General features: G+C 72.0%; 96 protein-coding genes, 3 tRNA genes and 1 pseudogene (1 of these 100 running past the window's edge). 62 read left to right on the plus strand and 38 right to left on the minus strand.

Translation table 11 applies throughout. From position 1 onward, the window contains the following. The 5 genes from dnaA to ACQPZO_RS00025 all read left to right on the plus strand — a co-directional run bounded on the left by dnaA (position 1) and on the right by ACQPZO_RS00025 (position 6,649). Positions 1 to 1,854: a chromosomal replication initiator protein DnaA gene (gene dnaA / locus ACQPZO_RS00005; RefSeq protein WP_433345844.1), complete on the plus strand. Its 1,854-nt coding sequence runs from the start codon at positions 1 to 3 to the stop codon at positions 1,852 to 1,854. An 858-nt stretch (positions 1,855 to 2,712) separates the two neighbouring features. Further along, a complete protein-coding gene (dnaN, locus tag ACQPZO_RS00010) occupies positions 2,713 to 3,846 on the plus strand; it encodes a DNA polymerase III subunit beta (protein WP_387022268.1) in 1,134 nt (377 codons plus the stop codon). Positions 3,847 to 3,887: 41 nt separating this feature from the next. Next, positions 3,888 to 4,760 (plus strand): phosphogluconate dehydrogenase (NAD(+)-dependent, decarboxylating), encoded by an 873-nt coding sequence (gene gnd, locus ACQPZO_RS00015; protein WP_433345846.1) that lies wholly within the window; start codon positions 3,888 to 3,890, stop codon positions 4,758 to 4,760. Between the two features lie 16 nt (positions 4,761 to 4,776). Further along, positions 4,777 to 5,910 (plus strand): DNA replication/repair protein RecF, encoded by a 1,134-nt coding sequence (recF, locus tag ACQPZO_RS00020; RefSeq protein WP_433345848.1) that lies wholly within the window; start codon positions 4,777 to 4,779, stop codon positions 5,908 to 5,910. Positions 5,911 to 6,082: 172 nt separating this feature from the next. Beyond that, entirely contained in the window at positions 6,083 to 6,649 is a 567-nt protein-coding gene (locus tag ACQPZO_RS00025; RefSeq protein ID WP_433351382.1) for a DUF721 domain-containing protein, read from the plus strand. 3 nt (positions 6,650 to 6,652) lie between these two features. Here the strand turns inward: ACQPZO_RS00025 and ACQPZO_RS00030 are convergent, their stop codons facing one another. Next, positions 6,653 to 6,880 carry a hypothetical protein gene (locus ACQPZO_RS00030; protein WP_433345850.1) on the minus strand — a complete coding sequence of 76 codons (228 nt, stop codon included), beginning with the start codon at positions 6,878 to 6,880 and terminating at the stop codon, positions 6,653 to 6,655. Between the two features lie 103 nt (positions 6,881 to 6,983). On the opposite strand from ACQPZO_RS00030, the gene ACQPZO_RS00035 reads away from it, so the two are divergent. Then, positions 6,984 to 7,466 (plus strand): MarR family winged helix-turn-helix transcriptional regulator, encoded by a 483-nt coding sequence (locus ACQPZO_RS00035; protein WP_433345853.1) that lies wholly within the window; start codon positions 6,984 to 6,986, stop codon positions 7,464 to 7,466. Here ACQPZO_RS00035 and ACQPZO_RS00040 read toward each other — a convergent pair. Then, positions 7,451 to 8,005: a hypothetical protein gene (locus ACQPZO_RS00040; RefSeq protein ID WP_433345855.1), complete on the minus strand. Its 555-nt coding sequence runs from the start codon at positions 8,003 to 8,005 to the stop codon at positions 7,451 to 7,453. The two genes, ACQPZO_RS00035 and ACQPZO_RS00040, sit on opposite strands and share 16 nt — an antisense overlap. Positions 8,006 to 8,533: 528 nt before the next feature. Here ACQPZO_RS00040 and gyrB point away from each other — a divergent pair. The 6 genes from gyrB (at position 8,534) to ACQPZO_RS00070 (ending at position 14,570) form a co-directional block, all read left to right on the plus strand. Further along, complete coding sequence (gene gyrB / locus ACQPZO_RS00045) at positions 8,534 to 10,480, plus strand: DNA topoisomerase (ATP-hydrolyzing) subunit B (RefSeq protein ID WP_433345857.1); 1,947 nt, start codon at positions 8,534 to 8,536, stop codon at positions 10,478 to 10,480. 130 nt (positions 10,481 to 10,610) lie between these two features. After that, entirely contained in the window at positions 10,611 to 13,133 is a 2,523-nt protein-coding gene (gyrA, locus tag ACQPZO_RS00050) for a DNA gyrase subunit A (RefSeq protein WP_433345859.1), read from the plus strand. A 3-nt stretch (positions 13,134 to 13,136) separates the two neighbouring features. Beyond that, positions 13,137 to 14,057 carry a DUF3566 domain-containing protein gene (locus ACQPZO_RS00055; protein WP_433345861.1) on the plus strand — a complete coding sequence of 307 codons (921 nt, stop codon included), beginning with the start codon at positions 13,137 to 13,139 and terminating at the stop codon, positions 14,055 to 14,057. Positions 14,058 to 14,208: 151 nt separating this feature from the next. Further along, positions 14,209 to 14,282, plus strand: a tRNA-Ile gene (locus tag ACQPZO_RS00060). A gap of 43 nt (positions 14,283 to 14,325) precedes the next feature. Next, positions 14,326 to 14,454, plus strand: coding sequence for a DLW-39 family protein (locus ACQPZO_RS00065; RefSeq protein WP_350880278.1), 129 nt, complete (start codon positions 14,326 to 14,328; stop codon positions 14,452 to 14,454). 43 nt (positions 14,455 to 14,497) lie between these two features. Then, positions 14,498 to 14,570 (plus strand) — tRNA-Ala (locus ACQPZO_RS00070). 64 nt (positions 14,571 to 14,634) lie between these two features. Here ACQPZO_RS00070 and ACQPZO_RS00075 read toward each other — a convergent pair. The 3 genes from ACQPZO_RS00075 to arsB all read right to left on the minus strand — a co-directional run bounded on the left by ACQPZO_RS00075 (position 14,635) and on the right by arsB (position 16,654). After that, positions 14,635 to 14,850: a hypothetical protein gene (locus ACQPZO_RS00075; protein WP_433351384.1), complete on the minus strand. Its 216-nt coding sequence runs from the start codon at positions 14,848 to 14,850 to the stop codon at positions 14,635 to 14,637. A 108-nt stretch (positions 14,851 to 14,958) separates the two neighbouring features. After that, entirely contained in the window at positions 14,959 to 15,366 is a 408-nt protein-coding gene (locus tag ACQPZO_RS00080; protein ID WP_433345863.1) for an arsenate reductase ArsC, read from the minus strand. A gap of 280 nt (positions 15,367 to 15,646) precedes the next feature. After that, positions 15,647 to 16,654, minus strand: a complete 1,008-nt coding sequence (gene arsB / locus ACQPZO_RS00085; protein ID WP_433351386.1) for an ACR3 family arsenite efflux transporter — start codon at positions 16,652 to 16,654, stop codon at positions 15,647 to 15,649. Positions 16,655 to 16,858: 204 nt separating this feature from the next. On the opposite strand from arsB, the gene istA reads away from it, so the two are divergent. The 3 genes from istA to ACQPZO_RS00100 are packed head-to-tail and all read left to right on the plus strand — an operon-like array spanning position 16,859 to position 19,304. Then, entirely contained in the window at positions 16,859 to 18,286 is a 1,428-nt protein-coding gene (gene istA / locus ACQPZO_RS00090) for an IS21 family transposase (RefSeq protein ID WP_433345865.1), read from the plus strand. Next, positions 18,283 to 19,044, plus strand: coding sequence for an IS21-like element helper ATPase IstB (istB, locus tag ACQPZO_RS00095; protein WP_120332325.1), 762 nt, complete (start codon positions 18,283 to 18,285; stop codon positions 19,042 to 19,044). The genes istA and istB overlap by 4 nt, the downstream gene beginning before the upstream one ends. Then, the gene (locus ACQPZO_RS00100) at positions 19,044 to 19,304 is read left to right on the plus strand and encodes a hypothetical protein (protein WP_433345867.1); all 261 of its coding nucleotides are present in this window, start codon (positions 19,044 to 19,046) and stop codon (positions 19,302 to 19,304) included. The genes istB and ACQPZO_RS00100 overlap by 1 nt, the downstream gene beginning before the upstream one ends. Before the next feature lie 187 nt (positions 19,305 to 19,491). Here ACQPZO_RS00100 and ACQPZO_RS00105 read toward each other — a convergent pair whose 3' ends face one another. After that, complete coding sequence (locus tag ACQPZO_RS00105) at positions 19,492 to 19,866, minus strand: ArsR/SmtB family transcription factor (protein WP_433345869.1); 375 nt, start codon at positions 19,864 to 19,866, stop codon at positions 19,492 to 19,494. A 77-nt stretch (positions 19,867 to 19,943) separates the two neighbouring features. On the opposite strand from ACQPZO_RS00105, the gene ACQPZO_RS00110 reads away from it, so the two are divergent. Both ACQPZO_RS00110 and ACQPZO_RS00115 read left to right on the plus strand, forming a co-directional pair. Next, positions 19,944 to 20,096, plus strand: coding sequence for a hypothetical protein (locus tag ACQPZO_RS00110; protein WP_433345870.1), 153 nt, complete (start codon positions 19,944 to 19,946; stop codon positions 20,094 to 20,096). 21 nt (positions 20,097 to 20,117) lie between these two features. After that, a complete protein-coding gene (locus tag ACQPZO_RS00115) occupies positions 20,118 to 20,573 on the plus strand; it encodes an ArsI/CadI family heavy metal resistance metalloenzyme (protein ID WP_433345872.1) in 456 nt (151 codons plus the stop codon). A 669-nt stretch (positions 20,574 to 21,242) separates the two neighbouring features. Here ACQPZO_RS00115 and ACQPZO_RS00120 read toward each other — a convergent pair. The 3 genes and pseudogenes from ACQPZO_RS00120 to ACQPZO_RS00130 all read right to left on the minus strand — a co-directional run bounded on the left by ACQPZO_RS00120 (position 21,243) and on the right by ACQPZO_RS00130 (position 22,447). Next, positions 21,243 to 21,570 (minus strand): annotated as a pseudogene (locus ACQPZO_RS00120) (transcriptional regulator). An 83-nt stretch (positions 21,571 to 21,653) separates the two neighbouring features. After that, positions 21,654 to 22,088 (minus strand): contact-dependent growth inhibition system immunity protein, encoded by a 435-nt coding sequence (locus tag ACQPZO_RS00125; protein ID WP_433345874.1) that lies wholly within the window; start codon positions 22,086 to 22,088, stop codon positions 21,654 to 21,656. A 62-nt stretch (positions 22,089 to 22,150) separates the two neighbouring features. Next, positions 22,151 to 22,447 (minus strand): hypothetical protein, encoded by a 297-nt coding sequence (locus ACQPZO_RS00130; protein WP_433345876.1) that lies wholly within the window; start codon positions 22,445 to 22,447, stop codon positions 22,151 to 22,153. Positions 22,448 to 22,769: 322 nt separating this feature from the next. Here ACQPZO_RS00130 and ACQPZO_RS00135 point away from each other — a divergent pair, with 322 nt between their 5' ends. Then, on the plus strand, positions 22,770 to 23,735 hold the full coding sequence (locus tag ACQPZO_RS00135) for an L-threonylcarbamoyladenylate synthase (protein WP_433351388.1): 966 nt from the start codon (positions 22,770 to 22,772) through the stop codon (positions 23,733 to 23,735). Positions 23,736 to 23,785: 50 nt separating this feature from the next. On the opposite strand, the gene ACQPZO_RS00140 is transcribed toward ACQPZO_RS00135, so the two are convergent. Beyond that, on the minus strand, positions 23,786 to 28,330 hold the full coding sequence (locus tag ACQPZO_RS00140; RefSeq protein WP_433345878.1) for an HAD-IC family P-type ATPase: 4,545 nt from the start codon (positions 28,328 to 28,330) through the stop codon (positions 23,786 to 23,788). A 368-nt stretch (positions 28,331 to 28,698) separates the two neighbouring features. Here ACQPZO_RS00140 and ACQPZO_RS00145 point away from each other — a divergent pair, with 368 nt between their 5' ends. The 3 genes from ACQPZO_RS00145 to ACQPZO_RS00155 all read left to right on the plus strand — a co-directional run bounded on the left by ACQPZO_RS00145 (position 28,699) and on the right by ACQPZO_RS00155 (position 31,102). Beyond that, positions 28,699 to 30,123, plus strand: a complete 1,425-nt coding sequence (locus tag ACQPZO_RS00145; protein WP_433345881.1) for an MFS transporter — start codon at positions 28,699 to 28,701, stop codon at positions 30,121 to 30,123. 123 nt (positions 30,124 to 30,246) lie between these two features. Continuing rightward, positions 30,247 to 30,441, plus strand: coding sequence for a hypothetical protein (locus tag ACQPZO_RS00150; protein ID WP_387022225.1), 195 nt, complete (start codon positions 30,247 to 30,249; stop codon positions 30,439 to 30,441). Between the two features lie 112 nt (positions 30,442 to 30,553). Next, positions 30,554 to 31,102 (plus strand): YbaK/EbsC family protein, encoded by a 549-nt coding sequence (locus ACQPZO_RS00155; RefSeq protein ID WP_433351389.1) that lies wholly within the window; start codon positions 30,554 to 30,556, stop codon positions 31,100 to 31,102. 50 nt (positions 31,103 to 31,152) lie between these two features. Here the strand turns inward: ACQPZO_RS00155 and ACQPZO_RS00160 are convergent, their stop codons facing one another. From ACQPZO_RS00160 to ACQPZO_RS00175, 4 genes are all read right to left on the minus strand, one after another. Further along, complete coding sequence (locus tag ACQPZO_RS00160) at positions 31,153 to 31,788, minus strand: DsbA family oxidoreductase (protein WP_433345883.1); 636 nt, start codon at positions 31,786 to 31,788, stop codon at positions 31,153 to 31,155. Positions 31,789 to 31,913: 125 nt separating this feature from the next. Further along, the gene (locus tag ACQPZO_RS00165) at positions 31,914 to 32,348 is read right to left on the minus strand and encodes a SufE family protein (protein ID WP_433345885.1); all 435 of its coding nucleotides are present in this window, start codon (positions 32,346 to 32,348) and stop codon (positions 31,914 to 31,916) included. Between the two features lie 72 nt (positions 32,349 to 32,420). Beyond that, positions 32,421 to 32,846 (minus strand): CBS domain-containing protein, encoded by a 426-nt coding sequence (locus tag ACQPZO_RS00170; protein ID WP_433345887.1) that lies wholly within the window; start codon positions 32,844 to 32,846, stop codon positions 32,421 to 32,423. A 127-nt stretch (positions 32,847 to 32,973) separates the two neighbouring features. Continuing rightward, on the minus strand, positions 32,974 to 33,597 hold the full coding sequence (locus ACQPZO_RS00175; protein ID WP_433345889.1) for a hypothetical protein: 624 nt from the start codon (positions 33,595 to 33,597) through the stop codon (positions 32,974 to 32,976). A gap of 901 nt (positions 33,598 to 34,498) precedes the next feature. Between ACQPZO_RS00175 and ACQPZO_RS00180 the strand changes: the two genes are divergently transcribed. The 9 genes from ACQPZO_RS00180 to alaS all read left to right on the plus strand — a co-directional run bounded on the left by ACQPZO_RS00180 (position 34,499) and on the right by alaS (position 53,995). Then, a complete protein-coding gene (locus ACQPZO_RS00180; RefSeq protein WP_433345891.1) occupies positions 34,499 to 35,530 on the plus strand; it encodes a hypothetical protein in 1,032 nt (343 codons plus the stop codon). Between the two features lie 9 nt (positions 35,531 to 35,539). Further along, positions 35,540 to 35,797 (plus strand): acyl carrier protein, encoded by a 258-nt coding sequence (locus ACQPZO_RS00185; protein WP_396671818.1) that lies wholly within the window; start codon positions 35,540 to 35,542, stop codon positions 35,795 to 35,797. Positions 35,798 to 37,062: 1,265 nt separating this feature from the next. Further along, positions 37,063 to 37,788 carry a hypothetical protein gene (locus ACQPZO_RS00190; protein ID WP_433345893.1) on the plus strand — a complete coding sequence of 242 codons (726 nt, stop codon included), beginning with the start codon at positions 37,063 to 37,065 and terminating at the stop codon, positions 37,786 to 37,788. Then, positions 37,785 to 39,068 (plus strand): M20 family metallopeptidase, encoded by a 1,284-nt coding sequence (locus ACQPZO_RS00195; protein ID WP_433345895.1) that lies wholly within the window; start codon positions 37,785 to 37,787, stop codon positions 39,066 to 39,068. The genes ACQPZO_RS00190 and ACQPZO_RS00195 overlap by 4 nt, the downstream gene beginning before the upstream one ends. Next, positions 39,065 to 39,784 carry an SDR family oxidoreductase gene (locus ACQPZO_RS00200; protein ID WP_433345896.1) on the plus strand — a complete coding sequence of 240 codons (720 nt, stop codon included), beginning with the start codon at positions 39,065 to 39,067 and terminating at the stop codon, positions 39,782 to 39,784. Before ACQPZO_RS00195 ends, ACQPZO_RS00200 begins: the two co-directional genes overlap by 4 nt. 6 nt (positions 39,785 to 39,790) lie before the next feature. Further along, positions 39,791 to 40,828: a Gfo/Idh/MocA family oxidoreductase gene (locus ACQPZO_RS00205; protein ID WP_433345898.1), complete on the plus strand. Its 1,038-nt coding sequence runs from the start codon at positions 39,791 to 39,793 to the stop codon at positions 40,826 to 40,828. 7 nt (positions 40,829 to 40,835) lie between these two features. After that, positions 40,836 to 45,830 (plus strand): amino acid adenylation domain-containing protein, encoded by a 4,995-nt coding sequence (locus tag ACQPZO_RS00210; protein ID WP_433345900.1) that lies wholly within the window; start codon positions 40,836 to 40,838, stop codon positions 45,828 to 45,830. Then, a complete protein-coding gene (locus tag ACQPZO_RS00215; RefSeq protein WP_433345902.1) occupies positions 45,827 to 51,382 on the plus strand; it encodes an SDR family NAD(P)-dependent oxidoreductase in 5,556 nt (1,851 codons plus the stop codon). Before ACQPZO_RS00210 ends, ACQPZO_RS00215 begins: the two co-directional genes overlap by 4 nt. A 21-nt stretch (positions 51,383 to 51,403) precedes the next feature. Beyond that, positions 51,404 to 53,995: an alanine--tRNA ligase gene (gene alaS, locus ACQPZO_RS00220; protein ID WP_433345904.1), complete on the plus strand. Its 2,592-nt coding sequence runs from the start codon at positions 51,404 to 51,406 to the stop codon at positions 53,993 to 53,995. 78 nt (positions 53,996 to 54,073) lie between these two features. Here alaS and ACQPZO_RS00225 read toward each other — a convergent pair whose 3' ends face one another. The 5 genes from ACQPZO_RS00225 to ACQPZO_RS00245 form a co-directional block, all read right to left on the minus strand. Then, positions 54,074 to 55,408 carry a nucleotide sugar dehydrogenase gene (locus ACQPZO_RS00225; RefSeq protein ID WP_433345906.1) on the minus strand — a complete coding sequence of 445 codons (1,335 nt, stop codon included), beginning with the start codon at positions 55,406 to 55,408 and terminating at the stop codon, positions 54,074 to 54,076. An 87-nt stretch (positions 55,409 to 55,495) separates the two neighbouring features. Next, positions 55,496 to 55,771 (minus strand): phosphopantetheine-binding protein, encoded by a 276-nt coding sequence (locus ACQPZO_RS00230; protein WP_433345908.1) that lies wholly within the window; start codon positions 55,769 to 55,771, stop codon positions 55,496 to 55,498. Continuing rightward, a complete protein-coding gene (locus ACQPZO_RS00235; protein ID WP_433345909.1) occupies positions 55,761 to 56,822 on the minus strand; it encodes an LD-carboxypeptidase in 1,062 nt (353 codons plus the stop codon). Before ACQPZO_RS00235 ends, ACQPZO_RS00230 begins: the two co-directional genes overlap by 11 nt. Before the next feature lie 34 nt (positions 56,823 to 56,856). Then, positions 56,857 to 58,806, minus strand: coding sequence for a prolyl oligopeptidase family serine peptidase (locus tag ACQPZO_RS00240; RefSeq protein WP_433345911.1), 1,950 nt, complete (start codon positions 58,804 to 58,806; stop codon positions 56,857 to 56,859). After that, entirely contained in the window at positions 58,803 to 59,555 is a 753-nt protein-coding gene (locus ACQPZO_RS00245) for a phytanoyl-CoA dioxygenase family protein (protein WP_433345913.1), read from the minus strand. The genes ACQPZO_RS00240 and ACQPZO_RS00245 overlap by 4 nt, the downstream gene beginning before the upstream one ends. A gap of 714 nt (positions 59,556 to 60,269) precedes the next feature. Here ACQPZO_RS00245 and ACQPZO_RS00250 point away from each other — a divergent pair. Genes ACQPZO_RS00250 through ACQPZO_RS00260 form a run of 3 tightly spaced genes read left to right on the plus strand, consistent with a single transcriptional unit; the run spans position 60,270 to position 62,429 of the window. Further along, positions 60,270 to 61,037: an SGNH/GDSL hydrolase family protein gene (locus tag ACQPZO_RS00250; RefSeq protein ID WP_433345915.1), complete on the plus strand. Its 768-nt coding sequence runs from the start codon at positions 60,270 to 60,272 to the stop codon at positions 61,035 to 61,037. A gap of 1 nt (position 61,038) precedes the next feature. Beyond that, complete coding sequence (locus tag ACQPZO_RS00255; RefSeq protein WP_433345917.1) at positions 61,039 to 61,485, plus strand: imidazolonepropionase-like domain-containing protein; 447 nt, start codon at positions 61,039 to 61,041, stop codon at positions 61,483 to 61,485. A 41-nt stretch (positions 61,486 to 61,526) separates the two neighbouring features. Continuing rightward, complete coding sequence (locus ACQPZO_RS00260; RefSeq protein WP_433345919.1) at positions 61,527 to 62,429, plus strand: sulfurtransferase; 903 nt, start codon at positions 61,527 to 61,529, stop codon at positions 62,427 to 62,429. On the opposite strand, the gene ACQPZO_RS00265 is transcribed toward ACQPZO_RS00260, so the two are convergent. Further along, positions 62,345 to 63,736 (minus strand): MFS transporter, encoded by a 1,392-nt coding sequence (locus ACQPZO_RS00265; protein ID WP_433345921.1) that lies wholly within the window; start codon positions 63,734 to 63,736, stop codon positions 62,345 to 62,347. The two genes, ACQPZO_RS00260 and ACQPZO_RS00265, sit on opposite strands and share 85 nt — an antisense overlap. A gap of 119 nt (positions 63,737 to 63,855) precedes the next feature. Between ACQPZO_RS00265 and ACQPZO_RS00270 the strand changes: the two genes are divergently transcribed. The 3 genes from ACQPZO_RS00270 to ACQPZO_RS00280 all read left to right on the plus strand — a co-directional run bounded on the left by ACQPZO_RS00270 (position 63,856) and on the right by ACQPZO_RS00280 (position 69,194). Beyond that, positions 63,856 to 65,643 (plus strand): HSP90 family protein, encoded by a 1,788-nt coding sequence (locus tag ACQPZO_RS00270; RefSeq protein WP_433345923.1) that lies wholly within the window; start codon positions 63,856 to 63,858, stop codon positions 65,641 to 65,643. Positions 65,644 to 65,650: 7 nt separating this feature from the next. After that, positions 65,651 to 68,500 (plus strand): hypothetical protein, encoded by a 2,850-nt coding sequence (locus tag ACQPZO_RS00275; protein ID WP_433345925.1) that lies wholly within the window; start codon positions 65,651 to 65,653, stop codon positions 68,498 to 68,500. A 70-nt stretch (positions 68,501 to 68,570) separates the two neighbouring features. After that, positions 68,571 to 69,194 carry a TetR/AcrR family transcriptional regulator gene (locus ACQPZO_RS00280; RefSeq protein ID WP_433345927.1) on the plus strand — a complete coding sequence of 208 codons (624 nt, stop codon included), beginning with the start codon at positions 68,571 to 68,573 and terminating at the stop codon, positions 69,192 to 69,194. 80 nt (positions 69,195 to 69,274) lie between these two features. On the opposite strand, the gene ACQPZO_RS00285 is transcribed toward ACQPZO_RS00280, so the two are convergent. The 3 genes from ACQPZO_RS00285 to ACQPZO_RS00295 all read right to left on the minus strand — a co-directional run bounded on the left by ACQPZO_RS00285 (position 69,275) and on the right by ACQPZO_RS00295 (position 70,154). Then, positions 69,275 to 69,538 carry a hypothetical protein gene (locus ACQPZO_RS00285; RefSeq protein ID WP_433345930.1) on the minus strand — a complete coding sequence of 88 codons (264 nt, stop codon included), beginning with the start codon at positions 69,536 to 69,538 and terminating at the stop codon, positions 69,275 to 69,277. Next, a complete protein-coding gene (locus ACQPZO_RS00290) occupies positions 69,538 to 69,816 on the minus strand; it encodes a hypothetical protein (RefSeq protein WP_433345932.1) in 279 nt (92 codons plus the stop codon). The genes ACQPZO_RS00285 and ACQPZO_RS00290 overlap by 1 nt, the downstream gene beginning before the upstream one ends. A gap of 65 nt (positions 69,817 to 69,881) precedes the next feature. After that, complete coding sequence (locus ACQPZO_RS00295) at positions 69,882 to 70,154, minus strand: hypothetical protein (protein ID WP_433345934.1); 273 nt, start codon at positions 70,152 to 70,154, stop codon at positions 69,882 to 69,884. A gap of 216 nt (positions 70,155 to 70,370) precedes the next feature. Between ACQPZO_RS00295 and ACQPZO_RS00300 the strand changes: the two genes are divergently transcribed. The 3 genes from ACQPZO_RS00300 to ACQPZO_RS00310 all read left to right on the plus strand — a co-directional run bounded on the left by ACQPZO_RS00300 (position 70,371) and on the right by ACQPZO_RS00310 (position 73,212). After that, positions 70,371 to 71,141, plus strand: a complete 771-nt coding sequence (locus ACQPZO_RS00300) for a DUF5753 domain-containing protein (RefSeq protein WP_433345936.1) — start codon at positions 70,371 to 70,373, stop codon at positions 71,139 to 71,141. After that, positions 71,138 to 71,323, plus strand: a complete 186-nt coding sequence (locus tag ACQPZO_RS00305; RefSeq protein ID WP_433345937.1) for a DUF397 domain-containing protein — start codon at positions 71,138 to 71,140, stop codon at positions 71,321 to 71,323. The genes ACQPZO_RS00300 and ACQPZO_RS00305 overlap by 4 nt, the downstream gene beginning before the upstream one ends. A 551-nt stretch (positions 71,324 to 71,874) precedes the next feature. Further along, the gene (locus tag ACQPZO_RS00310; RefSeq protein WP_433345939.1) at positions 71,875 to 73,212 is read left to right on the plus strand and encodes an acetyl-CoA carboxylase biotin carboxylase subunit; all 1,338 of its coding nucleotides are present in this window, start codon (positions 71,875 to 71,877) and stop codon (positions 73,210 to 73,212) included. Between the two features lie 142 nt (positions 73,213 to 73,354). On the opposite strand, the gene ACQPZO_RS00315 is transcribed toward ACQPZO_RS00310, so the two are convergent. Continuing rightward, entirely contained in the window at positions 73,355 to 73,876 is a 522-nt protein-coding gene (locus ACQPZO_RS00315; RefSeq protein WP_433345941.1) for a hypothetical protein, read from the minus strand. Between the two features lie 68 nt (positions 73,877 to 73,944). Then, positions 73,945 to 74,853, minus strand: a complete 909-nt coding sequence (locus ACQPZO_RS00320) for a hypothetical protein (protein WP_433345943.1) — start codon at positions 74,851 to 74,853, stop codon at positions 73,945 to 73,947. Between the two features lie 801 nt (positions 74,854 to 75,654). Here ACQPZO_RS00320 and ACQPZO_RS00325 point away from each other — a divergent pair. The 4 genes from ACQPZO_RS00325 to ACQPZO_RS00340 all read left to right on the plus strand — a co-directional run bounded on the left by ACQPZO_RS00325 (position 75,655) and on the right by ACQPZO_RS00340 (position 82,515). Further along, positions 75,655 to 76,566: a hydroxymethylglutaryl-CoA lyase gene (locus tag ACQPZO_RS00325; protein WP_405116586.1), complete on the plus strand. Its 912-nt coding sequence runs from the start codon at positions 75,655 to 75,657 to the stop codon at positions 76,564 to 76,566. A 292-nt stretch (positions 76,567 to 76,858) separates the two neighbouring features. Continuing rightward, the gene (locus ACQPZO_RS00330) at positions 76,859 to 78,391 is read left to right on the plus strand and encodes an acyl-CoA carboxylase subunit beta (RefSeq protein ID WP_433345945.1); all 1,533 of its coding nucleotides are present in this window, start codon (positions 76,859 to 76,861) and stop codon (positions 78,389 to 78,391) included. Positions 78,392 to 78,495: 104 nt separating this feature from the next. After that, complete coding sequence (locus ACQPZO_RS00335; RefSeq protein WP_433345948.1) at positions 78,496 to 79,650, plus strand: acyl-CoA dehydrogenase family protein; 1,155 nt, start codon at positions 78,496 to 78,498, stop codon at positions 79,648 to 79,650. A 156-nt stretch (positions 79,651 to 79,806) separates the two neighbouring features. Next, a complete protein-coding gene (locus ACQPZO_RS00340) occupies positions 79,807 to 82,515 on the plus strand; it encodes an ATP-binding protein (protein WP_433345950.1) in 2,709 nt (902 codons plus the stop codon). 198 nt (positions 82,516 to 82,713) lie between these two features. On the opposite strand, the gene ACQPZO_RS00345 is transcribed toward ACQPZO_RS00340, so the two are convergent. After that, positions 82,714 to 83,223: a MarR family winged helix-turn-helix transcriptional regulator gene (locus tag ACQPZO_RS00345; protein WP_396671793.1), complete on the minus strand. Its 510-nt coding sequence runs from the start codon at positions 83,221 to 83,223 to the stop codon at positions 82,714 to 82,716. A 100-nt stretch (positions 83,224 to 83,323) separates the two neighbouring features. Between ACQPZO_RS00345 and ACQPZO_RS00350 the strand changes: the two genes are divergently transcribed. Together ACQPZO_RS00350 and ACQPZO_RS00355 are read left to right on the plus strand one after the other, a co-directional pair. Beyond that, complete coding sequence (locus tag ACQPZO_RS00350; RefSeq protein WP_405115020.1) at positions 83,324 to 83,905, plus strand: YceI family protein; 582 nt, start codon at positions 83,324 to 83,326, stop codon at positions 83,903 to 83,905. Between the two features lie 370 nt (positions 83,906 to 84,275). Beyond that, on the plus strand, positions 84,276 to 85,754 hold the full coding sequence (locus ACQPZO_RS00355; protein WP_433345952.1) for a glutamate--cysteine ligase: 1,479 nt from the start codon (positions 84,276 to 84,278) through the stop codon (positions 85,752 to 85,754). 7 nt (positions 85,755 to 85,761) lie between these two features. Here ACQPZO_RS00355 and ACQPZO_RS00360 read toward each other — a convergent pair whose 3' ends face one another. Next, entirely contained in the window at positions 85,762 to 87,240 is a 1,479-nt protein-coding gene (locus tag ACQPZO_RS00360) for a hypothetical protein (RefSeq protein ID WP_433345954.1), read from the minus strand. A 108-nt stretch (positions 87,241 to 87,348) separates the two neighbouring features. Here ACQPZO_RS00360 and ACQPZO_RS00365 point away from each other — a divergent pair, with 108 nt between their 5' ends. Beyond that, the gene (locus ACQPZO_RS00365; protein WP_433345957.1) at positions 87,349 to 88,041 is read left to right on the plus strand and encodes a PASTA domain-containing protein; all 693 of its coding nucleotides are present in this window, start codon (positions 87,349 to 87,351) and stop codon (positions 88,039 to 88,041) included. A gap of 167 nt (positions 88,042 to 88,208) precedes the next feature. Beyond that, positions 88,209 to 88,934, plus strand: a complete 726-nt coding sequence (locus ACQPZO_RS00370; protein ID WP_433345959.1) for a PASTA domain-containing protein — start codon at positions 88,209 to 88,211, stop codon at positions 88,932 to 88,934. Between the two features lie 54 nt (positions 88,935 to 88,988). Here the strand turns inward: ACQPZO_RS00370 and ACQPZO_RS00375 are convergent, their stop codons facing one another. After that, positions 88,989 to 89,438, minus strand: a complete 450-nt coding sequence (locus ACQPZO_RS00375) for a hypothetical protein (protein WP_433345961.1) — start codon at positions 89,436 to 89,438, stop codon at positions 88,989 to 88,991. A 102-nt stretch (positions 89,439 to 89,540) separates the two neighbouring features. After that, a complete protein-coding gene (locus tag ACQPZO_RS00380) occupies positions 89,541 to 89,825 on the minus strand; it encodes a hypothetical protein (protein WP_433345963.1) in 285 nt (94 codons plus the stop codon). A gap of 623 nt (positions 89,826 to 90,448) precedes the next feature. On the opposite strand from ACQPZO_RS00380, the gene ACQPZO_RS00385 reads away from it, so the two are divergent. From ACQPZO_RS00385 to ACQPZO_RS00395, 3 genes are all read left to right on the plus strand, one after another. Continuing rightward, entirely contained in the window at positions 90,449 to 91,330 is an 882-nt protein-coding gene (locus tag ACQPZO_RS00385) for a helix-turn-helix domain-containing protein (RefSeq protein ID WP_433345965.1), read from the plus strand. After that, positions 91,300 to 91,521 (plus strand): DUF397 domain-containing protein, encoded by a 222-nt coding sequence (locus tag ACQPZO_RS00390; protein ID WP_387025515.1) that lies wholly within the window; start codon positions 91,300 to 91,302, stop codon positions 91,519 to 91,521. The genes ACQPZO_RS00385 and ACQPZO_RS00390 overlap by 31 nt, the downstream gene beginning before the upstream one ends. A 233-nt stretch (positions 91,522 to 91,754) precedes the next feature. Then, positions 91,755 to 92,162 (plus strand): hypothetical protein, encoded by a 408-nt coding sequence (locus ACQPZO_RS00395; protein ID WP_405115009.1) that lies wholly within the window; start codon positions 91,755 to 91,757, stop codon positions 92,160 to 92,162. On the opposite strand, the gene ACQPZO_RS00400 is transcribed toward ACQPZO_RS00395, so the two are convergent. From ACQPZO_RS00400 to ACQPZO_RS00415, 4 genes are all read right to left on the minus strand, one after another. After that, positions 92,130 to 92,732 carry a hypothetical protein gene (locus ACQPZO_RS00400; RefSeq protein ID WP_433345967.1) on the minus strand — a complete coding sequence of 201 codons (603 nt, stop codon included), beginning with the start codon at positions 92,730 to 92,732 and terminating at the stop codon, positions 92,130 to 92,132. The two genes, ACQPZO_RS00395 and ACQPZO_RS00400, sit on opposite strands and share 33 nt — an antisense overlap. 486 nt (positions 92,733 to 93,218) lie before the next feature. Beyond that, positions 93,219 to 94,025: a WecB/TagA/CpsF family glycosyltransferase gene (locus ACQPZO_RS00405; protein ID WP_433345970.1), complete on the minus strand. Its 807-nt coding sequence runs from the start codon at positions 94,023 to 94,025 to the stop codon at positions 93,219 to 93,221. After that, positions 94,022 to 95,095 carry an NAD-dependent epimerase/dehydratase family protein gene (locus tag ACQPZO_RS00410; RefSeq protein ID WP_433345972.1) on the minus strand — a complete coding sequence of 358 codons (1,074 nt, stop codon included), beginning with the start codon at positions 95,093 to 95,095 and terminating at the stop codon, positions 94,022 to 94,024. Before ACQPZO_RS00410 ends, ACQPZO_RS00405 begins: the two co-directional genes overlap by 4 nt. A gap of 127 nt (positions 95,096 to 95,222) precedes the next feature. Continuing rightward, positions 95,223 to 95,308: transfer RNA gene (locus ACQPZO_RS00415), tRNA-Leu, on the minus strand. Between the two features lie 206 nt (positions 95,309 to 95,514). On the opposite strand from ACQPZO_RS00415, the gene ACQPZO_RS00420 reads away from it, so the two are divergent. The 7 genes from ACQPZO_RS00420 to pknB all read left to right on the plus strand — a co-directional run bounded on the left by ACQPZO_RS00420 (position 95,515) and on the right by pknB (position 104,546). Beyond that, the gene (locus ACQPZO_RS00420) at positions 95,515 to 96,318 is read left to right on the plus strand and encodes an FhaA domain-containing protein (RefSeq protein ID WP_161688773.1); all 804 of its coding nucleotides are present in this window, start codon (positions 95,515 to 95,517) and stop codon (positions 96,316 to 96,318) included. Between the two features lie 6 nt (positions 96,319 to 96,324). Next, positions 96,325 to 96,813 carry an FHA domain-containing protein FhaB/FipA gene (locus ACQPZO_RS00425; protein WP_433345975.1) on the plus strand — a complete coding sequence of 163 codons (489 nt, stop codon included), beginning with the start codon at positions 96,325 to 96,327 and terminating at the stop codon, positions 96,811 to 96,813. Continuing rightward, positions 96,810 to 98,255, plus strand: a complete 1,446-nt coding sequence (locus ACQPZO_RS00430; RefSeq protein WP_433345977.1) for a PP2C family protein-serine/threonine phosphatase — start codon at positions 96,810 to 96,812, stop codon at positions 98,253 to 98,255. Before ACQPZO_RS00425 ends, ACQPZO_RS00430 begins: the two co-directional genes overlap by 4 nt. A 94-nt stretch (positions 98,256 to 98,349) precedes the next feature. Then, positions 98,350 to 99,777 carry an FtsW/RodA/SpoVE family cell cycle protein gene (locus ACQPZO_RS00435; protein ID WP_433351391.1) on the plus strand — a complete coding sequence of 476 codons (1,428 nt, stop codon included), beginning with the start codon at positions 98,350 to 98,352 and terminating at the stop codon, positions 99,775 to 99,777. Then, entirely contained in the window at positions 99,774 to 101,279 is a 1,506-nt protein-coding gene (locus ACQPZO_RS00440) for a peptidoglycan D,D-transpeptidase FtsI family protein (RefSeq protein WP_433345979.1), read from the plus strand. The genes ACQPZO_RS00435 and ACQPZO_RS00440 overlap by 4 nt, the downstream gene beginning before the upstream one ends. A 1-nt stretch (position 101,280) precedes the next feature. Then, positions 101,281 to 102,738, plus strand: coding sequence for a protein kinase domain-containing protein (locus ACQPZO_RS00445; RefSeq protein WP_433345981.1), 1,458 nt, complete (start codon positions 101,281 to 101,283; stop codon positions 102,736 to 102,738). After that, complete coding sequence (gene pknB / locus ACQPZO_RS00450; RefSeq protein ID WP_433345983.1) at positions 102,735 to 104,546, plus strand: Stk1 family PASTA domain-containing Ser/Thr kinase; 1,812 nt, start codon at positions 102,735 to 102,737, stop codon at positions 104,544 to 104,546. The genes ACQPZO_RS00445 and pknB overlap by 4 nt, the downstream gene beginning before the upstream one ends. Positions 104,547 to 104,686: 140 nt before the next feature. Here pknB and ACQPZO_RS00455 read toward each other — a convergent pair whose 3' ends face one another. The 4 genes from ACQPZO_RS00455 to ACQPZO_RS00470 are packed head-to-tail and all read right to left on the minus strand — an operon-like array spanning position 104,687 to position 107,808. After that, the gene (locus tag ACQPZO_RS00455) at positions 104,687 to 105,337 is read right to left on the minus strand and encodes an aminodeoxychorismate/anthranilate synthase component II (protein WP_433345985.1); all 651 of its coding nucleotides are present in this window, start codon (positions 105,335 to 105,337) and stop codon (positions 104,687 to 104,689) included. A 4-nt stretch (positions 105,338 to 105,341) separates the two neighbouring features. Continuing rightward, a complete protein-coding gene (locus ACQPZO_RS00460) occupies positions 105,342 to 105,629 on the minus strand; it encodes a hypothetical protein (protein ID WP_433345987.1) in 288 nt (95 codons plus the stop codon). Positions 105,630 to 105,631: 2 nt separating this feature from the next. Continuing rightward, complete coding sequence (locus ACQPZO_RS00465; protein WP_433345989.1) at positions 105,632 to 107,005, minus strand: class E sortase; 1,374 nt, start codon at positions 107,003 to 107,005, stop codon at positions 105,632 to 105,634. After that, a complete protein-coding gene (locus tag ACQPZO_RS00470; protein WP_433345991.1) occupies positions 107,002 to 107,808 on the minus strand; it encodes a DUF881 domain-containing protein in 807 nt (268 codons plus the stop codon). The genes ACQPZO_RS00465 and ACQPZO_RS00470 overlap by 4 nt, the downstream gene beginning before the upstream one ends. A 230-nt stretch (positions 107,809 to 108,038) precedes the next feature. Here ACQPZO_RS00470 and ACQPZO_RS00475 point away from each other — a divergent pair, with 230 nt between their 5' ends. The 5 genes from ACQPZO_RS00475 (at position 108,039) to ACQPZO_RS00495 (ending at position 114,468) form a co-directional block, all read left to right on the plus strand. Further along, positions 108,039 to 108,302: a cell division protein CrgA gene (locus ACQPZO_RS00475; RefSeq protein WP_350880366.1), complete on the plus strand. Its 264-nt coding sequence runs from the start codon at positions 108,039 to 108,041 to the stop codon at positions 108,300 to 108,302. A gap of 303 nt (positions 108,303 to 108,605) precedes the next feature. Next, positions 108,606 to 110,801 carry a (Fe-S)-binding protein gene (locus tag ACQPZO_RS00480; protein ID WP_433345993.1) on the plus strand — a complete coding sequence of 732 codons (2,196 nt, stop codon included), beginning with the start codon at positions 108,606 to 108,608 and terminating at the stop codon, positions 110,799 to 110,801. A 169-nt stretch (positions 110,802 to 110,970) separates the two neighbouring features. Beyond that, positions 110,971 to 112,281, plus strand: a complete 1,311-nt coding sequence (locus tag ACQPZO_RS00485; RefSeq protein WP_433351393.1) for a hemolysin family protein — start codon at positions 110,971 to 110,973, stop codon at positions 112,279 to 112,281. Beyond that, positions 112,274 to 113,275 carry a hemolysin family protein gene (locus ACQPZO_RS00490; RefSeq protein ID WP_387025486.1) on the plus strand — a complete coding sequence of 334 codons (1,002 nt, stop codon included), beginning with the start codon at positions 112,274 to 112,276 and terminating at the stop codon, positions 113,273 to 113,275. The genes ACQPZO_RS00485 and ACQPZO_RS00490 overlap by 8 nt, the downstream gene beginning before the upstream one ends. Positions 113,276 to 113,451: 176 nt before the next feature. Beyond that, positions 113,452 to 114,468: an NlpC/P60 family protein gene (locus tag ACQPZO_RS00495; protein WP_433345995.1), complete on the plus strand. Its 1,017-nt coding sequence runs from the start codon at positions 113,452 to 113,454 to the stop codon at positions 114,466 to 114,468. Between the two features lie 164 nt (positions 114,469 to 114,632). Here the strand turns inward: ACQPZO_RS00495 and ACQPZO_RS00500 are convergent, their stop codons facing one another. Continuing rightward, positions 114,633 to 115,343, minus strand: partial view of an N-acetylmuramoyl-L-alanine amidase gene (locus tag ACQPZO_RS00500; protein WP_433345997.1) — the 3' portion only. 1,281 nt of this gene lie beyond the right edge of the window; only the last 711 of its 1,992 coding nucleotides appear in the window; the start codon falls outside the window, past its right edge — the gene reads right to left on this strand; its stop codon occupies positions 114,633 to 114,635.

Raw genomic sequence — 115,343 nt, forward strand, 5'->3', positions numbered from 1 at the left:
GTGGCCGGTACTACCGACCTTGCCGCGGTGTGGACCGCGACCACGGACGAGCTCGCCGATGAGATCATCTCCGCGCAGCAACGTGCGTACCTGCGGCTCACCCGCCTCCGCGCGATCGTGGAGGACACCGCACTGCTCTCCGTCCCGGACGCGTTCACCCGCGACGTGATCGAGTCCCGGCTGCGGCCCGCCATCACCGAGGCACTGACCCGGCGGTTCGGCAGGCCGATCCAGGTGGCCGTCACCGTTCGGGTGACCGAGGACGCGGCCGGACGCCCGGCGGGCACGGTCTACCGCAGTGTCCCCGACGCCGACGGCCCGCCCGGCTTCGACGGCCCGCCCGGCTTCGACGTCCGCGGCTACGACGGGCAGGGACCGGACCGGCACGAGCCGGAGCCCGGCTTCCCCGCCCCCGGGTACCCGGACCGGGGTGAACAGGCCCACGCCGGCCGCGGCCGACCAACCGGTTCCGGACGCGAAGACGCCGGTTACCCGGAGCACGACACGTCGGAGCACTCGTCGGCGGATGACGCCCCCGCGCGCTCCGACGGTCACCGGCCGGGGCTGGTGCCGGCCAGCCGGGACGCCCAGGAGCCGCTGTTCAGCGCCGCCTTCGCCGAACCGCCTCCGCCGGGCCGGCGCGGCTACGAGGGGCGCTCGGGTGCCGACAGCCGGCCCTACGAGCCCCGGTACCGCGACGCCGGGCCGACGAGCGGCCCGCGGCTGCCCCGCGACGGCGCGACGGACAGCGGTCCGGGGCGCAGCGTCGCGGATCACCGGCCCGGTGGCCGGGACGACCGACGGCCCGGCGGCGCGGAGGCCGGCGGGAACCGGCTCAACCCGAAGTACATGTTCGAGACGTTCGTGATCGGCTCGTCCAACCGGTTCGCGCACGCCGCCTCGGTCGCGGTGGCCGAGTCGCCCGCGAAGGCGTACAACCCGCTGTTCATCTACGGCAGTTCCGGGCTGGGGAAGACCCACCTGCTGCACGCCATCGGCCATTACGCCACCACGCTCGGCAACGCCCGCTCGGTCCGGTACGTCTCGACCGAGGAGTTCACCAACGACTTCATCAACTCGCTGCGGGACGACAAGACCAGCGCGTTCCAGCGCCGCTACCGCGACGTCGACATCCTGCTGATCGACGACATCCAGTTCCTGGAGAACCGCGAGCGGACCCAGGAGGAGTTCTTCCACACCTTCAACACCCTGCACAACGCCAACAAGCAGATCGTGATCACCTCAGACCGGTCGCCGAAGCAGCTCGCCACGCTGGAGGACCGGCTGCGGACCCGGTTCGAGTGGGGGTTGCTGGCCGACATCCAGCCACCGGATCTGGAGACCCGGATCGCGATCCTGCAGAAGAAGGCGGCCCAGGAGCGGCTGTACGCCCCGCCGGACGTACTGGAGTTCATCGCCTCACGGGTGTCGAACTCGATCCGGGAGTTGGAGGGGGCGCTGATCCGCGTCACCGCGTTCGCCAGCCTCACCCGGTCGACCGTGGAGCTCTCGCTGGCCGAGGAGGTGCTGCGGGACTTCATCCCCGACGGCGCCGGCCCCGAGATCACCGCGGACCAGATCATGGTCTCCACCGCCGACTACTTCGGGGTCAGCCTGGAGGACCTGCGCGGGCACTCCCGCTCCCGGGTGCTGGTCAACGCCCGCCAGGTGGCCATGTACCTGTGCCGCGAGCTGACCGACCTGTCGTTGCCCCGGATCGGGCAGGCGTTCGGGGGCCGGGACCACACCACCGTCATGCACGCCGACCGGAAGATCCGTCAGCAGATGGCGGAGCGCCGCTCGCTCTACAACCAGATCGCCGAGCTGACCAACCGGATCAAGCAGACCACCTGAGCCGTACGCCCGCCGCCTACCCGCGGCGCGAGAACCCGACGCCCGGCCGGATTCGGCCGGGCGTCCGCGCGTTCGGAGGCGGGTGACCCCGGACACATTCCGCCCGACGGTTCCGTTGTCCACAGGGCGTCCCGAGCGGTTCGGGCTCGACCCTCGACCGGGTTGACGCCACAGAATCGGGCGATGCCCGTCCACCGCCGCTGCTCGTTGTCCACAGTCGCGGCCGGTTTTCCACAGCCGGTTTTCCACAGCCGGTGGAAAACTACGGTCAGTCCCCCGCCGGTTACCCACAGGCTGTGGAAAAACCTGGGGACGAGCCTGTGGACGCCTGGGGACAACGCCTGCGTTGTCCACCGATCTGAGGGGTCCTGTGGATTTCCTGTTGAAGGTTCTGGGGACGACGGCGGTCCGAGCGGGTCGGCCCGTCCACAGGTCTGGGGAGAAAGTCGGTGGATAACCGGTGGATAACCGGTGGACAGCTGTGGACAACTGGGCGCTGCCGGGTGGCCTGTGGATCGCGGGGCCGGTTGTACCCCTGGTTCTCCACAGCCAATCCACCGGTGGATAACCTGTCTGACCTGCCCAGACGTCGGTTTTCCACAGTTTCCACAGGTGCGATGAAGACGATGGGTTTCTCTTCTATAGAGAAACAAAAACCAATCATCACCGTTGGGCTTCCTGTGGATCGGGGTCGGAACGGCCGGGGACAGCCCGTCCGGCACCGACGCGATCCGCGGGGTCGGGCGCACAGCCGATGCCCCCGCGCCCTAAGGTGCGATGGGACCCGCACGGTCGGGCGGGACGGTAGGCAGCGGTCGGCATGAGAGAGTTGTCGCTGACGTCGACGCGGAGGCATTGATGAAGTTCCGAGTAGAGCGCGACGCGCTCGCCGAGGCCGTTGCGTGGACCGCGAAGAGCCTGCCCAGCAGGCCTTCCGTACCGGTGCTGGCCGGCGTGATGCTCCGGGTGACCGACGGCAACCTGCAGGTCTCCGGCTTCGACTACGAGGTCTCCAGCCAGGTGACCGTCGAGGTGCAGGGCGACGCCGACGGTGCCGCGCTGGTCTCCGGGCGGCTGCTCGCTGAGATCACCAAGGCGCTTCCGGCCAAGCCGGTCGACATCGCCGCAGTAGGCGCGCATCTGGAACTGGTCTGCGGCAGTGCCCGGTTCACCCTGCCCACCATGCCGGTGGAGGACTACCCCGCCCTCCCGGAGATGCCGGAGAGCGCCGGCACCGTCGACGCCGCGGCGTTCGCCGCAGCCGTCGCCCAGGTCGCCGTGGCCGCCGGCCGGGACGAGACCCTGCCGATGATGACCGGCGTCCGGATCGAGCTCTCCGGCGGCAACCTGGCCATGCTCGCCACCGACCGGTACCGCCTCGCCCTGCGCGAGATGGAGTGGAACCCGGACAACCCCGAGGTGAGCATCAACGCCCTCGTGCCGGCCCGGACCCTGCACGACACCGCCAAGGCCCTCGGCCCGCTCGGCGGCCAGGTCACCATGGCGCTCTCCCAGGGCGCTGCCGGCGAGGGCATGATCGGTTTCTCCGGCGGCACCCGGCGCACCACCAGCCGGCTGCTCGACGGCGCGAACTACCCGCCGGTCCGCTCACTGTTCCCGAGCAGCCACAACGCCGAGGCCCGGGTGGCGGTGAGCACCCTGATCGAGGTCGTGAAGCGGGTCGCCCTGGTCGCCGAGCGCACCACCCCGGTGCTGCTCAGCTTCAGCTCCGACGGGCTCGTCGTCGAGGCCGGCGGCACCGAGGAGGCCCGGGCCAGCGAGGCCATGGACGCCACCTTCACCGGTGAGGCGCTGACCATCGGCTTCAACCCGCAGTACCTGATCGACGGCCTGAACAACCTGGGTGCCCAGTTCGCGCTGCTCACGTTCGTCGACGCGTTCAAGCCGGCGGTGATTTCCCCCGCAGGCGAGGATGGTGAGGTCGTCTCGGGGTACCGGTACCTCATCATGCCGATCCGCGTCTCCCGCTGATCGCACATTTCTTGATCCAGACGCAGCGGAGGTAGGAACAGATGCAGCTCGGCCTGGTAGGACTCGGCCGGATGGGCGGCAACATGCGTGAGCGGTTGCGCGCCGCCGGGCACGAGGTGGTCGGCTACGACCGCAACGCGGAGCTGAGCGACGCCGCGAGCCTGGCCGAGCTGGTCGACAAGCTCGACGCGCCCCGCGCCGTCTGGGTGATGGTCCCGGCCGGCGTCACCGACACGACCATCGACGACCTCGCCGGCGTGCTCGGCGCGGGCGACATCATCATCGACGGCGGGAACTCCCGGTTCAGCGACGACGGGCCCCGCGCCGAGCGGCTCGCGGAGCAGGGCATCGGCTACCTCGACGTCGGCGTCTCCGGCGGCGTCTGGGGCAAGCAGAACGGCTACGGCCTGATGGTCGGCGGGGCGCAGGAGCACGTCGACCGGCTGCTGCCGATCTTCGAGGCGCTCAAGCCGGCCGGCGAGTTCGGTTTCGTGCACGCCGGCCCGGTCGGTGCCGGCCACTACGCCAAGATGGTGCACAACGGCATCGAGTACGGCCTCATGCACGCCTACGCCGAGGGCTACGAGCTGCTCGCCAAGTCGGAGATCGTCACCAACGTGCCGGGCGTGTTCAAGTCCTGGCGCGAGGGCACCGTCGTCCGCTCCTGGCTGCTCGACCTGCTCGACCGCGCCCTCGACGAGGACCCGGAGCTGGCCGAGCTGAGCGGCTATACCGAGGACACGGGCGAGGGCCGGTGGACGGTCGACGAGGCAGTCCGGCTGGCCGTGCCGTTGAACGTCATCACGGCGGCGCTGTTCGCCCGGTTCGCCTCGCGGCAGGACGACTCGCCCGCGATGAAGGCCGTCGCCGCGCTGCGCCAGCAGTTCGGCGGGCACGCCGTCCACAAGCGCTGAGCGGTATCCACAGCCTGTGTACGTCCGCCGGCTCGAACTGGTCGACTTCCGCTCGTACGAGCGGGTCGGCGTCGATCTGGAGCCGGGTCCGAACGTCCTGACCGGCGCCAACGGCGTCGGCAAGACCAACCTGGCCGAGGCGCTGGGCTACGTGGCGACCCTGGACTCGCACCGGGTCGCCACGGACGCCCCCCTGGTCCGGATGGGGGCGTCCTCCGCGGTGATCCGGTGCGCCGTGGTGCACGACGGGCGCGAGCTGCTGGTCGAGCTGGAGATCGTGCCGGGCAAGGCCAACCGGGCTCGGTTGGGGCGCTCGCCGGCACGGCGGGCCCGCGACGTCCTCGGCGCGCTGCGGCTGGTGCTGTTCGCCCCGGAGGACCTGGAACTCGTCCGGGGCGACCCGGCCGAGCGCCGCCGCTACCTCGACGACCTGCTGGTCAACCGCCAGCCCCGGTACGCCGGGGTGCGCGCCGACTACGAGCGGGTGGTCAAGCAGCGCAACGCCCTGTTGCGTACCGCGTACCTGGCCCGCAAGACCGGCGGGTCGCGGGGCGGGGACCTGGCCACCCTCGCCGTCTGGGACACCCACCTGGCCCGGCACGGCGCCGAGCTGCTCGCCGGCCGGCTGGAGCTGGTCGCCGCGCTCGGCCCGCACGTCACCAAGGCGTACGACACGGTGGCGGCTGGCCGGGGCGCGGCCGGTGTCACGTACCGGCCGTCGGTGGAGCTGACCGACCCGACGCCCGACCGGGCGGCGCTGGTCGAGGCGTTGACGGCGGCGCTGGCCGAGTCCCGGTCGGCCGAGGTCGAGCGGGGCACCACCCTGGTCGGCCCGCACCGCGACGATCTGGTGCTCAACCTCGGCCCGCTGCCCGCGAAGGGGTACGCCAGCCACGGCGAGTCCTGGTCGCTCGCGCTGGCGCTGCGGCTGGCCGGGTACGACCTGCTCCGATCCGATGGCATCGAGCCGGTGCTGGTGCTCGACGACGTCTTCGCCGAGCTGGACGCGGGTCGCCGGGAGCGGCTGGCGGAGCTGGTCGGCGGGGCCAGCCAGGTGCTGGTGACCTGCGCCGTGGACGACGACGTGCCGAGCGGCCTGCGGGGCGCCCGGTACCAGGTCGGCGAGGGGACGGTGCATCGTGTCGGCTGAGCGGGAGCTTCCACCGGCCCGCCTCGGGCCGTCGCGCCCGGGACGTACCCCGGCTGGCGCGACGGCCGGCGGGGACGCGGCCGGGGGTGGGGGCGCGCCGCGCCGGGCCGGGCGGCGCGACGGCGGCCAGGCGGCACCGCCGGCCGAGGGTGCCGGGCGGCCCGACGGTCCGGTGGCCGACGGTCCAGCGGCCGCCGGTAGCGGCGCTGGGGGCGGCAACGACGCCTCCGCGGGGGCGGCGGGGCCGGAGTTGGCCCGGGCGGTGCTGGACGCCGCGAAGGCCCGCCGTGACTCGGCGGCCCGGACCCGTCGGCGCAGCGTGGTGTCCGGCGACGGCGAGGGCGGTCGGCGGCTGCGCGGCTACTCGGGCCCGGGGCCGGATCCGCGTGACCCTCAGCCGCTGAGTGCCGTGCTCAACCGGCTGGTCAAGGCGCGCGGCTGGGAGCAGCCGGCCGCCGAGGCGACGGTCTTCGGCGCGTGGGAACGAGTGGTCGGCTCCGAGGTGGCCCAGAACAGCCGTCCGGTGAAGCTGGAGAACGGCGAGCTGACCGTGGAGGCCCGGTCCACCGCATGGGCGACCCAACTACGGCTGCTCGCCGGTTCCCTGCTGAAGAAGATCGCCAGCGAGGTGGGCCACAACGTGGTGCGCAGGCTGCACATTCATGGCCCGGCCGCGCCGTCCTGGTCGCGTGGGCCACGCAGGGTCCGGGGCCGGGGCCCACGCGACACCTACGGCTGACGATCAGTGGCCGGGACGCTGAGCCTCTCGCTCGGCGCGTTTGCGTTCCCGCTGCTCACGGCTCCACTGCTTACGCCTTTCCAGGTCCTGCTTCCACGCCTCCCGGGCATGGCGCGAGCCGCCCTGCACCGCTCCCTGCACCTGGGAAGGGCCGGCGAGGTTGCGGAACACCCAGCCCATGAGGCGGCCGCCCCTGCCGGAGGAGTCGCCCACCTGCTTGTCGTCGCTCATCCGCCTGACCTCTCCCGCACCGCGCCCGGAAACACTTCGTGCACCAATAATTGGTACACCAATCGTTGCTAGGATCGCAACGGCGACGACGAGGAGGCCTGCGGTGTCCGACCAGCTTGAGGGCGATCCCCTGGCCCTGGAGGAGCAGGTGTGCTTCGCGCTGTCCGTGGCGGCTCGGGGCGTGGTCGCCGTCTACCGGCCGTTGCTGGAGCCGATGGGGCTGACCCATCCGCAGTACCTGGTCATGCTCGCGCTGTGGCAGCATGCGCCGCTGTCCGTACGGGAGCTCAGCCGCCTGTTGCAGCTCGACCCAGGGACGCTCTCACCGCTGCTCAAGCGTCTGGAGGCCAACGGGTACGTCCGGCGGGAGCGGGACCCCGCCGACGAGCGCAGCCTGGCCGTGACGCTCACCGCGGGCGGCGAGGCGCTGCGTGCCCGCGCCGAGGAGATCCCGCCGGCGATCGTGCGGCGGCTCGGGATGCCGATCGAGGAGCTGCGGGACCTGCACGCCGTCCTGACCCGGGTGATCGCGGCGACGAACCGGGCCGGCGCGGGCGGTGCGAACCCCGGTCAGGCGTCGGCGTAGACCGCGAAGCCGCGGTCGGCGCAACGGCGGTAGAAGGCCGCCAGCACGCCCAGCTCGGCGCAGGTGAAGTTCCACTGCGGCGGGTCGCCGTTCTCGTCGCGCAGCGCGTCCAGCCGGCTGCCCAGCCAGCGCAGCTGCTGCTCGGCGAGGCGACCGTCGGCGAGCAGGCCGCGCAGCACGGCGCTCACCGAGTCGAAGTCGACCGTCTCCCCGTGCGGGCGGTGCCCGGCCACGAAGCGCTCGACCCCGCCGGCGACCCAGGCGCAACCGTCCGGGTCGATCACCGGGTCCTCGTCCTCGGCGGCGGCTTCCGTGGCGTAGAGCACATTCTCCAGCCCGAGCAGGAGATCGACCAGCTCGGTGTACGCCGTGGCCCGGACGGCACCGGTCTTGGCGATGTGTTCCGCGAGGGCCGCCGTCGGCGCGGAGATCCGCGGCAGGTCGACGATCTCGCCGAAATCGACGAACTCGGCCGGTGCGACCGGGTCGTAGAAGCGGCCGGTCCGCGGCCAGTGCACCGCGACGTTGTCCAGCCCCATCTGGCGTCACCCCTTGAGAGCACGTGTCGGATCGTTCGGGTCGATCGTCCGGTTCCGACCGGAAAAGATCAAGACCAGCCACGCTGGGCGCCGCAAACGTACGCCCGTGGCGGCCCCCGACGCGACCCCGGCCCCTCAGCGCTCCGGCCCGATCGGCGGCGACGCCGTCCGCCGATCGGAGCTTGGCGTGTAGGGGGAGTCGCGGGTGGCGCGGTTCGGCCGGCTACGGAGGTCTCAGCCGCCGCGAAAGGGGTGCCGAGTGGCGGTTCTGTCGTCCGCGCACAGTAAGATTGAGGCGAGACGAAGACCCGACACGGAGCGACGGACGCGGGCCCACCAAAGGTCCGAGATCATTGTTCCACGTCGGGTCGAGCCGATCGCGATCCGCGGGCAACCGTGGCGACCGGCGTTCCGGCCCGTACCCCGGTTTCCACCGGTCTCGGGCCGCGCGCCGACGTCGCGTCCTGTCCGCCGAACCCGCGTCCGACGCGCCGCTTGCGGCTCGGGGGCGCGAGAAAGTGGCCGAGGGTGGCAGCGCAGGACAAGCAGGAGTACGGCGCCGAGTCGATCACCGTCCTCGAAGGGCTGGAGGCGGTCCGTAAGCGGCCCGGCATGTACATCGGGTCGACCGGTGAGCGCGGTCTGCACCACCTGGTGTGGGAGGTCGTCGACAACGCTGTCGACGAGGCGCTGGCCGGATACTGCGACACCATCGACGTGGTGCTGCTGGCCGACGGCGGGGTCCAGGTCACCGACAACGGCCGGGGCTTCCCGGTCGACCTGCACCCCAAGTTGAAGAAGCCGGGCGTCGAGGTGGCGCTGACCGTGCTGCACGCCGGCGGCAAGTTCGACGGCAAGGCGTACGCCGTTTCCGGCGGTCTGCACGGCGTCGGCGTGTCCGTCGTCAACGCCCTCTCCAGCCGGATGGCGGTGGAGATCCACAAGTCCGGCTTCGTCTGGCGCCAGAAGTACACCAACTCCAAGCCGGGCCCGCTGGACAAGGGTGAGGCCACCGACCGCACCGGTTCCACGGTGACGTTCTGGCCCGACCCCGACGTGTTCGAGACCGTCGACTTCGACTTCCAGACCATCTACCGCCGCATCCAGGAGATGGCCTTCCTCAACCGCGGCCTCACCATCCACCTGCTCGACGAGCGGGTCCAGGAGGGCGAGGAGGGCAAGCCGCGCGAGGTCACCTTCTGCTACAAGGGCGGCATCGCCGACTTCGTCCGGCACCTCAACGCCTCGAAGAACCCGATCCACAAGACGGTGGTCGAGTTCGGTGCCGAGGAGGAGGGCATGTCGCTCGAGATCGCCATGCAGTGGAACGAGTCGTACGGCGAGTCGGTCTACACCTTCGCCAACACGATCAACACCCACGAGGGCGGCACCCACGAGGAGGGCTTCCGGTCCGCGCTGACCGGCGTGGTCAACCGCTACGGCGCGGACAAGAAGCTGCTCAAGGGCGACGAGAAGCTCTCCGGCGAGGACATCCGGGAGGGCCTGGCCGCGATCATCTCGGTCAAGCTGGCGAACCCGCAGTTCGAGGGCCAGACCAAGACCAAGCTCGGCAACACCCCGGTGAAGAGCTTCGTGCAGCGGGTCTGCAACGACCGGCTGGTCGACTGGTTCGACCGCAACCCGGCCGAAGCCAAGATGATCATTACCAAGGCGTCCCAGGCGGCCCGAGCCCGGATCGCCGCGCAGCAGGCACGCAAGCTGGCCCGGCGCAAGTCGCTGCTGGAGTCCGGCTCGATGCCGGGCAAGCTGGCCGACTGCCAGTCCACCGACCCGCGCGAGTCCGAGGTGTTCATCGTCGAGGGCGACTCGGCCGGCGGCTCGGCCAAGCAGGGCCGCGACCCGCGGACCCAGGCGATCCTGCCGATCCGCGGCAAGATCCTCAACGTGGAGAAGGCCCGGATCGACCGGGTGCTGAAGAACAACGAGGTCCAGGCGCTGATCACCGCGCTGGGCACCGGCATCCACGACGACTTCGACATGGAGAAGCTGCGGTACCACAAGGTGGTGCTCATGGCCGACGCGGACGTCGACGGCCAGCACATCCAGACGTTGCTGCTCACCCTGCTGTTCCGCTTCATGCGTCCGCTGGTCGAGATGGGCCACGTCTACCTGGCCGCTCCGCCGCTCTACAAGATCAAGTGGAACAAGAAGGGTGACGACGCGCAGTACGCGTACTCGGACCGGGAGCGGGACGGGCTGATCGCGCTGCGCCAGCAGAAGAAGCCGAACGCCAAGCCGGACGACATCCAGCGGTTCAAGGGTCTCGGCGAGATGAACTATCCCGAGCTCTGGGAGACCACGATGAACCCGGGCACCCGCACCCTGCGGCAGGTCACGCTCGACGACGCGGCGACCGCGGACGAGCTGTTCAGCGTGCTGATGGGTGAGAACGTCGAGGCGCGTCGCTCGTTCATCCAGCGCAACGCCAAGGACGTCCGCTTCCTGGACATCTGACGGACCGGGCGGGCCGCCCCGGTCGTCCACCGGGCGGTCCGCCGATCCACAGGGTTATCCACAGCCTGGCCGGTTTCCACAGCGGTTATCCACAGCACGAAACCGACTCTGATTCTGATAAGGGTTAACAGTGACCGATACCCCCGAGTCCACCCCGAGCGAGCCCGAGGTCCCCGAGGCCGCTGCCGCCGCAGTCGTGGCGCATGACCGCATCGAGCCGGTAGGGCTCGAGGTGGAGATGCAGCGCTCCTACCTCGACTACGCGATGAGCGTCATCGTCGGGCGGGCGCTGCCGGACGTCCGGGACGGGCTCAAGCCGGTCCACCGCAAGATCCTCTACGCCATGTTCGACTCCGGCTACCGGCCGGACCGCGGCTACGTCAAGTGCTCCCGGGTCGTCGGCGACGTGATGGGCCAGTTCCACCCGCACGGCGACTCGGCCATCTACGACGCGCTGGTCCGGATGGCGCAGCCCTGGTCGCTGCGCTACCCGCTGGTCGACGGCAACGGCAACTTCGGCTCGCCCGGTAACGATCCGGCTGCCGCCATGCGCTACACCGAATGCAAGCTCGACCCGCTGGCGATGGAAATGCTGCGGGACATCGACGAGGACACCGTCGACCTCCAGGACAACTACGACGGCCGGGCCAAGGAGCCCACCATCCTGCCGTCCCGCATCCCGAACCTGCTGATCAACGGCTCCGAGGGCATCGCGGTCGGCATGGCCACCAAGATCCCGCCGCACAACCTGCGCGAGATCGGCGCGGCCGTGCAGTGGTGCCTGGAAAACCCGGAAGTCGACGAGGCGACCACCCTCGACGCGCTCATCGAGATCGTCAAGGGTCCGGACTTCCCCACCCACGGCCTGATCGTGGGCACCCAGGCCATCCAGGACGCGTACCGGACGGGCCGTGGGTCGATCCGGATGCGGGCCGTGGTGGAGGTCGAGGAGGACAAGCGGGGCCGCCCCTGCCTGGTGGTCAGCGAGTTGCCCTACCAGGTCAACCCCGACAACCTCGCCGAGCGGATCGCCGAGCTGATCAAGGAGGGCAAGCTCGCCGGCATCGCCGACATCCGGGACGAGTCCTCCGGGCGTACCGGCATGCGGATCGTGCTCGTGCTCAAGCGCGACGCGGTCGCCAAGGTGGTGCTCAACAACCTCTACAAGCACACCCAGCTCCAGGAGACCTTCGGCGCCAACATGCTGGCGCTGGTCGACGGCGTGCCGCGCACGCTGAACCTGGCCCAGTTCCTGCGGTACTACGTCGAGCACCAGATCGAGGTGATCCGGCGGCGGACCGCGTTCCGGCTGCGCAAGGCCGAGGAGCGGGCGCACATCCTGCGCGGCCTGTCGAAGGCGCTGGACGCCCTCGACGAGGTGATCGCTCTGATCCGGCGGTCGCCGACCGTCGAGGACGCCCGGCAGGGCCTGATCCGGCTGCTGGAGATCGACGAGATCCAGGCCACCGCGATCCTGGACATGCAGCTACGCCGGCTCGCCGCCCTGGAACGGCAGCGGATCCTCGACGACCTGGCCAAGCTCGAAATCGAGATCGCCGATCTCAAGGACATCCTGGCCAAGCCGGAGCGGCAGCGGCGGATCGTCTCGGAGGAGCTCGGCGAGATCATCGCGAAGTGGGGCGACGAGCGGCGGACGAAGATCCTGCCGTTTGACGGCGAGGTCTCGATGGAGGACCTCATCGCCCGCGAGGACGTGGTGGTCACCATCACCCGCACCGGGTACGCGAAGCGGACCAAGGTCGATCTGTACCGCTCCCAGCGTCGCGGCGGCAAGGGCGTCAGCGGCGCCACGCTGCGGCAGGACGACATCGTCAGCCACTTCTTCGTCTGCTCGACCCACGACTGGATCCTGTTCCTCACGAACAAGGGTCGCGTGTACCGGGCCAAGGCGTACGAGCTTCCGGAAGCCAGTAGGGTAGCCAAGGGCCAGCACGTGGCCAATCTGCTCGCTTTCCTACCGGACGAGCAGATCGCACAGATCATCGAAATTCCGAACTATCAGGTGGCCCCCTACCTGGTACTGGCCACGAAGAACGGCCTGGTGAAGAAGACGCGGCTCGAGGAGTTCGACTCCAACCGTTCCGGCGGAATCATCGCGATCAACCTGCGCGATGAGGACGAGCTGGTCGGTGCTGCCCTGGTCGGCCCGTCCGACGATCTGCTGCTGGTCTCCAAGAACGCCCAGGCGATCCGCTTCAACGCCACCGACGAGGCACTGCGGCCGATGGGCCGGGCCACGTCGGGCGTGATCGGCATGCGGTTCAGCGACGACGACGTCCTGCTCGCGATGGAGGTCGTCCGCGAAGGGCTGGACGTGCTGGTGGCCACGAACGGGGGATTCGCGAAACGTACCCCGATCGAGGAATACCCGGTCCAGGGCCGGGGAGGTAAAGGCGTGCTGACTGCGAAGATCACCGAGCGACGCGGTGGTCTGGTCGGCGCTGTGGTGATCGACCCGGACGACGAGCTGTTCGCGATCACCAGCAACGGTGGCGTCATCCGGACTCCGGTGAAGCCTGTACGCCGTACGCGTGACCGGAACACAATGGGGGTCAAGCTGATGGACCTCCCGGACGGCGTGACTATCGTGGCGATTGCTCGCAATGCCGACGAGCCTGACGAACAGGACTAGTTGATGACGGAGACACAGGCGAAGTCGGGGAACAAGGGGACCTCGGCCAACCCGGTCGACGAGGAGGCCGCCGCGAAGGGCGGCGCACCAGCGACCGGCCGCGCGGCCGTGGGCCGGGCGACGGTCCCCGCCGACGCGCCTGCCCCGAAGTTCACCCGGGCTCCCGGTATGGCACCGCCGCCGGAAACCCCCGGCGACGAATCGGGGGCCGGTGACAAGACGGAGACAGCCGGCGTCGACGCGCCCACCTCCGCGGTTGCTCCGGCTGCCCCGGCTGCGGGGGCGGGCAGCGCCGGCCGCCCGGGGACGACAGCGCCGATCCGGACAGGAAGCGGCCAGTCGACCGGCAGCGCCGCCACCGGCACACTGCCGCGTGTCGGTGGCGGCACGGCCAACCCGCGCCTGGACGGCACCCGTCCGAGCGCGGGGGGACGCCCCGCCAACGGCGGCGGGCTGCCGCCGGGGGTCGCTGGGTCGTCGGCCTCGGCCGTCGGGGCCGCCCGGGTCGGTGAGGCTGTACGTGCCGCGCGTACCTCGGTCAGCTCCGCCGCGTCCCGCGGGCCGCGGCGGGCCCGGCTGAACCTGAAGCGGATCGACCCCTGGTCCGTGATGAAGTTCGCCTTCGCCGTCTCCGTGGTGCTCTTCATCGTGGTGGTCGTCGCCACCTCGGTGCTCTACCTGGCGCTGGACGCGATGGGGGTGTTCCAGAGCGTCAACGAGAGCCTGAGCGACCTGGTCAACGCCGGCGGACAGAGCACGAGCGGCTTCCAGATCACCGCCAAGGGCGTGATCCTCAGCTCCGCCCTGATCGGTCTGGTCAACGTCGTCCTGTTCACCGCGCTCGCCACCCTCGGCGCGTTCGTCTACAACGTCTGCGCCGACCTGGTCGGCGGGATCGAGCTGACGCTCGCCGAGCGGGACTGATCGCACCCGACGCCGGGGCGCGCCGCGTAAAGCGGTCGCCCCGGCGTCGTGCGTCCGGGTAGTTTCAGGGGGTACGGCGAGCACGGACTCGCCACCGGCCCCCGATTTGGGGCGCGGCGGGCGGATGCGTTAACCTTGGCCGTCGCCACGCGGGGCTATAGCTCAGTCGGTTAGAGCGCAGAGCTGATAACTCTGAGGTCGCTGGTTCGATTCCAGCTAGCCCCACCGCACATGGTTCCGACGGCTGTCGAGCGCAAGGGGTCGCCCCATGTTCAAGAAGCTCCTGATTCTGGCCGGCATTGTCGGCGTGGCCGCCGTGGTGGTCAGGAAGATCAAGGTTTCGAACGACGAGCGCGCCCTGTGGCATGAGGCAACCACCGCCCCTGACCTGCGCTGATCATTTCTTCGACACTCAGCTCCCGGCGGCTTCGCCCGCCCTCGGGGCCCTAGCTCAACTGGCAGAGCACTGCCTTTGCAAGGCAGGGGTTAGGGGTTCGAGTCCCCTGGGCTCCACTCTTACCGCCTCTGATCAGGCGTTTCATCGGAACAAGATCAACGGGCACACGTAGGGCACAAGTCAGCTTTGATCTTGTGACCGCCTGGCGCCCTTGCTCGCACGCTGTGCCGCCGAGCTCAAGACCGAGCCAACGACGCCGCTAGGCCGGTCTCGCTTCGGGAGCCAGTGCACATACGTCTCCAGCGTGATCCGCAGCGTCCGGTGTCGAAGCAGGCGCTGCACCTCCTGCGGCTCAACGTGGTTGGTGATCAGCGTTGTGGCGAAGAAGTGCCGCAGAGCGTGCCTGGTCTACGTCGTGCCCGGGAAGGGCACGTTCGTCAAGCCAAACTGAGCAGATGGCGAACCACTGAAGGTTGACGTCTGCTCATCAGCAAACCGGTTTACTCAGCCTTGTGGCTCGATGCTGGCGATCAGGTCGGTGACTCGGATCTTGATGTCGTCGCGGACTTGGCGGGCGACGTCGAGGGATTGCCCGGCCGGGTCGGTGAGTTTCCAGTCTTCGTAGCGCTTGCCGGGAAAGACGGGGCAGGCGTCACCGCAGCCCATGGTGATGATGACATCGCTGGCTTCGGCGGCGTCCCAGGTGAGCCGGGCTGGGATCTGACCGGTGATGTCGATGCCCACCTCGCGCATGGCCTCGACGGCTATGGGGTTGATCTGGCCGGCCGGTTCGGAGCCAGCGGAGCGGACCTCGACGGTGTCACCGGCGAGGTGGCGGAGCCAGCCGGCGGCCATCTGGGAGCGGCCGGCATTGTGGACGCAGACGAAGAGGACGCTGGGCTTGTTGCTCATGGTGATGTTCTTCCTGTCAGACAAAGATCGGGCTGCGGCGTTCGATGAGGGTGACGTCGCGCCAGGTGCCGTGGTGGCGGCCGACGCGTTCGCGGGTGCCGAAGGTGCGGCACGACGATGGCGCCGGTGGAGTCTGCGGCGTGGGGGTACCAGGCGGCGAGGAGCTGGGCGGCGACGAAGCTGGGCGCTGAGGCCGGGGCGATGCCGGCGAAGGCCCGGCCGGCGGTGACGGTGGGTTTGGCGATTATCTGGACGGGTGTCATGCCCAGCAGGTGGAGCATCACGGGCGTGTCGCGCTGGTGGTGGCCGCGTCGTTGGGGAACAGGCGTTGGCGCAGGGCGAGGCTGACGTAGACCAGGGCGACGAGGACGGGCACTTCGATGAGTGGGCCGACTACGCCGGCGAGGGCTTGGCCGGAGGTGACGCCGAAGGTGCCGATGGCCACGGCGATGGCGAGTTCGAAGTTGTTGCCGGCGGAGGTGAAGGCGAGGGTGGTGGTGCGCTGGTAGTTCAGGCCGATGCCACGGCCGAGGGCGTAGGAGCCGGCCCACATGATGGCGAAGTAGGCCAGGAGTGGCAGGGCGATGCGGGCCACGTCCCAGGGTTGGGAGGTGATGGCGTCGCCTTGCAGGGCGAAGAGGATCACGATGGTGAACAGCAGGCCGTAGAGCGCGACCGGTCCGATCTTCGGTAGGAACGCGGATTCATACCAGGTGCGGCCCTTGGTGCGCTCGCCGAGCCGGCGGGTGAGGTAGCCGGCCAGCAACGGGACACCGAGGAAGATTAGGACGTTGCCGGCGATGCTCCAGCCGGAGATGTCGAGGTGCGCGCCGGGCAGGTGCAGCCAGTTCGGCAACACGGTGAGGTAGAACCAGCCGAGTAGGCCGAAGGCGAGGACCTGGAACACGGAGTTGAGGGCGACCAGGACGGCGGCGGCTTCGCGGTCGCCGCAGGCGAGGTCGTTCCAGATGATGACCATGGCGATGCAGCGGGCGAGCCCGACGATGATTAGGCCGGTGCGGTATTCGGGTTGGTCGGCCAGGAAGATCCAGGCGAGGGCGAACATGACGGCGGGGCCGAGGATCCAGTTGAGGATCAGCGAGGAGATCAGCATCCGGCGGTCGCTGGTGACGGTGTCGAGCCGGTCGTAGCGGACTTTCGCCAGAACCGGATACATCATGATGAGGAGTCCGAGGGCGATCGGCAGGGAGATGCCGCCGATGTTCACCGCATCCAGGGCACTGTTCAGCCCGGGAACGAGCCGGCCGAGCAGCAGGCCGGCGACCATGGCCAGGCCAATCCAGACGGGCAGTAGCCGGTCCAGGCGGGACAGCCGGGCGACCACCGCTTGGGGCGGTGTCGGGGTACGGCCTGGAGTGCAGAGCTAGGTACAGCTGATCTTGCAGAGATGCGCACTGTTTGTCCGTCGCCTGCGGGTGACTGAGGGTGAGGCTGCTCGGGTCGTGATCGGACCGGCGTGGGGTGGCTGGCGGTGGGGGCGTTGGATGAGCAGCGGTGGCTGGATGTGCGTCGGTTCCGGGCGCTGCACGAGGCTGGTGCGAGTGTCTCGGAGATCGCTCGTGAGACGGGCCTGAACTGGCGGACGGTGAAGAAGTACCTGGCTGCTGGTGGCGGCGAGGTGGTGCCGTCGGTTCGGGCGCGGCCGGCTCGTGGGCAGTTGATCGACGTGTTCGCGCACGTGGTTGATGCGTGGTTGCGGGCGGAGTTGCTGCTCAAGGGCACCGTGATCCACGAGCGACTGGTCGAGCAGTACGGGTTCACCGGCAACTACCAGCGGGTGAAGTTGTATCTGCAGCAGGCCCGGCCGCGGATCGCTGCGGAGTTGGGGATCAGCCCGGATCAGCTGGCGGGGCTGCATCGTCGGTTCGAGGTTGTTCCGGGTGCGCAGGCGCAGGTGGACTGGGGCGACGAGGGCGGCATCCTGGCTCACGTCGGGATCCCGAAGGTGTACTCGTTTCACATGGTGCTGTCGTACTCGCGGGATCCGTTCTGCTGCTTCACCACCAGTCAGGACCTGGCCGCGTTCTGGGAGTGTCACCGGCGGGCGTTCGCGCACTTCGGTGGGGTCCCGGAGGCGATCGTCTACGACCGGACCAAGACCGTGGTCCGCCGGCACGTCGCCCCGGGCCAGGCGGTGCCGCTGCACCCGGAAGCGGTCGCGTTCGCCGGGCACTACGACTTCGACATCGACGTGCTGGCCGCCTATCGGCCGACCGGCAAAGGGCGGGTCGAACGGCAGGTCACCATCGTCCGCGATCATGTCCTGGCCGGGCGGGCGTTCTCGTCGCTGGCCGAACTCGACGCCACGTTCGTGGCCTGGGTGCCGCAGCGGCGGGCCGTGCGGCATCGCACCCACGGCGAGATCATCGGCGTGCGGGCGGTCCGCGACCACGCCGCGCTGCGACCGATCCCCGCCAGGGCATATGTGGTCGCCGACCGGCATCTGCGACACGTCGGCAAGGACTGCCTGGTCGCCTACGCCGGCAACCTCTACTCCGTGCCGGCCCGACGGGTCCGCCACCGCCAACTCGTGGAGATCCGGGCGACCGCCGCCACCATCACCATCCACGCCACCGTCCCCGGCCTGGACGGCACCACGCTGCTGGCCACGCACCAGCGGGCCGTGGGCCGCGGCGCCCGCGTCGTCGACAAGAGCCACTGGGACGGTCTGCCCGACGGACACACCCGTGCCGTCACCACCGGCGACCCCACCAGCGGGCAGCCGACCACACGCCGACCGGACCGCCATGCAAGCGGCCAGGGACCGCTGCAAGCGCTGCTCAACCGGGCTGCCGCCGCCCAGATCGCCGTCGAGGCCCGGCCGCTGTCGGTCTATGAGCAGATCGCTGCGGCCAGCCCGTTCACCAACCGCCCACACCTGAAGGACGTCTCGAAGTGAGTGAGCTGGTCACCAACCGCATCCACGCCAGCGCCACCAAACTCGGCCTGCCCCACCTGGCCAAGACGCTGCGGGAACTCACCGGCCGGGCCGACACCGAGGCCATGGGCTACCTGGAGTTCCTCGACCTCGTCCTGGAAGAGGAACTCGCCGTCCGCGACGAACGCCGCTTCCGCGCCGGGCTGCGCCTGTCGAAGCTTCCGCACCACAAGACCCTCGACGACTACGACTTCAGCTTCCAACCTGACCTGGACCCCCGCAAGGTCCGTGACCTCGCGACGCTTGCGTTCGTGCAGGCCAAAGCCAACGTCGCGTTCCTCGGCCCACCCGGTGTCGGCAAGACCCACATCGCGGTGTCCCTCGCGGTCGCCGCCTGCCGAGCCGGATTCACCGTCTACTTCACCACCCTCGACGACATGGTCCGCCACCTCACCGCCGCCGACGCGATCGGCCGGCTCGCCCGCAAGCTGCAGACCTACCTACGCCCCACCGTCCTGGTCATCGACGAAGTGGGCTACCAGCCCCTCGAACGCCCCGAGGCCAACCTCGTCTTCCAGGTGATCTCCAAACGCTACGAGAAAGGCTCCACCCTGCTGACCTCGAACAAAGGCTTCGGCGAATGGGGTCAAGTCTTCGGCGACGAGGTCCTGGCCACCGCCATCCTCGACCGGCTCCTGCACCACTGCGACGTCGTCCCCATCAACGGCCCCAGCTACCGCCTCAAGAACCGCCTCACCGCCATCGAGAACGTCGCCTGATGCCCACCCCGGCCATGCCGGACGACCCCGCGGCCACCAGCGACACCCACCACGGCGACCTGCTGCAACTCCTGCTCCAGATCTGCGAGGACTTCCTCGCCCACACCACTGCGACGACCCACCACGAGGTCGACACCCTCCTACGCGCCCGCGGCATCACCGGCGGACCCGGATGGCTCATCGACATGCTCGGCCTCACCCGCCTACGCCTGCAAGACGCAACCCACCGTGACGAACAAGGCACCCACCACGACACCTGACCTCTGCAAGATCAGCCGTACTCACCTCTGCACTCCAACGAGTACCCCGACAGGCGGGGACGTGGTGTCGGCGGCGGTCATCAGCACTCCCGGAGAGATTCGGTGTTGGTGCGGGCGCGGTGGCCAGCGAAGTGAGGCGGGCGGCGGCCTCGATCACGTCGTGCAGTACGCGCAGGTGGTTGGAGTCTCACGCCGCGGTGTCGGCGGCGGGGGCGGTGGAGATGTCCAGCAACGCGCCGAGCTGCCGGAATGCCTCCGGCTTCACCCGGTACCACACCCAGGTGCCGCGTCGGTCGGCGTCGACCAGGCCGGCCTCGCGTAGCACCTTGAGGTGGTGGGAGATGGTCGGCCCGGAGAGGTCGAACGCCGGGGTCAGGTCGCAGACGCAAATCTCCGGCACGGAGGCGATCATCGACATCAGCCGCAGCCGGATTGGGTCGCCCAGGGCCTTGAACATCGGCGCGACCACCGCCGCTTGATCGGCCTCCAAGGGGCGGACGGCGATCGGTGAGCAGCAGGCCACGGCTTGGAGGTCCACCACCGGCAGCGCTTGTTTCGACATGACTCTAGGTTGACAGATCTCGAAACAGGGTGCAACGTAGGCCCTGCTTCGAAAAATATCTAGGCAAGGGTGAAGTGATGCTCAAGCTGTTCTCCCGTCGTCGCAACACCCAGGTCCGAGACGTGACGCTCTGCGAGTCGTGCGGGCAGGTTTGCACTGCGGATTGCCACGCCGACGCCCGCTACGAGCGCACCCGCACCACCGCTCTCACCAGCCACCACATCCGCTAAATCCGTCAGGAGGGGGAAACCATGTCCCGCGTCCAGCTCGCCCTGCGTGTATCCGACCTCGAAGGCTCCATCGCCTTCTACTCGAAGTTGTTCAACACCGAGCCGGCCAAGCTTCGCCCCGGCTATGCCAACTTCGCCATCGAGAACCCGCCACTGAAGCTCGTGCTCCTGGAGGGCGAAGCCGACCAGCCCACCGTGATGGACCACCTGGGCGTCGAGGTGTTCAGCACCGACGAGGTCGACGCCGCCACCAAGCGCCTCACCGACTCCGGCCTGATCACTCTCGAAGAGAACAGCACCGAGTGCTGCTACGCCCTCCAGGACAAGGTGTGGGTACGCGGCCCCGGCAACGAGCCCTGGGAGGTCTACACCGTCAAGGCTGACTCCGACCATCTGGAAAAGGTCGCCGCAGATGCCTGCTGCACTCCGGACGCCACGAAGGAGCCAGCCGTGACGGGTAACGCAAACTGCTGCTGACGGCGCGACGACGAGATGCAGACCAACCCGCCCGCAACGCCTGGCTTCCGCTTTAGATGCGAGCCAGGCGGCGGGCGGGACGGCAGCAGAACAGGGCTACCTGGCGGGAACCGTGCAAGATCAACGGGCACAGATCCGGCACAACTGAGCCCGGAAACCCGTGTAAAACGTCGAGAGGCGCTGACGGTTACGGCCCTGCTCAGGCGCTAGATCTGCCCGGTTCGGCGGGATCTCTACCCGGTCGCCGGCATTAGGGGTTCGAGTCCCCTGGGCTCCACCAGCACGAACATTGGTTGATCTCGGTCCCGAGTGCAGCCATTTGTGCAGCCAAACGGTCACGCCGACCCCTCCTCACCCAGGATTCGGTCAGTGGCTGAGGCAGCCACTGCAGTCCAGCCGTCGCGCGGAGCTGCTCAAAGCGCCGGTTCACGTTCCGCGGCTCCATCGGTGTGCCGATCGTCCTGGCGAACACTAAGCCGAAATCCGATCACATCGCCGGCGGGCAAGCCGCTCCTTCGCCTGACGCACCCGCTGCGACTCCCACACGCGGACAGCCAGCGTCGACACCGGCAGCGGACGGCCACCTGGCTGGCCCCGCGCTTGGGTAGCTGAGCTAGCTGGTTGCCGTTCGCCACGGTTTGCAGGACCATCGCCGGTTGGTTGGTGTCGCTACTGGCCCCTAGCCGTCTCGACCCGGGTGATCAGTAGCTTCAGCCGGGCGATCTCGTCGGCAAGGGCGGCGTTGCCTTTGCGGTGAGGGTGATCCAGGTCCGGCCGCGCCGGCCGGTGTAGCCCTTTTCGATCTGGACCAGGCCGGCCGTCTCCAGCACGCCCAGGTGCTGGGAGAGGTTGCCGGCGGTCAGCTCCAGCTGGGTGCCTAGGTAGCCGAACTCGACCCGGCGGGCCTCGTGCGCGATGGTGAGAATGCCCAACCGGACCGCTGGTGCACCACGTCGTCCAGGCCGGTGACCGGACAAGGCAGCCCGCAACCGGGCATGGCCGGCCGGCCATGCCCGGTGTATGAGCCAGAAGTTCGGTCTCTGCCCCAGACCCCGCTCTCTGAGGGATCGACTGTGGCTCTCATTGACCAAGGAACCGTGTCATGGCGTCGCGCAGCTGCCGGTTCGGGTCACGCGGCCTGAGGTCAGGATCGGAGAACGGGGGGCCGACAACGAGTTGAACCAGAGTCGACGCCAGGCGCTTCCGTTCGGCTCGGAGATTCGACCACACCGAGTCCGGTAGCCGCAGCACGTTGCGGAGCAGGTCGCCCGGATAGTAGTCGCCCTCGGCCAGAGGAGATCGGAGCAAGACTTGTACCGCAAGAGGCAGCAAGGCCGACACCCCGATTTGCTGACCGAGCATGATGCGCAGGTCTTCGACCGTGAACTCTGCTACCGGCTTGCGTCGCAGATCTGTGCAGCGTCGGACGAGGGTGGTGTCGTCCGGGCCGGGGTCCGGCCAAACGTCCCGCTCAAGCTGCTCGATGGTCGTTACGACTGTCAGGGTAGTCAGCACCGTAACCCTGGGGCACCCATAAAGTTGGCGAGAGGCGGCTCTCGGTGCTTCTGTCCGCGCCCTCAGATCCGCCGTTTCGTGCAAGCACCGTGGTCGGCCTTGCGCGGCCGGCGGTGTTTCCCGGCGTAGATCAGGGCTGCCAGGCCGAGGATGGCCAGGACAGCGGCGACGACTGCGTACACGGCAAGTCTGTGCTCGGCCGCGGCGATCTCTTCGGCCTGCTCCTCCACCATGCCGGGGGTCGGGTCCTGGTAGGGCAGTGACACCGCCGAGAGGTCCAGGAACGGGAGGCACGGCAGGCCGCAGGAGGCGACGAGGAGGAGGATGCCGGCGGCAACCGCCAGTCGGGCACGGGACATCGCGCCAGACTGCCACAGTCGCCGACCCCCGGACTCGAGCGCCCGAACGGTGAGCCGCCCGTCCGGCGGACCAGGCGGATCCGGGCGCGCGGCGGGGTCCGGGCGGGCCCCGGGGCCTACAACCTGCCGGAGAACCGGTACATCGGCTTCCTGTTCCGCCGGTACAAGGCCGGTTCCGAGTCGGAGTGCCGGGCGTACCGGTTCCTCAACGACAACTGAGCTGCGGCTGGTGGGGGGCTCGGGGGCGGACATGCCCCCGCCAGCCGTGCCCTCGGGACGGGCAGGTTAGCGTCGGGGCGTGAGCACCGGATCCCCACGCCTCCTGCCCGCCGAGGGCGGCATTGCCGAAGCCGCCTGCGTCCTGCGCGCCGGAGGGCTGGTGGCGTTTCCCACCGAGACCGTCTACGGGCTGGGCGCCAACGCCCTCGACGCCCGTGCGGCGGCCCGGATCTTCGAGGCGAAGCAGCGGCCGAGTTTCGATCCGCTGATCACCCACCTGGCCGACGCGGCTGACCTGGCCGGGCTGGTGGGGCGGGTGCCGGCGGCGGTGGAGGCGCTGGCCGAGCGGTTCTGGCCGGGTCCGCTGACGCTGATCGTGGACCGACCCGCCGTGATTCCGCCGATCGTCACGTCAGGGCTGGACACGATGGCCGTCCGGGTGCCGGACGAGCCGTCCGCCCGGGCGTTGATCGCCGCAGCCGGGGTGCCGGTGGCCGCGCCCAGCGCCAACCGGTTCGGCCAGCTCAGCCCCACTCGCGCCGAGCACGTGGTGGCCGGGCTGGGCGCGGCGGTGGACGTGGTGCTCGACGGCGGGCCGACCCGGTGCGGGATCGAGTCCACCATCGTGGACGCCCGGGGCGAGCGCCCGGTGGTGCTCCGGCTCGGCGCGCTGCCGGTGGAGGCCCTGGTCGAGGCGGTCGGCCCGGTGACCGTACGGTCGGGCAGCTCCGGCCAGCCGGTGGCGCCTGGCACGTTGGCCGCGCACTACGCCCCGCGTACCCCGTTGCGGGTGGTCGGGGCGGCGGAGTCGGTGGCCGGCGACGGTGGCCGGCGGGGGTTGCTGGCCTTCCGGGAGCGCCCGGCGGAAGGCGACTGGGTGGCGGTCGAGGTGCTGTCGCCTGCGGGGGACCTGACGGTGGCGGCGGCCCGGCTCTTCGACGCGCTGCACCGGCTCGACGCGGCCGGGGTGACCGAGATCGTCGCCGAGCGGGTTCCGGACGTCGGCGTGGGCCGGGCGATCAACGACCGGCTGGGTCGGGCGGCCGCGACCTGGCACCAGGGCGGCTGACGGCGGGGCCGGCTGGCGGGGGCGGGTGACGGGCTCGGTACGACCCGCCCTCACCTGTCGGAGGGAGCCCTGTCGCCATCGGCCGCGTCGGCCGGGGTGGCCCCTTCGGCGTCGGCCGCGGTGGCCTCCCCGCTGTCGAGCAGGCGAGTGAGGGCCCCGTTGGCGAGGGTGGCACCGAGCGCCGAGCCGGCGGCGATGCCCCAGCCGACCGGCCCGAGCGGGGTACAGCCGAAGAAGTGGCTGACCCCGGGGGTCTGCACCACGAAGACCAGCACCCCGACCGACGCGGCGGTCGAGGCGAGCACCGTCGGGCTGGTCCCGCCGGCGAGCACGGTCTGCCCGAGCTGGGTGCCGATCAGCGAGGCGAGCGCGACCGTGCCGGCCCGGCGCTGCCGTCCGGTGTACCGGGCGAGCGTCCAGCCCACTGTCGCGCCCAGCGTGGTGGACGCCGCGCGCAGCGCGATCTCCCGGTTGAGGGTCGCGCCGAGCGAGGTGTCCGGTCCCTCCCGCAGCAGGTGGTCGGCGTGGTCGGAGGCGGGCGGCCGGACCGCGATGGCCAGCGCCGGCGCGAGGTCGGTGAGCAGGTTGACCAGGAGCAGTTGCCGTCCGGTGAGCGCCGAACGGCCGGTGTGGGCCGCGCTCAGCACGCTGAACGCGATCTCGCCGAGGTTGCCGCCGACCAGGATGCTCAGCGCGTGCCGGACCGACGACCACATGGCCCGCCCCTCGACCAGGGTGGCGATGATCGTCTCCAGCCGGTCGTCGGTCACCACCAGGTCGGCGGCGGCCCGCGCGGCGGGGGTGCCGCGCTGGCCGAGGGCGATGCCGACATCGGCCAGCCGGATCGCCGGGGCGTCGTTGGCACCGTCCCCGGTCATAGCCACGGTCCGGCCGCACTTCTGCAGCGCCTGAATGATCCGGACCTTGTGGGCGGGGGTGCAGCGGGCCACCACGTCGGTGCGGGTGAGCAGCTCGGCGAGCGCGTCATCGTCGAGGCGGTCCAGCTCCGTGCCGGTGGCCACCCGCTGCTCGCCGTGGTCGGGGCTGATGGTCGACGCGATCGCCGAGGCCGTCGCCGGATGGTCACCGGTGATCATGATGGTGTGCACCCCGGCCTGTCGGATCCGGCGGACGGCGGGCGCGGCGGACTCGCGTACCCCGTCGGCGAGCGCCAGGAAGCCGACGAAGACCAGGCCGTCGACCTGCTCGTCGGTGACGGTCTCCCCGGCGACCCGGCGCTCGGCGACGGCCAGGATGCGGTGCCCGGCACCGGCCCGGTCGGCGAGCATCCGGTGCAGCTCGTCCCGGCCGGCGTCGTCCAGCGGTGCGTCGCCGCCGTCGGCGGTACGCCGATCGGCGCACCGCGGCACCACGGTCTCCGGTGCGCCCTTGACGCTGAGCAGCAGGCCGTCGCCGGTTCTGCCGACCGTGGCGTGGTAGCCGCGGGACGGCTCGAAAGGCAGCCCGCCCACCGCCCGCCAACCGTCCGCGCCGACCAGCTCGTCGACCCCCGCCAACCCTGCCCCCCGGCGGACCGCCCGGTCGGTCTGCTGTGGCAGCTCGTCCGGGTCTCCGGCCGGGGTGGCCCGCAGCGCGACGGCCAGGGTCAGCCGTAGCGGATCGTCCAACCGGTCCGGCGGGGCGTACCGGGTGCCGCCGCCGTCGCCCACGCCGGCGAGCAGCAACCGGCCCTCGGTGAGGGTGCCGGTCTTGTCGAAGCAGAGCACGTCGACACGGCCCAGCGCCTCGATCGTGCGCGGGTTGCGGACCAGCGCGCCGTGCTCGGCCAGCCGCCGGGCCGCAGCGAGCTGGGCGGCGCTGACCAGGAACGGCAGCCCTTCCGGCACCGATGCCACGGCCAGGTTCGCGGCGGTCGCCGCCGTCTCCGCCAGGGGTACGCCGCGCAGCAGGCCCACCCCGGCCACCGCCACCGCCGAGCCGGCGGCCAGCGGGATCGCCGAGCTCGTCAACCGGCCGAGCCGGGCCTCCACCCCGCTGGCCGGGGGCGACTGCCGGGCCAGTGCCAGGCTCCGCCCGGCCTCGGTGCCCGCCCCCGTGGCCACCACCACGGCGGTGCCGTGACCGGTGGCGATCGTGGTGCCCTCGTACAGCATGGAGCGCCGGTCCGCGACGGCGGCGGCGACCACCGGGTCCGCGGTCTTCCCCACCGGCAGCGACTCGCCGGTCAGCGACGACTCGTCGGCCTCCAGTCCGTCCGTCGCCAGCACCCGGCAGTCCGCCGGTACGGCGTCGCCGGGCCCGAGCACGATCACGTCCCCCGGGACCAGGTCGTCCGCGGGCACCGGCCTTTCCTCGCCGTCCCGGCGGACCCGGGCGGTGACCGCCGAACGGGACAGCAGCTCGGCCAGCGACCGTTCGGTGTTGCGCTGGTGCACCGCCCCGACCAGGGCCGATCCGGCCACCACCCCGCCGACGAGGGCCGCGTCGACCAGCGAGCCGAAGCTCGCGGAGAGCACCGCGCCGGCGGCGAGCACCGGCGTGAGCGGGTTGGCCAGCTCGTCGACGAAGGCGCGGAGCAGCCCGGACGGGCCGGTCCCCTCGCCGGTCCCGCCGCCACTGCGGCGTTCCGCCTCGGCGGAGTCCAGCCCTTCGACGTCGGTGTCGAGCTGGCGGAGCACGGCGTCGGCCGGCATGAGGTGCCAGGCGGTCACGGTCGGGACCGGGGAGTCGGCGCGGTCCGGCAGCCGACCCGCCCGCCACACCCCGTGCAGGAAGGCCAGGGCGGCGGTCCCGTTGACGGTGTTCAGCGACAGTCTCGGCAGCCTCCGGGGCTCGGCCGTGAACGCCCCCAGCGCGGCCAGGCCGGTGCCGGCCATGGACAGCCGGATGTTCTGTTCGGTCATTCGGCGGGCCACCCCGGCCGCCTCGATGATCAGCGCGGCGATCCGCAGGTCGGTGCCGACCAGCAGGTGCGCGCCCCAGGGCGGCAGGTCCTCCGGGCCGGCCAGCCCCAGCCCGCAGTCGGCCGCGCCCAGCGCCGCCCGGTCGGAGGAGAGCAGCATCACCACCGCGCCCTCGCGCTGCAACCGGCGGACGGTCTCGGCGATCCGGGTGCCGCCGGGCAGCACGGCGTCGGCGAAGGCGTACCGGCCGTCCTCGTCGTCGCCGGCCACCACCAGGCGCAGGCCGGCCCGGCGGGAGGCGGTCGGCAGCGCGTCCACGGCCGGGGCGGGTTCGGGCTCCACCCGGAGCAGGGCGGCCAGGCGGCTCCCCTCGGCGAGGCCGAGCAGGGTGCCACCGTCCGCCCGCATCCGCCGGCTGTCGTCGGTGTCGCCCGGATCGGTGGCGTCGAGCTCGTCCAGCGGCCCGAGCCGCCACCCGTCCGCCTCCCGCGCCCGGTCCGGGGCGGCCGGGTCGAAAAGGGCGAAGGCGCGGGCCGCCACCTGTCCGGTGTCCGCCCCGGACAGCGGGGCCAGATCGGCCAGCACCCCCCGGTTCGAGCCGAGCACCGCCGTGTCCAACACCACCGTGTCGATCCGATCCAGTTCCCGCAGCACGCTGCGATCCATGGCGATCACGCCGCGTCGGGCGAGCATCCGGCCGAGCTGAGCCGCGTACCCCTCGCGGCCGCTGCCCGGGGCCTTGGGGAGGCTGGACAGCGCCACCGCGGCGGCCCGTTTGGGGCCGACCACCGGCACCGCCGCCGCGCCGGCCGCCGCCCCTGCGGCCAGCATCCGTTGGGCGAACCGCTCGACGAGGCCGTCCGGCTTCGGGGTCGGCCGGCCGGCCGTGGGCGCCCGGGCGACGGCCCGCTCCGGGTCGCCGGTGAGCTGGGGCTCGGCCTTCGTCCAGGCAACGAGCTGGGCGTGCGCCTCGCCCCACCGCACGATCCGTTGTGCGCCGTCCAGCACGATCCCGGTCCAGCCGCCGGTCAGCCCCTGGACGACCGCCTCGGCGAGCGGGAAGAGCAGTTCGGCGCGGGGATCGGCGCGTAGCCCCCGGCTGGCCAGGGCGTGCAGCTTCGGGTGCAGGTCGACGGCGGCGAGCACCCCGGCCACCTCGGCCGGGACCGGGGTGAACGGCAGGATCCGGGTGGCTGCAGACAGGGTCAGGCCGAGCGCGTCCGAGGCGAGCGCGCCGAGGGTGCGGGGCGTGCGCGGCCCCTCCTCCGGCGGGTGCGGCGGGGGGATCTCGGGGTCCGGTTCGTGCTCGCAGCTGCGTTCGCACCGGGCGATCGTGGCGATCAGGTCGCGCAGCCTCGGCTCCGGCTTCCCGACCTCCACCACCACCCTGCCCGAGGGGGCGTTGACCCTGGCCCACCGCACGCCGGGCAGCAGCTGCAGCTCCCGCTCCACCTGGCGGGCCAGCCTGTCGCCGCCGTCCTGGCAGACGCCGTGCACCTCGATGTGGTACCGCCCGGGCCGGGACCAGACCCGGCGTCGTGCCAGGCCCGCCAGCCGGGCCAGCTGGGCCGCGGCGGCGCCGGCGGTACGTGACGCGTCGCCGACCAGGTGCGGGACGGCTCGGGACGCGTCGCCGACGAGGTGTGGCATCGCCCGCGACGCGTCGCTGACGAGGTGTGGCACCGCCACCGACGGCAGGAGGCGGCCGGCCACCCGGCCCAGCAACGTCATCGAGCGGTACGGCCGGAGGTCGGCCGGCCGGGCCTCCCGGTGCCGTCGTTGCCCCCACCGTGCCCCATTTCGCCTCCCACGCTCGGTCTCGGCGGGCTGCCTTCCCGCCCGTACGCCCGTTATTCCCCGTCGGCCGGGAAGTTTCCGCAGCCGGCGGGGCCGGACCGGAGCGCGGGTGGGACCCGGCGGACGCCGAGACTCCGGTCACCCCCGACTTGACTTCAATCGGGGTTCAGGGCGGAAGCTGATCGCATGTCGTGGGAACTGTTCAGGCCGCAGGCGGGCCAAGGGCTGCCGACGGGTGGGCGGCGTCGTCGGGACGCGTCACGGCGAGCCCCGGACCAGGTGTCCGGTACGGCCGGTCGCCGGTGACCCCCGCAGTCGCGGACCAGGTCACGCCGGAGCGCCTGTTCGCCCCGCGCCTGCGGGCCATGACGGTGGGCGTGGTGGCCCTGGTCTCGCTGGTCGCGTTCGAGGCGCTCGCCGTCGGCACCGCGATGCCCACGGTCGCCCGCAACCTCGACGGGCTGTCCTGGTACGGGCTGGCGTTCGGCGGCCCCTTCGCCTCCGGCGTGGTGGCCATGGTGGTCTCCGGCATCTGGTGCGACGCCCGGGGCCCCCGGGCACCGGTGTGGCACGGGGTGGGCTGGTTCGTCGCCGGGCTCCTGCTCGCCGGTACCGCGTCGACCATGGGCGTGCTGGTGGCGGGTCGGTTCGTGCAGGGCTTCGGCTCCGGCCTGCTCGCGGTGGCGTTGTACGTGGTGGTGGGGCGGGCGTACCCGGAGGCGCTGCACCGGCGGATCTTCGCCGCGTTCGCTGCGGCCTGGGTCATACCGTCGCTGGTCGGGCCGGCGCTGGCCGGGCTGATCGTCGAGCACCTCGGCTGGCGCTGGGTCTTCCTGGCGGTGCCGGCGTTGGCGGTGCCGGCTGTGCTGCTCATCGAGCCGGGCCTGCGGGCCGTCGTCTCGCCCGCCGTCCGGCTGGCCGCAGGCGCGGCGGCCCGGGTCGGTTGGGCCTGCGGGGCGGGGGTGAGCGCCGCACTGCTGCACTACGGGGGGCAGCAGCGCGGCGCGTCGGCGGTCGGCCTGGTGGTGGCGGCGCTCGCCGGCCTGCTGTGCTGCGCCCCACGCCTGCTGCCGGCCGGCTTCCTGCGGGCCGGTCGGGGCCTGCCGACGGTGGTCGGGTTGCGCGGTCTGGCCTCAGCCGCGTTCGCCAGCGCGGAGATGGTGATCCCGCTGATGCTCTCCCGGGAGCGCGGGCTGTCGCCGACCGAGGCGGGCCTGCTGCTCACCGTCGGGGCGCTCTCCTGGTCGGCCGGGTCCTGGTTGCAGGGCCGGCTGCCAGCGCCGGGCAGTGCCCGGGGGAGCGGGGGCCGGGCGCGGCTGCCCGTGCCCGGTTCGCCGGCCGTCCTCGTACGCGCCGGGCTGGTCTGCATCGCCGTCGGGACGGCCACGGTGGCGCTCGCGGTGTGGCCGGCGGTGCCGCTCGCGGTCGGAGTGCTCGGCTGGGCAGTCGCCGGGCTCGGAATGGGGCTCCTGTACCCGTCGCTGTCGGTGCTCACCCTGGAGCTGTCGGCCCCCGGCGAGCAGGGGCGCAACAGTTCCTCCCTGCAACTGGGCGACTCGCTGTTCGCGGCATCGGTGCTGGCGCTGACCGGCGCGGTGCTCGCGGTCGGGTCGGCACCGGGCCCGGGCAGCTACACCGCCGTTCTCGTGCTGGCCGCCGCCCTGGCCGCGCTGGGCGTCCTCCTCGCCGGACGGGTGGTTCCGGCTCGGGCCCGGCCGGCCGGATGACGGAACCGCTCCACCGTGACCCGGGCGGGCGCCGGAGCTGGGCCGGCCACCTGGCCGACACGTACGGGGGAACCGGCCGGAGATGAGAAGTCCACTCGTTCGCCGGCTGCCTACGGTTGCCCCATGCTGGTTCTCGTCACCACCGTGACCCTTTACGTCTGCGGATTCGTGTTCCTCTACGGGGTGATCCGGATCGCCGTCCGGCACGCCTTCGAGGACCTGGAGGCCCGCCGGCCCGGCCTGCTCCGCGCCGAGGAAATCGCCGCCGCCGGGGACCGGACGTTCGTTCGGGACAACCCGTTCATCGCCAACGGCTGACGGGCGGCCCGTCCCGACCGGGGCGGAACGGGTTCAGTGGGTCGAGCTCGGGCCCGACCCACGACGGGTCTCCGCGAGCGCATGGCCGGCATGGTGCGAGGATCCACCCATGATGGGGACGCTGAAGACCGAGCCCGCCCGGACCCGACTCGACCTGCTGGCGCCCCCGGTGGCCGCCGCAATCGGGCAGTGGTCCGCCGACGCCCCGGTGGACGTCGACGACGTGCTGGTGGCGCCGATCGACGCGGGACTCGCCGACACCGCCGCGTTCTGTGCCGCGTACGAGGTGGGGCTGGATGTGTCGGCGAACTGCGTGGTGATCGCGGGCCGGCGCGGGGGCGAGGTGCGGTACGCCGCCTGCGTCGTGCTCGCCACGACGCGCGTGGACGTGAACGGGATGGCCCGCCGGATGCTCGACGTGCGCAAGGCGAGCTTCGCCCCGATGGCCGACGCGGTCGAGGCGACCGGGATGGAGTACGGCGGGATCACCCCGATCGGGCTGCCCGAGGACTGGCCGATCCTGGTCGACGCGCGGGTCATCGCCGCCCCGCACGTCATCATCGGCTCGGGTGTGCGGCACAGCAAGATCGCACTGCCGGGGCCGGCCCTCGGTGCGTTGCCCGGTGCGCTGGTGGTGGAGGGCCTGGCCAAGCCGGTGTGAGTTTCAACTCTGTCGATGTTGTTGCACGTGAAACATCGTGATCTTCGATGTCACTGGGCGCTCGACTCGCGCTGCTCCACCTCGGCCAGGGCTGCCAGCAGGGTCTGCGGCTCCTGCGCCCCCGTGACCGCGTACTTCCCGGCCAGCACGAACGTCGGGACGCTGGTCACGCCCAGTTCCCGTGCGGCGGCCAGCTCGGCGGTGACCTCCGACGACCCCTCCCCGGAGTCGAGGAAGGCCCGCACCTCGGCCTCGTCGAGCCCCACCCCGCCGGCGAGCCGGGCCAGCGCCGCGCGCGATCCGACATCCACGCCGTCGGTGAAGTGGGCCCGGTACAGGGCGTCCACGGTCTCGGCAGCGAGGCCCCGCCGGGTGGCGTACCAAACGAGCCGGTGGGCGTCGAAGGTGTTGGCGGCGACCGCCCGGTCGAAGTCCAGCCGCAGCCCCGCGTCCGCCGCGACATCGGTCACGTGGGTGAACATCTGCTCGACGCGTTCCCGGCTGCCGAACTTCGCGGCCAGTCCCGCCACGAGAGGCTGCGGGGTCGGCACCGGCGACGGGTCGAGCTGGAACGGCCGGTACCGGACCGTCACCTCACCGTCGTACGACTCCAGGGCCTGCTCCAGCCGGCGCTTGCCGATGTAGCACCAGGGGCAGGCCACGTCGGCGTAGATCTCGATCTCCATGTCCGGAGACAACCCGCCGACCGGCGCGACTGTTCCCGGACGTGACGCGAAACGGGCGGACGGGTCGCCCCGGCATCGTCTCCCGACGGAGCTGACCCCGCGCCGGGTCGGTCGGGTTCGCGGCGTCAGGCGACGGCGGTCTGCTCCCGGATCTGGCGCTTGAGTCGGGCCAGGATCGCCGTGCCGCCCCGGACCCGCAGCGGGCTGATCACCTGGGCCAGCCCCATCCGCTGGTAGAGGTCGTCCGGCACGGCGAGCACCTCCTCGGCGCTCAGCCCGGCCAACCCCTCGGCGAGGATGCCCGCGAAGGCGCGGGTGGTCGGCGCCTCCGGCGGGCAGTCGAACCAGGTGGTCACCGTGCCGTCCGGCGCGACCTCGGCGCGCAGGAAGAACGCCGTCTGGCACTCGGGGACCTGCTCCATGCCCTCCCGGCCGGCCAGTTCCTCGGGCAGCGGCGGGATGACGTCGGCGTACTCGAGCAGCATCTCCAGCACCACGTCGCGGGGTGCGGAGGCGAACTCGTCAACGATCTCGGCCAGCTTGGTCGGCATCTCGGGCATCCAGTCAGGTTACCGATGGCGCAGAGGTGGCCCCTCCGCCGCCGCCGGAGGAATCGGGCAGGGACCACCCCGTCAACGGGTCGGGGCCTGCTCGCTGATGTCGCTGAGGGCGGAGTTGGGGTCGAGCTGCATGGCGAGGTCGCCGAGGGAGACGATGCCGACGAGCTTGCGCTCGCTGTCGCAGACGAGGATGCGGCGGACGCCGCGCTCGCGCATCAGCGAGGCCGCCTCCCCGGCGGTCGAGTGCTGCTCGATCATCACCACCTCCCGGGTGACGATCGAGCCGATGGTGGTGCTGGCCGGATCGCTGCGCTCGGCCACCGCCCGGACCACGATGTCGCGGTCGGTCAGCATGCCGGCGAGGCTGGCCCCGTCGGTGACCACCACGTCCCCGATGTCCGCCTCCTGCATCACCCTGGCCGCCTCGTCCAGGGTGGTCTCCGCGGACAGGTAGACCACCTGCTTCGTCATTACGTCGCTGACCCGGTAACCGGTCATGAGAGCCTCCGAATGCGCACCTGTGCGGATTCGGAAAGCGGTACCCAGTTTGGCGATCGTTACACCTTGTCGCGCCGGGTGCGCAGTGCCTCGGCCCGCAGCGGCCCGGGCCACCACTGGTTCGGGTTCAGGGCTCCACGGGCCCAGGGACGGTCAGCTCCCGATTGATCAACACCTGCGTCACCAGGTCGGCGGCCTCCCGGCTGCCGAGCAGTTCGGCCCGTGGCACGTCGAGTCGCCGGGCGTCGGCGTACTCGCGTAGCGCGGCCGGCACCGGCTCGCGCGACTGGAGCACGAGGGCCGGCGTGGGACCCGGTGTCGACGGCGTGGCCGCCGCGATGGTCAGATACCGGAGGTACTCCGCCAGCCGACTGATCAACTGTTCGGCGAACTCCGGCTCGATGCCGAGTTCGGCGCAGCCACGGCTCGCCAGGTCGGCGTACGAGGTGCTGAGCCACCGGGCGAGTTCGTCGAGACTGGCGGCGCTCTCGGCCTGCGACCGGGCCTGTTCGGCGGCCCCGTCGACGACGTCCTGTCCCAGGCCGGGTGCGAGCGGCGTGACGGCCTTCACGAACTCGTAGGACAACGTCTGCGGCACCACGGGCAGCGGATCGAAGAAGATCAACGCTGGTGGGGTCGAGGTCGCGAGCCGGTCGGCGAGGGCGGCGGCGAGCCGACATCCCGCGCAGTACCCGAGTACGCCCACCACCTCCGGTCCGATGTCGTCGGCCGTCGCGAGCCAGGCCGCCAACTGAGCGTCGGGCTCGACCGGGCTGTCGGTGTCGCCGGCCCAGGCAGCCCGGCTCGGAGCCCGAACGGTGTAGCGGTCCGGAAGAAGCGGGACAAAATCGTCAAATCCAGCGACTGCACGGGACGCTTCGGCACTGAAGTCGACCACGAGCAAGACCGCGCCACCGGTACCGACCTTGAGCGTGTGCCAACCCGGGATGTCCACCAGTTCCGCCCTTCCGACCTGGGATCAGCGGTTTCGGTATTGCAAGTAATTGCGCTGAGTAACATCCCATGCGACAGATCGCACCGATGGTAGCAGAGCTTTCCCGACACCCTGGAAATCGTCTATATCGGTGATGCGTCAAGGACTGCCGGGTGTCCGTATGGCGCGTGTCGGGCGGCCAGCGCCGCGGCGTTCCGACTCCAGGTGGCTCTTCAGGTGATCGTGCTGAATCTCGGGTACCTGCCGATCACGGCATTCTGCAGCGTGCACGTCCCCCTTTCGTTTCTCGCGTCTCAGCCCCAGGCGGTTGTCGATTTCCTCCCGCTGACCCACGGCTGGCAGTCCGTCCTGGCCGCCCGCCGGTGGCGCCTGGCCCGAGGTGTTGGTGCAGCTCGCGCCGGAGGCCTCCGTCGGCGTCGGCTGGCTGGTGCCGGCCGCCGTATCGATCAACCGGGTGGTCACCCGGGGGCCGCCGACGGCAGCCTGGAATTTGGGAGCTGAGCAGTCGGATGAGGCGCCCGGTGCTATTACCGGCCACGCCCGGAACGACTTCGGCCACATCGGCAATAACCGAACGCACCGGACCGGTCACCGACGGGGAAGTCCGCACCGGCTCCATTGACAGTAGCAATGCCGGAACCTAAGATCGCCCGCAATGCCACCCTATGAATGCCACACGGTAGATACCGTCGCGGATTTGTTTGCAACCCTGAGTAACGACGCACCGGAGCTCCTCGGGGAAAGCGAACGGCGCGAATTGATCCGGGCGGAGCGGGCCCTGGCGGACGCCGGCCAGTCGGGGTGTTTCGTCGTCGCCCGCGACGCCGGGGCGGGCCCGGTCGGTGTCCTCCCGGTCTATCCGGTGGCGCGGCCGTACTCTGCGGCACCCCATCCCCGGTTGGTGCTCGACGGGTCGACGGCGACGCAGGGCTGGCGGACGGGGTGCTACCTCGGGTCGCTCGGCAGGGCACCGGCGATGGTGGCGGTGCGTTCCGGCATGGAGTCGGGGCCGATCCGCGCGGCCCTGCTGAAGGCGGGCTGGGACCTGGTGACGGAACGGTCCGACCAGCTCGACTTCGCGTGTTTCCCGCTGCTGGACGACGAGCTGTTGGCGGCGGTGTCGCCGTTGGTCGCGGCGGACGACCCGGTACTGGTGGAGAGCCTCGAAGCATTCATCCCGGTGACCTTCGACTCCTTCGCGGGATATCTGGCGGCACAGTCGCGGAGCCGGCGGGAGATGATCCGCAAGGAGCAACGCCGGTTCCGGTCGGCGGGCCTGCGGATCATCGAGGTCGAGCTGTCGGCGCGCCACCGGGAGCTTGCGCCTTTGCTGCGGAACGTGGAGCAGAAGTACCACGTCGCCGGCACCGTCGACCAGTACGCGGACTACCTCGCCGGCATCGCGGATTCGCTGGGCGACCAGACGACCTGCCTGGCGGTGTTCGGCGACGATGACCCGGACGCGAAGGAACCGGTCGCGTTCACGGTCATCTGGCGGCAGGACGGGGTGTGGCGTCTCCGGTGCTGGGGCTGCGACTACGAGCGGACCGCCGGGGCCTTCGCGTACTTCAACCTGATCGCCTACGAACCGCTGCGGCTCGCGATCGGGGCCGGCGCCCAGCGGCTGGTCCTCGGCCGGGGCAGCCTTGAGGCGAAGCTCGGGCGGGGCGCCGAGTTGTTGCGGTTGACCAGCGTCGCTGTGCCGCTCGGCGCAGCGGGCATTGAGTAGGGGAAGTTCATGTCAATCGACGTCACCGCGCAACTCGTCACCATCTGGCGGGCCGCGCTCAAGAACGATGCGCTCGACGCGGAGAGCGACTTCGTCGAGTTCGGCGGCACCTCGCTGACGGCCGTCCGCATCCGGGCTCTCATCCGGACGGAACTGGCCAAGGACGTCGACCTGCTCGACATCCTTGACTTCCCCACTCCGACGGAGTTGGCTCCCGCGGTCGCGGCGGCGCCAGGCTGGACCGAGCAGCCGGCCCAGCCTGGCTGAGTCGACCAAGCCGAGCCGGTACGGCCGACCAGGCGGGCACGGCCCGGCTGGTCGGTCCCGACCCGGTCCCAACCAGCCGGTCAGGTTGCGCTCGATGAAGTCGTACCGGTAGCGGTTGCTGGTCGAGCCACCGACGACGCCCACCCGCGCCCCCGATCCTGCGCGGTCGTACCGGCGTCGGTAAGGAACAGTCCAAGAAACAGCCGTAACGGGGGATCGCACAGCTCCGCCTCACGTTGCGTGAAACTGAATAACTCAGGGTCGAGCAGGTCCAGATCGGCGACAGTGGCTGTTACTGGAAGATAACCGTGAGCACCGACTGCCTCGGGTGACAGCTCTCGGGAGCGGGCTACCTCGATGGCGAGATGCTCGACAGATTCCAAGCGGCCCTGAAGATGGTGTCAGAAATCCTGGCCGTTGCTCGCTCCCGGTAGCCGCGCCGCCACGCATGCAATGGCAATGGCATCACTCCGCATACTCTTAGCTGCGGCCACAACACTCCTCGAAAACGAGGCGGGTGAACCGGTCAGCGCGCGTAGTTTTGACGCAACGGACCAGGGTGCGCGAGGTGCCCTGCTACCGCGAACGGAGTGGCGACACAGCTACCCGGAGCAAGCAACACCCGTTGCGCGGGTCCGAAGATGGCGTGACGGAATTGCGGCCCGCAAGAGCCCTCCCGCTGCCCGCACACAGCCGACGCGGACCGCGTCCGCTGCCGAAGATTTGCATCAAACCCAGACATCACCGACGGCACCGAGTTGCAGACTGAACTGCGTTGATGACCCTCGGTTCAGCGATTGACAGCATCCGTAGCGCAACCTACTCTCCATCAGACCAGGGGTGGAGCCTGCGTTCGGTCGCAGAGCAATTGCTGATTGCTATAGGGGTTCAAGAATTGTCGTGTTCGGTTCGATCGAGTTCGGTCGAACATTAGCAACTGGACGAGCGGCCTCCGGTGTCCGCGCTCGGAAGATGACTGGCGAATACGAGAAGATGCATAACCGTGGTGCGGGTGACGCTCGGGTGGTCCGAATCCCTGCCGAGTGGGGCGACTGTGAAGGCGACGCTCCCGGCGATGGAGCGCACGCACCGATGAACGGCGGCACGCCGATGGGCGCGACTCCGGAGCCTGTGCTTCGAGGGCGTCCTGGCCATCAAGTGACCGCCGCCCCGTTCCCACTGGCCGCCCGCACCCCGCCACCGGCGGTTCCGGGTCGGCCCGTGTCCATCCATCCGCCCGCCCTTGCCGGCAGTGAGGAGACGTCGTGACGACACCCAGCGGGGACAAGGCACCGATCCCCAAGGAGAAGTGGTGGAGTGAGACGGAGAGCCCCAAGGCGTGGATGAGCGTCCGGGACGCCGATCTCTACGAGGCACTGCTGCACCGGGTCGCCGAGCTGCGGGCCGGTGAACCCCTGCGGGTGGTCGAGTGGGGCGCCGGCCGGAGCACGCTCTGGTACACGTCCTTCCTCGCCGCGCTGGGAGTGCCGTACCGGTGGCTCGCCCTCGAACACCACGGGCAGTTCTTCCAGGAGAGCCTCGCCCCGCAGCTCAACCAGCGCCCGGACGCCGTCGCGGTGGACCACGACGACGCCGACGCGATCCGGGCACTGCTCGCCACGAACAACACGGTGGCCGTCGGCTTCGGCGCGGGTGACCTGCGGCCGTTCCTCCCCGGCCGGGAGGCCGACCGGCACGCCGATCTCGACGCGTACGTCTCCCTGCCCAGCCGCCTCGGCCTGGAGTGGGACATGGTGGTCATCGACGGCCGCAAGCGCCGCCGGTGCGTACTGGAGGCTCTGGAACTACTCGACCCGGCGGGCTTCGTGCTGCTCCACGACGCCTGGCGGACCCACTACCAGTGCGCCTGGTCGGAATGGACCAGTGGTCGGCGCTTCGGCGACGAGTGGTGGATCGGTTCCCGGGCCGACACGGACTTCACCGACGTGTTGCCGTGGCACGCCTTCGAGAGGCATGCAGAGCTGCCATGACCGCCGCGACACCGGCCGCCTCCCGGCCCTCAGGGCACGCCGCGCAGGTCGACGCCTGGCTCGCGCGGCACCGCCCGGGCTTCGTGGCGGACCTGATGCACCTGGTCTCGATCGACACCCGGTCGCCCCGGGAGAGCGACGCGTACGACTGGCTGGCCGGGTACTTCACCGCGCTGGGCGCCGAGGTGACCGCCGAACCGCGCCACCCCGCCCTCGCCGGGCACGGGGCGGCCAACCGGAACGAGCACAGCACGTTGTCCGCGTCCGAGCGGGCCAACCTGCACGTCCGGTTCCCGGCCGACGCCGGTCTTTCCCGGGTCCTGTTCAGCGCGCACGTCGACGTCGTACCACCGGCCGCCGACTTTCCCGACGGCTTCCAGCCCCGGGTCAGCGGTGACGCGGTGGTGGGCCGGGGCACCGCGGACACCAAGGGCAACATCGTCATGCTCGCGGCGGCGCTGCGCTGCGCCGCCGACCTGGGGCTACCGCTGTCCCGGGCGGTCGAGCTGGACCTGGTGGTCGAGGAGGAGATCGGCGGCAACGGGGCGCTCTCCACCATCCTGCACGGACGGGACGTCAGCGAGGTGGTGGTGCTGGAACCCACCGACCTGGAGGTCCTGCACGGGCACCGGGGCTGTCTGGAATTCACGGTGCGGATCGGCGGCCGGGCCAGCCACATGGGCGGCGACGGGGTGAGCGCGATCGACGGCGCGATGGAGTACGTCGCGGCCCTGCGGGGGCTGGAGGCGCGGCTGATGGCCGAGGCCATGGCAGACCCCGACTTCGCCGGGTACGCCCGCCCGATGCAGATCAACGTGGGCCGGATCGCCGGTGGCGAGTGGCACGGTTCGATCCCCGCGCTCTGCTCCGTCGGCGGCGCCTTCGGCTTCCACCCGAGGTACTCCCTGGACGACGTCCGGGGCATGCTCACCGGCCTGGTGGCCGGACTCGGCGACCCCTGGCTGAGGGAGCACACCGACATCCGGTACGAGGGCATCCGCAACGGCGCGTACGTCGGCGATCCACACTCGGCGGTCGCGACCGACCTGCGCCGGGAGGCCCAGGTGGCGACCGGTCGGCAGCGGGCACCCCGGGCCTGGAGCGTGAGCTGCGACGCCCGGCTCTACCACGACCACCTCGCCGTGCCGACGGTCGTCTTCGGCGCCGGCCAGCTCGCCCACGCCCACTCCAGCGTCGAACAGCTGAGCATCGCCGAGTGGTCGCAGGGCGTCGCAACCCTGGTCGGCTTCCTCACCGCCGACCGGGAGGTGGCCGGGTGACCCGGGGCGTGGTGCTCGGCGCCTCGTCCGGCATCGGCGCCGAGCTGGCACAGCGGCTTCTCGGACGCGGTGACGAGGTCACGCTGGTCTCCCGGCGGGCCGTCACGCCGCCACCCGGATCGGCGGGCGTGTCGGCGCCCGCCGACATCCGCGACTTCGGGCGCCTCGAACAGGTATTCACCGACGCGTGCCGGCGGGGCCCGCTCGACTACGTGGTCAACTGCGTCGGGGTGGGCTTCTACGCCCCGTTGGGCGCGGACAACTCGGCGATCTGGAACGACATCCTGACGGTCAACGTCACCGGCCTGCTCAACCTGCTGTCGGTCGTCGACCGGACCTGTCCGGAGCTGGCCCGGCTCGTGCACGTCAGCTCGATGGCCGCGCACCGGGTCTCCCGTACCCCCGGCAACCTCGCCTACTCGGTCGCCAAGGCGGGCGCGAAAACGATCGTCGAGGAGTACCGGCGGTCGCTACGGGCCGACGGCCGGTCCACCAAAGTGTCGATGGTCTCACCGGGCTTCGTCGAGTCGACCGACTTCGGCCGGAACTACTTCTCGCGTACCGGCGGCGACACCGCGCCCCAACCGGACATCTACGGCGGCCACCGGAACCTCACCGCGGCGGACGTCGCGGACGTCGTGGCGTACGTCCTCGGGTCGCCGCCGCACATCGAGTTCCTGGATCTCGTCTTCTGCTCGCCCGAACAACCGGGGTGACCTCACGTGGAACAAGTCCTGATCGTCGGTCATGGGTACGCCGGACGCCGGTTCCGGACAGCGCTGCGCCAGCTCCGGCGGGAAGGCCTGCCGGTGGAGGTCGTGGGCGTCGTCGACCCCCGCCCCGACCAGCTCCCCGACGACCTGCCGGGGTACCCGGACCTCGCCACGGCCCTGCGGGAACTGCGCCCGACCGTGGTCTGCGTGACCGTGAACGAGGCTGACCACGCCACCGTGTTCCGGGCCCTCGGGCACCTCGACCGGGTCCTGGTGCTCGCCGAGAAACCCCTGGTCGCCGACCCGCGTGACGAGCAGTCCGTCGTCGCCGCGCTGAGCCACCACCAGTTCTCGATGAACCTCGTGGAACGGTTCAGCCCGATGGTCACCCGCTGTCGGGAATGGATGCGGGCCGAGGGACCCTGGACGGTCACCCGTACCGAGGCGTTCTGGGGCAAGCACCGCATCGGCGACTCGCGCCCCACCATGGGCGTCCTCTCCGAACTGATCCACGCGCTGGATCTCCTCGGTCACCTGTTCGGGGCCGACAACCCCGAGATCATCCGGTCGAACGGGGTACTCAGCGACGTCAGCCCGCACGCGACGAACGTCCTCGACAGCCTCGACGTGATCGCCCGCCACGGCGACGCCCCGATGCTGCTGCACACCTCGTACGCCTGGCCCACCCGGATGCGGCTGGTCACGGCCCTGCTGTGGTCGGAACACCGCGGAACCCACCGGATCGAGCTCGAATTCGACAACCCGCACTGGGACTACGACCGCCTGGAGATCAAGTCCATCACCCCGGATGGGCGGTGGACCACGGTGCTGCGGGATTCGACCGACGGGTCGTCCCTGCCGGCCGAAATCCGGGGGGTGGGCAAGGTGATCGAGTTCGTGCGGGCATCGCTGGACGGGTGGTGGCACGGGACCGGCAGCGACGACCTGGTCGACCTGGCCGCCGCGGAACGGTTGCAGGGCATCCTCACCCGGATCGGCGACTCCGCCGAGGACGGCCTGCTGGAAGCCCGATACGGAAGGGTGTGACCCGAGAATGCGCCAGCATGGTCGGCCGAGCCTGCTCGTGGAGTCGTTCGTCGCGTCCGCCACCGCGGACCCGGAAGTCGTCGCGGTGGTGGTCGGCGACCGGCGTATCCGCTACCGCGACCTGCTCGCCGACGTGCTCGACCTCGCCGCCCGCCTGCGCGACCACGGCGTCGGGGCGGAGACCCCGGTCGGTGTGTCGGCGGTACGGGACGCCGGCTTCGTGGTCGGGGCGCTGGCCGCGCTGGCGGCGGGCGGGTGTTACGTACCGCTGGACCCCACGCATCCTGCGGACCGGCTGGCCGCGCTGGCCCGGCGGGCCGATGTGCGGGTCGGGGTCGGCACCGCCTCGGAGCTGGCCTTCCTCGACGTCGTGCTGCCACCCTCGACGCCGGACGGTCCCCGGCGTACCGACCCGCCTCGGGCCATGGCGGCGGATGCGCTGGCGTACCAGCTCTTCACCTCGGGATCCTCCGGAGAGCCGAAGATCGTGCCGATCGAGCAGCGGTCGGTGAGCGCCCTGCTCGACGGGTTCGACACGGTCGCCCCGCCGGTCGGCCGGACCGTCTCGCTGTCCGTCTGCCCGTTCTCGTTCGACGTCTCCGTGTGGGAGTTGTTCCTCCCGCTGACTGTCGGCGGCACGGTCGTCATCGCCGACCCGGGCGTCGGGGGGGATCCGGAGGCACTGCTCCGGCTGATCCGCGAGCACGGCATCACCACCGTCTACCTGCCGCCGTTCAGCCTGGAACCGGTCGCCGACGAACTGGCTGCGGACGGTGCGCCACTGCCGGTGCACCGGATCCTGACCGGGGTCGAGCCCATCCCCCAGCGCACCCTGCAACGCCTCGCCGACCTGCTCCCCGCAGCGGTGATCGTCAACGGCTACGGCCCGACCGAGACGACCATCTGCGCCACGTTCCACGTCTTCGGCGGCGCGGACGACCCGGACCGGCGTACCCCGATCGGGCTGCCCGTGCCGGGGTGGGAGGTGAAGGTGGTGGACGGGGAGCGGGAGCCGGTACCCGTCGGTGTCGTCGGCGAGATCGTCGTCAGCGGCGCCGGACTCGCCCGCGGCTACCTCAACGACGACCACCTCACCACCCAACGCTTCTACCACGACCCCACCGGCACCCGCTGGTACCGCACCGGCGACCTCGGCCGCTGGCTACCCACCGGCACCCTCGAATACCTCGGCCGCCACGACAACCAACTCAAAATCCGCGGCTTCCGCATCGAACCCGGCGAAATCGAAGCCACCCTCACCCGCCACCCACACATCCGCGCCGCAGCCGTCATCGCCCCCACCACCCCCACCGGCCGCCGCCTCATCGCCTACATCGAAACCACCACCCCCACCGACCCGACCACCATCCGCCACTGGCTCGCCACCCACCTACCCGACTACATGCTCCCCGCCCGCATCCTCCCCATACCCACCCTCCCCACCACCCCCAACGGCAAGATCGACCGCACCGCCCTGCACCACCTCAACCACACCCCCACCCCCACCACACCCCGAACCACCACCACCCCCACCACCCCCCTGCAACGCCGCCTCACCGACCTCTGGCGCGACACCCTCGAACTCGACCACATCGACATCCACGACAACTTCTTCGACCTCGGCGGCGACTCCCGCCTGGCGATGGTTCTGGTGGGCCGGATCCGGCAGGCGTACGGCCGGGCCGTGACCGGAGGCGGCCTCCTGGCCCGGCGCACCATCGCCGAACAGGCGGCCCTGATCGAGCAGGCGGTGCCGGCCGGACCGGCGGCTCCGACCGGGCAGGGGGCTCCGGGCGGGCAGGGGGCTCCGGGCGGGTCGGCCGACGGCACCGGTCGGTCGGACGCCACGCCGGCCGCTCCCCTCGTCGCCCCGCTCTCGTACGGCCAGGAGGGGCTGTGGACGTGGCAGTTGCTGCACCCGGGAAGCCGTGCCTTCGTCCTGCCGGTGGCGCTGCGGATCAGCGGCGGCCCGGAATTGGCGCGGCTGGCCACGCACCTGTCCCGGGCGCTCGGCACGCACGAGGCGTTCACGGTGGAAATCGGTGACGACACCGGGCGGACCGAGCTGCGCCGCACCGACCAGCCCTGCCAGGTCGACGTCCACGAGCCGGTGGTCGCCACGGACCGGGTCGAGGAGTACCTGCACCAGACCTTCCAGCTCCTGGCCGGTCGGATCGTCGCCGAGGGGGGCCGGCTCTGGCGCGCGGTGGTGGCCCGCACCGAGGACGCCGGCCACCTCGTCCTGATCGCGGTGCACCACCTGCTGGTCGACGGGGCGTCGGTCAGGATCATCGTCGACAGTCTGCGAAACGAGCTGGCCGGCACCCCGGCACCCGCCTCGCCCGGCATGCTGGCCTTCGCCGCCGGGCAGCGCCGGACCGCGCCCGCGACCTGGGACGCCGAACGCGCCTACTGGCAACGGGAACTCGCACCCCCACCGGAGGCGCTGGACCTGCCGCTGGACCGATCCCGCCCGGCCCGGAGCGGCGAGTCGGGACGCAGCGTCACCGTCACGCTCGAACCCACCGTCACGGCGGCGGTCGCGGCCCTCGCCAACCGGCACAGGACCTCCCCGTTCGCCGTACTCCTCGCCGCCCTGGCCGCAGTCGCCCACCGGTACAGCGGGCAGCACGACTTCGCCGTCTCCGTGCCCGCCGCGGTGGACCGCTCCAGCCCGGACCTCGCCGACACCGTCGGCTACCTCGTGAACCTCCTCCCGATCCGGTTCGCCGTCTCGGCCACCACCACGCTGGACGAACTGGTCGCGGCGACCACGGACCGGCTGTCGGGAGCCGTGGCGCATGCCGCCCTGCCGTTCGAGGAGATCCTCGCCGCCGTGGCAGGGGGCCGGTCGGACAACGCCGAACGGCTCACCCGCATGGTGGTGGCCCAGGAGATGCCGGCCGGCCTGCCCGCCTCCGCCGACGGGTGGGTGCTCGACGAACTCCCGTTCGATCCGGGGGTTGCCAAGTACGAGCTGGGCGTCTTCGTGACCGAGCGATCCGGGACGATCCGGTTGCGCTGGGAGTTCGCGACCGACGTCCTGGAGGCCGCGACCGTCCGGCGGCTCAGCACGTCGCTGGGGCTGCTGCTGACGTCCACGCTCGCGGCGCGGCAGGAACCGATCAGCCGGATCAGCCTGCTGACCGACGACGACCGCGCCTTCCTGGAGCAGGTCAACCAGACCGCGTCGGACTACCCGGCGGACGCCGGACTGATCGAGCTCTTCGACGAGCAGGTGGCGCTGCGCCCGGACGCTCCGGCCGTGCGGGGCACGCGGACGGTCACCTACCAGGAGTTGCACGACCGGTCCGTCGGGATCGCCGCGCGGTTGGTCGCCGCCGGCGTCCAACCCGGACAGCCGGTACTCGTCCTGGTCGGCCGCTCTCCGGAGTTCCTGTCCGCGCTACTCGGTGTGCTGCGCGCCGGAGGCGCCTACGTGCCCCTCGACGCCCGGAGCCCGGCGGACCGGGTGGCGGTGATCCGGGATTCGACCGGCGCGGTCCACGCGGTCGTCACCGCCGAGATGGCACACCTGGTACCCGGGGACGTGGTCCGGATCGACCCCTGCGGCGCGACTGCGGCGACGCCACCCCCGGGCTTCCCGGCGCGCGGCCCGCAGTCGACGGCGTACGTCATGTACACCTCCGGCTCCACCGGCAGCCCCAAGGGCGTGGAGATTGTCGACCGGTCGGTGGTACGGCTGGTCCGGGGGCAGAACTTCGCCACCTTCGGGCCGTCCGACGTCTTCGTACTCGCCTCGAACCTGGCGTTCGACGCCGCCACCCTGGAGATCTGGGGCGCCCTGGTCAACGGGGGCAGCATCGCGGTACCCAGCGACACGACCGTCGCCGACCAGCGGGAACTGGCCGGCTTCATCGCCCGCACCGGCGTCACCGCCGGCTTCTTCAACGTCTCGGTGTTCCGGATGATGCTGGAGGCCGACCCGTACGCGCTGCGCGGCATGCACACCATCCTGGTCGGCGGCGAGGCGGTGCCGGGCCCGCTGATGGCCGAGGCCGCGCGGTTCCTCGACCACCGGAACCTGCTCAACGGCTACGGACCGACGGAGAACACCACCTTCTCCTGCTGCCACCGCCTGCTGGAGCCGCCGGCGCCGGACCGGCCGGTGCCGATCGGCCGCCCGCTGGCCAACTCCGGAGCGCTGGTGGTGGACGGGGAGCGGGAGCCGGTACCCGTCGGTGTCGTCGGCGAGATCGTCGTCAGCGGCGCCGGACTCGCCCGCGGCTACCTCAACGACGACCACCTCACCACCCAACGCTTCTACCACGACCCCACCGGCACCCGCTGGTACCGCACCGGCGACCTCGGCCGCTGGCTACCCACCGGCACCCTCGAATACCTCGGCCGCCACGACAACCAACTCAAAATCCGCGGCTTCCGCATCGAACCCGGCGAAATCGAAGCCACCCTCACCCGCCACCCACACATCCGCGCCGCAGCCGTCATCGCCCCCACCACCCCCACCGGCCGCCGCCTCATCGCCTACATCGAAACCACCACCCCCACCGACCCGACCACCATCCGCCACTGGCTCGCCACCCACCTACCCGACTACATGCTCCCCGCCCGCATCCTCCCCATACCCACCCTCCCCACCACCCCCAACGGCAAGATCGACCGCACCGCCCTGCACCACCTCAACCACACCCCCACCCCCACCACACCCCGAACCACCACCACCCCCACCACCCCCCTGCAACGCCGCCTCACCGACCTCTGGCGCGACACCCTCGAACTTGACCACATCGACATCCACGACAACTTCTTCGACCTCGGCGGCGACTCCCGGAGCCTCTCCGTCCTGGCCGCCCGGATCCGGGCGGAGTTCGACGCGGACGTGCGGGTCCTCGACCTGATGACGCACCCGACCATCGCATCGCTCAGTCGTCGGCTGAGCGGCGATAAACCGGACGACGACCGCCTGCGCGCGGTCGCGGAACAACGCGCCAAACGGCGAGAGCGGAGACGGAACCCATGAGCGCCCGAGAGGCAGTCGCAGACGACGACCGGATCGCCATCGTCGGGATGGCGGGCCGCTTCCCGGGCGCCGACGACGTGGACGCGCTGTGGGAACTCAGCGTGCGTGGCGGGTCCGGCGTACGGCGGGTGTCCGGCCGGGACGGACTCGTGCCGTACCGGGGCGTGGTCGACGGTGCCGACCGGTTCGACGCCACCTTCTTCGGCGTCCCCGCGCACGAGGCGCAGATGACCGATCCGCAGCAACGGATGCTGCTGGAGGTCGCCCAGCACGCCTTCGACGACGCGTCGATGGACCCGGCCAGGACCGCCGGGGGGGTGGCGGTGTACGCCGCCTGCGCACCCACCGCCACCACCGCCCCGGTCGACTCCGTGTCGGGCACCTACGAGTGGGTGTTGGCCACCTCGGCGGACTTCGCCGCCACCCGGCTCTCCTACCGGCTGGGTCTGCGCGGCGAGAGCATGACGGTCCAGACCGGCTGCTCGTCGTCGTTGGTGGCCGTGCACCTTGGGGTGCAGGCCCTGCTGTCCGGGCAGGCGGACGTCGTCCTCGCCGGCGGGGTGTCCTTCCCGGGCGACCAGGAGTCCGGTTACCCGACCGAGGAGGGCATGATCGCCTCCCCGTCGGGGCGGTGCCGCCCGTTCGACGCGGACGCGGACGGCACCGTACCGGGTGGCGGCGCCGCCCTGGTCGTCCTCAAGCGACTCGTCGACGCCGAACGCGACGGCGACCGGGTGCACGGCGTGATCCTGGGTTCGGGGACCAACAACGACGGCTCCACCAAGGTCGGCTTCATGGCCCCGTCCCCCACCGGCCAGGCCGAGGCGATCGCCACCGCCCACGCGGTCGCGGGGGTGGACGCCGGATCCATCGGCTACGTGGAGACGCACGGGACGGGTACCCAGCTCGGCGACGAGGTGGAGATTGAGGGGCTGCGCCGCGCCTTCGACCTCGATCCGGACCGGCCCGGACCGTGTCGCCTCGGCTCGCTCAAGGCGAACTGCGGGCACCTGGACCGGGCGGCGGGCGTGGCGGGCCTGGTCCGCGCCGTGCTGGCCCTCAAGCACCGCACCATTCCGCCGATGGCCGGCTTCGAGCGGGCCGATCCGGCTCTCGACCTCGACGGTGCCGGCTTCGAGGTGCCGTCAGCGCCGGTCAGGTGGGAGACGGACGGTACCCCCCGCCGGGCCGGGGTGAGCAGCTTCGGCGTGGGCGGAACGAACGTGCACGTCGTACTGGAGGAGGCTCCGGATCGGCAGCCGGCCCCGCCGGCGCCCGCAGGCGACGTGCTCCTGCCGCTGAGCGGCCATGTGTCCGCGATCGTCGCACAGCAGGCAACCGGGCTGGCCGGCTGGCTGGCCGCGCGGCCCGGATCCGACCTGGGGCAGGTGGGACGGGCACTCAGCCTGGACCGACGGGCCCGGGAACACCGATCCTGGGTGGTGGCCGGTTCACCCGCGCAGGCGGCCGGGGCACTCACCGCGACACCCGGGCCGGTGGTCGCCGCCGCCACCCCCACGGTCGTGTTCGCCTTTCCCGGCCAGGGCGAGCCCGTCGTGGACGGCATGGCGGAGCTCTACCGCACCGAACCAGTCTTCCGCGCGGCACTCGACGAGTGCGCCGAGGTGATCCGGGACCTGGCCGGCTTCGACATCCGCGCCGACCTGTACGGGCAGCACGACCGCGCCGAGTTGGCCCGGTGGTACGAGGACATGTCGCGGTTCCAGCCGGCGCAGTTCGCCGTGGAGTGGGCGACGGTCGAGTTGTGGCGTTCGTGGGGGGTGTCCGCCGACGCCGTGATCGGTCACAGCCTCGGCGAGATCGTGGCGGCCGTGTATGCCGGCGTGCTGAGCCTCGCCGACGGCCTGGCTTTCGTGGTCGAACGCAGCCGACGGATGGAGGAGGCGCCGCTCGGCGAGACGATCAGCGTCGCGCTGCCGGTACGGGACGTCGAGGAACGTCTCACCGGGGACCTGACCGTGGCGGCGGTCAACGGCCACGAGCTGACCGCGGTGACGGGACCGGTACCCCAGGTGGCCGCTCTCAAGGCCGAGCTGACCCGGTCGGAGGTGTTCTTCCGGCCGCTGAACATCCGCCGGTCGCCGCACGGCCCCGCGATGCGGGAGCCGGCCCGGTTGCTGCGTAGCTACCTCTCCTCGTTCGCGCTGGCCCCGCCCGCCGTCCGGATCGTGAGCAACGTGACCGGCGACTGGATCGGCGACCGGATCGCCACGCCCGACTACTGGGCCACCCAGCTCTGTTCGCCGGTCCGCTTCACCGAGCAACTCTCCCGGGTCGCCGAACTCGACGACGTCGTCGTGCTCGTGGTTGGCCCCGGCACCGGCCTCGGTCGCATGATCTCGCACGAGCTGGCGGGGCGGGTCCGTGCCGTCGTCGCCTCGGGCCGGGGTGCCGACGATCCGGGCGGCGACCGCCGGGCAGTCCTCGCCGCCGCAGGGGAGCTGTGGTCGCACGGCGTGGCGGTGGACCTCGCCCGGCTGGCCCACCCGTCCCGGTACGCGACGGCGCTCCCGCCGACCTGTTTCGACCACGGTCGACGGTGGCCGGTGGGGCAGCCGGCCCGCCGGGAGCGCAGTGCCCCGGCGGGCCGACTGCCGGACCCGGGTGCCTGGTTGTACGAGCCGGAGCGGACCCTGCTGAGTCTGCCTGCGGCACCGGCGGCGCCGTTGACCATCGCCTGGCACGGCGCGCCGGGGGCGCAGCACGACGCGTTCCTGCGGGCCGCCGTGTCCCGTGGGCACACGCTGGTACCGCTCGACCACGTCACGTCCGCCCCACCGGGTGAGGGCCCACGGGACGTGCTGTGGTGGCTCGGGAACGACCCGCACGACCTGCTCCGCCGGGCGGCGGCATTGGCCGACCTGCTCGGCCGGCAGGCGACCGGTACCCGGGTGTGGCTGGTGACCGGCGACGACGGGAGCGGTTCCGGCCTCTCCGCGAGGAACCTCGCCCACGCCGTGGCGCGGGTGCTGCCGCAGGAGAACGTGGGGTGTGCCTGGACCGCGGTGACGCTCAGTGCCCCCGTGCAGGGGCACGAGCTCGACCTGGCGGCCGGTCACCTGATCGACGCCTTGGCCGCCGGCACCGACGGCACAGTGCTCACCGTGGACACCACGGGCGCACGACAGCTCGGCTTCCGCCGGTCCTGGCCGCACTGGCGGGCCCGCCCGCTGCGGGAATCCGGCTGCTACGTGATCACCGGCGGGCTGGGGCCGGTGGGTCGCGCCATGGCGCTGGCCCTGGCCCGGGAGGTGCCGGCCACGGTCGTGGTGCTGGGCCGCCGGGCCGGGAATGCGGTCCACGACGAGGTGACCGCCCTGACGGCGCGGCTGCGGGAGGCGGGTTCGCGCCTGGAGTACCGGTCGGTCGACGTGGCGGACGCCGCCGCGGTCGTCGCCTGTTTCGCCGGCCTGCGGTCCCGGTTCGGACGGATCGACGGCGTGGTGCACGCCGCCGGCTTCACCGACCGGGCAGCGTTCCCGCTGGCGGCGGACGCCGCACCGGAGCTGGTCGAGGTCGTCGCAGCCGCCAAGGTGGACGGCGCGCGGGCGATCCACGACGCCCTCGCCCCGGACGACGCGGACTTCGTGCTGCTCTGCTCCAGCCTCTCCGTGGTCCTCGGCGGGGTGCGGTTCGGTCCGTACGTCGCGGCGAACGACGCGCTGGACGAGTTCGCCGCGCGGCGGTACGCGGCCGGTGACGACCGCTGGGTCAGCGTCGGATGGGACGCGTGGACCGACGGCGACGACGCCGTGCCGGACCCGGTTGGCCCGGCCCGGTACGCGCTGACCGCCCGGGACGGTCACGAGGTGCTCCGGCGGTTGCTGTCCGTAGGCGGTCCCGTCGTCTGGGTGTCCACCGGTGACCTGGATGCCCGCTTGGTCGAGGTCGCCGACCAGGTCGGCACGGGCCCTGAGGCGGCGGTGCCGGATGGTGCCGTCACCACGGCCGACCCGGGCGGCCTGGTTCGGGCGGTCCTGACCGAACTGCTCGGCGCGGTACCGCCCGACCCCGACCGCGACCTGCGACTGGACGGGCTGGAGTCGCTGGCCATCCTGCAGATCGTCACCCGGCTCCGGGACCGGACCGGGGTCCGGATCGCGCTCGCCGACGCGCTCCGCTCGCTGAGCGTGACCGGGCTGGAGGCGCTCGTCAGCCGCGTCGTGTCCGCCCCGGACCGGGCGTCCGGCTTCCTGATCACGCCCACGCCCACGGCTGCCGATCACCCCACGTCGAGTACCCAGCGACGCTGGCTGGAGCTGCTGCCCGAGGGGTACGGCGGTCTCGACCTCGCCGTCGAGGTCGAGACCGGGTACCCGGCCGAGCAGCTCGTCCGGGCGGTGGAACGGACGATCGACCGCCACAGCGGGCTACGTACCACCTTCCACCGCCGGGGCGACACCTGGCGCCAGTCGGTGACCCATGGTCAGCCCGTCAAGCTCGTGGACCTGTCGGCCTTCACCGAGGCCGAGCAGCGGGCCGAGATCAGCCGGCTCGTCCAGACCGCCGGGGACAGCTGGTTCAACTTCGGCCGGACCCCACCGTTCGAGGTCACCATCGCCCGCCTCGCCGAGGGACGACGCCACGCGATGCTGATCCATGCCCACCATGTCCTCTTCGACGGCTGGTCGTCGAGCATCTTCCTGCGGGACGTGGCGGAGGAGTTGGACTCGGAGCCCGGGAAAGCGCCCCTGCAGTACGTGGACTACGCCGCCGCGCAGTGGGACTACCTGCACAGCCCGGCGCTGCTGGCCGCCCGGTCGTACTGGCGGGAGCACTTCGCCGGGGCACCGGCACCGACCCGGGTGCCGGGCGACGTCGGTAGCGGGCCGGGCGACGCCGGTGACGGGACGGCCGACGACGACCGGGGCGACCTGCTCACCTTCACCCTCGGTGAGGCGACGTCGGCTGCGCTGCGGGACCGGTCCGCCGCCCTGGGCACCACCCCCTTCGGTCTCATGATGACCGCGTACGCGGTCCTGGTGCACCGGCTGACGGGGGACGACGACCTGGTGCTCGGCACCACTGCGGCGGGCCGCCCCAGCGCCGAGGCCGAGGAGATCGTCGGCGTGTTCGTCAACCCGCTACCGCTGCGGGTGCAGATCGACCCCGGGGTCAAGGTCGGGGATCTGGTGAGCCGGGTGCACCACAGCCTGGTCGGGTTCCACGACCACGGGAACTATCCCCTGGAGGACCTGGTCACGGCCGTTCCACCCTTTATCGGGCTGGGATTGAACGACACGTTCCAGTGCTATCTTCTCTACCAGAACTACTGGCGGCCCCAGGCGGGCGCAGTACAGTACCAGCCGATGCAGCTCGACACGCCGTATCATCACAAGGTGATGCGTGACTGGGAGATCGTTCTTGCGGAGGGAGAGGCTGGACTCACCGGCGAACTGTGGTACCGGACCAGCCGCTACTCCGCTTCCTGGGCCGAAGGGTGTGCCGCTTCCTTCCGGAAGCTCCTCGGCCGGTTCGCGACTGACGCAGAAATCTTCCGCAGCCCCGTGGGGGTACTGCTCGACCAGTAGAAGAGATGAAGGAGTAGTTCCGTGTCCGGTCCGATGACCGCGGATCAACTACGATCAGCGTTCCTGCAGTACTTCGTCGAACGCGGCCACACCCGGGTGGCATCCGCGGGCCTGATCCCGGCCCACCCGGCCGCTCCGCTGTTCACGAACGCCGGAATGGTGCAGTTCCTTCCTTACTTCTTCGGCGAGGAGGCCGCGCCGTACCGGCTGGCCACGTCCTCGCAGAAGTGCGTCCGGGTACGCGGTAAGCACGACGACATCGAGGCCATCGGCCGGACCACCCGCCACCTGACCTTCTTCGAGATGCTCGGCAATTTCAGCTTCGGGGACTACTTCAAGGAAGGCGCGATCTCCCACGCCTGGCACTTCCTGACGGAGGTGCTGGGCATGCCCGCCGACCGGCTGTGGGCCACGGTGCACCACAGCGACGACGAGGCGGCGCAGCTCTGGCGGGACGTCGTGGGCCTGCCCGCCGACCGGATCCACCGGCTGGGCGAGGACAACTTCTGGGAGATGGGCAGTACGGGCCCGTGCGGGCCGTCCTCCGAGATCTTCTTCGACAAGGGCCCGGAGTGGGGTCACGAGGGCGGGCCGGCGCACGGCGGCGAGGAACGCTACGTCGAGATCTGGAACCTCGTCTTCATGGAGTTCAACCGGCCGGAGAGCGGCGAACTCGAACCCCTGCCCCAGCGGAACATCGACACCGGGGCCGGCATGGAGCGGATCCTGCCGATCATCCAGGGCACGAACTCGGTTTTCGAGACCGACGTGCTGCGGCGCCTGATCGGCGACGCCGAGCAGCTCTGTGGCGCGACGTACGGGTCGGACGCGGAGCGTGACGTCAGCCTCCGCATCGTGGCGGACCACTCCCGCGCCATCTCGTTTTTGATCGCCGACGGCGTCGTGCCCTCCAACGAGGAGCGCGGGTACGTGCTGCGCCGGATCATCCGGCGGGCCGCCCTGCACGCCCAGCGGGTTGGCGCCCGTCGGGGGGTACTGGCGGAGATGGCCGGCCGCGTCGCCCAGGTCATGCACTCGGGGTACCCCGATCTGACCGAGGTGATCGACCAGGTGCAGAGCACCCTGGAGCGGGAGGAGCACCGGTTCCGGGAGACCCTCTCGCTGGGGCTCGGGATGCTGGACAGCGCGGTTCCCGCGGGGTCGACGACCATCCCCGGCGAGGTCGCCTTCAAGCTGCACGACACCTACGGTTTCCCGATCGACCTGACCCGCGAGATCGCCCGGGAGCGGGGACTGGGCGTCGACGACGCCGGGTTCGAGGCCGCGATGACGCAGCAGCGCACCCACGCCCGCGCCGATGCGAAGGCCGGCGCGGTCGACAACGGTGCGGCCAACGCCAAGGTGGTCCGGGACGAGCACGGCGTGACCGACTTCCTGGGGTACGAGACGCTCGCCACCGAGGCGAAGGTGACCGGGGTCTTTCCCCACTCCGAGCCGGGTCGGGTGGAGGTGTACGTCGCCGCGTCCCCCTTCTACCCGGAGGGCGGCGGCCAGATCGGCGACACCGGTACGATCACCGGTCCCCGTGGGCACGGCCGGGTGCTCGACACCGACGCGCCGCTGCCGAACGTCATCCGCCACCAGGTGGAGGTGGAGCAGGGCACCTTCGGTGTCGGCGAGACCGTCGCCCTGGCGGTCGACGCCGATCGGCGTGCCTCGCTGCGGCGCAGCCACACGGGTACCCACCTGCTGCACTGGGCCCTGCGCAAGGTGCTCGGTACGCAGGCCCGCCAGCAGGGATCACTGGTCGCACCCGACTACCTCCGGTTCGACTTCAACCACCACTCCCCCCTCACCGACGAGCAGCTCCGCGAGGCGGAGAACCTGGTCGCGGAGCAGATCCGCAGCAACGGCGGGGTCGAGATCAAGCACTCCAGCCAGGCGGAGGCGAAGGCTGCCGGGGCGATCTCGTTCTTCGGCGAGAAGTACGGCGAGGTGGTGCGGGTGATCCGCGCCGGAGAGCACTCGATGGAGCTCTGCGGCGGCACCCACGTCTCCGCCCTGGGTGAGATCAGCGAACTGGTGGTGACGTCGGAGTCTTCCGTCGGCGCCAACCTGCGCCGCATCGAGGCGTTCACCGGTGCCCGGGCGTTCGAGGAGAACCGCCGCCAGCGCCAGCTGCTGAAGGCGGCGGCCGGCGCGGTCCGCACCACGCCTGACCAACTGCCCGCGGCGATCGGGCGGTTGCAGGAGGCGCAGAAGGCCGGGGAGCGGGAACGCCGTCAGCTGACCGCGCAGATCGACCGGTACCTGGCCAGGGACTTGGCCCGGGAGGCGGACGGCGGGCTGATCGTCGCCCGCTGCGACGGCCGCGACCAGGGGCAGCTCAAGAGCCTCGCGCTGGCCGTGCTGAACGAGCCGGGCATCTCGGCGGTGGGTCTCATCGGATCGGCGGACGGCAGTTCGGTCGCGCTCGCGGTCGCGGTCGACGACCGGGTCGGCGACGCACCCTCCTTCGTCCGGGCGGCGGCAAAGCTGGTCGGTGGGGGCGGCGGTGGGCGGGACCGCCGCATCGCCGTCGCCGGGGGACGCGACCCGAGCCGTATCGACGAGGCGCTCAAGGCGCTGCGTGAGGCACTCGCCTCGGCCTGATCGGCCAGGTGCACGGGGCGGGCTGCTCGACGGCCCGCCCCGTGCCGTCCTGGCCAGGAGCCGGGCCGGGCCGTACGGTCACAGCCGCTCGACGTTGGGCGCCGCCGGCACCCGGTGCACCGTGTCGAGCACGAGCCGGCACTGCTGCCAGTCGATGGTGCCGTCGAGTGCCTCGTGCGGCGTCACCAGCACCACGCAGTCGTACTCGTCGAGCGGAAGCTTCTGCACGTCGAGCGAGCTCAGGACGGTGCCGTCGATGTCGAGTTCGGCCACCCACGGGTCGCAGTAGTCCACTGTGGAGCCGCTGGCGAGCAGCCGGCCGATGATGCTCAGGGCCGGTGCGTTACGCAGGTCGGGCACGTTCGGCTTGTACGCCACACCGAGTACCAGCACCCTGCTGGTCTCGATCGGGGTGCCCACCCGCGCCAGCATCTCCGCCACGCGGACGGCGACCTTGAGCGGACGGGCACTGGCCTGGCGGTGCGCGGCCTCGATGATCGGCATCGGCACGGCCTGCCGCCCCGCCTCGGTGATGAGGAAGAGCGGATCGACCGGGATGCACTCGCCCCCGATCCCGGGCCCCGGCCAGTGCGGCAGGTACCCGAAGGGCTTGGTGGCGGCGGCGCGGATCACCTCGTCCACCGGGACACCTAGTTTGTGGCAGAGGTCGGATATCTCGTTCGAGAAGCTGATGTTGACCAGCCGGGCGCTGTTCTCCAGGAGCTTGCTCATCTCCGCGACCGTCGCGTCGGACAGCTCGGTGACCTTCATGGAGATCGACGTCAGCACGGTCGCGGCCCGACGGGTGCAGGCCGCGCTGACGCCACCGACCACCCGGGGGGTGTTGGTGATCGTCCAGCCGTCCCGGTTGGCCGGGTTGACCCGCTCGGGCGCGCACGCCACGAAGAGGTCCCGGCCCAGGGTGAGCCCGGTCTCGGCGGACAACCGCTGCGCCCAGCGCCGGGTGGTTCCCGGTGGCACCGTCGACTGGAGCACGACCACCGTGCCCGGTCCGATCATCGGCGCCAGTGAGGCGAAGGCGCTGTCCACGAAGGTGAGGTCGGGCTGCTCGTCGGCGGTGACCGGGGTGGGGACGGACACCATCACCACGTCCGCCGAGCCCACATCCCGGGCGTCCAGGGCGAGGTGGAGGCGGTCGGCCACGGCGCGGAGCTGCTCGTCGCTGATGTCCGGCAGGTACGACCTGCCCCGACGGAGCTGCTGCACCTTGACGTCGTCGATGTCCACGCCGTGCACCGTGAAGCCGGTGGCAGCGAAGGCATGCGCGAGCGGTAGACCGGTGTAGCCGAGGCCAACCACCGCGATGGTCAGGTCGCGGTCCAGGGCCCGCTGGTGAAAGGCCCCCTCGTCGCTGTAACTGGTCGAATTCGTCGGTTCCGTGACAACGTTCATATCTTCTCGCCCTCATACGCACCCTGCGCGCCTCCGGCGCCCACGGGCGGTTCTGCTGTCGCCCCGGTTCTCCGTTCCGGCGGATGTCTAGCGGCCGGCGGTCATCTCGTCCCGGTGGTGCTCCGTCTGGGGGCGCTCGACCACGGTGCAGGCTCCGGCGATGGCGGCGGGTGTGCCCTGGTCGAGGAACTGCCGTGCGGGCACCCTGAGGCTGTGGGTGTGGCGCAGCAGTGCGATCGCCTGGACCACGAGCAACGAGTGCCCGCCCAGCTTGAAGAAGTTGTCATCCGGGCCGACCTTCTTCCCGAGAACCTCTTCGAAGACATCGGTCACGGCCGCCAGGTTGCTGTCGTCAGCGGACATCTTTGCCTCCACGGATGTGGTCGCCGTACCCGGCTTTCTCCCCGTCCCGGTAGATGACGCCCCGCTCCGAGTCGAGGACCAGCCGGTCGCCGTAGGGAAGTACCCACGCCGGGTCGTAGTGCCCGCAGTCGCCGCCGACGAAGATGGGGAAGTCCGTGCCGCCGAGGTGCCGGTCGACGAACCCCCCGATCAGGGTCAACCACTCCTCGTAGTCGACCCATGGGTTGTCCCCGATCAGCATCCCGTTCAACGTGCGGAAATCGATCAGCTTCGCCAGCTGTTCGAGGTGCTCGTGGGTGTACGGCAGCTCCGGCTTGAGGGGGTCCCACCACAGCACACAACCGGTGGGGTCCAGCAGCTCCGCCTCGATCAGCCTCGGGAGGACGCTCAACTCCGCGCCGAGCAGGGGGCCACTGCCCACCCCCGGACGGAGCCAGTCGTGGTGGCCGGATCGGGGGCGTTCCAGCGGAGTCTCGTCCTGGGCCAGCGACCGCCAGTTCCGGCCGCCCAGTGTCCGGGAGGCCGACACCTGGTACGTGACCGGATCGTCGGCCATCAGGACCTGGCGGAACGAGGTGAGGGTCTCCCCGGGGACGGCCAGCTCCCCGAACTGGAAGACGTAGGTCACGCCGACGAAGGAGGAGACCCGGGCCCGGTTCTCCAGGAAGGCGCTGAGCACGATGTTGTCCGAGCGCCCGATCAGCGGCTTGGGGTTGTCGGCGAACACCGACGGGGAGAGGTGGGGCAACAGCTCAGCCGAGGTGGAACCCCCGGCGGCACAGAGCACGGCGGCGACCTCCGGGTCGGCGAAGGCGCCGTGCAGGTCGTCGGCGCGCATCTGCGCGGTGCCGGCCGACCAGCCGTCGTCCGAGACCTCGAAGCAGTTCGGGGAGAAGTCGACCCGCAGGCCCAACCCCTCCAGCGCGGCCTTGGCCCGCTCGGCCCGGACGGTGGCGAAGGCCATGGAGGGCAACGCGGGACTGATGATCCGCACCAGCGAGCCGGGGGCCAGCGGGGCCGGTCGCAGGATGTCCAGTGTCCGCTCCGTCATCGATTCGTCTCCTACAGATGAAACCGGTCGGTGGTCACAGCCGCGCCTCCTCCATCGCCCCGGACCCGGGCGACCCGGCCGGCGCGAACCCGAGGACCGCGCCGTAGAAGGCGAGTTCGGTGCGGGCGACCGTACGGATCGTCTCGGCCAGCCGGAACCCGTGCTGCTCACCGGGAAACTCGACGTACTGGTGCGGGACGCCCCGGTGTCGCAGCGCCTCGGCCAGCCGGGCCGTCTGGTCCGGCGGCACCACCCGGTCCTCGGCGCCCTGGAAGAGCAACAGCGGCACCCTGAGCCGGTCCAGGTTGAACAGCGGCGAGCGCTCCCGGAACCGGTCGATGTCCCGGGGCAGGCTGCCGATGAGGAACTCCAGGTAGGACGACTCGAACTTGTGGGTACCCGCGGCTATCGAGGTGGCGTCCGCCACCCCGTAGTAGGACACCCCGACCGCGAAGAGGTCACCGAAGGTGGCCGCGCAGAGCGCGGTGAAGCCACCCGAACTCGCTCCCTTGACGACCAGCCGGTCCGGGTCGGCCAACCCCAACTTCACCAGCCGGCGGGCCGCGTGCTCGCAGTCGGCGACGTCGACGACGCCCCAGCGGCCGCGCAGCGCCTCCCGGTACCGGCGTCCGTGGCCGGAGCTGCCCCGGTAGTCGACGTCCGCCAAGGCGAAGCCGCGGCTGGTCCAGAACTGCACGGCGTAGTTCAGGGCCGGGCTCGCCGAGAACGTCGGTCCGCCGTGACAGAGGACGATCAGCGGGGGCAGTTCCCCGGGCGGTGCGGTGAAATCGCCGTTGCGGGGCGGGTAGTACAGCATCCGTGCGGTGGCGCCGTCTGTCGACTCGTACTCGAGGTAGCGCGGCGTCGACAGGTACTCCGGTCCGACCAGCGTACGGCGGCTGCTCCGCAACACACGGTGTTGCCTGCCGCCGGTGAGGTCGAGTTCCACGACCGCACTCACCTGGTCCGCCGAACCACACACCGCGACCGCGCGACTTCCGGCGACACACAGATCGGTGAAGGAGGTGAAGCCCGTATCTACCGGAACGAACCGCTCCCCGTCCGGTTCCGACAGGCCCAACTGACCACTGTTGTCGCTGGTCCACACCGCGACCAGGGTGCCGTCGGCGAGAAAGCCGTAGGGACGCTCCCCGAAGTGCCACGACGGTTCCGCGAACTCCGCGTCCAGACCGCCGACCCGGTACCCCCGCACGCCGTCGTCACGGTAGACGTTCCAGAAGCCGGACCGGTCGGACACGTAGTGCAGCGTGCCGTCCGGGGCGTAGCCGGGGTGGACGACCGACTCCGTCCGGCTGCCGGCCACGAGTCGCGTCCCGACCAGGTCACCTGACGGGCCGAGAGTGCCTTCCCACAGCTCGGTGCCGTCCCACGGCATGTTCGGATGGTCCCAGGTGAGCCAGGTGAGCCGGGACCCGTCGGGCGAGAACCGGGGTCCCGTCACGAAGTCGTGTCCGCCGCAGAGCGGCACCGGGTCGGCTGCGCCCGAGGTGGGAATCGCGACGATGTCGTGTCGTACGCCCTCGTCGGTGTGCCGTTCCCGGATGCAGACCAGTCGGCTCCCGTCCGGGCTGAGGGTGAGATCACCGAAGCGCACCCGGCGGTCGGCAACCGCGGGGGTTATCGGCCGGGTGGACCCGTCGTCCCGGTCCATCCGGTAGATCCGCTGGTCGTCGCCGTTGACGAAGAAGATGTGCCGCGACGACCCGGCGTAGGCGAGGCCGCCGTACTCGTAGACGAGGCTGCGGACGCTGAACTCCGAGGTGGTCACGTCCGTGGGCGGCCCGTCCCCGACCTGCTGGACCAGCACGTAACGGCCACCTTCGGCCGGCCGCAGCTCGACCCAGAGAACCGCTGGTCCGACGACCAGCGGACAGCTCGGCACCACCCGGTCCTCGGCCAGCAGGTCCTCGCTGACGGGGGACTTCCAGGATCCGTACGGTGCCGTGGTGGCGACCGATCTCACCAGTGGAACCCGTCGAGAAGCTCCACGATCTCCGGGTCGCCGCTCGCGCGGAGCTCGTCGGTGAGCGCCGAAGACACCGGCACACCACGGGTGATCTCGCTCTTGAGCCAGGACGGCGAGTAGCCGAACAGGATCAGCCGGCGTCGTCCACAGGTCTCGGCGGTCGGCTCGGTACGGTGCCACAGGTTGCCGTGCATCAGGATGCAGTCGCCCGGCTCGAAGTAGAGCTTCTGCTGACCGGGCTGGTCCGAGGAGTCGTTGGGCAGCTTCAGGGTCGTCTGCTGGTGACTTCCGGGCAGCACACAGAGCGCGCCCTCGTCGGCGCCGACCCGGTCGAGGTAGATGAGGCCGTGCACCTGGTGGGGGTACACGAAGTACGGCGGCATCGGGTCGGGGACCACCCGCAGGTGGATGTGCCAGTTGACCCCGGCGTTGGCCACGCCCTCGAAGGCCATCCGGGCCTCCACGCCGAAGGCGACCTGGGGACCGAGCAGGTAGCGCGCCACGGAGAGGGTCGGCTGGTAGCGGATCAGCCGGTGGAAGACCTCGTCCTTGTCCAGCAGGGCGCGGACGTACAGCCCGTTGTTCGGCAACCGCTCCGCAGTCGGGTGGCTGATCTCCTCGGCCGCGATCCGGTCCAGGGCCGCCCCGAATTCCGCGATCCACTCCTTCGGGACCAGCCCTCGGCGCAGCAGATACCCGTCCTTCTGGAACCCGGCCAGCTCGTCCTGGGTGGCCTCGACCTGCACGGAACGAACGGGGTAACCATTATTCCGGTCATTGATGTGGTACTCGACTTCAAAGCCTCCACCGGCAGACGTCTCGCTATTTGCCACCATGTGGTAAACCCCTAGTCCAATGTTAGGTCACGCAACGCGTAAATGGAGGTTACGTTACGCAACCAACGGTCAAAGCCGGTAGCGGCGAGGTCGGAAATCCAGTTGAATCGAAGATTCATCGATACAGCGTGGAGCCATCAAAGCACATGTGGCGAGTTTACGGAACCCCGGTCAGGCGACCCGATACGGCTCCGACCGGGCGCAGGTCAAGCCCGGGCGACGGTTGCAGAACGAATTGCAAACAGTGCGCTCTGCAATCGCGTTATTGCGCCGATACAGATTGTGGACCGATCCGTGAGGAAGCGTCCACGCCCTTTTACCCACAAGGCTCTCGGCAGGCGGACCATGGCCGGATTCCAGCCAGGACTGTCACCGGGCAGCGACCCCGACCGAAGTCACGGCCATGACGGCGAAAATCGGAAGAACAGAACGCACTCATCGAGCAACGTGCGCGGATAACGCCCGGGGATCTGCCTGCCTGGGCGACCGGCCGCTGGTCCGCCCGCACCGGCTCACGGGCGCTCCCTGGGACCTGTGACACGTCCCCCTCGGGCCGGTGCCCGGGGCAACCGCCGCAGTGCCAGACTGATCGCCACGGAACGATCCGAGGACACGGGAGGCGGCGTGCGCTGGCGCAGTTTCGTGGCGGTGGGGGACAGCTTCACCGAGGGCATGGACGACGCGTACCCGGACGGCTCCTACCGTGGCTGGGCGGACCTGGTGGCCACCCGGCTGGCGGCCGGGGCCGGCCCCGACTTCCGGTACGCGAACCTGGCGATCCGGGGCCGGCTCTTCCCCAACGTCGTGGCCGAACAGGTGCCGGCCGCGCTGGCGATGAAGTCCGACCTGATCAGCTTCGCGGCCGGCGGCAACGACGTGCTGCGCCGCACCTTCGACCCGGACGCCCTGGCGGCCCGCTTCGACGACGTGGTCGGCCGACTGCGCTCGGGCGGCGCGGACGTGGTGCTGTTCCGGTTCGCCGACGTGATGGCCCGGCTGCCCGGCCAGCGCCTGGTCGCCCCCCGGGTTCAACTGCTCAACCAGGCGGTCGGGGCGACCGCCGAGCGGCACGGCGCGATCCTGGTCGACCTGTACGCCGACGACACCTTCCTCAACCCGATGCTGTGGAGCACCGACCGGCTGCACCTGTCGGCGGCCGGGCACCGGCGGGTCGCCGCGCAGGTGTTGACCGCGCTCGGGATCGGCTGCGACGAGGAGTGGCTCATGGTCCCGCCGCACCCGGCGCCGACGCCCTGGCTGGCCGCCCGCGCCGCCGACCTCCGTTGGGCGGGCCGGCACCTGGCCCCGTGGATCAAGCGCCGGCTGACCGGCCGGTCGTCCGGGGACACGGTCACCGCGAAGCGGCCCCGACTCGGCCCGTTCGCCGACTGACGTGCCCACCCTGCACGCCGCGCGGCTGCTGCGGCACACCCTCGACGATCCGCCGGGGCCCGGCGGGGCCGTGCTGGTGGCCGGGAGCCGGATCGAGGCGGTCGCGCCGCTGGACGAGCTGCTCGCGGCGTACCCAGGGGTGCGGGTGCGGCGGTGGGCCGGGACCCTCGGGCCGGCGCTGGTGCACGACGGGCCGCTGCCGGCCGCCCCCACCCCGCGCGAGCGGGTGCACGCGCTGTTCCGCTCCGGGGCGGCGGCGGTTCCGGCCGCGCACCTCACCGACCCGGGCCTGCGGGCGGCGGCGGTCCGCGGCGACGTCGCGGTCCTCGATCGGGTACGGCCGCCCGCGCTGGTCGTCGGCGGACGGGCCGACCTGGTCGTCTTCGCCGACGACGGAACCTGCCTCGCCACGGTGGTGGCCGGCCGACTGGTGTACCGCCGGGCCTGACCGTCCGCATCCCGTCGGGGAACCGGCGTACTTTGGGACTCATGCCTGTGCCGAGCGATCCCGACCCGCGCCTCCAGTCGTACGCCGACCCGCAGCGGCTGGTCACCACCGAGTGGCTGGCCGAGCACCTGGGCGACGAGGGGCTGGTGGTGGTCGAGTCCGACGAGGACGTGCTGCTCTACGACACCGGGCACATCCCGGGTGCCGTGAAGGTCGACTGGCACACCGAGCTGAACGACCAGGTGACCCGGGACTACCTGGACGCGAAGAGCTTCGCCGAGCTGTGTGCCGCCAAGGGCATCGGCCGCGACGACACAGTCGTCTTCTACGGCGACAACTTCAACTGGTGGGCCGCGTACGCGCTCTGGGTCTTCTCGCTCTTCGGGCACGCCGACGTGCGGCTGCTCGACGGCGGCCGGCAGAAGTGGGCCGCCGAGGGGCGCGAGCTGACCCGGGACAGGGTGGCCCGGCCCCGCGCCGAGTACCCGGTGCCGCAGCGCGACGACGCGCCGATCCGGGCGTACCGGGAGCAGGTGCTGGCGCACGTGGCCGCCGGACGGCCGCTGGTCGACGTGCGCTCGCCCGGCGAGTACACCGGCGAGATGCTACACATGCCGGACTACCCGCAGGAGGGCGCGCTGCGCGGCGGGCACATCCCGGGTGCGGTGAACAAGCCGTGGAAGGCCGCCGCGAACGACGACGGCACGTTCAGGTCCGCCGACGAACTGCGCGCCATCTACGCCGACCAGCTCGGGCTCAGCCCGGCCGACGACGTGGTGGCGTACTGCCGGATCGGGGAACGGTCCAGCCACACCTGGTTCGTGCTGCGTCACCTGCTCGGCTACCCGCAGGTGCGCAACTACGACGGCTCGTGGACCGAGTGGGGCAACCTGGTCCGGGCCCCCGTCGTGCGGGGCGAACAGCCGGGCGGCCTCGCCGGCTGACCGGCGGTTCCCCTGTCGTGGGGACGCAGGGTCCACCAGCCGACGGCGGCGGCCACGACGAACACCCCGGCGGCGGCCCAGCCCACCGGCACCAGCCCGTACGCGCGCCCGGCCAGTCCGGCCAGCGTCGCGCCGACCGGCGCGGTCAGCAGCCCGGCCACCCGTTGCGTCGAGCCGACCCGCCCCAACAGCGCGGCCGGTACGTGACGCTGGCCGTACGACGTCCACAGGCTGTTCCAGAGCGCCGTGCCGGCGGCGAAGGCGGCGAGCGCGAGGCCACCCGGTACCGGGTGGCGGGCCAGGGCGAGCCCGGTCAGCGCCACGGCCTGCCCGACCAGCACCAGGCGCAGCACGGGCAGCGTGCCGAACCGCCCGGCCAGCCGCCCGGCCGCCAACGCCCCGGCCAGCCCGCCGCCGACCGCTCCGGCGAGGAACACCCCGTAAACCGGCTCGGGCACGCGCAGCACCTCCAGGGCGTACAGCACCAGCACCGCCATCAGCCCACTGATCGCCAGGTTCGTCACGGCCGTCAGCACGGTGACCCGCCCCAGCACCCGGTCCCCCCACACCCACCGAACCCCCACCCAGACCTCGCCCCACACCGCCCGCCTCCGGGTGATCTTGCACTTGTGGCCCGCATCCTGCCCTTTTTGTGGTGATCCGTCGGGGCCGCAAGTGCAAGATCGCGGAGGTTGGGTGGGGGCGAGGGCCAGGGCGAGGATGGCGGCCACGGCGAAGGTGGCGGCGTCGAGGGCGAAGGGGAGCGGGGCGGCGGCCGTGAAGAGGAGGGCGGCCACGGGGGCGCCGACGAGGCCGCCCGCCACGGCGGTGCCGGCCTGGAGACGGCCGTTGGCGGCGGCGAGCCGGTCCAGTGGCACCACGGTGGGCAGCACCGCGAAGCTCGCGGCGTCGAAGAACGCCCCGAGGGCCGCGAGCAGGAACGCGACCAGCGCCAGCGCGCCGATGCCTGCCCGGCCGGTGGCGACCAGCGCGGCCAGGCCGGCCACCACTGCGGCCCGCAGCCCGTCCACTGCGGCCATCGTCCGGCGGCGGTCCCAGCGGTCCGCGTAAACGCCGCCGAGCAGGCCGAACAGCAGCGGCGGGAGCTGCCCGGCGACGGTCACCACGGCCACCGCCCGGGGGTCGCGGGTCAGCGCCGCGGCCAGCAGGGCCAGGGCGGGGGTACGCAGGCTGTCGCCGAACCGGGAGGAGACGGCGGCGGACCAGAGCAGCCGGTAGTCGCGACCGAGGCCGACTGGGCGGGGCGCGCCGGGAGCGGCGTGGCCGGCCGGGGCAGTACGGGTCATGCGGCCGACCCTCGGGGCTCAACCCGGTCGAGGGTCAAGTTCCGGCGTACGGGGGGACAGCCGGCCGTCGGTGATCACCGGTACGGTGAGCGCCGGCACCGGACCGGGGAGCAGCAGGCGTGGACCGCACCTTCCAGGTCGACCTCCGAGGCGTGGTCGACCTGCTCAGTCATCATCTCTACGGCAGCCCACGGGTCTACGTCCGTGAGCTCATGCAGAACGCGGTGGACGCGATCACCGCGCGTCGGGCCACCGAGCCCGACGCCCCGGCGTTGGTCCGTATCGAGCCGCCCGAGCTGACCGGCGACGGCACGCTGCGGGTGCACGACACCGGCGTCGGTCTCACCGAGGCGCAGGTGCACGAGCTGCTGGCCACCATCGGCCGCAGCTCGAAGAGGGACGAGCTGGGCTTCTCCCGCCACGAGTTCCTCGGCCAGTTCGGCATCGGGCTGCTCTCCTGCTTCCTGGTCGCCGACGAGATCCGGGTGGTCACCCGGCACGCCGACGAGCCGACGGTGCTCTGGACCGGCTACTCCGACGGCCGGTACGCCGTCGCGACCGCCCCCGCCGGGCAGCGGCGGGCCGAGCCGGGGACGACCGTGACCCTGGTGCCGCGCCGCGACGCCGGCCAGTGGCTGGCCACCGCGACGGTCGCCGACCTGGCCCGGCTCTACGGCTCGCTGCTCCCGGTCACCGTCCGGGTCGGCGACGTGGTCACCACCGCCGGGGACCCACCCTGGCCGACCGCGCCCGGTACGCCCGCCGATCGCCCGGCCCTGCTCCGGTACGCCCGCCAGCACCTCGGCGTCGACCCGTTCGACGTGGTGCCGCTGTCGGTGCCGGAGGCGGGGCTGACCGGCGTCGCGTTCATCCTGCCGACCCCGGTGAACCCGGCCGCCCGCGCCGGCCACCGGGTGTACCTGAAGCGGATGCTGCTCACCGAGCACGCCGACGGGCTGCTGCCCGACTGGGCGTTCTTCGCCCACTGCGTGGTGGACGCCAGCGAGCTGCGCCCCACCGCCAGCCGCGAGGCGCTCTACGAGGACACCCTGCTGACCGCGACCCGGGAGGCCCTGGGCGCGCAGGTGCGCGGCTGGCTGGTCCGGCTGGCCCGGCACGACCCGCGCCGGCTCGCCGAGTTCCTCCAGGTGCACCACCTGGGGGTCAAGGCGCTCGCCCTGCACGACGACGAGATGCTCCGCCTGGTCGACCAGTGGTGGCCGATGGACACCAACGTCGGCACGCTCACCCTGGCGGAGTTCCGCCACCAGCACGGCCTGATCCGGTACGCCGCCAGCCTGGACGAGTTCCGCCAGCTCGCCGCCGTCGCCGCCGCGCAGGACCTGGCCGTGGTCAACGCCGGCTACACGTACGACACCGAGCTGATCGAGCGGCTGCCGACGGTGGACCGGTCGGCGCTCATCGAACGGCTGGAGCCCAGCGACCTGACCACCCGCTTCGACGCCCTCGAACCGCAGGTGGAGCTGGCCCTGCGGCCGTTCCTCGCCGGGGCGCAGCGGGCCCTGGAACGGCTCGGCTGCGAGGTGGTGATCCGGGCGTACGACCCGGTGTCGCTGCCGACGCTCTACCTGGTCAGCCGGTCGGCGGCGTTCAACGACCAGCTCGCCGCGACCCGGGACCGGACCGACGAGCTGTGGGGCGGGGTGCTTGACGCGCTCGCCGCGTCCGCCCCGCCGGACCGCCCGCAGCTCGTGCTCAACCACCGCAACCCGCTGGTCCGCCGGGTCACCACCCTCGACGACCCGGAGCTGGTCGGGCTCGCCGTCGAGGCGCTCTATGGGCAGGCCCTGCTGCTCGGGCACCATCCCATCCGCCCGGCCGACGCCGCGCTGCTGAACAGTTCCTTCCTCGGCCTGCTCGGCCGGGCCGTACCGGGACGGGAGTGAGGCCGCGATGAGCGAGGACGACCTGTGGCGGATGCTGCACGGGACCACCGAAATGCCGTACGGGGCGGGGCGGACGGCCGCCCTGGAGCAGTTGCTGCGCCGGGCCGACGCCGGGGACGACCGGCACCTGGCGTTCGCCGTCCGGATGCAGGCCACCACCGGGTACGTCTACGGCGGTGAGGCGGGCAAGTCCTTCGTCACCTTCTCCTGGTGCCTGGCCGAGTTCGACCGGGATCCGCAGCCGTACCACCAGGGCTACGCCCACCAGCTTCTCTGGCACTTCAAGTACATGGTCAACGCCATGCTGAAGTTCCCCGAGCTGCCGCTGGACCGCACGTACGCGGTGCTCGACGACATGGAGCGTCGGTACCGGGACGCCGGGCACAGCCTCCAGGCCGTGCACAAGCACCGCTACCTGGTCGCCGACCACGTGGGCGACGCCGAGGCCGCCGAGCGGTGGTACCGGGAGTGGCTGACCGCCCCGCGCGACGAGCTGTCCGACTGTGCCGGCTGCGACCCCACCACCCAGGTCGCCCACCTCGCCCACGTCGGCCGGCACGACGAGGCGGTGGCGCTGGCCGAGCCGGTGCTCGCCGGCCGGCTGACCTGCACGGAACAGCCGCAGGCGATCCTCACCGCGCTGCTCGTGCCGTACCTGCGCACGGGGCGGGGCGACGCGGCCCGGGACGCGCACCGGGAGGCGTACCGGCGGCTGCGGGGCAACCTGTCGGACCTGTGGGACATCGGGGACCACGTCGAGTTCTGCACGCTGACCGGCAACGAGGCCCGGGCCGTGGAGATCGTCGAGCGGCACCTGGACTGGCTGGACCGGGCACCCACCCCGGCCGCCGCGATGCACTTCGCGGCGGCGGCCGCCGCCGCGCTGCGCCGGGCCGCCGGGGCCGGCGACGTCACGCTGCACCGTCGGGCGGCCGGCGACCGGCCGGCGGGTGAGGTGTCCGCCGCCGCGCTGGCCGCCGAGCTGACCGAGACGGCGACGGCGCTGGCCGCCCGGTTCGACGCCCGCAACAGCACCTCGCACCAGTCGGAGCGGATCGCCCGGCGGCTGGCCACCGGGCCCGCCGGGGAGCACCTGCCGCTCTCGGCCAGCCTGCGCCGCAGCCCGACCGATCCGACCCGGTCCCCGCACCCCGCGGTGCCCCCGGCCGAGGAGCCGGCCGTCCCGGCCGACGCCACCGCCGACGAGCTGCTCGACCTGGCCGACGAGTGCCTGCGCACCCACCGCCGGTCGGGGCTGATCGCCGCGCTGGCCGCGTACGACGAGCGGTTCGGCGCCGCCGAGGCGTCGCCCCGGACGGCGGCCCGCCGGCTGGAGCTGCGGGCGGGCGAGCTGACCGAGACCGACGGCCCGGAGGCGGCGCGGGACGCGAGCCGGGCGGCGCTGGCCGCGTACCGGGAGCTGGGCGACCAGGTCCGGGCGCAGGTGGTGGCCGGCCGGCTCGGGGTGCTGCTCTGCATGAGCGGGGAGGCCGAGGAGGGGCTGGCGCTGGTCCGGGAGGCCGCCGACTTCCTCGCCGCGCACGCCGACGCCCGGGAGCGGGCCGCCGCGCACGACCGGCTCGCGCTGGCGCTGGCGCACCTCGAACGCTGGGCCGAGGCGCTGGCCGCCGCGGACCGGGCCGCCGCCGAGGCGTACGACGATCCGTGGTTGGCCGCCCGGGCGGCGTTGCACCGCGCGCACGTGCTGGAGGAGCTGGACCGGCCCGAGGAGTTCCGGGCGGCGGCCGGGAAGGCCCGCCGGCTGGCCCGGGAGGTGGGCGTCGGCGAGCTGGTCACCGCAGCCGCGCTCGCGTACGCCCGGGCGGTGGACGACACCGCCGAGACGGTGGCGGCCTGCGACGAGGCGCTGCGCACCGCCCCACCGGGCGCCCGGCTCCCGGTCCGGGTGTTCCGGGCCCGGGCGCTGCTGGCCGCGGAGCGGGCGGCCGAGGCGGTGGAGGACTTCGCCGAGGCGGTGACCCTCTGCGTGGAACAGGGCGCCGACGGGGACGCCTTCCTGCGCTGGGAGCTGGCGAACGCGTACCGGATCGCCGGGCGGCCCGCCGAGGCGGCCGAGGTGGCCGAGGAGGCGGTGCTCGGGCTGGACCGGCTCGGGGCCCAAGCCGAGGCGGACCGCTGCCGGCATCTGCTGGTCGGGATCTACGTCGACCTGGGCGAGCTGGAACCGGCGCTGGCCCTGCTGGCCCTGCTGGCCCGCAACCTCGATGGGCCGGACAACCTGCCGCACCGGGCGCAGGTTCTGGAGGAGGCCGGAGGCCTGCTCTACGACGCCGACCGGGACGCGTTGGCGGGGCAGCGGTTCGCCGAGGCCGCGACGGCGTACCGGCTGGCCGGGGCCCCGGTCGACGAGCTGCGCGCCCGTCGCCGCGAGGTGGACGCGCTGTTCTGGGCGGGCGACGGGCCGGCGGCGGTCCGCGCGGTCGAGGTCTGCGACGGGCTCGCGACCGCGCTGACCGGTCAGCCGGAGCAACCGCCGGTGGTGACGTACGAGGTGGCGCTGGCCGCCGAGGCGGCGGCCCGGGTGCTGGCCGGCGCCGGCCGAACGGACGAGGCGCTGGACCGGTTGGCCGGGATCCCGGCCCGGCTGCGGTCGATCGAGGCCTTCGGCGAGGCGGCCCGGGCGGAGCTGCTCACCGGCGAGACGCTGGCGCACGCCGGCCGACCCGGTGAGGCCGAGCCGCTGCTGCGCGAGGTGCTGGGCGGGCTGCCTCCCGGCTCCCGGTCGGCGGCCCGGGCCGCCTGGCTGCTGGCCGGGGCGCTCGACGAGCTGGGCCGCCCGGACGAGGCGGCGGCGGTCCGCGCAAAGCACGGGCTGACCGACGACGAGGAGGACTGACCGGGCCGGCGGAGGCGACCGCCGGGTAACCGAGCCCCACCCCGTCCGGGGGCGGGTCTAGGCTTGCCCGGTGAGCGTGGAGCAGCGGGCACGGGGGGCGGCGGGCGGCGTGACGGGTACGGGTCGGCGACGGTCCCGGCGGGACGAGATCCTGGAGATCGCGGTCGGGCTCTTCGCCGCGCGGGGCTATCACGGCGTGTCGATGGACGACATCGGCGCCGCCGCCGGCGTCACCGGTCCCGCCCTCTACCACCACTTCGCCGGCAAGGAGGCGATGCTGGTCGCCGCGCTGGTCCCGGTCAGCGAGGGGCTGCTCGACGGCGGGCGGGAGCGGGCCGCCGGCCACCCGGACGACCCGGGCGGCACGCTGGAGTCGCTGATCGACTTCCACGTCGAGTTCGCGCTCGCCAACCCGGCCGTGATCGCGCTTCACCTGCACGAGCTGGACCGGCTGCCGGAAGAGCCGCGTCGCCGCATCCGCCGGCTCCAGCGGCTGTACGTCGAGGAGTGGGTGACCGTGCTGACCGCGCTGCACCCGGGGCAGCCCGCCAGCGAGGCGCGGGTGCTGGCGCACGCGGCGTTCGGCCTGATGAACTCGACACCGTTCCTCGGCGGTGAGGTGGACCGGCGGCGCCGCGCCGCCCTGCTGCGCGCCGCCACCCTGGCCGCCCTGCTGACCGAGACGGCTGCCTGAGCCTGACACCGGGGAACTGCCTCGGCGCCCGCCCCGAACCACTCTCACGGGGGAAGGGGCGACAGGCCAGGGGTGGGCGGTCAGTGGCGCTCGGTGTGATGTGGGCGGGTCGGGGACAGCCAGCCGAGGAACCGGGCGTGCATCGCGGTTCTGTCGGGGCGGCCGCCGAGTCGGTACATGTCGTCCATGGCGTCGTGCATCATGGCGGCCAGGTAGAAGACGAGCGCGACGGTGTGGCCGTGGAACTCGGTGGTCAGGTCGAGCTGCGCCGGCGGGCAGGGCCACTGCGCGGCGCAGACCCGGCAGAGCCAGGCGGGCCGCATCGGCAGGTGTGGGCGGGGCATCAGGACACCCGGGTGGGATTGGCACTCCGGACAGGCGCGGCTTGCCGTGGGGCCGCGGCGAGCCGGTGCAGCCCCTCGCGCAGCACGAACAGCTCGCGCTTTGCGACGGCGTCGCCTGCGGCGTTCAGCTCGTACGCCTCGATCCACGTCCAGCCGTGGTACGTGTGCTGGTTCTTCATCTCGCGGATGACCCGTATGGTGATCGGCTTGACGAACTGCGGGCTCGCGGCACGGGTCAGGTGCAGTACGTCGCCCGGGTGGATCGGTCGGGCGGTCACCGTTGCCTCCCGAGGCCCCGTACCCGTAGCGCGACCGCCCCGCGCTTCGCGTGGGTTTCGGTACCTCACCGCCGGCCACCGTTTCCGCGCATCACCTGCGCCGGGGTCAGCGATTCACCGGCTATCTCCCACCTGACCCGGGCCGTCGCGTCGTTGCGCGGGCCCCGGTACGGCGGGGTCAACGGGCCGATCAGCGGCGGGTCGTACGGGACCGGGTCCCGGGGCGGCGGGGCCGGCCTCGGCTCACGCTTCGGTTCTTCTTCGCCTGCGGGCACCGGACGCACCGCGTGCCGGCCCCGGCGGTCGTTGGCGCGGTGACGTCCTTCTCGGTTCGACACGGTGCTTCCCCTGTCCGTGGAGATTGGAGAGGGGGCCGCCCGCGCTTCGTGCGCAGGACCGACCGGGCGGCCCCCTCGACGAACGCGGGCCGGGGCGCACTCCTTGCCAGCCAACCCACGCCGTCCTGGAAATAACCTGCCGCATAGTGACCGGACGCAGACACAGCGTTAGGGTAGGACTCCGGTAAGTCCGGGACGTCCAACCAGGAGGTAAGGGTGAATCACGGACTGATAGCAGCCATGGTCGAGGCGGGTGAGACGGCCGACAGCCTCGCTGCCCAGGTAGGGGTGGATCCGAAGACGGCGCAGCGGTGGGTGAGCCTGGGCCGCATACCGAGACCGCTACGCCGCTCGCAGCTCGCGACGATCCTAGGGCGGGACGTAAAGGACCTGTGGCCGGACGTGCTGAAGCGCCGCGAACCGGTGTGGTTCCGGCCATGGGTCGAGCTTGAGCGCGAGGCGGTCGCGTTGCGGTGGTTCGAGCTGGCATGGGTCCCGGGCCTTTTCCAGACGGAGGCGTACGCGCGGGCAACGCTCGCAGGGGAGACGCTGACTCCCGAGGAGGTCAACGCGCTGGCGGCTGCGCGTATCGACCGACAAGCAATTCTCCACCGGTCCCGACCGCCACTCGTCGTCGTGGCGATCGACGAAGCGGTCCTGCGGCGGCCGGCGGTGCGCGACGACGGCGCGCTGATGCGTGAGCAGTGTGAGCACCTCGCCGCGTGTGCGGAGCTGCCCGGTGTGCAGGTCCACGTGGTACCGGCAGGCACCCCCATGTACTCCGGCATGGGCGGGCCGTTCATCCTGGCCGAGATGCCCGACGGGGTGCGGGTGGCGCACATGGACGGGCAGATCAATGCACAGATCATCACCGATCAGGTCGATATTGCTACCCTGGAACGGCGATGGGCGCGCATCGTAGGTGAAGCACTACCTCGGGTGACCTCTTTGGACCTCATCAAGAAGGCGGCAGCATCATGGACATGACCGGCGCCCAGTGGCGTAAGAGCACGAAGAGCGGCAACAACGGCGGGGCGTGCATCGAGGTCGCCGACAATCTGCCCGGCGTCGTCCTCGTCCGTGACACGAAGGACCGTGACGGCGGAGCCCTCTCCTTCTCGCCGGCCGCGTGGCGCGGCTTCGTCGACCTGGCGAAGAGCGTCGGCTGACCCCGCTCAACCCGCATGCCCTTCAACCCGCAGGCCCTCGGCATACGCCGGGGGTCTGGTTCGTTGCCGAAGCGGGACGACACGGGCGCGCTGCCGTGCGCATAGTGTTGGTCACCAGCGAAAGCCGATCGCCGTTCTGACGATGAGTGGAGATCGGGTAAATCTTGGAAGATTTCGGCCCCCGGAAGGGCCGGTTGCTTCCAAGATCTACCCGGTCCGGGATCCGGGGAACCGGTGCTGGCCCGGGTGGGCGGGCACGATCCGCTCGATCGTGCCCGGACCATGCCAGGGGTTCGCCGGGCTCGCCCGCTCAGGGAGCCGACCTGACAGCCCGGAGCGGGCGGGCCCTCACCCCGCGCGCCGAGCCGAGGCAGGTCGACTTCGACACCGGCCCTAGCGCCAGCAACGGCGAGGCACTGCGGCGGGACGTTGGGCGCGTCGTTGAGCGCCCTCCCTGAAACTCCCCCGCCACTACGGCGCTCGACTCGTGGGCAACGGGTCACTCGTGGTTTCCTTGCCTCCGTCCCACCCTATGGACGCTGGAGGAAAACATGATCGAGTCGCTGCTGGTCGCCAACCGGGGCGAGATCGCCCGCCGAATCATCCGTACCGCGAGGCGGCTCGGGATCCGCGCGATCGCGGTGCACTCGGAGGCCGACGCCGACCTGCCGTTCGTCACCGAGGCCGACGAGGCGGTCTGTGTCGGCCCGGCCAACCCGGCCCAGAGCTACCGCAACGTCGAGGCGATCCTCGCCGCCGCCAAGTCGACCGGCGCGCAGGCGATCCACCCCGGCTACGGCTTCCTTTCGGAGAACGCCGACTTCGCCCGTACCGTCGAGGCCGGCGGGCTGGTCTGGGTCGGGCCCGGCGCGGACGCGATCACCGCGATGGGCGACAAGATCAACGCTCGGAACCTGATGGCCGCGGCCGGGGTTCCGGTCGCGCCGGGCACCACCGACCCGGCGGCCGACGTGGACGCGGCGGTCGCCGCTGCCACCGAGATCGGCTACCCGGTGATGGTCAAGGCGGCGGCCGGCGGCGGCGGCATGGGCATGGGCGTGGCCACCGACGAGGCCGGGCTGCGCACCGAGTACGACAAGGTGCGCTCGTTCGCCGAGCGGATGTTCGGCGACGGCTCGGTGCTGATCGAGCGGTACTTCCCCCGGGTACGCCACGTCGAGGTGCAGATCCTCGGCCTGGCCGACGGCCGGGTGGTGGCGCTCGGCGAGCGGGAGTGCTCGGTGCAGCGGCGCAACCAGAAGCTGGTCGAGGAGTCCCCGTCCCCGGCGGTCTCGCCGGAGCTGCGCGAGCGCATCCTCGCCGCCGCGGTGCGCGCGGGCGAGGCGGTCGGCTACCGCAACGCCGGCACCGTCGAGTGCCTGCTCGACCCCGCCACACAGGAGTTCTTCTTCCTGGAGATGAACACCCGGCTTCAGGTGGAGCACCCGGTCACCGAGTACGTCTACGGCGTCGACCTGGTCGAGGAGCAGCTCCGGGTGGCCTCCGGCCTGGCCCCGACCTTCGACCCGGACGCGCTCGTCCCGCGCGGGCACGCCATCGAGCTGCGGATCAACGCCGAGGACCCGAAGCGGTTCCTGCCCGGCCCGGGCGTGATCAGGACCTGGAACGAGCCGACGGGCGAGGGGGTACGGGTCGACTCCGGTTACGTCGCCGGCAACACGGTGACCCCGTTCTACGACAGCCTGATGGCCAAGCTCATCGTCAGCGGCAGCGACCGGTCGGAGGCCGTCGAGCGGGCCCGGGCGGCCGTGGCGGCCTTCGAGATCGCCGGACCGAAGTGCAACCTCCCGTTCCACGCCGAGCTTCTGGAAAACGAGGAATTCCTCTCCGGCGACTACGACACCGGCATTGTCGGCCGGATGCGCTGAGTAGTCAGGTATCGGGCGGCGACGGTGCCCGCCCGGGTGGCCGGGAAGCGGTCGAGCCGGCCGGAGCCCTGCGCCCACGAGCGACCACGGTGCGCCTGGCGGGATCCGGACGAGGACGTTGACGACGTCCCGTCCGGACAGCTCAATGGCGGATCTTCCCGCGGCGCTCGGCGACCCAGAAGTCGCGCCCCTTCTGGGTGCCGAGCACGACGAACGTGAGCGCTGCTCCCACGGCGTACACCACCGCTCCCGGCCCCTCGTCCCATTCGAAGGCTGGGACGCTCGCGAGCAGCCATGCTCCTGCGGCCGAGAGCAGCAGGAGCCAGCCGAGGACGAGCCCGATGCGCTCCGCTGCGCGGCTCGCCGAGCGCTCGCCGGCGACGCAGAGGAAAATGAGCGTCGCGCCTGCGACCACGAGGAGACCGAGGAACACCACGGCGAAGAACCCGTCGGCCTTGCCGGCGGTGAATCCGATGGTCAGCAGGCTCTCGTCGTACAGCTTCTCCTTCTCCTCGAAGGCAGCGTACGGAAGCAACAGCCCGATGATGACCAGGCTGGCAGCAGTCAGTGACACGAGGTGCAGCAGGGTCGTCTCGAGCCGGCTGATCCGCTGGCGCATCTGTAACGCCTCGCGCCTCAAGTCCTCTTCTGCTGTGCCGTCCACGGCGCAGAGATTAGCAGCCATGCATGGATCTGAAGAGCCCGTGAGCGTAGCGAGGTGAGTACTCCTGATCATCCCCGACGGGCATCGCCGGGGGCGTGCGGGAGCGGGTCGACCTGGTACGTGGCGGGGAGCGGGCCGGAGGGGCGGGGCGTGGCCCACACCTGATCGAGCAGGGGCGACCGGTGCCGACCGGCCGGGGCGTCGTTGGTCGTGGCCGGGGTGGCAGGGGGTTTCCCGGCTGCGGGCGGGGCGGTGAATCGGCCGGGGTTCCAGCCCCCACGGGGCGCCCCGAGGGGCGGCACGGATGCCCGTTGCCGCGACACGTCCTCCGGCCGGGCCTCGCCACCGAGCGGGCGGTGCCGGGAGCCGTCCCGGACCGGCTGCCGGGCCGGCGTGCTGAGGGCGTGTCGTAGCAGATCGTTCTCTGCCTGGCTGGCGGCCAGCCGCTGCCGCAGCGAGGCGTTCTCGCGGAGCAGGTGGGCGATCGTGGTGCGGGTGCACTCGTCGGGCCGGTCGGTGTCCGCCTCCGGGTCGAGGGCGTCGGGGTGCGCCGGGTCGGCCGTTCGGTGGCCCGACGGCGGGCGCTCACCCCGGGCCGCCTCGTAGAGCCGTTCGAAGTGGCCGAGCGTGTCCTCCCGCTCGGCCACCGCGACGATGCACTCGACGACCAGGACGACGGTCTGCCACGGGGGCCCTTTCGTCTCGGCCGTGAAGTGCCGCGAGAGTCGCTTGCGCCAGGCGTCCCGGTCGCGGGCGGGCTTGTTCCGGCAGATCCGCTCGGCCAGCCTGCTCCAGGTGTCGACCGCCCCGATCCCCGGGCAGCCCTCGACGAGGTCGCGCACCGCCAGCCCGTACGCGGACACCGCCGTGGACCCGTACCGGGACTCGTACTCGTCAGCCAGTCGCTCACGCGAGACGAGCCAGTGCCGCCGATGCCATCCCCGGGGCGAGGGTGACGTGCTGGTGTCGGAGGTCATGGCCGGACCTTTCGCAGAGCTGCCTGACTCGGGAACCGTATTTGTACCCCTTCCGGTCGAACGACGGATACCTCGATCTGTGCTCACGGTCATTTTCTGGCCGGGTGGTTGTCCGGGTAGGACGGTCTGATTCCGGTCGGGAAGACCCGCTCGGACCTCCTACGACACAACCCTTGCGGCGGGCCCGCGACCGAGCCTCCACTTTGGCCGCCCGGCCGGGTTGCCGCCCGGCCAGAACGCCGTGCGGTCACCCGTGACCGGTCGTTGTTCCCGTCGTACGACCGGCTGCCGTCGAACTGCCTGGCGGCGTTTATCGGACGTGCATTTGCCGATGGAAATTCCATCGGTGCATCTTGCGTAAACCGGGATGGAGAAATGGGAAGAGGAAGAGCGAACAATGGCGTGCCTCCACGCCTCGACCGTCGTCGCCTGGCCCGGTGCCTGCGGTCGGTGTCCCTGTTCACGGAGGGGGCGATGGCGATGGCGCTGGCTCTGGGCGGGGAGGAGGCCATCGCCTGCGCCGGAGCTCTCTTGGCCGCGCTCCGCAGCGCCGCGGAACTCCTGGAAGGGCCCGCGCGGCGCTGACCCGGCCGCAGGCGCGGGGTGAGGGCGCGAGCCGGCGCGGGCTCCCTCGCCGGCTCGCCGTGCCCCGGCTTCGGCCTGGCGTCCGATGCCGGCCTTCTGGTTCCCTGGGGGGACCACCGGTCGGCCGGCGTCGGCCGTCGACCGCCTTCACGAGAGGCGGCGCGGCACGACGACACCCCGGCGACCCGATGTCACAGCGAGGTGACCATGAGCCAGATGCCAGCGGCGGTGTCGATCCGCGAGGTCGGGCCGCGCGACGGGCTCCAGAACGAGGAGCCGGTCCCGACCGAGGCCAAGGTGCGGCTGGTCGACGCGCTATCCCACACCGGGGTACGCCGGATCGAGGCGGTGTCGTTCGTGCACCCGAAGGCCATCCCGCAGATGGCCGACGCCGACGAGGTGTGGCAGCGGGTCGCGAAGGCCCCCGGGGTGCGCTACTCGGCGCTGGTGCCGAACACCCGGGGCGCGCAGCGCGCCCTCGCGGCCGGGTTCACCGAGATCGAGGTGGTGGTCTCGGCCAGCGACACGCACAACCGGCGCAACGTCAACCGGTCCACCGACGAGTCGCTCGACGACATCGCGGAGCTGATCGACCTGCTGCACGGCGCCGGGGCGACCGCCGAGGTGATCGTGGCGACCAGCTTCGGCTGCCCCTACGAGGGCGACGTGGACCCCCGGCGGGTCGCGGGCATCGTCGACCGGGTGGTCCGCGACGGCGCGGACCGGGTCGCGTTCGGCGACACCACGGGCATGGGTACGCCGCGTCGGGTCCGCGAGCTGCTGACCGCGGTACGCGACCGCAACGCCCACGTCCCCGTGCTGCTGCACTTCCACAACACCCGGGGCACCGCGCTGGCGAACCTGCTGACCGCCTTGGAACTCGGGATCACCGAGTTCGACGCCAGCGTCGGGGGCCTCGGTGGCTGCCCGTACGCCCCGGGGGCCAGCGGCAACCTGGCCACGGAGGAGGCGGTGCACATGCTGCACGACATGGGCATCGACACGGGAATCGACCTGGACGCCCTGATCGGGGCGGCGGAGCTCGCCGAGCGCCTGCTCGGCAAGAAGCTCCCCTCCGGCGTCCTCCGCGCCGGCCCCCGCACCCGCCTCGCCGCCCTGCCGGCCTGAGGCCCGCCCCGGGTCCTTCCGTCCTCTCGCCCCCCGGGCTGTTCGGGCCCGTCCCGCGACGCGGGCCCATAGCGACGAGGGCCCTATGGCGACGCGGGGCTGCGGGTCGATGCCGGGCCCCATGGCGACGCGGGGCCGCGGGTCGACGCGGGGCGGCGGCTGCGATCGGGCGGTGCCGTGGCGGGGCGGCGAGTCGCAGGTGGGTGGGGAATGCGTTAGCCTAACGATCGTTCAGGGGGTATGCCGCGCGGTCGTTGGCCGTGCGGCCGGGTCAGGCGGCGAGGGAGTCGGCGTGACGCTCGACGGTGAGGCACTGGGGCAGCTGCGCAAGCGCGCCCAGGCCGGCGGTGCGGACAAGTACCATGCGGCGAACGCCGCAAAGGGCAAGCTCTTCGCCCGCGAGCGGGTGGCGCTCCTGGTCGACGAGGGCTCCCTCGTCGAGGACGGCCTCTATGCCAACGCGCTGGCCGAGGGCCTGCCCGCCGACGGCGTGGTCACCGGCACCGCCACCATCGACGGCCGGCAGGTCTGCCTGATGGCCAACGACTCCACGGTCAAGGCCGGAAGCTGGGGCGCGCGTACCGTCGAGAAGATCATCCGGATCATCGAGCGGGCGTACTCGACCGGGGTGCCGATGGTCTACCTGGTCGACTCGGCCGGTGCCCGGATCACCGACCAGGTCGACCTGTTCCCCGGCCGGCGCGGCGCCGGGAAGATCTTCTGGAACCAGGTCCGCGCGTCCGGCTCGATTCCGCAGGTGTGCGCCCTGTTCGGGCCGAGCGCGGCCGGCGGGGCGTACATCCCGGCGTTCTGCGACGTGGTGGCGATGGTGGACGGCAACGCCAGCATGTACCTCGGCTCCGACCGGATGGTCGAGATGGTCACCGGGGAGAAGACCACCCTGGAGGCGATGGGCGGGGCCAAGGTGCACTGCGCCGAGTCGGGTGTCGGGCACTTTTTGTGCAAGACCGAGGCGGACGCGCTCGACGTGGTCCGCCGCTACCTGTCGTACCTGCCGGCGAACTGGACACAGCAGCCGCCGGCCGCCGAGGCACTGCCCGCCCCGGAGAAGGCCGACCTGGCCGCGCTCGTCCCGGCCAGCGAGCGGCAGGCGTTCGACATGCGCCGGTACGTCCGGGGCCTGCTCGACGACGGTTCCTTCTTCGAGATCCAGGCGCTCTGGGCCAGGGAGCTGACCATCGGCTTCGGCCGGCTCAACGGCGAGGTCGTCGGCGTGGTCGCCAACAACTCGATGTTCAAGGGCGGGGTGCTCTTCGTCGACTCGGCCGACAAGGCGACCCGGTTCGTGCAGCTCTGCGACGCGTTCAACGTGCCGCTGCTGTTCCTGTCCGACGTGCCCGGGTTCATGGTCGGCAGCGCGGTGGAGAAGCAGGGCATCATCCGGCACGGGGCGAAGATGATCACCGCGATCTCCGAGGCGACCGTACCCAAGATCTGCGTGGTGGTGCGCAAGGCGTACGGCGCGGGCCTGTACGCGATGGCCGGCCCCGGCTTCGAGCCGGACGCCACGATCGCCCTGCCCACCGCGAAGATCGCGGTGATGGGCGCGGAGGCCGCGGTCAACGCCGTCTACGCCAACAAGATCGCCGCCATCGCCGACGAGGCCGAGCGGGCCGCCTTCGTCGCCGCCAAGCGCGAGGAGTACGAGCGGGACATCGACATCGTCCGGCTCGCCAGCGAGCTGGTGGTCGACGCGATCGTCGAGCCGCACGAGCTGCGCGCCGAGCTGGTCCGCCGGTTCACCGCAGCCCGCACCAAGGACCGGCACTTCTCCCGCCGCCGGCACGGCGTCACCCCGGTCTGACCGCCCCCCACCCCAGGGGCACCGGCACCGCCACCGAGACCAAGGATCGTCCCACCCGTCAGCGTCACGAGCGCCCGGCGGAGGAACCCGTACAGGAGGAACCGATGGACTTCCGGCTCACCGACGAGCAAGAGGCGCTGCGGGAGAGCGTGCGGGACTTCGCCCGCGAGGCGGTCGCTCCGGTCATCGCCGAGCACTACGAGAAGCACACCTTCCCGTACGAGGTGGTCCGGCAGATGGGCAAGATGGGCCTGTTCGGCCTGCCCTTCCCGGAGGAGCACGGCGGGATGGGCGGCGACTACTTCGCGCTCTGCCTCGCCCTGGAGGAGCTGGCCCGGGTCGATTCCAGCGTGGCGATCACCCTGGAGGCGGCGGTCTCCCTCGGCGTGATGCCGATCTTCCGTTTCGGCACCGCCGAGCAGAAGGCGCGGTGGCTGCCGAAGCTGGTCAGCGGGGAGGCCCTCGCGGGCTTCGGCCTCACCGAGCCCGGCACCGGCTCCGACGCCGGTGGCACCCAGACCCGGGCCGTCCTGGACGAGTCCACCGACGAGTGGGTGATCAACGGCTCGAAGGCGTTCATCACCAACTCGGGCACCGACATCACCGCCCTGGTGACGGTCACCGCCGTCACCGGCATCCGGCCGGACGGCGCAAAGGAGCTGTCCACGATCATCGTCCCGTCCGGTACCCCTGGCTTCACGGTCGCCCCGGGCTACTCCAAGGTCGGCTGGAACGCCTCGGACACCCACGAGCTGACCTTCGACGACTGCCGGGTCCCGGCGGCCAACCTGCTCGGCGAGCGCGGCCGGGGCTTCGCCCAGTTCCTGCGCATCCTCGACGAGGGTCGGATCGCGATCGCAGCCCTCGCCGTCGGCCTCGCCCAGGGCTGCGTCGACGAGTCGCTGAAGTACGCGAAGGAGCGCCAGGCGTTCGGTCAGCCGATCGGCAACTACCAGGCCATCCAGTTCAAGATCGCCGATATGGAGCTGAAGGCGCACACCGCCCGCCTGGCGTACTACGACGCCGCCGCCCGAATGCTGGCCGGCGAGCCGTTCAAGCGGCAGGCGGCGATCGCCAAGCTGCACGCCAGCACGATCGCCGTGGACAACGCCCGCGAGGCTACCCAGATCCATGGCGGCTACGGCTTCATGAACGAGTACCCGGTGGCCCGGTTCTGGCGCGACTCGAAGATCCTGGAGATCGGCGAGGGCACCAGCGAGGTCCAGCGCATGATCATCGCCCGCGACCTCGGTCTCTGACCGGACGGGGGAGCGCGCTCGCCCCGCCCCGGCGGGGCGGCGGGCCTTCCGGTCGCGACGGGTGACCGGGAAGCTGTCGGATATCCACCCGTTCGGGCGTCGGTAGGGCGACGGTTGGCTGCCGGCGGTCACACCCCGTCCGTACCCTTCCTGCCCATGGCTGCCGTTCATGATCGTCCGCCGGGTGCGGGCGGTCGTACCGGACTGTCGGATCTGTTGCGCGCGCACCGGCGGGTCGCCGGCCTGACCCAGGCCGATCTGGCGGCGCGGGCGGGCATCGGCGTGCGGACGGTGCGCGACCTGGAGCGCGGCCGTTCCGCGCGACCGCAGCGGACCACGGTCGACCTGCTCGCCGGCGCGCTCGGCCTCGCCGGGCCGGCCCGCGCGGAGTTCGCCGCCGCGGCCCGGGGCGGGGCACCGGGTGGGTCGGACCGGGCCAACTCCCCGCCACCCGGCCCGGCCGCCGCGCCGCCGTGGAGTCCGTCGCCGGCCGCCGGCGGGCCGCCCCCGGCCGCCCAGTCCGCCGGTACGTCGATCGCGCTTCCGCCCCCGGTCGAGCTGATCGGTCGGGAACGGGACGTGGCCGAACTCGTCGATCTACTGACCGCCGGCCACGGCCCGCCGGTGGTCAGCCTCGTCGGACTGGCCGGGGTGGGGAAGACGGCGCTGGCCCTGGCGGTGGCCCACGCCGTCGCCGGCCGGGTGCCGGGGGGCGCGGCCGGGGTGCTCGTCGGGGAGGGCTCGGACGCCGCCGACGTGCTCTCGGCGGTGGCGGCCGTGTTCGGCGGCGCCCGCCCCCCGGACCTCGCCGTCCGGGTCGCGGGCCGCCCGGCGCTGCTGCTGATCGACGCGGTGGAACGCGCCCCGGACGCGGTGGCCGAGGCGCTGCACCGGCTCGCCCGGGCGGTGCCCACGATGCGGATCCTGGTGACCGGCCGGCATCCCGTCGGCATGCCCGGCGAACGGGTCTGGCCGGTGCCGCCGCTGGACGTGCCCCCGCCCGAGCTTGACCCGGCGGAGCCCGATGTCCTCGCGGGCTACCCGGCGGTGGCGCTGTTCACCGCGCGCCTTGCCCGGGTGCGCAGGGAGCCGCCGGACCCGGCCGAGCTGCCGGCCCTCGCCGCGCTCGCCCGCCGGCTGGGCGGGCTGCCGCTGGCCATCGAGCTGATGGCCGCCCGGGGGCGCATCCTCGACCTCAACGAGCTGCTCGACCGGTACGGCGACCGCGTCCTCGACCTCACCACCTCGCCGGTGTCGGCCCCCGGGCCGGGGTGGGCGGCGTCCGAGCCCGGCGGGGCGGTGGGCGGGGCACCGGTCACCCTGCGGGACGCGGTGGCGGCCAGTTACCGCCTGCTCGCGCCGGACGAGCGGGCGGCGCTGCGTCGGCTCTCCGCATTCAGCAACCGGTGGTCGGTGGAGCTGGCCGAGGAGATGCTCGCCGACGACGCCGACCCGGAGGGCACCGTGTCGGTCGACCCGGTGCCGCTGCTGGACAGGCTGCTCCAGCTCGGCCTGCTCAGCGTGCGCGGTGCCGGGCCGTTCCGGTTCCGGCTGCTCGACGCGGTGCGGGAGTTCGCCGCCGAGCAGGCCATCGGCGTCGGCGAGCTGGGCGTCGTCCGGCGGCGGCACGCCGACGTCTACGCGCGACTGGTGGCCCGCATCGTCGCCGAGCTGGCCGGTTCCCAGCTCACCTCGGCGGTGCGCCGGCTCGACGAGGCGGCCGGCGACATCACCGCCGCGCTGGCACACGCGGCGGTCGACGACCCGGTCACCGCGCTGCGGCTGGCCGCCGGGCTGGCCCGCTGGTGGCGGCTCCGGGGGCGCAACGTCCTCGGGCGGCAGTGGCTGCGCCGGCTGCTGGCCGATCCGCGTACCGCGGACGCCGACCCGATGCTGCGCGCCTGGGCGGCGCTCGGAGTAGCCCGGCTGGCCGCCGAGCACGGGGCGGCGGAGCAGGAACTGCCGGCGGCGCGGGGTGCCTGGGCGGTGTTCCACCGGGTCGGCGACGTGGCCGGCGAACTTGAGGCGCGTACGGTGCTCGGCGCGCTGCTGGTCGCCACAGACGCGCACGACGAGGCGCGGGAGCAGGCGCTCGCGGTCCTGGCCCTGGCCACCCGGCACAACCGGGCACGCGACATGGCTGTGGCGCAGAACAACCTGGCCTGGCACGAGACCCGGCTGGGCAACCTGGCCGGGGCCCGCCGCCGGCTGGCCGCGGTGGACCGGCTGGCCGCCCAGTGTGGCGAGCGGCGGCTGCGGGTGCTGGCCCGGGCGAACCTGGCGGAGGTGTCCCGGTTGGAGGGCCGGTACGCCGACGCCGTGGCGCAGGGCCGACGGGTGCTCGCCGGGGTGGCGGAGCTCGGCGATCCGGGGCACCGCCGGCGGGCCCTCGGCACCGTCGGACTGGCGCTGGCCCAGGACGGGTGCCCGGACGAGGCGACCGAGGTGCTGTCCGGCCTCCGCTCGTGCGCGGCCGGCGACGCGGCGCTCGGTGCGGGTCCGGCCGGTGGCCGGTCGGTGCTCGGCTGGGACGCCCGTGGCCGGGTCGGGGAGGCCCGGTTCGAGGGCGCGGCCTGCGCGCTGATCGAGGCGAACATCGCCCTGCATCGGGGGGACCGGGACCTGGCGGCGGAGTGGTTCGCCGCCGCGGTCGAGGCGGGCGCTGACGGGCGGTACCGCCGGGACGTGGTGGAGGCCCTGGTCGGGCTGGCGGCGAGTACCGGCGAGGCGGATGTGTTCGACCGGCTGGACCGGCTCTGCGGGGAGAGCGGCATCAGTCTGCTGCCCCGGGAGGCCGCCCTGCTCGCGCCCCTGCGATCGGCCTCCGGTCATGATCTCGGACGCTGCGGCGCGGCGGAAAGGTGACGCGGAAAGGGGTGACGCGGGGGGTGGCGCGAGCGAAGAAGCCCCCTGGTGTTACCCCTCGCTCATCGCTCGCGCCAGCACCCCCCGGTGCGCCCCCGCTCAGAGCACAGTAGCCACCGCAAGTGGGGTGCTTCGCCCGTTCCGCCCGGATAGCTGCCGCTGGCTCAACGGATTCTGCCGGTCTTTCTGCCGGTCGGATCAGCCGCCGAGCGGGGCGGCCGGCTCCCCCGGGTTCGGGTAGGTGCTGCCCGCCGTCGCCCCGGGGTGCACGGCGTCGCGTACCCGCCGGAGGCCGTCGAGGAGGACGTGCAGCGTGTCGGGCGCCAACTGGCCGGTGAACCACTGCTCGATGATGCGCAGGTGCCCCGGGAGGGTCTGGTCCAGCCGTTCCAGGCCGGCCGCGGTGACCACGGCGTACGAGCTGCGCCGGTCGGACGGGCAGGCCCGGCGGCGGATCAGCCCGTCGCGTTCCATCCGGTCCACCACCCGGGTCACCCCGCTGGTGGAGAGCGAGGTCTGCGCGGCCAGGTCCGTCATCCGGAGCTGGTTGCCGGGCGAGCGGGCGAGACGGGTCAGCACCTCGAACTCGACCGGGGACAGCCCGTGCTCCTCGAACTGGGCGGCGAACCGGGCCGACAGCCCGGCATGCGCCTCGACGAGCAGGCCGACGGCGGTGATCCGGGGGTCGTCGAAAACGTTCTGGTCCACCCGTCCATCGTAGCAGTGCTTGACACAGGGAATATTGCTCTGGTTATAGTTGCTCAGTCAGCCGTTGGGCTACTAAACAATCTTCCTGGAGGACAGCACCATGACCAGCAGCACCGGATCTGTCACCCGCGAGTGGGACGGCCTCACGATCCCGGCCGCCGGCACCTATCTGCTGGACGCAGCGCACAAGCGGGTCGGCTTCGTCGCCCGGCACATGATGGTCAGCAAGGTCCGTGGTGAGTTCGCCGACGCGACCGCCACGATCACGATCGCCGAGGACCCGGCGCTGTCCTCGGTCGCCACGACCATCCAGGCCGCGAGCATCAGCACCGCCCAGGCCGACCGTGACGCCCACCTGCGCAGTCCCGAGTTCCTGGACACCGAGACCTTCCCGACCCTGGAGTACCGCAGCACCGGCGTGAAGTCCCGGGACGGCAACGAGTTCGTGCTCTCCGGCGAGCTGACCATCAAGGGTGTCACCCGGCCGGTGGAGCTGGAGGTCGAGTTCGAGGGCGTCGGCCGCAGCCCGTTCGGCCAGGACATCTTCGGCTTCTCCGCGAGCACCGAGATCGACCGCGAGGACTTCGGCCTGACCTGGAACGTCGCCCTGGAGACCGGTGGCGTGCTGGTCGGCAAGAAGATCAAGATCGAGATCGAGGGCGAGGCCGTCCGCCAGGCCTGATCCCCGTAACTCGCGGGGACTGCTTCACCCCTGCGTCCCCGTACCGGAAGGACTCCGCGGGCCCGCGTCGCACCAGTCGGCGCGGGCCCGCGGCCGTGCCGGCCACGAGCCCCTGGCGATGCTGAGCCGGTGCCCCCGGGCCGGTGACGGTGCGGATTGTCACGTGCCGCCGCACGTCGTGAGCGGTGGTGGGAGCGCCCACCTGGGTAGAGATCCGTCGGAAGCGTCCTTCGTCCCGGTCGCGGTCGTCCGTCGCGGTGATCGCCGGGCGTCGGCCTCTGGCCCGGCGCGTTGGGCGCATTTACCGTAGAAGGTTCACAATGCGCTGCGGGGCGGCACCGTTCCGTAGCGCCTCGCGCCGGGAGGGCACATGGGCACGGACGTCGAGCAGGGCGCCTTCTCCCGAGAGGACAGGATCCGCTACCGGCAGAAGGTTCGGCGGTGTCTGGACGTCTTCGCGCTGATGTTGGACGACTTCGGGTTCGACGCCGACCGGCCGATGACCGGGCTGGAGATCGAACTCAACCTGATGGACCCGGCGGCCGAGCCGGCCATGCGCAACGAGCAGATCCTCGCGGACATCGCCGACCCGCTCTTCCAGACCGAGCTGGGGCAGTTCAACCTGGAGTTGAACGCCAAACCCCGGCTGATCGAGGGCAGCGGCTTCGCCGACTACGAGCAAGACCTGCACGGCAGCCTGACCCGGGCCGACGAGCGGGCGGCGAGGTCCGAGGCCCGGATCGTGTTGGTCGGCATCCTGCCCACTCTCACCGAGCGCCACCTGGTCGCCGACAACCTCTCCACCGCCGTCCGGTACCGGGTGCTCAACGACCAGATCGTGGGTGCCCGCGGCGAGGACATCGAGCTGGACATCCGCGGCGTCGAGCGGTTGCAGACGTACACGGACTCCATCGCGCCGGAGGCTGCCTGCACCAGCCTTCAGTTCCATCTCCAGGTCGCCCCGGACAGCTTCGCCGACTACTGGAACGCCTCCCAGGCCATCGCGGGCGTCCAGGTCGCGGTCGGGGCGAACTCGCCCTTCCTGTACGGCCGGCAGCTCTGGGCGGAGACCCGGATCGCCCTGTTCCAGCAGGCCACCGACACCCGCCCCGACGAGCTGAAGGCCCAGGGCGTACGCCCCCGGGTCTGGTTCGGGGAGCGCTGGATCACCTCGATCTTCGACCTGTTCGAGGAGAACGTCCGCTACTTCCCGCCGCTGCTGCCGATCTGCGGTGACGAGGACCCCGTCGAGGTGCTGCACGCCGGCGGCGTCCCCGAACTGGCGGAGCTGCGGCTGCACAACGGCACGGTCTACCGCTGGAACCGGCCGGTCTACGACATCATGAACGGCCGTCCGCACCTGCGGGTGGAGAACCGGGTGCTGCCGGCCGGTCCCACGGTGGTCGACATGCTGGCGAACGCAGCCTTCTACTTCGGGCTGGCCCGAGGCCTGGCCGAGGCGGACCGGCCGATCTGGAGCCAGTTGACGTTCAGCTCGGCGGAGGAGAACTTCCACACCGCCGCCCGGCGTGGAATGGACGCCGTCCTGCACTGGCCCCGCCTCGGGGACGTGCCGGTGACCAAGCTGGTACTCGACACCCTGCTGCCGACGGCGGCCGTCGGGCTGGACCGCTTCGGCGTCGCGCCGGCCGAGCGGGACCGCCTGCTCGGCATCATCGAGCAGCGGTGCCGCACCGGCCGCAACGGTGCCGTGTGGCAGACCGAGGCGGTCTGGGCCGCCGAGCGGCACCGGGGGATGGACCGCGGCGCGGCCCTGCACGACATGGTGCAGCGCTACGTGGCGCTGCAGCGCAGCAACGAGCCGGTGCACACCTGGCCGGTCGACTGACCAGGCGTCACCGGGTGCGCCGGCCGCCGCGGGGCTTCGGCGCGGTCGGCGGCCGGGGCTCGGTGGCCGCCTCCACGGCGGTGGGCGTTTCCGTGCCGGTATCGGGCGTGAGTGGGCCGGCCTGGCCTGCGGCCGGCGTTTCCGTGCCGGCATCGGGCGTGAGTGGGCCGGTTCGGCCTGCGGTGGGCGTTTCCGGCTCGGCGTCGGCCAGGCCGGCCCGCTGCCGGGGCACCAGCACCGCGGCCTCGGACCCGGGCAGGGCCGCCGGCGGCACCGGTACGCCGACACGGCGGGCCACCGCCCGCTGGGCCAGCGTGGCGGTCAGCATCGACCCGGCGAGACCGGCCAGCACCGCGTACGGCGCGACGAGGTGGGCCGACACCTGCTCCCGCCCGATCGTGGCGAGGCCGGGCACGGCCAGCAGGTAGGCCAGCGCGACGAGCAGCGGACCCGCCGCGCCCGAGGCCGCCGCCCCGAGCCGGTGCTCCGGCGACCGGGCGGTGCGCCGCGCGGCCAGCGCGCCGATCAGCAGTGCCGAGCCGAGCGCCAGGAGCGCGCCGGGCCAGTAGAACCAGTCCCGGATCCAGAAGCCCGGCCGGTCTGCGCTGAGCTGCCAGATGCCGAGCTGGGCGGTGGTCAGCCCGCGCCCCGAGAACACCCCGTCCGCCACGGCGACCATCGCGAGCAGCCAGAGCCAGCCGACGGTGGCGATCACGCCGGCCGCCGCAGCCGGCGAGCGCAGCGCCCACCTGGCCACCAGCATCCCGATCAGCACCCCGGCCCCGGCGTACGCGGCTGCCACGGCCTGCGGTGCGGAGATGTCCGGAACGCTCGCCACCCGGGCCGGTACGGCCACCAGCAGCAAGGTGACCAGCGCGCCGACGCCCCCGGCGAGCGCCAGGACCGTCGATCCGAGCCGGCCGACCTCGCCTGACCCGGAACCGCCGGGGGCCGGGACGGGAACGGGCACATCGGAGGAGTCTGCCGCGCCCACCCCGGGCGTGCCGACCGGCTCGGGCCCGGACGGCACACCGACCGACTCGGGCCCGGCGGGGGTACCGACCGAATCCGGCCCGGCGGGCACACCGACCGGGTCCACCCGGGCGGGCGTGCCGACCGAATCCGGCCCGGCGGGCGTGCCGACCGGGTCTGGCCCGTCGGGGGTGCCGCCACCCGCCGGGACGGCGGGCGCGTCGGGCGCTTCCGGTCGTTGCTCGGCGGCGGGGGGAGCGTCCGGGACGGGGGTCGCCGGTGTCGAGCCGCGCTGCCGCAGCCGCTGGGCGCAGACCGCGCCGGCGATCGTAGAGGTGCTCGCGATCCAGGTCGACCAGGCGAGGCTGGCCACCCAGGCCGTCCCGCCACCGATGTCCGCCGCCGCCCAGTTGATGATGCCCAGCCCGTAGCCGAAGCCCAGCTGGGCCGCGCCCGCGCCGGCAGCGACGCCGACCGCCGTGGCGATCGATCCTCCCCAGCCCCGTCTGGCCATGCCGGGGAGCGTAACGTCCCGAGGTCGGCCCGGCGAGTCGTGGCGCAGAGCGGGGCCCGGCGCTTGGCGCGGCCCGATACGGTCGCCGGTGATGAGATGGTGGGCGCGATGACGGACGGGAACAACGCTCGGGACACGTACTCCGACGAGCCGGGCGGATCCGGGTCGGGCCGGATGGCCAGGGTGCTCGGCGGGGGCCTCGCCGTCGTGCTCCTCGCGGCCGGTGGCGCGGCCGGCGGCTGGCTGCTGGCCGGCGAGGATGCCCCACCGTCCGGTCAGAACGCGGACGCTGGCGCGACGGTCCCGGCCACCCCCTCCGAGACCCCGTCCCCGACGGTCCGGACGACTGCGCCGACTGCGGCCCGGACCAGCGCGCCCACCCCGTCCGGCGGGCTGACCGTCCCGCCGGTGGTGGGCACGGACTTCGCGGACGCCCGGGACGAACTGCGGGACCACCGGCTCGGCTGGCGGCTGGTCTTCGGCACCGGGTCGGGGCGGGACGTGCGCAGCGCCGACCCCCCGGTCGGCTCGCCCGTGCGCCGGGGCACCACCGTCGCGCTGTACGTCGCAGGGCCGGCGCCCGAGGTCAGCGTCCCGGACCTGCTCGACGACGACTGCTCCGACGCGGCCGACGACCTGGTCGAGGAGGGCCTCTACCCGCGCTACCGTACCGGCCGGGCCGGCATCGTCACCGCACAGGACCCGGCGCCCGACAGCACGGCGTACTGGAACGATCCGGTGACCCTGACCTGCGGCAAGGAGCCGGCGGAGCCGAGCGGGGAGCCGACACCGACCCCGTGATCTCCGGCCCGGCGCACCGACCGGCCTCCCACCACCGACTGGCCTCCCACCACCGACTGGCCTCCCACCCCGGCGGCTCGCCGCGCTGATCCCTGCCGATGCGCGCGGCAGCGGTTAGCGTGGACGCCGAGGGCCAGGCCGCCCGCCCGGTGGGGAGAGGACGTGCGATGAGCGACGACCGCCAGGACCCGCCACCCGACGACGACGATCGCACCCGGCCGCTGCCGGGTTCCCCGCGCGGGCTGCCTGCCGAGGAACCGGCCGACACGACCCGCCCGCTGCCCCGGTCCGGTGACACCGGTCGGCAGCCGCCGGCCACCCCCGCGGTCTGGTCCGGGCGGGCCGGGGTCCCGCCGCCGCGCCCGGCGGACTACCGCGACCCGGCCGGCGAGGACTGGTACGCCGAGGACCAGCCCGGCCGGCGCTGGTGGACGCCGATCCTGCTCGGTGTCCTGGCGCTGCTGCTTGTCGGCCTGCTCGGGGCTGGCCTCTGGTTGCTCGCGTCGGCCGACGACTCTTCCGGTCCCGGGGAAACCCCCTCGGCGCGGCCGACCTCCGCCCCGGCGACGACCGGCGCTCCGACGACCGAGGCGACGACCGCCGGGCCGTCCAGCACCCCGCCGTCGACCACCCGACCCGCGGTGCCGATGCCGCCGCTGGTCGGGCTGTCCCGGGCGAGGGCCGAGCAGGTCCTGGACGAGCTCGGCATCGAGCACCGGGTCGAGGCCCGGGGGTCCGACCAGCCGGCCGGCACGGTGCTCGAGACCGATCCCGGCCCCGGCGAGCTGGTGCCCGCCGGGGAGGAGGTCACGCTGGTGGTCGCGGCGGCCCCGGCACCCACCACCAGCGCGGTCGAGCCGTCGGCGACCACGGCTGCCAGTCCGACGCCCTGACGTTGCCGGGCCGGCCCTCGGCGGTGACGGGCCCTCGCCGTGGCGGTCGGGCGCTCACCACCTCCGGCGTCTGGTCCCGACAAGTCCCAGTCCGGCCAGCGAGATGGCCAGGCCGAGGACCCCGGACCAGAACAGTGAGCGGCTCACGTCGTCCCGGCGTTCCTCCGCCCCACCCGGTGCTCGGTGGGCCTCGACCACCGCGTCCGTTCCGTCGCCGGCACCCGCTCCGGCGGGGCCCGGTACGCCGACCACCCCCGCCGGAGCGCCCCGCGCCCCTGCCTGGGAGTCCCGGTCGACCCAGCCCGGCCCGGGATCGGGCCCCTCATCCACCACGGTGATCTCGGGGGCCGGGACCGGAGCGCTCAGCTCGGTGGCGGACAGGGCTGGATATCGGACCACCACCACGAGGGTGGTGACGGCGCCGAGCAGCGCCAGCAGGCCGAAGGCGTAGAGGGCTCGGGAGCGGTGGTGTCGCCGCGCGGCGGGCAGAATGACCATGACCATCCCAGGTTCAGGGTCCGGGACGCGCGGGGTGGAAACGTTCGCCGGGGTGGGCGTACCGATTCTATGCCGGCGGCACGCCTCCCGACCTGCGATTCCGGTGGGTCAGCCCACCCGAACCGCCGTACGGACCACCGGGCGGCGCTGGCGGACGGTGTGCTGCTGGGGCTGCGGCGCGGCCCGGAGCTGGCGCAGCCCGGCCGCCTGCACGAAGATCGACCGCTGGCTGACCGCGTCCCCCGCCGCGTTCAACTCGTAGCCGTTGAGCCACACCCAACCTTCGTACGTGGGCCAGTCGTGTACCCGGATCACGCGGAACATGATCGGTCTGAGGAACTGGACACTCGCCGCGCGAGTCACGTGCACTACGTCACCTGAGCGGGGAAGCACAGAGGACTCCTGGAAAGGATCGGCCGGCGTACACCGGCGGTGATTTCGGGGGAATGCCCTGGGCCCGGTCACGTGGTCGTGCCTCGTGAACCGGTCAGGCGGGCGGTGGTGGTCGGGTTGTGCCCGCTGGTGGCGTGCCGTCACCCGACCCTCACCCGACTGCACCCGGTCGTCGCGCCCGCCGTCGCAGCCAGTGGCATGCGGCAACGGGGCCTGGAACCGGGGCAGGTCCGTGTGGTGCCTGGGCCGGGCCCCTCGACCGGGCGCTCCGTCGCGGCGGAGCGCCCGCCTCTCCGGTGGCCGACCGGAACGGTGAGTGACCTTGGCCCTACGGACAGACTGCATCAGTGGCGTGTTTCATGCAAGTTGCATGTCGACTTTTGCCGATACGTGAGCGGCGCGCGGAAATAGACGCTTGATGCCGCTGTCCCCGGGGCGGCACACTGGACGCCGGTTTCGACCGCCGCGGCCGGTCGACGACTGCACCACGCCTCTGCCGCGAAACGCTCGCCGCCCGACGGTCGCGCCCCCGGCGGGCGTCGATTCCGGGCGCGATCGACCGGAGGTAACCGGGTGAGCGCGAGCAGCGATCGGTTCGGCCACGTGGCCCGCTGGGGGACGCCGTGAGTGAGCGACGCAGCCCCACCATCCGCCGTCGCAGGCTCGGCGCCGAGCTGCGCCGCCACCGCGACGCGGCACGCATCACGATCGAGATGGTCGCCGAGCAGCTGGAGTGCTCCGCGTCGAAGATCTCCCGGATCGAGACCGGCCACACCAGCGCCACCCCGCGCGACGTCCGGGACATGCTGCTGATCTACGGGGTGTCCGGCACCGAGAGCGACGAGCTGGTGCAGATCTCCCGGGAGGCCCGGCAGAAGGGCTGGTGGCACCCGTACAGCACGGTGCTGGTCGGGTCGTTCGTCGGCCTGGAGTCGGCCGCGAGTTCCATCCGGACGTACGAGCAGCAGGTGGTGCCGGGCCTGCTGGAGACCGAGGAGTACGCCTCGGCGATGATCCGCGCCGCCCGTCCGGACTTCACCGCCGATCAGGTCCAGCAGAGGGTGCGTGTCCGAATCGACCGCCAGTCGTTGTTGACCCAGGACGATTCGGTCGATCTCTGGGTGGTGCTCGATGAGGCGGTGCTGAGCCGGCCGGTTGGCGGCGACGCGGTGATGCGTGGTCAGCTCAAGCGGCTGGTGGAGGTGGCGGAGTTGCCGAACGTGACGCTCCAGATTCTGCCGTTCTCGGTAGGGGCGCACGCCGGCATGGACGGCACCTTCACCATCCTCAGCTTCCCCGAAGCGGGTGATCCCGATGTCGTGTACGCGGAGAACGCCACGGGTGGGCTCTTCCTCGAGAAGAGCGACGAACTGCAGAAGTACAACTTCATCTTCGATCACATTCGAGCAGTAGCCACACGGCCGGAGGAATCCATCGCACAAATCGCAAAACTGGCAGAGGAGCCGTTGTGGAAGTGGCGACCAAGTGGTCCCGTGGGGACCTGACGCGGGTGACGTGGTTCAAGAGCTCGAAAAGTGGGCCGAACTGTGACAACTGCGTCGAGGTGGCGTACGTGACCGGGGCGGTCGGGGTGCGGGACTCGAAGGACAAGAGCGGGCCCAACCTGATCTTCGCTCCGGGTGACTGGCACGCCTTCGTCGCCGGCACCAGGGAAGGCACCTTCGCCCGGGACTGATGGACCGGACCCAGACACGGCGGGCGCGGCCCGTCCGGCAACGTTGCCGGACGTTCCGCGCCCGTCGCGCGTCCCGGGGCGGGCCCGTGACCTGCGGGTACGGATCGGCGGCCGGCGGCACGGATCGGGTCCGGACCCGTCGCCACCCCCGCCCCGGTTCGTTGTACCCCTCGGTACGGCGCTGGTCGACAACCCGGCGCACGGATCGGCAACCGAGCGAGGCAGGCGAGACGATGACGACGATCGGGTCAGAGAACCTCACCAACGGTCCGGGCAAACCGGAGCGGTTCGGCGGCAAGTACCGCGGGGCCCGCCGGGACACCGTGCTGACAGAGGTGGTCTCCACCGACACCGACTTCGGTGGCCGGGAAGGCGGGGCGCCGGCCCCCGAGCAGGCCGGGCCGCCGCTGTCGCTGCCCTCGCTGGACCCGAACCCGCTCACCGAGCCGTCGTTCCCGCCGGCCGGCTGGCCGACCGGGTCGGCCGAGTCCCTGGCCGACCACCCGTTGCTGCGCGGCCTGCTGCTGGAGCTGCCGCCGAAGGGGAGCGTGCCCCCGCCCGGCTGGATGGACCGCTGGTTCGAGGCGACCCGGGCGATCCTGGAGTTGCTATACGTACAGGGGACCGGCCACCCGCGGTGACGCCGGCTGCTGTTGGGGCAGCGCCCGCTCGGCCAGCCGGCTGTGGCGCAGCGCGTGTCGTACCCCGATGGCGGCGACACCCAGCGCGCCGACGGTGACTGCGGCCCCGGTCGTGCCGGGCCCGGCGAAGACGTCCAGGCCGCTGGCCGAGAGCACACCCGGGACGGTGGCCAGGCCGGTGACCTGGAGCGGCAGGCCGACGAGCGGATGGGCGGCGGCGGCCCGCAGGCCGTGCGGGGCTGGGGCGTGCGGTGCCGTGGCGAGGGCACCCGCGCCGGTCCGCAGCCGGCGGATCCGCCGGGCGGCGCAGACCGCGACGAGCAACGCGGGTGGGGCCGCCAGCGCGAGCCCGGCGGCGGCCCGGTCCACCGTGCCGGCGCCGGAGCTCTGCAACCCGGCCGCCAGCACGCCCGCCGTCAGGCCGAGGCCGGTCAGGGTCAGGGCGAGCACCCAGCCGGTACGCCGGTGCAGTGCCCGGGCGCGGTCCAGCCGGGGCAGCCGGTCGGCGAGGACCCCTGCGGCCAGCCAGACGCCGGCGACCGGCAGCAGAACGACGAGATGCTTATCCACGGCCCAAGCGTTGCCGAATCCGACCCCGGGCGGATCCGGGCCGTTCCCGGGTTCGACCCGAAGCCTGGTCCCCTAGGGGGCGGGGTCCTGCGGGAGACCTCCTGATTCCGTCCGCCCCCTGTGGAGCTGCCCCGTCTGCGCGGGCGGAGCCGTTAGCATGTGGCCGGTGCGGCAGCCAGTGGATCGTGAACCGGTGATCCTCCAGGTCGCCACCGAGCAGCTCTGGCCGGTCATCGAGCGGCTGGGCCAGCTCGTTCCAGGAGGAGAACCCGGGGGCGGCGCGGTTCTGGCGGGCGGTCGCCGCCTCCGTCGGGACGGGTTGGCGGGAGGAACACCGGCCGGTGCCGGGCAAGCCCCAGCTCCCGCCCGACACCTGGCTGCTGCTCGACGTTCCCACCTCGGCCTGACCGCTGGGGGCGGTGGCGTGGACGGGGCAGCTCCACAGGGCCCAAACCGCGCCCGCCTGCGGTCCGAGGACGAAGCCGATCAGACCGCGAAGGTGGCCGGACGCTCGGCGGCCGGGGTGGGCGGCTTCGCCTTCCACAGGCCGGTTTTCTGCGCCGCCAGCCGGCCCAGGTAGGCCGGGTTGAGGATGACGTACCGGCGCCAGAGCCGCTTCGGCTCCAGGCCGAGCCGCCAGAACCATTCCAGGCCGGCCCGCTGCATCCACGGCGGCGGCTTGCGGAGCAGGCCGGCGTGGTAGTCGAAGGCCGCCCCGACCGCCATCAGCGGCATGTCCAGCAGGGGCCGCATGGCGTACGCCCAGACCTCCTGGCGGGGGCAGCCCAGCCCGACCAGGACGAGCCGGGCACCGCTGGCCCTGATCCGGTCGGCGATCTCGACGTCCTCGCCCGGCTGTGCGGCCCGGAACTTCGACGGCTCCACCCCGGCGATCTTCAGGGCCGGGAACATCCGCTCCAGCTCCGGGATCAGCCGGCCCAGGGTGTCCTCCGTCGAGCCGTAGAGGTAGACCGGCAGGCCCTCCTCGGCGAACCGGCGCAGCACGTGCAGGGTCAACAGCGGGCCGTAGACCCGGTCGGCCAGGCCGGCGTGGTGCAGCAGGTTCAGCGCCCAGCGCACCGGCTGACCGTCAGGGGTGACCACGTCGAACGAGTTGAGCCGGGCGTTGTGCGCCGGGTCGAGCACGCCGGTCATCACGCCGTGCACGGCGAGCGCGGTCAGCGCCAGCGGCCGGCGCTCGCGCGCTGCGGCCACCACCCGCTCGGTCGCGCCGGCGTAGTCGGTGGCGTCGACCAGGACGCCGAGTACGTTGCGCTTGCTGTCGACGGTCATGCGCCCGGAACCCACTTGTCCACGTTGGCCTCGTGGATCTCCCGCATGATCATCGGGACGTCGTAGACCTGCTTCCAGCCCGGGTAGTCGGCCTGGAACGCCTCGTTCGAGCCGATCCACCACTTGTGGTCGCCGATCCGGTTCGCCTCGACGTACTCGGTGACCATCTCCTGGCCGGAAATCTGCTCGGCCAGGGCGAACGCCTCCCGGTTGGAGGTGTTGGAGTGCCGCCCGCCGCCGAGGTTGTAGACGGCCGCCGAGCGCGGGTTGCGGAAGAACGCCTCGAACGCCGACACCACGTCCGAGCTGTGGATGGCGTCCCGCACCTGCTTGCCCTGGTAACCGAAGATCTTGTACGTCCGGCGCTCCATGTTCGCCCGCATCACGTACCCGAGGAAGCCGTGCAGCTCCGTCGCGGAGTGCGCCGGGCCGGTCAGCGTGCCGCCCCGGAAGCAGGCGGTCCGCATGTCGAAGTAGCGGCCGTACTCCTGCACCATCACGTCGGCGGCGACCTTGGACGCGCCGAAGACCGAGTGCAGGCAGGCGTCGATCGACATGTCCTCGCGGATGCCCTGCTCGTACGGGTGCCCCGGCTCGATCTCCCACCGGGTCTCCAACTCGACCAGGGGGAGGCTGTTGGGGCGGTCGCCGTACACCTTGTTGGTGGAGCAGTGGATCACCGGCGCCTCGACGCAGTGCTCGCGGACGTTCTGCAGCACGTTGAGGGTGCCGCCGGCGTTGACGTCGAAGTCGGTGAACGGGTCCCGGACCGCCCAGTCGTGCGACGGCTGTGCGGCGGTGTGGATCACCACGGCGATGTCGCGGCCGTACCGGGCGAAGAGTGTCGCCAGCGAGTCGCGGTCCCGGATGTCGATGCTGTGGTGGGAGTACGCCCCGCCCAGCTCCTCGGTCAGCCGCCGGACGTTCCACGCGGTCGACGCCTCGGCGCCGAAGAACTCCTGCCGCATGTCGTTGTCGATTCCGACGACGTCGAGACCGAGGCCGGCGAAGTGCCGGACCGCCTCGGAACCGATCAAGCCGCCCGACCCGGTCACCAACGCGACACTCACACGCCACTCCTGGTCCATAGGAGGCAGGGAAACGATCGGAGCATAGCGTGACGTCCGGCACCGGCCGGACGCGCCGCAGGCCCCCGCAACGACTCGAGGGCCCCGCATCGCTGCGGAGCCCTCGATCTGGTGGGGAAGGGGGGAGTTGAACCCCCACGTCCTTTCGGACACACGGACCTGAACCGTGCGCGTCTGCCATTCCGCCACTTCCCCGTGGCTGACCGGGAAAACTGTAGCTTGCCCCGGCTCCGCCGTTGTCAGCGGCCCGGCACATCCTACGGTCTTTCCGACCCTGGCCACGACCGGTTACCGTTCGTGGCGGACGAAACTGTAGCACGAGGGCACCGGCCCGCCCGAGCGGGCCGGCAGCGGGCGGCCGAGCGGCGTGTGAGCTGCACGCGCGCCGGCCGGATACCATCATGTCCTCGGGACCCGAGGAGGAGCCGGTGAGCGTGCTGCAACGCTTTGAGAAGCGTTTGGAAGGCCTGGTCGAGGGAGCCTTCGCCAAGGTCTTCAAAGGGGTGGTTCACCCTGTGGAGATCCTCAACGCCATGCAGCGGGAGGCCGAGGCGCACAAGGCGATCCTGGCCGGTGGGCGAACGTTGGTGCCCAACCGCTACGTGATCGATCTCTCGCCCTACGACCACAGCCGTCTGGCGCCGTACGCCGCCGCGCTGGCCCAGGAACTGGCCCAGTCGCAGGCGGAGTTCATCGGCGAGCAGGCCTGGACGGTCTACGGCGACGTGATCGTCGAAATCGAGCGCGGCGAGGGCCTCGACACCGGGATGTTCCGGGTCACCGCCGAGGTCTACACCGGCGGCGACGTCGCCCCGGTCTCCGCGCCCGGCTACGACCAGGGCGGTTACGACCAGGGCCCGCCCGCCTACCCGGCGTACGACCAGGGCGGCGGCTACGGCCCCCCGCCGGGGCACGGCGGCGGGCGCAACGTCCGGCTGGTCTCCGGAGACGGCCGCACCTATCCGCTCCAGATGGGCTCGACGGTGATCGGCCGCGGCGACCAGGCCAACCTGCGCCTGCCGGACGTCGGCATCTCCCGGCGACACGCCCGGCTGGACTTCGACGGTGGTCAGGTTGTGCTGACCGATCTCGGGTCGACCAACGGCACCATGGTCAACGGCCAGCGGGTCTCCGCCGTCGCCCTCAACCCGGGCGACATGATCCAGCTCGGCACCACCACCCTGACCTTCCGCGTGGACGGCTGATCCGCCTTGCCGGAACTCGTCATCACCGTCGCCCGGTTCGGGTTCCTCATCCTGCTGTGGATCTTCGTGTTCACGGTGGTCGGCGTCATCCGCCGGGACCTGTTCGCAGGTGCCCGTTCGGGTCGGCTGGTGGCCGCGCCACGGGCGGTGGGAGCCTCGACCGGGCAGCCACCGGCCAAGCCGGCGAAGGTGAAGCGGGGCCGGGCCGCGCACCAGCTGGTGGTGACCGCCGGGCAGCTCGCGGGCACCCGGATAACCCTGGGTGAATCGCAGATCACCATCGGTCGGGCCGAGGATTCGACCCTGGTCATCACCGACGACTACGCCTCCGCGCGACACGCCCGACTCGTGCCGCGTGACGGGCAATGGTTTGTCGAGGACCTCGGATCGACTAACGGCACCTACCTGGATCGCGCTAAGGTCACCGGACCAACCCCCGTCCCCCTCGGCGTGCCGATCCGTATCGGCCGCACCTCTCTCGAATTACGGCCATGACTCTGACCCTGCGCTATGCGGCCCACAGCGACCGCGGTCTGATCCGAGACGGTAACCAGGACTCCGTCTACGCCGGACCGCGGCTTCTCGCCGTCGCCGACGGCATGGGCGGCATGGCCGCCGGTGACGTCGCCAGCAACATCGTCATCGGTGCCATGGAGCCGCTCGACCAGGACGTCCCCGGTGACGCCCTGGTCGACGCGTTGCGCTCAGCCGTGGGCACCGCCAACCAGCAGCTCCGCGACACAGTGGACGCCAACCCGCAGCTGGAGGGGATGGGCACCACGCTGACCGCGACCCTCTTCTCCGGCACCAAGCTGGGCATGGTCCACATCGGTGACTCGCGGGCCTACCTCCTGCGCAACGGCGAGTTCGCGCAGATCACCAAGGACGACACCTACGTCCAGATGCTCGTCGACGAGGGCCGGATCAGCGCCGAGGAGGCGAGCAGCCACCCCCAGCGCTCGTTGCTCACCCGGGCGCTCGACGGCCGTGACATCGACCCGGAGTACAGCGTCCGTCAGGTGCTGCCCGGCGACCGCTACCTGATCTGCAGCGACGGCCTCTCCGGCGTCGTCAGTGCGGAGACGATCGGCGACACCCTGCGCGAGTACACCGACCCGCAGCAGTGCGTCGAACGGCTGGTGCAGCTCGCGCTGCGTGGCGGCGGCCCGGACAACATCACGGTGATCATCGCCGACGCCACCGCCCATGACATCGTCGAGGCGAGCCCGATCGTCGGTGGCGCCGCCGCCCGCGACCGGGGCATGGCCACCTCCGCCGACATCTCCACGCCCGCCGCGCGCGCCTCGGCGCTGTCCGCGCCCCGGCCGCCCGCACCCGAGGAGCCGGCCGAGGAGGACGACGACCGCCCGAAGCGTCGCCCGCTGCGGACCACCGCGATGCTCCTCGGCCTCGTGGTCATCCTCGGTGGCGTGCTCTTCGCCAGTTGGAGCTACACCCAGCGGCAGTACTACGTCGGCGCCACAGACCAGGGCGACGTGGCCGTGTTCCGGGGCGTCCAGGGGCAGATCGCCGGCCTGGACCTCTCGGCCGTGCACTCCACCAGCCCCGCCCGGCTGGACGACCTCACCCTGGCGGCGCAGGAGCAGGTCAAGCAGGGCATCCCGGCCAAGAACGAGCCGGACGCCGAACGCCGGCTGGCCGAGCTGACCAGTGACGACCCGGCCAACCCGAACCTCAAGCCGATCTGCCCGGCGGGCCCGACGGCGACGACGGATCCGGCCAGCCCGGGCCCGGCGACCCCCACCCCCGGGGCGAGCCCTACCGCGGTCGCCAGCGGCGAACCCGCCAGGCCGGGCGGCACGGCGACGCCATCAGCCGCAGCCACCCCGACGTCCTCGCCCACCACGACACCCGACGCTCCGCCCTCCGACACGGCCACGCCGGCCGAACCCGCCGGCTGCCGATCGCCCGAGTGAGTGTCGGTCTGAGAAAATCCGAGGACCATCCGTGACCGCAGCGGCCGTACCGGCAGCCTCGCCCGCCACGACGGGCGAGCAGTCCGGCGTACGCATGGCCAGGTCGCGACGCAACGCCGAACTGTCCCTGCTGCTGCTGGCCCTGGTGATCGTGGCCGCGTACGGCGCGACGGTCGAGGCGACCGTGCTCGACACGGTCACCCCGGACTTCTGGGTCCCGACCGCCGTGCTGGCGGGCGTCTTCCTCGCCCTGCACGTGGTCATCCGGTTCCTCGCGCCGTTCGCGGACCCGGCCCTGTTGCCGGCGGTGGCCCTGCTCAACGGGATCGGGGTGGGCTTCCTACGCCGGCTCGACCTGGCCAAGGCCACCCCCGGGGATCGGGAGTCGCTGGCGATCTTCGCCGGCAACGGCGGCCGGCAGTTCGCCTGGACGCTCGCGTCGGTGTTCCTCGCCGCCGTCCTGCTCGCGTTGATGCGCGACCACCGGTCGATCTCGCGGTACGCGTACACCCTGGGCCTCGCCGGCATCGTGCTGGTGATGATCCCGGCGGTGCTGCCGGCGAAGTACTCCGAGATCTACGGCGCGAAGCTGTGGATCCGCATCGGCGGCTTCAGCATCCAGCCCGGCGAGTTCGCCAAGCTGGCGCTGCTCGTCTTCTTCGCCTACTACCTGGTGCGCAAGCGCGAGGTGCTGTCGTTGGCCAGTCACCGGGTGCTCGGCATCGACTTCCCGCGCGGGCGGGACCTCGGCCCGGTGCTCGCGGTGTGGGTGCTGAGCGTGCTGGTGCTCGTCTTCGAGAAGGACCTGGGCACCTCGCTGCTCTACTTCGGCATGTTCGTGGTGACCCTCTACATCGCCACCGAACGGGTGAGCTGGCTGCTCATCGGCCTGATCCTGTTCTTCGGCGGGGCTTATCTGGCGTATGTGCTGGGTGGCGTGATCGGCGGGCCGTTCGCGAACTTCCACCTGCGCGCCGAGATCTGGCTGGACCCGTTCGCCGACCCGTACGAGGACGGCTACCAACTGGTGCAGGGCCTGCTGGCGCTCGGCAGCGGCGGCCTGTTCGGCGCCGGGCCGGGCGGCGGGCAGCCGCTGGAGATCCCCGAGGTGCAGAACGACTTCATCTTCGCCGGCATCGGCGAGGAGATCGGCCTGTTCGGGCTCTCCGCGCTGCTGGTGGTCTACCTGCTGATCGTGGAGCGGGGGCTGCGGGCCGCGCTGGCGGTACGGGACTCGTTCGGCAAACTGCTGGCCGGTGGCCTGGCCTTCACCCTCGGCCTCCAGGTGTTCGTGATCGTGGGCGGGATCAGCAAGCTGATCCCGCTGACGGGTCAGACCACCCCCTTCCTGTCCGCCGGTGGCTCGTCGCTGATGGCGAACTGGCTGCTCATCGCGGTGCTGCTGCGGGTCTCCGACGGCGCGCGCCGTCCGCTGGCCGGGGCCGGCGGCTCCGCGGCCCGACCCGGGGGTGGCCCGCCCGAGCAACTGCACGGTGCCCCCACGGAGGTGATCCGGCCGTGAACGCACCCCTGCGCCGCGTTGGCGTCGTCGCGATGGTCCTGTTCGGTCTGCTCTTCGCGAACCTGAACTGGATCCAGGCATACAAGGCGGACGAGTACCGCAGCAGCGACTACAACGGCCGGGTCCAGGTGGCCGAGTACGAGCGCAAGCGCGGCAACATCGAGGCCGGCGGCACCGCCCTGGCCACCAGCAAGGAGACCGGCGGCAAGCTGCGGTTCCTGCGGACCTACCCCGGCGGGGAGAAGTACGCACACGTCCTCGGCTACAAGCCGGTCAACCTCGGCGACACCGGCATCGAGCGGGTGGAGAACGACTTCCTCGCCGGCACCAGCGACGCGTTGATCGCCAACCGGATCAAGGACATGTTCACCGGCGACGAGACCGGCGGCGGCAACGTCCTGCTCACCCTCTCCAAGCGGGCCCAGGACGCGGCGTACAACGGGCTGGCCGACAACGAGGTCGGGGCGAAGAAGGGCGCGGCGATCGCGTTCGACCCCCGTACCGGTGCGGTGCAGGCGCTGGTCTCCATGCCCAGCTTCAACCCGAACCCGCTGGTCAGCCACGACAGCAACGAGGCGACGGCGGCGTACAACAAGCTGGACAACGCTCCGAACGGCCCGCTGAAGAACCGGGCACTGGCGGAGGTGTTGCCCCCGGGGTCCACCTTCAAGATCGTGGTGGCCGCCGCCGCCCTGGAGAACGGCGTCGGCAAGAACACCGAGATCCCCGCCGGCGCCAGCTGGACCCCGCCGACCTCGGGCACCCCGATCCGCAACGCCGCGCCGTCGATCTGCCCCGAGGACCAGGTCACCCTCCTCGACGCGGTCACCGAGTCCTGCAACACGGGCTTCGCCCAGCTCGGCGTCAAGCTCGGTGCCGACAAGGTGAAGGAGAAGGCCCGCCAGTTCGGCTTCGAGCAGGACGACCTCACGGTCGGTCAGCTCGGCGAGGACGGGCTGCCGACGGCGGCCAGCCGCACCGGAACGATGCAGGCCCCCGACGGCGCCACCGACCCGGCGGCCCTGGCGCAGTCCTCCATCGGGCAGCGCGACGTGAGGATGACCCCGCTCCAGGGGGCGCTGATCGCCGGGGCGGTCGCCAACGGCGGCAGCCAGATGCGGCCATACCTGGTTCGGCAGCTGCTCGCCCCGGACCGCACCACCAGCTACTACACCGCCAAGCCGCGGGAGCTGCGCCAGCCGGTCAGCGGCCCCGTCGCGTCGGACCTGCGCGACATGATGGTCAGCGTGGTGGAGAACGGCAGCGGCCGCAAGGCGAAGATCGACGGCTACCGGGTCGGCGGCAAGACGGGCACCGCCCAGTCCGGCCCGCAGACTCCCGACCACGGCTGGTTCATCGGCTTCGCGTTCGACAAGAACGGCAACCCGGTCTCCGCGGTCTGCGTGATGCTGGAGGAGGCGGGCGCCGGCGGCAGCGCCGAGGCGGCCCGGATCGCCGGCAAGATCATGCAGGCGGCGATCGCCGACCCCGGGGGCCGCTGACATGCTCAGCCCCGGCGTCCAGCTCGGCAACCGCTACCGCCTCGACGAGCGGATCGCCAGCGGCGGCATGGGCGACGTGTGGCGCGGCACCGACCAGGTGCTGGGCCGGACGGTCGCGGTGAAGAGCCTGCTTCCGGCGCTGCTGGACGAGCCGGGCTTCGCCGAGCGGTTCCGTGGCGAGGCGCGCACCATGGCCACCATCAACCACCCCGGCGTGGTCGACGTCTACGACTTCGGCAGCGACCAGCACATCGCCTTCCTGGTGATGGAGTACGTCGAGGGCGACGCCCTCTCCTCCACGCTCGGCCGGGTCGGCCGGCTCACCCCGGCCCGCACCATGGCGCTGCTCGCCCAGGCGGCCGACGCGCTGCACGCGGCGCACTGCAAGGGCATCGTGCACCGCGACGTCAAGCCGGGCAACCTGCTCGTCCGGCCGAACGGGACGCTGGTGCTGACGGACTTCGGCATCGCCCGCTCCGAGCTGGTCGGGCAGCTCACCGCAGCCGGCTCGGTGCTCGGCACCGCGTCCTACATCTCCCCCGAGCAGGCCACCGGCGCGGTCGCCACGCCCGCCTCCGACGTGTATGCCCTCGGCGTGGTCGCATACCAGTGCCTCGCCGGACGGCGGCCCTTCGAGGGCGACAATCCGCTCGAGATCGCCATGAGGCACGTCCGGGACGCCCCCCGGCCGCTGCCCGGCGACATCCCGCCGTCGGTGCGGGCGATCGTCGAACGGGCGATGGCCAAGGACCCGACCGCCCGCTGGCCCAGCGCCGCAGCCCTGGCCGGGGTGGCCCGGCAGGCGAAGCTCGCGCTCGGCCAGCAGTCTCGCACCGCCGGGCACCTCGGCCAGATCTCCGCCGCGCCGGCGTCCCCGGCGGCCCCGCTGGCCCGCGCCCAGGTGCCGCCCGCCACACGCCAGCCGCCCCGTCCGCCCGCGGTGGCGCAGCGGCCGGTCCCGACGTCCGCGCCGCCGCAGCCCCGGCCGCCGGCCGCCGTACCCCGGCCGCCGGTCGTCCACCAGCCGCGCCCGCCGGTCACCCACCAGCAGGCGCAGCCTCCGGCGGCCGTTTCCCGTCCGCCGGTCGCCACCCCGCCGGCCTACCCGCGCGGTGCCGCGGCCGTGCCACCGGCCCCGGTTCGGCAGGCCGGCCCGATCGGGTACGCGCGGCAGCCCGGCCCACCGCCGGCCCCGCCGCAGCGGTCCAGTTCAGGGGTGGTCCTGCTGTTCATCGTGCTGGCCGTAGTGGTCCTGCTCTGCTCCGGCGTGATTTCCTACAACTTTCGGAAGAACGCGGCGGCCGGTGATCCCGGCGTCCTCGGCATCCGGGCCGTGTCCTCCGGTGCGTCGGCGGCCGGCGAGGGCGACGAATCCTCCCGGACGCCGTACCGTCGGGTGGAACGGCTCCTGCCGGGTGGCGGCGAGACGACGACGAGCGAAGGACGACAGACGCGATGACAGCGCAGGCCCGCCTGCTCGGTGGCAGGTACCAGGTCGGCGAGCTGCTCGGCTACGGCGGCATGGCCGAGGTGCACCGCGGCCGTGACCTCCGGCTCGGTCGGGACGTCGCGATCAAGATGCTCCGGGCCGACCTGGCGCGGGACGACACGTTCCAGATGCGGTTCCGTCGGGAGGCGCAGAACGCCGCCTCGCTCAACCACCCGGCGATCGTGGCCGTGTACGACACCGGCGAGGAGACCGGGCAGACCGGCGAGACGCTGCCGTTCATCGTGATGGAGTTCGTCAACGGGCGGACCCTCAAGGAGCTCCTCGGCGTCGAGGGGCGCCTCCAGCCGCGCCGGGCGCTGGAGATCTGTGCCGACATGTGCGCCGCGCTGGAGTTCAGCCACCGGCACGGCATCATCCACCGGGACATCAAGCCCGGCAACGTGATGCTCACCCAGACCGGCCAGGTCAAGGTGATGGACTTCGGCATCGCCCGGGCCCTGGCCTCCGGCGTCACCTCGATGACCCAGACCAGCGCGGTCATCGGCACGGCGCAGTATCTCTCCCCGGAGCAGGCGCGCGGCGAGGCCGTCGACGCCAGATCCGACGTGTACGCGGCCGGCTGCGTGCTCTTCGAGCTGGTCTGTGGCCACCCGCCGTTCGTCGGGGACAGCCCGGTCAGCGTGGCGTACCAGCACGTCCGGGAGGCACCGCCGATCCCCAGCGACATCAACCCGGATGTCACCCCCGCGATCGACGCGATCGTGCTGAAGGCGTTGTCGAAGAACCCGCTCAACCGGTACCAGAGCGCCGGCGAGATGCGGGCCGACCTGCTCCGGGCGGCGGCCGGCCGGCCGGTGATGGCCACCCCCGTGATGCAGGAGGCCGAGACCGCTCCCATGGCGGCCGCCGGGTCCGGGTACCCGACCCAGGTCGTCGGCGGCGCGGCCACCCGGCAGCAGCCGCCGGCCCGGGTCGGCGACCCCCGGCAGCGCAAGGCCTCCTCCTGGGTGATCGCCACCTTCGCCGCGCTCGGCGTGCTCGCCGTGATCGCCCTGGTTGCCGGCATCCTGCTGAACCAGAGCGGCTCCGAGAAGGTCGGCGTCCCCGACCTGGCGGGCCAGACCAAGGACGCCGCGGTCGCCGCGATCGAGGGAGCCGGTTTGGTCCCCACCGTCGGCGACCCGGTCTTCGACAAAACCTGCAAGAAGGACACGGTCGTCAAGCAGGAGCCGTCGGCGAGCACCGAGCTGGAGAAGGGCGAGGGGGTCACCATCCAGCTCTGCGGCGGCAAGCCGGAGGTGGCGATCCCGCGCGCCCTGGTCGGCTCCCCGTTCAAGAACGTCGAGCAGCAGCTCAAGGGGCTGAACCTTCAGGTGATCAAGAAGTTGGTGAGCAGCGAGGCCGCCGAGGGGAACGTGACGGAGGTCGACCCGCCCTCCGGGACCATGGTCGCCGAGGACACCAAGGTGACGGTGACGGTCTCCAAGGGCAACATCCGTGAGGTGCCGAACGTCGTCGGCTCCTCGGCGGAGAACGCGAAGCGGGAGTTGGAGCGGGCCGGCTACGTGGTGAAGATTGTCGACGGTGACGAGGTGCCGGCCGACCAGGCCGGCAAGGTGTCCGGCCAGAACCCGCGGGGGGGCACGAGTCTCGAGAAGGGCAAGCGGGTGACCATCGAGGTGGACATCCCCGAACCCAGCCCGGAGCCCACCGAGCCGACCGGGACGCCGCCGCCCAGCAGTCCGACCCCGTCGGCGGGCGGTGGCGGCGGCGGGCAGCCGTTCCCGACCCCACCGATCCGGCTCCCCGAGCGGTGACCCCCGAGCCCGGCCCCTCCGAGGGGCCGGGCTCGTCGTTTCCGGCCTCCGAGGCGGTGCGAACGTGGCCGGTCGACCTTCGAGGCGGTGCGAACGTGGCCGGTCGACCTTCGAGGCGGCGCGAACGCGGCCGGTTGACGTCAGGCGGCGGCGAACGCCGAGCGGCGGCGGGCGTCGACCTCGGCGGCCAGCTCCGGCGCGCGCTCCAGCGCCTCCGGGTGGCCGCATGTGGCCAGCCAGTTGGCCAGCATCAGGTGGCCGCCCTCGGTGAGCACCGACTCCGGGTGGAACTGGACGCCCTCGATCGGCAGCGTCCGGTGCCGCATCGCCATCACCACGCCGGAACCCGTCCAGCCGGTGACCTCGAGCTCGTCGGGCAGCGTCTCGGGCAGCACGGTGAGCGAGTGGTACCGGGTGGCGGTGAACGGGTCCGGCAGCCCGGCCAGCACCCCCACCGAGTGGTGTCGCACCTCGGACGTCTTGCCGTGCAGCAGCTCGGGGGCGCGGGCCACGGTCGCCCCGAACGCCTCGCCGATCGCCTGATGGCCCAGGCAGACCCCGAAGATCGGCAGTTCGCCCGCGTACCGGCGGATGACGTCGAGGCAGATGCCCGCCCGGTCCGGGCTGCCCGGTCCCGGGGAGAGCAGGACGCCGGCCGCGCCGACCCGGCCCACCTCCTCGACGTCGATCTCGTCGTTGCGCCGCACGTCGCAGTCGACGCCGAGTTGGCCGAGGTACTGCACGAGGTTGAAGACGAACGAGTCGTAGTTGTCGATCACCAGGACGCGCATCGACTCACCTGTTCGGGGTGGGGGGCGGGGTGTTGTTCTGGTCGGTGTTGTACGGCAGGTCGTGCTCGTCACCGGGCGGGGCGCTCCCGTCCACGCCCGGCTCGCCGCCCGGCTCGCCGCCCGGCTCGCCGGAGTCCTGCGTGACCTGCACGTCGTCGAAGGGGAGCAGCGGCTCCGCCCACGGGAAGACCACGTACCACAGCAGGGCGACCGTCGCGGTGGCGAGCAGCAGCGAACCGGCCAGCTTGCCGGGCAGCCCCAGCGGCAGCCTGCGCCAGATCCAGCCGTACATCGTCAGGCCCCCAGCTCCGCCGGCCGGCCGGCCGACTTGGCCTCGGTGCGGTCCAGTTCGGCGTGGATGATCAGGCGTTGGTAGTTGTCGAACTTCGGGTTGCAGGTGGTGAGGCTCAGCAGCTTCTTCGTCGGCTTGGCGTCCGGTTCCATCGGCACCGGGGCGACGACCTCGACCTGGTTCGGCTTGACGATCCGGGACTTGTAGACCTTGTAGACGTACCAGTTGGTCTTGCCCTCGACCACGATGGCGTCGCCGCTGTTCAGCTCGTCCAGCCGCCAGAACGTGGCCCGGTTGCGGTGGCCGGCGACGGCGAAGTTGCCCACCTCGCCCGGCATGGCGCTGTCCGGGTAGTGGCCGGGGGCGTACCGGATGTCCCCCTGGGTGACGCCCTCGACCACCACCCAGTTCTTGTCGAGCTTCGGGATGTAGAGCCCGGCGAGGGGCTTGCCGTGCACCGGCGGTTTCGGCTTCGCGGAGGCGGTGGCGGTGGGGGCCACGGTCGGGTCGCCGCTCGCGCCCCAGGCCTGGGCGAGCTGGCGGTCGAGGTCGTTCTGGTGGGCGTCGACGATGGCCGACTTGCCCCACACCTCGTACCCGGCGAAGAGGAGCACCACGAGGCCGAAGGTGATCAGCACCTCGCCGGTGACCCGTACCCCGGTCCGCAGCCGGGTCCAGATGGACGGCCGGGTCAGCTCGGAGTAGACGCTCTTGTAGCCCTCGCCGGTCTGCTCGGCCCGGAGCTGGACCACCCGCTCGCCACGGCGCGGTCGGGGCGGCTCGGCCGGATCGGCGTCGGCTCCGCCCGGGTCGTCGCTCTCCGGCATGCGGGGCACGGCGCCCATCAGCGCGGTCGAGTCCAGGGCTGGGCCGGGAACCGATGGCCGGCCGGGCGGCACCGACGGGAGGAAGGCGGTGGGGGCCTCGGCGGCGGACGCCGGTCGGCTCGTGGGCCCGAACTCGGGGCGACCCCCGGAGGGCCGCCCGTACGTCTCCCGGGCGGCCTGGTCGGCGGGCCGCCCGTATGGCGGGAGGCCCGTTCCGTCGGCGGCCCGGGGGGGACCGGGTCGCTGGGGCGCACCCGTCGGGGGCCTGCCCGTGGACCCGGGGGCGCGGGCCGGGGGGCGGTTCGCGGCGGGTGCGGGCCGGGCGGGCGGCGTGTCCACCGGCTTCGGCCGGGTGCCGGGCGCCGCCGGATCGCCGCCCCGGGAGGCCGTCGAGCGGGGCGGCAGCACCGGGTCGGGCCAGGGGCCAGCCTGGCCGGGTCGCTCCGACGGGCTCGGGCCGGGGCGGTCGACCGGGGGGAGGAAGTCGGTCGCCTCCTCGTCCCGGCCGGGGTGCCGGCCGTCCCAGTGGCCGTCGGGCGTCCGGCTCACCTGGGCACCTTGGCAGCGCGCAGGGCTGTCGAGTCCTCGAAGGCCGGCACGGTGACTGTCGAGACCGTCTCCCGGTACCCGAGGTGGAAGTCGTCGACCACGCCCTTGAACACCCGGACTCCCTCGGAGGCGGCGAGGGCCTGCTGGAGGGCAGCTGGATCGCCGATTGCCACGATCTTGAACGGTGGGGAGTACACCCGGCCGTGCAGCAGCAGGGTGTTACCCACGCAGCGTACCGCGCTGGTGGCGAGCACGCGGACGTTCATGATTGACATGGCCTCCGCGCCGCCGGCCCACAGCGCATTCACCACGGCCTGGACATCCTGCTGGTGGACGACCAGGTCGTCGTTGCTGGCACCCTCGGGCAGCCCCTGCTCCGGGCGGCGCGGCGCGTCGTCCAGCTCCACGGCGACGCCGGTCCCGCGCAGCGCGGTGAACCCGGCGGCCTGACGGCTGGCGGCGGCGCGGTCCCGCTGGTCCCTGATCGGGCCGTCGGAGTCGGCGAGGGCGGCGGTCTCGTCCTCGACCTCGCCACGCAGCCGGGCGGCCCGCAGCTCGCTCGTCGCGACCTGCTCCCGGCGGTCCTCGATGAGCTGCGTGAGCTGGGGGCGGCGGTCCTCGCGCAGGGCGGTGCCCCCAGCGGTCGTCGCGGTGGTGGTGAAGAGCAGCCCGGCCGCGGCGGCGATCAGCGGCACCCCGATCGACCAGCCCGGCCGTCGCTGGCGTGGGCGTCGGGGCAGGAGGGCGATGACCGCCCGCCGGAGGACCTTCCGCCAGGAGGCGGCGCCGGATGTGTACTCCACCGACCGTTCCTTCCGCGTCGTCTGGTGTCAGCCCGCCACGACGCGGACCGGTGCGGGTACCCGAACAGTCCCGCCCTTTTCGGTCACTCGGCGCATCGGCCTGACCCCATTCATGGCCTGGACGGGCCTTCGGGACTACGCTAGCTGTCGAAACATTATTGGCCATGGACCGTCGCCCCCGTGCCCGGTTGTCAGGCCGGACGAGGTCGTCACCCCCTCTGGAGAGCGTCGTGCCCAAGTCTCAGGTCCGCAAGAAGAAGGTGTACACCCCGCCGACGGACGTGCGTCCGACGGCGACGGCGGCGACGCGCAAGCCTAGCCCGGTCTGGCTGCCGATCACGGCGGTTGCGCTGATCGTCGCCGGCATCGGCTGGCTGGTGATCTACTACCTCTCCGAGCAGGCGTACCCGGTCATGTCGTGGGGTTACTGGAACCTCGCGGTGGGCTTCGGCGCGATGGTCGGATCCCTGGTGCTGCTCTCCCGCTGGCGCTGACCACGCCGGGCGTCGGCCCGGCGCGTCGTCCTCGGTGGTGGACACGACCCACGTCACCTCGCTGCACCCTGCCCGGCGCTTCGGCGCCGGGCACCCTATGGTGTCCGCAGGGCGGCGTGGCCCCCAGGTGCGAGATGACTCACGTTACTGCTGGGTAACCTTGCGCGTAGGCTGCACTGCATGACCGAGCGGAGCGAGGTCATCGACCGGTCCGGTCGGTGTGCGGGGGCGGCGTAACGCCGGTCACGCACCCGACCCGGTCGCCGAGCCGCTCGACAGGCAGCAGACCGGGAGGCCAACTCGATGGGCAGCGTCCAGATCGTCACCACGATCCTCGCGGTCGCCATCACCGCCGTGGCGGTGTGGCTTGCGGTGCGTGCCGTCATGAAGATGGTGGCAGTGATCCGGTTGGGTCAGCCCGATCCGGAGCGGTTCACCGACAGGGCCACCCGCACGAAGACGATGCTGGTGGAGACCGCCGGCCACACGCGGATGCTCCGGTGGGGCGTGGTGGGCGCCGCGCACTGGTTCGTGATGGTCGGCTTCATCGTGCTGTCGCTGCTGGTGCTGGAGGCGTACTTCGAGGTCGTATCCCCGACCGGCGGCCTGCCGCTGATCGGTGGCCTGGCGGTCTACGGCCTGGTCACCGAGCTGATCGCGGTGCTCGGCGTGGTCGGCATCCTGGTGCTGATCGCGATCCGGGTCCGCAACCGGCCGACCCGGCCGGGCGGGCGGTCCCGGTTCACCGGCTCGACCATGTGGCAGGGCTACTTCGTCGAGGCCGTGGTCCTCGCGGTGCTGATCATGGGCTTCGTCATCCGGGGCTTCAAGGTCGCCACCGACCACTTCGAGTACCCGGTCTGGGCCACCCCGGTCAGTCACGCCGTCGGCTCGCTGCTGCCCGACTGGGAGGCCGGCGTCAGCATCGCCGCCGTCATCAAGATCGCCATCTCGATGACCTGGCTGATCGTCATCGCGCTCAACGTGACCATGGGCGTCGCCTGGCACCGCTTCCTGGCGTTCTTCAACATCTTCTTCAAGCGCAACCCGGGTCAGGCCGGCTCCGGGCTCGGCGCGCTGCGGCCGATGATGAGCGAGGGCAAGCCGCTCGACTTCGAGGAGGCCGACCCCGAGTCCGACCAGTTCGGCGTCGCCCAGGTCGAGCAGTTCACCTGGAAGGGCCTGCTCGACTTCAGCACCTGCACCGAGTGCGGCCGGTGCCAGTCGCAGTGCCCGGCCTGGAACACCGGCAAGCCGCTGTCGCCGAAGCTGCTGGTGCTGAGCCTGCGCGACCATGCGTACGCCAAGGCGCCGTACCTGCTGGCCGGCGGCGGCAAGGACCTGACCGGCGAGGAGAAGGCCACCGCCGCGCAGCTCGCCCACATGGACGTGCTGGCGCTCGCCGAGGCCGAGAAGCCGCTGATCGGCGGGGCCGAGGACGGCGGCATCATCGACCCCGACGTGCTCTGGTCCTGCACCACCTGCGGAGCGTGCGTCGAGCAGTGCCCGGTCGACATCGAGCACGTCGACCACATCGTCGACATGCGCCGCTACCAGGTGTTGATCGAGTCGAGCTTCCCGTCGGAAGCCGGCGTGATGCTGCGCAACCTGGAGAACAAGGGCAACCCGTGGGGCGCGCCGCAGAACACCCGGGAGGACTGGACCAAGGGCCTCGGCTTCGAGGTGCCCCGGGTCGGCGAGGTCGAGGACTTCGAGTACCTGTTCTGGGTCGGCTGCGCGGGCGCGTTCGAGGACCGGGCCAAGAAGACCACCCGGGCGGTCGCCACGCTGCTCAACGAGGCCGGCGTCAGCTTCGCCATCCTCGGCGAGGGCGAGACCTGCACCGGCGACCCGGCCCGCCGGATCGGCAACGAGTTCGTCTTCCAGATGCTCGCCCAACAGAACGTGGAGACCTTGAACGAGGCCTTCGAGGGCCGGGAGAAGAACAAGCGCAAGATCGTCGCTACCTGCCCGCACTGCTTCAACACCCTGGGCAACGAGTACGGGCAGCTCGGCGGCGAGTTCGAGGTGGTGCACCACACCCAGCTCCTGGCCCACCTGGTCAGCACCGGCAAGCTCACCCCCGTCCAGCCCGTCGACGGTGGCGTCACCTACCACGACCCCTGCTACCTGGGCCGGCACAACCGGGTCTTCGCCCCGCCGCGCGAGGTTCTCGACAGCTCCATCGCCGGCGAGGTCACCGAGATGCCGCGCAACAGCGAGCGCTCCTTCTGCTGCGGTGCCGGCGGCGCCCGGATGTGGATGGAGGAGAAGATCGGCAAGCGGATCAACGTGGACCGGGTCGAGGAGGCCATGGCCACCGGGGCCAAGACCATCGCGGTCGGCTGCCCGTTCTGCTCGACGATGCTGAACGACGGCGTGAACGGCAAGGGCGCCGGCGAGCAGGTCGAAGTCGTCGACGTCGCCAGCGTGCTGCTCCGCTCGGTCAAGCCGGCGGACGCCGCCGGCGCGAAGGAGACCGCGCCGGCCGGTAGCTGACGGCGACGCCCCGGGCGCGGGCGGACGGCGGACAGGTCACGGTGGACGGCGACGCCCCGGGCGACGACGGGCCGGCGGCGACTGCGCGTGGTCGTGTGCGACGCGGCCGGTCGTGGAACAATCGCGCCGAGGTGAACCGATCATCGACAGTCCTCTCGTTACCACGGTGTTGCCCCTGGTCGGCTTCGTGCTGCTGACGGCGGGTAACGCATTCTTCGTCGCGGCCGAGTTCGCACTGGTCACCGTGGACCGGCCGGAGCTCGACCGGCGGGCTGCGGCCGGGGACAGCGGTGCGGTCACCGTGCGCCACGCGCTGCACGAACTCTCCTTCCAGCTCTCCGGGGCGCAGCTCGGCATCACCATCACCGCCCTGCTCACCGGGTACCTGGCCGAGCCGGCGCTGGCCCGCCTGTTCACCCCGCTGCTGCACCCGCTGGGGGCGTCCGCCGACCGGTTCACCCCGTTCCTCGCCCTGGCCCTGGCGACCCTGCTCTCCATGCTCTTCGGCGAGCTGGTGCCGAAGAACCTGGCGCTGTCCCGGCCGATGCCCACCGCACTGGCCACGGCCCCGGGGATGCGCGGCTTCTCCCGGACGTTCGGGTGGCTGATCAGGGGGCTGAACAACTCGGCGAACACGCTGGTGCGACGCCTCGGGGTGGAGCCGCAGGAGGAGTTGGCCAGCGCCCGGTCCCCGGAGGAACTGGGCCTGCTAGCGGTGATCTCGGCCCAGGCCGGCGCGCTCCCCCCGGACACCGCGATGCTGCTGCGGCGCACGATCCGCTTCGGCGACAAGCGGGCCGCCGAGGCGATGACCCCCCGGGTGGACGTGATCGCGCTGCGCGCCACGGCCAGTGTGGCGGAGCTGCTCACCCTCGCCCAGCAGACCGGCCGGACCCGGTTCCCGGTCTTCGAGGAGACCCTCGACCTGGTCACCGGCGTCGCGGCGGTGCCGGACGCGCTGGGCGTCCCGCTCGCCCGCCGGGCCGGCACCAGCGTCGCCTCGGTGGCCCGGGAGCCGGTGTACGTGCCGGAGAGCCTCGACCTCGACGGCGTCCTCGCGGCGCTCAAGGCGGCCGGCTCGGACCTGGCGATCGTGGTCGACGAGTACGGCGGCACCGACGGCGTGGTGACCATGGAGGACCTGGTGGAGGAGCTGGTCGGGGAGATCGCCGACGAGTTCGACCCGGCTGCGGTCGACGACGGCGGACCGGTCGAGCTGACCGTGCCGGGCGGCGAGCGGACCGCCCTGGTCGACGGGGTGCTGCGCGAGGACGAACTGGTCGAGCAGACCGGCTTCCGGCTGCCCGAGGGCCCGTACGAGACCCTCGCCGGCTTCCTGATGGCCCGGCTCGGGCACATTCCGTTGGCCGGGGAGACGGTCGAGGAGAGCGGGTACGAGTTCACCGTGGTCGAAGTGGAGCGGCACCGTATCGAGCAGGTGCGGGTGGTCCGCCCGGAGGAGCCCGGCGACGATGCTTGAACTGTCGGTGACCGTGCTGCTGCTGCTCGGCAACGCCTTCTTCGTCGGCAGCGAGTTCGCACTCATCGCGTCCCGGCGGACCGTGATCGAGCCGCTCGCGGCGACGTCGAAGCGAGCCCGGTGGGCGCTGTCGGCGATGAACCAGATCCCGCTGATGATCGCAGGGGCGCAGCTTGGCATCACGGTCTGCTCGCTGGGCCTCGGCGCGATCGCCGAACCGGCGCTGGCGCACCTGTTGGAGACGCCGTTCCACGCGCTGGGGCTGCCGGCCGGGGCGGTGCACCCGGTGGCCTTCCTGATCGCCCTCGGCGTGGTGGTCTTCCTGCACACCGTCGTCGGCGAGATGGTGCCGAAGAACATCACCCTCGCCGGGCCGGAGCCGGCGGCGCTCTGGCTGGGCCCGGCGATGCTCGCGTTCTGCACGGCGACCAAGCCGCTGCTGCTGGCGATGAAGTGGGCGGCACGGCGGGTGCTGTGGCTGTGGCGGGTCGAGGCGACGGACTCGGTCAAGACGGTCTTCACCGCCGAGGAGCTGGCGGGGCTGGTGGCGCAGGCCCGCACGGAGGGCCTGCTCGACGCGGAGGAGCACGCCCGGATCACCGGCGCGCTCGCCCTGCACACCCGCACCGCGGCGGACGCCCTGCAACCCTGGTCGACGGTGACCACAGTGGCCGAGGACGTCTCGCCGGCCTCCCTGGAGGTGCTGGCCACCCGCACGGGCCGGTCCCGGTTCCCGGTGGTGCAGCGGGCCACCCGCAAGGTGCTCGGCTTCGTGCACGTCAAGGACGTCCTCGGGTACGCCGGGGCGGACCGCCGCGCTCCGGTGCCCCCCGAGGTGTACCACCCGCTGGCCGTGGTCCCGCCGGACCGTACGCTGGCCGACCTGCTGCTGGCGATGCGCCGCGAGCGGCGGCACATGGTCCTGGTCAGCGACGGGCGTCTGCCGCTGGGCGTGGTGACCCTCGACGACGTATTGACGGCCATCGTCGGCTGAGCCGCGCCCGTCGACCCGCACCCGTCGGGTGCGAACGGTTGTCGGTGTGTGACGGTAGGCGACCCACCTTGATTACCCGAGCGGGCCTCGCCTAATGTGGGGCGCTGACCGCTGTGGGTCGTCTGCCTCGATCTTCCCCCTCGCGAGGCGCCCGGCGGTCGGTTGCGAAGGAGTCGGTGCCGGTGGCAACCATGCCCCCTCATCGCCATGTCCCGGGCCGGTCACCTGCTCGTCCGGGTGGCGCCCGCCGGTTTGTACGACGCCTGCTCACCCTGGTCGCGGCGGTCGCCGTGGGTGCCGGGACGCTGACCGCGCCCGCGTACGCCGCGCCCTCGCCCGAGGAGATCGAGGCGCAGATCGACAAGCAGTGGGAGCAGCTCGAGCCGACCATCGAGCAGCACAACAAGGTGCGCGCCCAGCTCAAGGTGAACAAGGAGAAGGCGGCGGAGCTGGAGAAGAAGATCGAGCCGCTCGCGCTCGAGACCGAGCTGGCGATGAACCGGGTCGGTGACCTCGCCGCCCGCTACTACATCTCCGGCCCGTCGCAGGACCTCGGCGCGCTGCTGGTCAGCACCAAGCCGGGGACGCTCGCCGAGCAGCTCACCATGCTGGACCGGCTGGCCTCGGAGGAGCGCCGTCAGTTGCAGGGCGTCCTCGCCGTCCGGGCCAAGTACGACGGACAGAAGCTGAAGCTGGACACGCTGATCGTCGGCCAGGAGAAGCAGACCAAGGAACTGGCGGCCAAGAAGGCGCAGATCAACACCGAGATCAAGCGGCTGCAGGCGTCGATGCCGAAGACCGTCGTGTCCACCGAGGGCTGCCCGACGGTCACCGGTGTGGTCACCGCGGCCGCCCGGACCGCCATCAGAACCGCCTGCGCCCAGGTCGGCGACCCGTACGTCTGGGGGGCGACGGGCCCGAACTCGTTCGACTGCTCCGGCCTGACCCAGTACGCCTACAAGGCGGCCGGGATCTCGCTGACCCACTTCACCGGGGCACAGTGGAACGAGGGCCGGACCATCCCGCGCTCCGAGGCCCGCCCGGGTGACCTGGTGTTCTTCTTCAGCGACCTGCACCACGTCGGCCTGTACCTCGGCAATGACAAAATGGTGCACGCGCCCCGGGCCGGTAAGCCGGTCAACGTGAGCAGCATCAACACCATGCCGGTCGCCGGCTTCCGCCGACCCGGCTGACACCCCCGCGCTGCTTCGGTGCGGGCGCGCGCAGCCAGGAGTCCCCGGCCCCCGCGAAGGCCGCCCGGACCCGATGCCACGCAAGGCCCCGCACCTGAGCACCGTCCACGACGATGGCCCCCGGTCACCCGACCGGGGGCCATCGTCGTGCCGAGGGGCGACCGTCAGCGGGGCGCACCCAGCGGGGACGGCACCAGGTTCACGTCGGCGCGGTCGACGTACATGATCCGGTGGCCGAACTGGATCTGCACGTACTGCTTCTCACCCCGGATCACCGTCCGGTCACCGGGGGCCGAGCCGTCGAACGTGGCGGCCCGGTAGTACTCGCTGGGCAGCACGTTGCCGACGGAGTACCGCTGGCCGGCGGAGAGGGTGTACTGCAACGGCGAGATCGGCTGGTACGGCACGCCGGCCGGGTACGCCGCCTCCTCCGGGTACGCCCGCCCGTACACCGGGATCGTCGCCTTCCCGGCCTTCGGGGTGGCCACCAGGCCGACGGTCCATGCCGCGGTGGGCGCGGACGCCGGGTTGTGGAACCACGCCTTCTGCCCGAGGTACCAGATCGCCGTCCAGTCACCGTCACGGCCGGCCAGGGCGTACGTCTGCCCGGTCGACGCGCGGGCACCGTGATCGGAGACGGCCATCGTGGCCGGCGTGCCGTTCGGACGCAGGGCGATGTCGTTGACCAGCGGCGCGTCGGCGCTCGGCGCGCTGCGCAGCACCACCGCCGAGGAGCCGCGCGAGGGGCACGGCACGCCCGCCGTCACGCAGCCGGTGAACGCCGGCCGGTTGGTGGCGAAGTCGGGGTCGATCCGCACCATGCCGGTCAGCGGGGTGCCGGTGTTGAGCTCCGGCGCGCGCAGCAGGTCGAAGTA

The sequence above is a fragment of the Micromonospora sp. CA-111912 genome (genome assembly GCF_050948415.1).
Classification (GTDB): domain Bacteria; phylum Actinomycetota; class Actinomycetes; order Mycobacteriales; family Micromonosporaceae; genus Micromonospora.

Coding starts and splice junctions, on each gene's coding strand:
- dnaN (WP_387022268.1), top strand. CDS start 2,713: ATGAAGTTCCGAGTAGAGCGCGACGCGCTCGCCGAGGCCGTTGCGTGG.
- gnd (WP_433345846.1), top strand. CDS start 3,888: ATGCAGCTCGGCCTGGTAGGACTCGGCCGGATGGGCGGCAACATGCGT.
- ACQPZO_RS00030 (WP_433345850.1), bottom strand. CDS start 6,880: ATGAGCGACGACAAGCAGGTGGGCGACTCCTCCGGCAGGGGCGGCCGC.
- ACQPZO_RS00040 (WP_433345855.1), bottom strand. CDS start 8,005: ATGGGGCTGGACAACGTCGCGGTGCACTGGCCGCGGACCGGCCGCTTC.
- ACQPZO_RS00055 (WP_433345861.1), top strand. CDS start 13,137: ATGACGGAGACACAGGCGAAGTCGGGGAACAAGGGGACCTCGGCCAAC.
- ACQPZO_RS00065 (WP_350880278.1), top strand. CDS start 14,326: ATGTTCAAGAAGCTCCTGATTCTGGCCGGCATTGTCGGCGTGGCCGCC.
- ACQPZO_RS00080 (WP_433345863.1), bottom strand. CDS start 15,366: ATGAGCAACAAGCCCAGCGTCCTCTTCGTCTGCGTCCACAATGCCGGC.
- arsB (WP_433351386.1), bottom strand. CDS start 16,654: ATGGTCGCCGGCCTGCTGCTCGGCCGGCTCGTTCCCGGGCTGAACAGT.
- ACQPZO_RS00100 (WP_433345867.1), top strand. CDS start 19,044: ATGCCCACCCCGGCCATGCCGGACGACCCCGCGGCCACCAGCGACACC.
- ACQPZO_RS00105 (WP_433345869.1), bottom strand. CDS start 19,866: ATGTCGAAACAAGCGCTGCCGGTGGTGGACCTCCAAGCCGTGGCCTGC.
- ACQPZO_RS00110 (WP_433345870.1), top strand. CDS start 19,944: ATGCTCAAGCTGTTCTCCCGTCGTCGCAACACCCAGGTCCGAGACGTG.
- ACQPZO_RS00115 (WP_433345872.1), top strand. CDS start 20,118: ATGTCCCGCGTCCAGCTCGCCCTGCGTGTATCCGACCTCGAAGGCTCC.
- ACQPZO_RS00130 (WP_433345876.1), bottom strand. CDS start 22,447: ATGTCCCGTGCCCGACTGGCGGTTGCCGCCGGCATCCTCCTCCTCGTC.
- ACQPZO_RS00140 (WP_433345878.1), bottom strand. CDS start 28,330: ATGACGTTGCTGGGCCGGGTGGCCGGCCGCCTCCTGCCGTCGGTGGCG.
- ACQPZO_RS00150 (WP_387022225.1), top strand. CDS start 30,247: ATGCTGGTTCTCGTCACCACCGTGACCCTTTACGTCTGCGGATTCGTG.
- ACQPZO_RS00155 (WP_433351389.1), top strand. CDS start 30,554: ATGGGGACGCTGAAGACCGAGCCCGCCCGGACCCGACTCGACCTGCTG.
- ACQPZO_RS00160 (WP_433345883.1), bottom strand. CDS start 31,788: ATGGAGATCGAGATCTACGCCGACGTGGCCTGCCCCTGGTGCTACATC.
- ACQPZO_RS00165 (WP_433345885.1), bottom strand. CDS start 32,348: ATGCCCGAGATGCCGACCAAGCTGGCCGAGATCGTTGACGAGTTCGCC.
- ACQPZO_RS00170 (WP_433345887.1), bottom strand. CDS start 32,846: ATGACCGGTTACCGGGTCAGCGACGTAATGACGAAGCAGGTGGTCTAC.
- ACQPZO_RS00185 (WP_396671818.1), top strand. CDS start 35,540: ATGTCAATCGACGTCACCGCGCAACTCGTCACCATCTGGCGGGCCGCG.
- ACQPZO_RS00195 (WP_433345895.1), top strand. CDS start 37,785: ATGACCGCCGCGACACCGGCCGCCTCCCGGCCCTCAGGGCACGCCGCG.
- ACQPZO_RS00210 (WP_433345900.1), top strand. CDS start 40,836: ATGCGCCAGCATGGTCGGCCGAGCCTGCTCGTGGAGTCGTTCGTCGCG.
- ACQPZO_RS00215 (WP_433345902.1), top strand. CDS start 45,827: ATGAGCGCCCGAGAGGCAGTCGCAGACGACGACCGGATCGCCATCGTC.
- ACQPZO_RS00225 (WP_433345906.1), bottom strand. CDS start 55,408: ATGAACGTTGTCACGGAACCGACGAATTCGACCAGTTACAGCGACGAG.
- ACQPZO_RS00230 (WP_433345908.1), bottom strand. CDS start 55,771: ATGTCCGCTGACGACAGCAACCTGGCGGCCGTGACCGATGTCTTCGAA.
- ACQPZO_RS00235 (WP_433345909.1), bottom strand. CDS start 56,822: ATGACGGAGCGGACACTGGACATCCTGCGACCGGCCCCGCTGGCCCCC.
- ACQPZO_RS00260 (WP_433345919.1), top strand. CDS start 61,527: ATGCCTGTGCCGAGCGATCCCGACCCGCGCCTCCAGTCGTACGCCGAC.
- ACQPZO_RS00265 (WP_433345921.1), bottom strand. CDS start 63,736: ATGACCCGTACTGCCCCGGCCGGCCACGCCGCTCCCGGCGCGCCCCGC.
- ACQPZO_RS00275 (WP_433345925.1), top strand. CDS start 65,651: ATGAGCGAGGACGACCTGTGGCGGATGCTGCACGGGACCACCGAAATG.
- ACQPZO_RS00285 (WP_433345930.1), bottom strand. CDS start 69,538: ATGCCCCGCCCACACCTGCCGATGCGGCCCGCCTGGCTCTGCCGGGTC.
- ACQPZO_RS00305 (WP_433345937.1), top strand. CDS start 71,138: ATGACCGGCGCCCAGTGGCGTAAGAGCACGAAGAGCGGCAACAACGGC.
- ACQPZO_RS00310 (WP_433345939.1), top strand. CDS start 71,875: ATGATCGAGTCGCTGCTGGTCGCCAACCGGGGCGAGATCGCCCGCCGA.
- ACQPZO_RS00320 (WP_433345943.1), bottom strand. CDS start 74,853: ATGACCTCCGACACCAGCACGTCACCCTCGCCCCGGGGATGGCATCGG.
- ACQPZO_RS00325 (WP_405116586.1), top strand. CDS start 75,655: ATGCCAGCGGCGGTGTCGATCCGCGAGGTCGGGCCGCGCGACGGGCTC.
- ACQPZO_RS00335 (WP_433345948.1), top strand. CDS start 78,496: ATGGACTTCCGGCTCACCGACGAGCAAGAGGCGCTGCGGGAGAGCGTG.
- ACQPZO_RS00340 (WP_433345950.1), top strand. CDS start 79,807: ATGGCTGCCGTTCATGATCGTCCGCCGGGTGCGGGCGGTCGTACCGGA.
- ACQPZO_RS00350 (WP_405115020.1), top strand. CDS start 83,324: ATGACCAGCAGCACCGGATCTGTCACCCGCGAGTGGGACGGCCTCACG.
- ACQPZO_RS00355 (WP_433345952.1), top strand. CDS start 84,276: ATGGGCACGGACGTCGAGCAGGGCGCCTTCTCCCGAGAGGACAGGATC.
- ACQPZO_RS00360 (WP_433345954.1), bottom strand. CDS start 87,240: ATGGCCAGACGGGGCTGGGGAGGATCGATCGCCACGGCGGTCGGCGTC.
- ACQPZO_RS00365 (WP_433345957.1), top strand. CDS start 87,349: ATGACGGACGGGAACAACGCTCGGGACACGTACTCCGACGAGCCGGGC.
- ACQPZO_RS00370 (WP_433345959.1), top strand. CDS start 88,209: ATGAGCGACGACCGCCAGGACCCGCCACCCGACGACGACGATCGCACC.
- ACQPZO_RS00375 (WP_433345961.1), bottom strand. CDS start 89,438: ATGGTCATGGTCATTCTGCCCGCCGCGCGGCGACACCACCGCTCCCGA.
- ACQPZO_RS00395 (WP_405115009.1), top strand. CDS start 91,755: ATGACGACGATCGGGTCAGAGAACCTCACCAACGGTCCGGGCAAACCG.
- ACQPZO_RS00405 (WP_433345970.1), bottom strand. CDS start 94,025: ATGACCGTCGACAGCAAGCGCAACGTACTCGGCGTCCTGGTCGACGCC.
- ACQPZO_RS00420 (WP_161688773.1), top strand. CDS start 95,515: ATGTCCTCGGGACCCGAGGAGGAGCCGGTGAGCGTGCTGCAACGCTTT.
- ACQPZO_RS00430 (WP_433345977.1), top strand. CDS start 96,810: ATGACTCTGACCCTGCGCTATGCGGCCCACAGCGACCGCGGTCTGATC.
- ACQPZO_RS00435 (WP_433351391.1), top strand. CDS start 98,350: ATGGCCAGGTCGCGACGCAACGCCGAACTGTCCCTGCTGCTGCTGGCC.
- ACQPZO_RS00445 (WP_433345981.1), top strand. CDS start 101,281: ATGCTCAGCCCCGGCGTCCAGCTCGGCAACCGCTACCGCCTCGACGAG.
- pknB (WP_433345983.1), top strand. CDS start 102,735: ATGACAGCGCAGGCCCGCCTGCTCGGTGGCAGGTACCAGGTCGGCGAG.
- ACQPZO_RS00455 (WP_433345985.1), bottom strand. CDS start 105,337: ATGCGCGTCCTGGTGATCGACAACTACGACTCGTTCGTCTTCAACCTC.
- ACQPZO_RS00460 (WP_433345987.1), bottom strand. CDS start 105,629: ATGTACGGCTGGATCTGGCGCAGGCTGCCGCTGGGGCTGCCCGGCAAG.
- ACQPZO_RS00480 (WP_433345993.1), top strand. CDS start 108,606: ATGGGCAGCGTCCAGATCGTCACCACGATCCTCGCGGTCGCCATCACC.
- ACQPZO_RS00490 (WP_387025486.1), top strand. CDS start 112,274: ATGCTTGAACTGTCGGTGACCGTGCTGCTGCTGCTCGGCAACGCCTTC.